Source organism: Burkholderia sp. NFPP32 (genome assembly GCF_900119325.1).
Lineage (GTDB): Bacteria > Pseudomonadota > Gammaproteobacteria > Burkholderiales > Burkholderiaceae > Burkholderia > Burkholderia pyrrocinia_C.
Map to the genome: position 1 here is coordinate 55,045 of NZ_FPJP01000010.1, position 113,302 is coordinate 168,346.

Below are 113,302 nucleotides of genomic sequence, written 5' to 3' on the forward strand. Positions count from 1 at the left end.
CACGATGCGCAGCGTGCCGTCGTCATGCGGCGCGCGAATCCGCGCGAACCTTCCGGTGAAGGGCGGCGAACCGGTGCGGGCAAGGCCCGCGCCGGGTACCCGATCAGCGGATGCGGAAGTTGCCGCCGATCCCGACGCTGACGGGCGGCGCGTAATACGCCGGCGCGTAGCCGTAGTAGGCCGGCGCGGGCGCGTAACCGTACGGCGGCGCGACGTAGCAGCCGGACAGGCCGCCGATCAGGGCAAGCGTGATGAGAAGTCTGGACATGGCTCGATTCCCGGCGCGAAAGACGAATGACACCTCGCGAAGACCATGCCGCCGTAGGCGACGGCGGCCGGCACGAAGAAGCGATCCGCTCTTCCTGTCGCTCGATGAAGTAATGCGCGGAGTCTAGCGCCGAGCTTGCCGAGCCGAGTTTCGCCGGCGGTTACACGTGTTACTTCGCGTGACCGCCGAAACAGGCGATGGCGGCGCGGCAGCCGGCCGGCTCTCGGCCGCCGTGCCGCGTCGCGTGCCGTTGATCCGTTACACAAAACGCGCGCGAATGCGCTGCGCGATCGATTCGAGCGTCGCCGCGTCGGCGATGTCGCGTGCGTGCATCCGCAACTCGGCGCCTTCCCAACGCGGGATCACGTGGAAGTGCACGTGCGGGACCGTCTGGCCCGCCGCCGCGCCATTGAACTGGCCGATGAACACGCCGTCCGGCTCGAGTGCCGCGCGCACGGCTGCCGCGACGCGCTGCGTCATGCGGATGCCGGCCGCGGCCGCGTCGCCGGACAGCTCGAAGATCTGCGCGGCCGGCTCCTTCGGGATCACGAGCACGTGACCGTCGGCCTGCGGCATCAGATCCATGATCGCGAGGGTCGCGTCGTCTTCCGCGACCTTCACGCACGGCAGTTCGCCACGCAGGATTTTTGCGAACGGGTTGTTGTTGTCGTAGGACATGGCGGTTTCCGATAACGGTTGAACAGGGTGAGCATTCGATGCCGGACGATTATCGGCCTTCGGCGCGCGATATTTCAACTTGTCAGGTCGTGTCGCCATCGCAGCGAACAATCGATGCCGGCGCGCATGCAACGTGCGCAGCCGGATGGAATAAGCAGCCGTCGCCATCCGTTTATTTCGAGCGCGGGTTCGCGCGGCAAGATCGCGCCCCCGCGCCGGACACCCGTCGGCTGCGCTGGCCGGCAGCCGGGATGACTGCTCGCGTTCATCAACCGGAGTCATGCCATGGACCCTCTCCCCACCTGTCGTTCACCCGCCCCGCCCGTCTTCGCCGCGCACCCGCCGGCATACACGCGCGCCTCGCACGCGCTGGCGCGCACGTTATGCCGCGCGGCTTGCGCCGCCGGGCTGGCCGCCTTGTCGTCGACTTTCGCGTGGGCCGGCAACAACGACATCATCCTGCCGCCTTCGTCGGTCACCGCATCGACCGTGCCGGCCAACGGCGATCTCAATCCGTACGGCATCGCGTTCGTGCCGCGCGGCGTGCCGACCTGGAGCACGCTGAAACCGGGCGACGTCGTCGTGTCCAACTTCAACGCGGCGTCGAACCTGCAAGGCACCGGCACGACGATCGTGAAGCTGTCGCCCGGCAATACGCCCGCGACGTTCTTCCAGGGCCGCAATCTCGGCCTGACGACCGCGCTCGCGGTGCTGCGCAGCGGCTTCGTGCTGGCCGGCAACGTGCCGGCGCCGGACGGCAAGACCGTGGTCGCGCCGGGCTCGCTGCTCGTCATCAACCCTCAAGGCAATCTCGTCACGCAACTGGTCAGCGCCACACTGCTCGACGGGCCGTGGGACATGACCGTGATCGATCGCGGCCAGCGCGTGACCGCGTTCGTGTCGAACGTGCTGAACGGGACGGTCGCGCGGATCGAACTGGCGATCGGCAACGACGGCGTCACGATGCTGCCGAGTTCGCGCATCATCGCGTCGGGCTACGTGAACCGGACCGATCCCAACGCACTCGTCGTCGGCCCGACCGGCCTTGCGTACGACCCGAACATCGACGTCCTGTATGTCGCGTCCACCGGCGACAACGCGGTGTTCGCGATCCAGAACGCCGCGTCGACGAATCGCAACGGTGGTGTCGGGCGGATGATCTACTTCGACACGAAGCACCTGCACGGCCCGCTCGCGCTGGCGCTCGCGCCGAACGGCCATCTCGTGACCGCGAACGGCGACGCAGTCAATCCGGACCCGCTGCAACCGAGCGAGATCGTCGAATTCACGGTGGACGGGCGCTTTGTCGCGCAGATGCAGGTCGATACCGCGCCGGGCTCGGCATTCGGCCTTGCGTTCGGACATGGCAGCAAAGGCCAGTTGCAATTCGCGGCCGTCGACGACAACACGAATACCGCGACGGTCTGGACACTGCGTCAGGACAACGACAACAACGCGCAATGACGCACCACGTGGACGGGCCCCATGCGGCCCGTCCACATGCGCGATCGACACATACGATTCACACACGGCGGGCAACCTCCGCCCGACCGACGCCACCCGGCGTCGCAAGCACCCGCGATTGCCAGCGCTTGCCCGAACCTGCGACACTGCCGGTTCATCGCCCGCCCGCAGACAACCGAGGACGCTCGCGCATGACGACACCCATCAAGACGTTGATCCGACGGGGCGCCGCCCTCGTGCTGCTGGCCGCAGTCGGCTATGCCGGATACATGCTGTCGCGGCTTGCGCCGATCGCGACCGGCTATGCCGCCAAGGCGCTGTGCTCAGGCGTGTTCGTGTCGGGCCGCCCGGCCGCGTCCGTGATCGACGTCGACATCATGGCCGGCGTGCATCCGCTGCTGAAACTGGTGCGTCCGTCGCTCGATCCCGACCATCATCGTGCGATGGCGACCTTCGCCGGCTTCGCCGGGCGCGAAGCCGACTTCCGGCCCGGGCTCGGCTGCACGCTCGCGCTCGGGCCGTCGCCCGGCGCTTTGCCTGCCACATTGCCGGGCGCATTGCCCCTTCTCCCCGACCCGCCGCCCGCACCCGCCGCGCCGCCCGCCGGCATCGACGCACACAAGCTGCAGACCGCGCTCGACCGCGCATTCGACGAACCCGATCCGGCTCGGCCGCGGCGCACGCGCGCGGTCGTCGTGATGTGGCGCGGCCAGGTGATCGCCGAACGTTATGCGCCCGGCTTCACGGCCGACACGCCGCTGCCCGGCTGGTCGATGACGAAGACAGTGACGGCCGCGCTGGTCGGCATGCTCGTCGCGCAGCACAAGCTGTCGCTCGACGCGTCGGCGCTGCTGCCCGAATGGCGCGGCAGCGGCGACCCGCGCGCGGCCGTCACGCTCGACGAGCTGCTGCGGATGACGAGCGGCCTGCAATTCAACGAGGACTACGACGACCCGCTGTCCGACGTCGCCGTGATGCTGTTCACGCAGCCCGATACCGCGCGGTTCGCATCGGCGAAGCCGCTCGCCGCGACACCCGGCACGCAGTGGTACTACTCGAGCGGCACGAGCGCGATCATCGCGCGCGTGATGCGCGAAGCGATGGGCGGCAGCGACGACGACTACCTCGCGTTTCCGCGCCGCGCGCTGTTCACGCCGCTCGGGATGCGCAGCGCGGTGTTCGAGCCCGATGCGTCCGGCACGCTCGGCAGTTCGTCGTACATGTATGCGAGCGCGCGCGACTGGGCGCGCTTCGGTCAGCTTCTGCTGCAGGACGGCGAGTGGAACGGGCAGCGGCTGCTGCCGGCGGGCTGGGTGCGCTACCTGACGCGCGCGACGCCGCAGTCGCCGCACCAGGAATTCGGCGCGCATCTGTGGGTCAAGGTGCCGGAGCCGTTCAACGAGCGCGATCCGCATGCGAGCGCGATGCCGGCCGACGCGTTTCATGCGGTCGGCCATGAAGGCCAGTTCGTGAGCGTGGTGCCGAGCCGTCAGCTGGTGGTCGTGCGGCTCGGGCTGTCGCGGCCGGAATCCGCATGGAATCACGACGCGTTTCTCGCGCGCGTGCTCGACGCGGTGCCGGCGCCCGGCGCGTGACGACAGGCCGGCGAGCCCGCTGGTCCATGCATGCCGCCGCGCCGCGCGCTACCTGCGATGCGTCACGGATTCGCGCTGCCGGCGTAAGTCTTGAAGCCTTCGCGCGTCGCAAGACGCTCGATATAGCACGACACCGCCGGGAAATCCGGATGCTCGAACGGCGTGCCGAACCAGCGGTTCACCGACAGGCCGATCGGAATGTCCGCGAGCGTGAAGGTGCCGCCTGCCACGAACGCGCCGGTCGATTCGAGCTGCGCGTTCAGCACGCGCATGTGCTTCGTCCAGCCCGCGATCGACTGCGCGATGGCGTCCGGATCCTGATGATCAGGCGATTTCCGCACGAGGCCGAGGAACGCGCCCACCCACGAGCGGTTCAGGTCCGCGCCCTGCCAGTCGATCCATTGATCGACCCGCGCGCGCGCCTGCGGCTCGGCCGGATAGAGCGCGTCGCCGCCATAGCGGTTCGCGAGGTAGCGGATGATCGTGTTCGATTCCCAGAGCACGAAATCGTCGTCCTTGATGACGGGCACGAGCGCGTTCGGATTCAGCGCGAGATAGGCCGGATCGTTGGTCGTGCGAAAACCGGCGCCCCAGTCTTCCTGTTCGAACGGCAGGTTCAACTCGGTGCACAGCCACAGCACCTTGCGGACGTTGATGGACGGGATCTTGCCGAGGATGTGCAGCATGCAGTCTCCTTGTGAGGTCGGATGCGGAGCGTTCGGGACGCACGACACGTCCCGGGCGCGGTCACGTCGAATTTATACACGACCTTGAGGGAAACGGCAGGCCGGGCGCGCGAAATCGGCGTGCGGCCGGTTCGTCAGGTCGCGCAGCGCGTGCTCCGCCGTCGGGAACCGGAACATGAATCCGTCCTGATGCAGCCGCGCCGGCATCACCCGCTGCCCGTCCAGCAGCAGTTCGGCCATCTCGCCCATCGCGCGGCGCAGCGGCGCGGCCGGCACGTGCAGCCATGCGGGGCGGCGCAGCACCTTCGTCACGACCTGCACGAACTCGCGCTGGGTCAATGCACCGGGCGCCACCGCGTTGTAGACGCCGTGCATGTCCGCGTTCGACATCGCGCGCGCGATGATCCGCAGCACGTCGTCCCGGTGAATCCAGCTCATGACCTGCGCGCCGTCGCCGAATCGTCCGCCCATCCCGAAGTAATGCGGCAGCAGCATCGGGCGCAACGCGCCGCCGGGGCCGAACACGACGCCCAGCCGCAGCACTACCGCGCGCACCCCATGGCGCTCGAGCGGCTGCGCGGACAGCTCCCACTGCCGGCACAGCTCGGACATGAAGCCGGTGCCGGCGCTGCTGCCCTCGTCGAGCCGTTCGTCGGCCGGACGCACGCCGTAGTAGCCGATCGCGGATGCCTGGATCCACGTGCGCGGCCTGACCTCGGCGGTCTCGACCCAACGCATCAGCGACTGCGTGACGCCGACGCGGCTGGCGAGCAGCAGCGCCTGCCGGCGCTTGCTCCAGCGCGCGCCCAGCACCGGCGCCCCCGCAAGATTGATCACCGTGTCGAAGCGCTCGTGCGGCTGCAACTGTTCGACGGACGTCACGCTGCGCACACGGCCCCGGAACTGATAGGCCGCGCGCAGCGGATCGCGCGCCAGCAACGTGACCGTATGCCCGGCATCGAGCAGTTGGTTCACGAGGGTTTCGCCGATAAAGCCCGTGCCGCCGGTGACGAGCACGTTGCCGGCCGGCTGCCCCGCGAACAGATTGGCGACCGGGGCGTGTCGCGCGATCCGGCACGCGGCAATCCCGTCGCGGATACCCGATACCGTCACGCCGACGGCGAACAGGCTGAGCGGCCAGCCGCGCCAGCCGACGTCGATCGCGTGCAGCGCGGTCGGTTCGTGCGCCCAGACGGCCAGTTGCATCGCGAGCATCCCGAACAGCGCGCCACCGTTGACGGCCAGCAGCGTGTGCAGCACGCGCTCGGTCGCCGGCAGCTTGCGGCTTTGGTCCTCGACGACGAAATCCCACAACGTCAGCACCACTTCGACGAGCACCACTGCCGCGATCGCCGCGACCCAGGCGCCGTGAAACGCAACGTTCGCGATCGATGCGAACACGAGGCCGTAGAGCACGGAACGCACCGCATGAATCGCCAGCTCGAGCCGCGCGCGCTGGCTGTGCGGCAGGTCCTGCGTGAGTTCGTGGTGATAAAGCGTATCGAATGCGCCCATCGCGCCCTGCACGATCAGCAGGTTGAGCGCCCAGTCGAAGGCAGGCACGGTGTTCATACGGTATCCCTCGTCAACAGCCAGACAAGCGGCGGAACCATCGCGACGAGTGCGGTCGCGTCGATCGCCACGTGGCCCCATACACGGGCCTGCAATGAAAACAGCACGTCCTGCGGCGCCCAGACCAACAGGCCGGCCAGCAGCCATCCCCACACTTCCCGCCTGCGCAACCGGTTGCCGAGGTGAACGAGCGCGAGCATCCAGACCGACGCACACTGCACCGTCGCGGCGATCATCGACATCCACCATATCTGCTGGGCACGCGCCGGTTCGGGTGCCGTTGCCGCCCAGAAATGCAGCTCGATGCCGCGGTGATACGCATCGGCGAACGGTGCACCGGCGAGCCACGGAACGGCCACGCCGACGAGCAGGTGGACAATCGCCGCGGCATACATCCAGCGCACGACGATGCGGCGCGCTTTGTCGGACGAAGGCCAGGGTGTCACGCGTTCCGCAGCGTTGTCGATGGTCGGCGCCACTTCATTCATATTCATGCTCTGCACTCCTTCCTTTACCGAAAGCATCGTGAATCGTTCGGTCGACTGTTTTCAGACACGACGCGCTTACGCCGGCTTGAGCACCATCAGGAAGTAGACGGACAGCATCGCGCAGAACGCCGGATAGCCGAGCAGCTCCCAGCGCTTCGCATAGCGCCAGTAGCGTTCCGGCAATGCGGCGTCGCCGTTCACGTAAGCGAGCTTCGCCATCGCGGCGAGTTCGACCTGCAGCCACACGACCGGCAGCCAGCACGCGCCGGCGATCGCGTACAGCACGATCGACGCGACGAGCCATGGCGTATGCCACGGCCAGCCGGCCGTATGCGCGAGCCACAGCCCGGACGCCGGCTGGAAGATCACGGCTGGCGTCGTGAACCACCAGTCCGCGCGCACCACGAGCCGCGACACGGCCGCGATCGCGGGCACCGAGCGCGTGCGGTTCGCGAAGAATAGATAAAACGCGGTGCCGAACCCCGTGCCGACCAGCAGCACCGAGGACAGGATATGCAGCGCCTTGACGACGAGATAGGTATTCATGCGTGTTCTTCTTCTGAAAACAGGATCAACAGGATCGCGAGGATCGGCACGTTCTTGAGCACGGGGCCGAACGGTTCGGCCAGCAGGCCGGGCATCGTGACCGCGATGACGGCCGAATACGCGACGATCAGCGCGGCTTGCGCGGCCCACAGGCGGCGCGACGGCGCGGCGACGGTCGCGATGCCGAACGCGAAGTCCAGCGCGCTTGCCGCATAGAGCGCGACCAGCGCTGGCAGCCCCGTCAGGTGCGCATGCGCGAGCAGCGCGAGGCTCGCGTGCAGCGGATGGACGAACGCACTTGCGATCGCCGTCCAGATCCACACGATCGCGAGCGCGCCCAGCAGCAACGGGCGCCGCCACATCGCGAGCGCGTCGCGACGCAGCGCGGCCGCGTCCGCGCCGACGAAACCGCCGATGCCGCGCGGCGGCCGGCCGAGCACGGCCGCGGCGGCCGCCGGATCGCCGGTGTTCCCGCCGCGCAGCATCGTCCATGTATCGCGCGTCAACATCGCGCCCGGCAGCGCACCGAGCAGCACAGCCGCCGCGCCGACCAGCGGGCCCGGCAGCGTCACGCCGGCGGCCGGCGGAAACCCCAGCGCGGCGCGGTAGCGGGCGAGCATCTCGCGGTATTCGACTTCGTCGTTGCCGACCACGTCGATCACTTGGTTGCCGGCCGCCGGCGAATCGAACGACTGCGCGACCAGCCGCGCGACGAGTTCGGCGAGATCGTCTACATGCACGGGGCGCAGCCGCTGATGGCCGCCCGCCGGCAATACATGCACGGGCAGGCTCGCGAGCATCCGGAAAAACCGCGCCGACGTGCCGGCCGCGCCATAGACCAGCGCGGGACGCACGATCCGGGAGTCGATCGGCAGCGTCTGCAGGAAGCAATCGGCTGCGTGCTTGCTCGCGAAGTACCGCGTATCGCCGCGCTCGACACCGAGCGCCGAGATCTGGATCACGCGCCGCACGCGCGCACGGCAGCACGCGGTGAAAAGCGCGCATGGCGCGGCGCGATGCACGGCGTCGAGCGTCGCGCCGCGCCGGTCGGCGAGGATGCCGACCGCATTGATCACCACGTCGACGCCCTCCAGCCGCGCCAGCCACGCGTCGGGATCGACGTCCTTCGCGAAGTCGATCGCGACGTCGCGCGGGCCGGCCGCATCACGCACGCCGCGCAGCACGCGATGGCCGCCGGCTTCGAGCTGCGCGCACAGTGCCCGCCCGATGAAGCCGTTCGCACCGCAAACGAGGACGGTCACGCTGCGTTCCCCGGTGCGGCCGCTCTGGCAGGTAGACGGCAAGACTGCGTTCATTTCCACCCTCTCTTTACAGTTATTTCTGTACAGACAGAAATAACAACCCCGAAAAAAGCGGGCTGCCTGCCCGCACTTCCGCTACCGCTTACTTCGACGACTTGCGCCTGACCGTCTGGCTGATCTTCGCGCCGATGCCGAGCGCCTTCATCAGCGTATCGGGCTTGAGCCGCAGCATCTCGTCCGACCAGGTCGTGAGCGTCTCGACGAACTGCAGCGTGTCGCGGATGCGCTGCTCGGTCTCGCGGCTCTCGTTGGCGATCTCCGGGCTCGTCAGGCAATCGCGCAGCACCGTGAGCGTCGGCTCGATCTCGCGCTGCCGCCGCCCTTCGACGATCAGCTTGAACAGTTCCCAGATGTCGGTCGACGTCTCGAAATGGTCGCGGCGATCGCCCAGCACATGCACGACCTTCGCGAGCCGCCACGCCTGCAGTTCCTTCAGGCTCGTGCTGACGTTGGAGCGCGCGACGTTGAGCGTCTCGGCGATCTCGTCGGCCGCGACCGGCCGGCCGGCCAGGTAGAGCAGCGCGTGGATCTGCGAGACGGTTCGGTTGACGCCCCACCGCGAGCCCATTTCGCCCCAGTGGAGAATGAATCGTTCGGCAATCGGTGTGAGTTCCATGTCGGGAAATTTATTCATTTCAGTTATTTCTGTCAAGAGAGAAATAACCGGACGATCCGGCACCTTCCGGCCGCGCCCGCCCGCGATCGGCCGCTTCCTTTACAATGCGCGGGATTTTTCCGATTTCAGGCCGTTTCCGCCTTTCTCACAAGAGGTTTCCATGATCATCAAACCGCGCGTGCGTGGCTTCATCTGCGTGACGACTCATCCCGTCGGCTGCGAAGCCAACGTCAAGGAACAGATCGACTACGTGACTTCGCACGGCCCGATCGCCAACGGCCCGAAGAAGGTGCTCGTGATCGGCGCGTCGACCGGCTACGGCCTCGCCGCCCGGATCTCGGCCGCATTCGGCTCGGGCGCGGACACGCTCGGCGTGTTCTTCGAGCGCGCCGGCAGCGAATCGAAGCCCGGCACGGCCGGCTGGTACAACAGCGCCGCGTTCGAGAAATTCGCCGCCGAAAAGGGGCTCTATGCGCGCAGCATCAACGGCGACGCATTCTCCGACAAGGTCAAGCAAGTCACGATCGACACCATCAAGCAGGATCTCGGCAAGGTCGATCTCGTCGTCTACAGCCTCGCGGCACCGCGCCGCACGCACCCGAAGACGGGCGAAACGATCAGCTCGACGCTCAAGCCGATCGGCAAGCCGGTCACGTTCCGCGGCCTCGACACCGACAAGGAAGTGATCCGCGACGTCGCGCTCGAACCGGCGACGCAGGAAGAGATCGACGGCACCGTCGCCGTGATGGGCGGCGAGGACTGGCAGATGTGGATCGACGCGCTGGATGAAGCCGGCGTGCTGGCCGACGGCGCGAAGACGACCGCGTTCACCTATCTCGGCGAGCAGATCACGCACGACATCTACTGGAACGGCTCGATCGGCGAAGCGAAGAAGGATCTCGACAAGAAGGTGCTGTCGATCCGCGAAAAGCTGGCCGCGCACGGCGGCGATGCACGCGTGTCGGTGCTGAAAGCCGTCGTCACGCAGGCCAGCTCGGCGATCCCGATGATGCCGCTGTACCTGTCGCTGCTGTTCAAGGTGATGAAGGAAACCGGCACGCACGAAGGCTGCATCGAGCAGGTGTACGGGCTCCTCAAGGACAGCCTGTACGGCACGACGCCGCACATCGACGAGGAAGGCCGGCTGCGCGCGGACTACAAGGAACTCGATCCGCAGGTGCAGGCGAAGGTCGTCGCGCTGTGGGACCAGGTGACGAACGAGAACCTGTACGAGCTGACCGACTTCGCCGGCTACAAGACCGACTTCCTGCGGCTGTTCGGCTTCGAGATCGCCGGCGTCGACTACGACGCGGACGTGAACCCGGACGTGAAGATCCCGGGCATCATCGACACCACGGCCTGACGGCCCAAGGGCCGAGCCCGCCGCGCGCGAACGCGGGCGGCGGGCGGTGCCTCCCGGCGGCGTCAACGCGGCGCCGGTTCTTCCAGATAGACGCCCGACGACAGCGTGGCTTTCACCTGCCGCGTGAACTCGTCGGTCGACACTTCCTCCGCACCCGCTTCGATCGCATCGTAGGCCTGGCGCACGACGTCGTCCGGCGTGGCCTTCGGCACGTCGAGGCCGCGTGTCAGGTCGGTGTCGATGAAACCGGCATGCAGCCCGACGACCTGCGTGCGCTGCTCGCGCAGCGAATGGCGCAGCCCGTTGGTCAGTGCCCATGCGGCCGATTTCGACACGCCGTAGCCCGACAGGATCGGCCGGTTCACCCAGCTCGCGACCGACAGGATGTTCAGGATCGCGCCGCCGCCATGCCCGGCGAGGGTTCCCGCAAACGCCCGCGACATCGCCAGCATCCCGAACACGTTGGTTTCGAAGTGATCGCGCAATGCGTCGGGCGCGCCGTCGTCCGTCAGGCTGCCGAGCCGCGCAATGCCTGCGTTGTTGATCAGCAGCGTGACGTCGCGCGCCGCGTCGGCAGCCGCGGCGACGGCCGCCGGATCGGTCACGTCGAGCTTCACGGGCACGACGCCCGGCAGCGTCACGGTGGCCGGATCGCGCGCCGCCGCATAGACCTTGCGCGCCCCTCTCGCGAGCGCCTGCTTCGCAAACTCGAGCCCGAGCCCGCGGTTTGCGCCCGTCACGAAAACGACTGCACCTTCGATCTTCATGATCGTTCCTTTCCTTTCGCATGATGAATCGCATGCGCGCCAGCTCGTCGCGCGCGTGAGATCCGGTGGAAAACGAGGCTGCCATTGCGTACCGAATCGCTGCGCCGCCGAAGGCAGACGGCGAGCCGTCCGCTGCCCGTCACCCTGCGGCGCCAAAGACCTCGACCAATTTCCATCCGTGTTCCAGCCGTGGCTTCGCACCGCCCGCCAAGTCGGCTACACTCGATATCAATGTCGATCACCATTGTCTTTGCGGTGCATTGTGTTCGCGCCACCCGGGCATGTCAATTGTGATCGCCATTGTGTTTTTCAATCGACGCGATCAGCAGAATCGGGGAGGGATCGATGGGCGTGTCAAGACAGCAGGCTGCCGAGAACCGGAGCGCGATCGTCGCGGCCGCCGAGCGGCTGTTCCGCGCGCGCGGCGTCGACGCCGTGGGGCTGACGGAGCTGATGAAGGAAGCCGGTTTCACGCAGGGCGGGTTCTACAACCACTTCAAGTCGAAAGATGCGCTGGTCGCCGAGGTGATGGAAAAGGCGATGCAGGACCGCGCGGATTCGCCGAACGCCGGCAGTCTCGCCGCACAGGTGGCGTCGTATCTGTCGGCGGCGCATCGCGACAATGTCGAGGCCGGGTGCCCGCTGTCCGGTTTCGCGGGCGACGCACCGCGACTGACCGAGGCGGCGCGCGCGTGCTACGCGCACGGCCTCGCCGCGTATCTCGACCGGCTGGAACGAATGGTGGCGACCGAAGGCGCGACGCCGGAACAGACGCGCCGCGACGCGCTCGCGGTCTTCAGCCAGATGGTCGGCGCGCTGGTGCTGTCGCGCGCGATCGCCGGCACCGATCCCGCGCTGGCCGACGAGATCCTCGACGCGGGACGGGATACGCTCGTCGACGGACGCGGCGGTTCGTTTGCGCCGGCGTAACGAAGCGCGGCGGTGCGCTTCCTGCGTTCCTGCGCTTCCTGCGTCCCTGCGTTCGTGCGCTATTCGACCGCCCGCGCGGCATCCCACAGCGGCTGTCCGCCCAGCGCCGCATGCCACGCATCGAAACGCGCGCGCCACGATTCGAACGGCTCCGTCAGCGGATGGCGCGGATCTTCGCTGAGCGAATACGCCATCCCTTCGATCAGCCAGCGCGGCTTGGTTACGACGGCCAGGTTGCCGAGCACTTCCGCCTGGCGGTGATGGATCAGTTCGTGCGCGAGAAAGTAGGTCTGCCAGCCGCGCGGCGCGACGACCACGCCGAAATTCCCGAGCGTCAGCGCCGCGCGCGTGCCGAGGCCGAATGCGTCAGCGCATGCGCGCGTCGAACAGAACACGACGCGCGGCGCGGCGCGGAACGCGCCGACGGCCGCCGCCGCGCGCGCATAGCCGTCGCGATAGAGCTGCTGCGCGTCGCCGAGCTTCGCGGCATCGTCCGTGCAGATGCCTGCGCTCGGGCAGGACACGCCGGGGATCAGCGCGGGCGCGACGATGCGTAGCGGCTTGACGAGCGCGTACGCGGCAATCGGCAGTGCGACGAGCAGGCCCGTGAGGGCGAAAGCGACATGGGAGCGTTTCATCGAGGCGGCGGTTCCGTGGCGTTTTGTTGGAGTTCTTCCTGCGCGAATATATCGGACCGGCACGGTTGCCGGCCCTGTTTTTCTTTCTGAACGGCTTCAGGCGCCGCCCGGCTCTCGACTCTCGGCGAGACCGGGGACACGCCCCGGCGCTCGCCGGCATCGGCATCGCAATCGTCACGGCCGGCATGGCCTTGAGCCTCGCCAGCCGGTGGCGAACCGGAGAACGGCCGGCGATCCGGCGACCGAACCTCGCCGCGCACGGCTGAAACGGGCGACGCGCGTCAGGCGGCGTGCCCGATGTCGCCGGCGCCCGCCCCCCATCGGCTCCAGCGAATGCCCAGCCGCAGGAGCGCGGCACCGCACGCGAACAGGATCGCCTCGACCAACACGGTATCGACATGCCAGTACCGCGTCAGCAGCACGGCGACGAGGTCGAACATGAAATGGATCGCGATCGCATACGCCAGCCAGCGCTTGGTGCCGCGCACGAATGCCTGCAGCACGATCAGCGACAGCCCGACATGCGCAGCCAGCGCACTCGTGCGTTCGAGCAGCGCGAGAAACGGCGACACGAGCGTCATGCCCGCGAACTGCGGCCCGATCAGCGACTGCGCGCCCTCAGGCACGACGACGCCCGCGTGCGCGAGCAGGTAACCCGTGCCGAGCGCGAGAAACCCGACGCCGACCAGCAGCATCGCCTCCAGCCCGCCGTGCCCGAGCCCGAGCATCACGGCCGCCTGTGCGTCGCGCCGCTTCGGCAGCAGATACCGGAACGCGACCCAGCGCCCGCATTCCTCGAAGAGCCCGGCCGTCAACGCCGCGAACACCAGCATCGGCACATGCCAGCGCGGGTCGTGAGCGAGCCAGCGGTACAGCGGAATCTGCCACGACATGCGCAGCACCGGCTGGAACACGAAGAAGGTCAGCATGCCGTAGCAAAACACGCGCAACGGTACCTGCGTGCGGCGTCGCCACGCGACCGCGAGCAACACGGGTGCAAGCAACGCGACGATACCGGCCGCGAGCGCGACGAACAGGAGAGCCGGTGAGACGGGATGCATGGCGGATGCCGATGAGCGGCGCCAACGCGCACCGCTACGCGAGCTGCTTGTGGAAAAACGTCGTCGCGCAGAGCGCGCCGTCGGGCATCAGCGCATAGTTCGGCACGACGCCGACGCGCTGCCAGCCTGCCCGCTCGTACAGCCGCTCGGCGTCGCCGCCCGTCACGGTGTCGAGCACGAGCACGGTCTTGCCGGCGTCGCGCGCGGCCGCGTCGGCCGCCGCCATCAGCCGCGCGGCGACGCCCTGCCGGCGCGCGTGCCGCGACACGAGCATCTTCGCGATGTCCGCGCGATGCGGCTGGTTCTCTGGCTGCGCGGTCACGACCTGCACGGTGCCGACAATCCGGCCGGCCGCATCCTCGGCGACGAGCAGGATGCGCTCGCCGTTCTCCACGCCGTCGGCCACGCGCGTCCAGAATGCGACGGCGGTCGGCCGCTCGATCGGCAACATGAAGCTGACGGACGCGCCGCCCTCGACGCAATCGATCAGCACGTCGGCCAGCGCGTCGACACAGGCCCTCGCGTCGCGCGCGCCGACGCGGCGGACGGTAACAGGTTCGGTCATGCCATCTCCTATAGTCGGCCGGGCCGCACACGTTCGTTCGGCGTGCGTCCGACTGGAAAACGCCCACCGGTCGTCGAGGCTTGCGCAACGGCGGCAGGCGTCCGGCAACGCGGCACAGGTCGGCGCGTGTTGCCGCCCCATCATCCTACGCGACGAAAATGTCCGCTGCATCGCCTATACTTAGCCGCATGGCTAACTTTCAACCCGGCATCAGCGACGTCTTCCACGCCCTCGCCGACCCGACGCGCTGCGCGATCGTCAGCGCGCTCGGCCAGGGCGAGCGGACCGTCTCCGCGCTGGCAGCGCCGTTCGACATGGCGCTGCCGTCGTTCATGAAGCATGTCGCCGTGCTCGAGCGCAGCGGCCTCGTCCAGACCCGCAAAACCGGCCGCTCGCGCACCTGCGCGCTGGTCGGCAGCCGGCTGACCGAGGCCGAGGAATGGCTCGCCGCGCAGCGTGCGCTGTGGGAAGCGCGATCCGATCGTCTCGTCGAATTCGTCGAACGCCGTCACCAGGAGGAGCAAGATGTCAGCAAGCCACGTCGAACCCGCTGAAGCCCACGATCTCGTCATCACGCGCACGCTGCGCGCGCCGCGCCAAGCGCTGTGGCGTGCGTGGACCGACCCCGAGCTGTTGAAGGAATGGTGGTGCCCGAAACCGTGGACCACCGAGGTGCGCGCGTTCGACCTGCGGCCGGGCGGCGCCTTCCACACGTTCATGCGCGGCCCCGATGGCGGCACGAGCGACAATCCCGGCTGCTTCCTCGAAATCGTGCCCGAAGCGAGCATCGCGTTCACGTCGATGCTCGCGGGCGGCTGGCGGCCGCAGGTGCCGTGGCTGGGCTTCACGGCAATCATTACGATGGCCGACGACGCCGCGGGCAGCCGCTACGAGGCGCGCGTGATGCATCCGGATGCCGCGACGCGCGAGCGTCACGAAGCGCTCGGCTTCTTCGAGGGCTGGAACACCTGCATCACGCAGCTCGACGCATTCGCGGCCACGCTGCGCTGAACGGCTGAACGGCTGAACGCGGGCGAGCGCGCGGTCATTGCATGCCGCCCCGCCCGCGCCTACGATTCCTGAAGGAAGCACGACGACACGCCGGCATCCGGCGTGCACCGTCGCGCGCGCTCCGCGGGAGGCGACATGTTGCATACGCACACGCATTCGACCCGGGTCAGCCGGCACCTGAACGCACCGCGCGGACGCGTCTACCGCGCGCTGCTCGATCCGCACGCGGTCGAGCAATGGAAGGTGCCCGACGGCATGACGTGCCGCGTGCATGCGTACGACGCGCGCGAAGGCGGCGCGCTGCGCGTGTCGCTGAGCTACGACGCGCCGTCGGCCGACACCGGCAAGACCACCGCGCGCACCGATACCTACCACGGCCGCTTCGTCACGCTCGTGCCGGACCAGCAGATCGTCGAGATCGACGTGTTCGAGACCGACGACCCGATGCTGCGCGGCGCAATGACGATCACGATCACGCTGTCCGACGAAGCGGACGGCACGCGCGTGGATGCCGTGCACGACGGGATTCCGCCCGGCGTGCCGGTTGCCGACAACGAGACCGGCTGGCGCATGGCGCTGGCGAAGCTCGCGGCGCTGGTCGAGGCAGGGTGAGCACGCGCGGGCGCGCCGCGACACGCGTCAGCCGAGCCGGTAAGCGCGCGTGACCGTGCCGCGGAACAGCGCGTCGCGCTCGTCCGGGCTCGCATGCGCGGTCAGCCGCTTGAACGCATTCCAGCCGTTCACGTACGAATACGAGCCCTTGTCGACCGGGAAATTGCTCTCGAACATGCAGCGCTCGGCGCCGAACGCTTCGATACAGGTCAGCATCCACGGCTTCCACGCGTCGGCGAGCTGCTCGGAAGACGGCGGCCGCGCGCCCTTCTCGAAATCGAAACCGTTGATGCGCATCCCGAGCCCGCCGACCTTCACGTACACGTTCGGCAGTTGCGCGAGCGTGCGCATCGACGCCCGCCAGCGCTCGAACACCTCCGGCCGCTTGTCCGCGTAGCTCGCGATCCGCACGACGCCGCCGCAGTGATTGACGACGATCCGCGTATCGGGGTTCGCCTTCGCAAGATCGAACAGCTCGGGCAGTTGCGGAAAGAACAGCCACGCGTCATACGACAGCCCGAGCGGCGCTAGCTGCGCGACGCCGGCCCGGTACGCGGAATCGAGCAGCAGCCCGCGCGGCACCGCCGACAGCGGATTGGCGAGCGTCGGATCGGCATCCCACGTGGTCAGGTGCCGAACCCCGCGAAACCGCCCGCGCCCCGCTTCGAGATGCGCGTCCAGCACGTCGCGCACGCGTTCGCCGAGCCGCAGGTCCGCGTGACCGACGATGCCTTTCGCGACGGCAGGACGGCCGTGCTGGAGTGACTCGGTCACGCCGGCGACATAGGCTGTCTCGCCTGCCGGCTTCAGCTCGGCCGGGCCGGAATCGCGATAGCGTGTCTGCGCCTGCATGTAGACGGACGCCTGGATGTTGTGGCCCGAGCGCGCGTCCTGCAGATAATCGTCGAGCATGTAGATCCAGCCCGGCCGTTCATAGAAATGATGATGCGCGTCGACGATCGGCAGGTCGGGCTCGAGCGCGGGTTCGAGCGCCGACGCGAGCCAGTCGGGGCGGACCGCGAGATAGTTGCCTTGCGTCGTCATGCGGGAAGCTCCATCGTGGGCCGGCGTTTGCGTATCGGCGAACGCGGGCAGCGCGAGCGACGCGGCGGCCGCGCCGAGCAGCCGGCGTCGCTTGATCGAAATCGTCGTGCTCATGTCATTCGCTCCGGTCGAACGCATACAGCGACAGCGTGAGCAGCGTCGTGATCGCGAGGACAATGGCAAGGCCCAGCATGCCGGCCGTGAAGGTACCGAAGCTGTCCTTCAGGTAGCCGACGAGATAAGGGCCCGCGAAGCCGCCGAGCGCACCGATCGAGTTGATCAGAGCCAGCCCGCCGGCCGCGGCCTGGCCGGACAGGAAGCGCGAAGGCAGCGTGTAGAAGATCGTGCGGCCGGCAATCGTGCCGATCAGCGCGAGCGTGATGCCGACGAGCGCGGGACCGAGCGTCAGGAAATGCGTCGATACGCCGAGCGCCACCGCGCCGATGAACAGCCCGATCGCGAGGTTCGCGACAGGGCCGCCGCGACGATCCACCCGCTTCGCCCACCACAGCAGCGCGACCGTCGCGAAGAAGTACGGCACCGCGGACAGCCAGCCCGTCTGCATCGTCGACATGCCGTGCGCCTTCAGCATCTGCGGCAGCCAGATGCCGATCCCGTACGAACCCATCGTGAAGCCGAACGAGATCAGCGCGAGCACGTACACGCGCACGTCGCGCAGCGCGACGCCGAATTGCTTCTTCCGTCCGGCGGCCGCGCCTTCGCGCTCGAACGCGCGCTGCAGCGCGGTACGCTCGTCATCCGACAGCCAGGCGGCATCCGCCGGCGAATCGGACAGCAGCTTCAGCACGACAAAACCGAGTGCGCACGCGGGCAGCCCTTCGACGATGAACATCCACTTCCAGCCCGCGAGCCCGAGCGCGCCGTCGAGCTGCAGCAGCCACGTCGACAGCGGGCCGCCGATCAGCGACGACAGCGGCGTCGACACGGTGAACCATGCGAGCACGCGCGTGCGGTAGCGCGCCGGGAACCACACGGCGAGGAAGAAAATCACACCCGGAAAGAACCCGGCCTCGCCGATGCCCAGCAGCAGCCGGATCGCGTAGAAGCTCGTCGGCCCGGTCGCGAGCGCGGTCGCGGCCGCCATCAGCCCCCACGTGATCATGATGCGGGCGAGCCAGCGGCGCGCGCCGAAGCGGTACAGGGCAAGGTTGCTCGGCACCTCGAACACGCAGTAGCCCGCGAACATGATCCCCGCGCCCCAGCCGAACTGCGTCGCGGTCAGCCCGAGATCGCGGTTCATCGTCAGCGCCGCGAATCCGACGCTCGTGCGGTCCAGATAGTTGAAGAAATACGCGAGCGCCAGCAGCGGAATGAAGCGCCATGCGGCCTTGCGCACGGCCCGTTGCTCGACCGATGCGTCGGTCTCGCGATCGGCGGCCAGCGCCGGGGAAGCGGATGTCATGGTTGTCTCCGTGGATGCAGCGATCCGCGTCCGCGCGTCGCGCGGCCGGGTGCCTTTGTTCGTTCGATGGATCGCGGCCGCGCTACGCGCTCGCCACTTCGTTCGGCGAAGGCGCGCCGCCCGGCCCGTCGCCGTGTGCTGCACCGTCCGCGCCGTACTGCCCTGCGACGACGCCCGCTTCGATCAGCGCACGCGCGTCGTCCGGCGCATAGCCGAGCTCGCCGAGCAGCGCGCACGTGTCCTGGCCAAGCGCCGGCGGCGCCGAGCGCAGCCGCAGCCGCTCGCCCGCGAGCGTCAGCGGCAGCAGCGCGGTGCGCGTGTCGACCGGCCGGCCTGCACAGCTCGCGTCGGCCGGCAGCGTCACCGCTTCGAGGCCACCGGTCGCCAGCAGATGCGGATCGTCGAACAGGTCCTGCGGCTTCGTGATCGGCGCATAGGGCAGGCCGATCGATTCGAAGATCGCGCCGATCTCCGCGGCCGAATGCGGCGCGAGCCGCGAGCGCAACGCGGGCAGCAGCCACTCGCGCGCCTGTACGCGCAGGTTGTTGGTCGCGAGGCGCGGATCGTCCTTCAGCGCCGCAAAGCCGAACGCATCGCAGAACAGCGCCCACTGCGTATCCGACACGACCGCGAGAAAGATCTGCTCGCCGTCCTTCACGGAGAACACGTCGTAGACGGCCCACGCGGAAATCCTGCTCGGCATCGGCGACGCGGCCTGCCCCGTCACCGCGAACTGCATCATGTGCTGCGCGACGAGGAACACGTTGTTCTCGAACAGCGAACTCTGCACCTGCTGGCCGCGGCCGGTGCGCTCGCGCTGCGCGAGCGCGGCCATCGCGCCGATCGCGCCGAACATGCCGCCCATGATGTCGTTCACGCTCGAGCCCGCGCGCAGCGGCCGGCCCTCGGGGCCCGTCATGTAGGCCAGGCCGCCCATCATCTGCACGACCTCGTCGAGCGCCGTGCGATGCTCGTACGGCCCCGGCAGAAAGCCCTTGTGCGACACGTACACGAGGCGCGGATTCAGCGAGGACAGCGCCGGATAACCGAGGCCGAGCCGGTCCATCGTGCCGCTCTTGAAGTTCTCGCTGAAGACGTCCGCGGTCGCGACGAGCCGCCGCACGATCTCCAGCCCGCGTGGATCCTTCACGTCGACCGCGAGGCTCTTCTTGTTGCGATTGAACATCCCGAAGAAGCCCGCGCCGGAGCCGCGCAGCGCACGCGTGCTGTCGCCCGCGATCGGTTCGATCTTGATGACTTCCGCGCCGAGATCCGCGAGCAGCATGCCGCAGGTCGGGCCCATCACCATGTGCGTCATCTCGATCACGCGCACGCCTTGGTACGGCAGTGCCGCAGCAGGTAGCCGGCCGTTCATTGCGCGACTCCCGTCAGGCATCCTTCCGGTTGAGCGGCTGTCGGAGAGCGGCCGTCCGCATAGCGGAAGCCCTTCGGCAACCCGGCGTCCGGCACGTGGCCGTACAGCGCCTCGGACGGCAGCGCGTCGTGCAGGATCGCGCGCGCGGCGAGCAGCGCGTCGACGTCGACGCCCGTGTCGACTCCCATCGATTCGAGCAGGAACACGAGATCCTCGGTGACGATGTTGCCGGTCGCGCCCGGCGCATACGGGCAGCCGCCGAGCCCGCCCTGGCTCGCGTCGATCGTGGTCACGCCCGCGTCGAGCGCCGCGACGACGTTCGCAAGACCCTGCCCGCGCGTGTTGTGGAAATGCGCGCCGCCCGCCTTGTCGCCGACTTCGCGCCGCAGACGCGCGAACAACCGACGCACCTGCACCGGGTTCGCGTAGCCGCTCGTATCGGACAGCCCGATTTCGTCAACGCCGCATTCGGCCATCGCGACGGCCATCGCGATCGTCTCGTCGTCGCTGACGGCGCCCGCGATCGTGCAGCCGAACGCGACCGACACGCCCGCCTCGATCTGAACCGACGGAAACCGCGCATCGCGCAGCGCGACGATCGCGCGCACCTCGTCGATCATCTGCGCGGGCGTCTTGCGGATGTTCGCCAGCGAATGCGCTTCCGTCACCGATACCGGCAGCGTCAGCTTGTGCACGCCTGCGTCGAATGCGCCCTCGGCGCCGCGCAGGTTCGGCGCGAGCGCGGCGACATGCAGCCCGGGAATCGCCAGCGCGTGCGCGACGACTTCGCGCACGTCGGCCATCTGCGGCAACAGCCTGGCCGGCACGAACGACCCCACCTCGATCTCGCGCAGGCCGGCCGCGGCCAGCGCGGTGATCCAGCGCAGCTTGCCGGCGGTCGGCATCACGATCCTGATGCTCTGCAGGCCATCACGCGGCCCGACCTCGCTGACCAGCACCTTCGGATATTCGGAAACGCTCATTCGATACCTCGTTGTTCTATCTGAAAGAACATAGTTCTGTTAGACGGAACTCTAGACGCGCGTCAAATGAGCTGTAAGCGGGGTATACCCGTGAAATTGCGATTTTCTGGAACTTGAGTTCTGTCAGGCAGAACGATATAGTCGGTCGACCATCATCCGAAGGAAGCAGGCAGTGCCTACCACTCAAGCAGATCACGCCGGCGACGGGCCCGATTCAGCGGCCGATGCCTCCAGCGGTGTCGCCGTGCTCGATCGCGCGTTCGCGATCCTCCGTGCATTCGGACCGACCGACGACCGGCTGTCGCTCGCCGAGCTGTCGCGTCGCACCGGGCTGTACAAGAGCACGATCCTGCGTCTGCTCGCCGCGCTCGAACATGGCGGCTTCATGCGCAAGCTCGACGACGGCCAGTACGCGGTCGGGCACGAGCCGCTGCGGCTCGCCGCGCTGTACCAGCGCTCGTTCCGGGTCGGCCCGGTGGTCGAGCCGCTGCTCGAGACGCTGAGCCGCGAACTCGGGGAAACCGCGTCGTTCTACGTGCGCCAGGGCGACATGCGCTCGGTGCTCTACCGCGTCGAGCCCGCACGCGCGGTGCGCGTGTCGATTCGCGTCGGCGAGGAGTTTCCGGTTCGCCAGGGCGCGTCCGGGAAGGTGCTGATGGCGTTCACCGACACGCAGGACGCACGCTGGAACGACGTGCGCGAACGACTGTGGGCCGCATCGTACGGCGAGCGCGACCCCGAGACGGCGTCGGCGTCCGTGCCGGTGTTCGATGCTGCCGGCGCATGCGTCGGCGCGCTGACGGTGTCGGGCCCGAAATCGCGGCTCGCCGCCGCGCCGACGATGGCGGCGGCGCTCGCGATGCTGCTGCCGCTCGCGCAGAAAGCGACCGTTGCCCTCGGCGGCGCAGGCGCACGCTACGACGCAGCCGCCGTGCGCGACAGCCTCGCTCGGCTCGCGCCGGCAGCAGACGACGCCGCGGGGTCGTAGCCGGCCGCGCGCGCGTCCGGCCGCGCAGCGCAGGGCAGCGCAAAAGGCGACCGCATGCGACACTGGCCGCCGATGCACGCATCGCACGCCACCCGTATGCGCACCATGCGTGCAACCGTCAACCGGCCATGCACAAGAGGGCATCCGCCATGAACGCCGCGCGCACCGCCACCTGGTATTTCGATTTCGTTTCGCCGTTCGCCTACCTGCAGCAGGAACAGTTCGACCGGTTGCCGCCCGCCGCGGCGTTCGAGCCGCGGCCGATCGTGCTCGGCGCGCTGCTCGCGCACTGGGGCCAGAAAGCGCCGGCGGAGATCGCGGCGAAACGCGTCTTCACCTATCGCCACGCGCAATACCGCGCGGACAAGCTCGGCATCCCGTTCCGGATGCCGCCGGCACACCCGTTCAACCCGATCAAGCCGCTGCGCCTCGCGATCGCGATGGGCAATTCGCTCGATGCGATCCGGCAGATTTTCCGGCATATCTGGCGCGACGGCCATGACGTATCGACACCGGAAGGCTTCGCCGCGCTGTGCGAAGCCGTCGGCTTTCCGGAAGGCGTGACTGCCGTCGAAACACAGCCGGTGAAGGACGCGCTGCGCGCGAATACCGATCGTGCGATCGCGCACGGCGTATTCGGCGTGCCGACCTTCGAGCTCGACGGTGACCTGTTCTGGGGCGAGGATGCGACCGACATGTTCGCCGACTGCGCCACGTCGCGCACATGGCTCGACTCGCCCGAGGTGCGCCGCATCAGCGCGCTGCCCGAAGGAATCCAGCGCGTCTGACGGCGCGACCCACGCCGCCCGGGTCAGACTTCGCGCGCTTCGACGGGCCCCGGCACCGCCTCGCCCATCATCGCGACGAACTGCACGACCGCGTTGCGCCGGCAAAACGGGCAGGCCCACCGGGCTTGCCCGCCTTTTCTTTTTATTTTCGACCGGCGCATGCGTCATGCCTCGCATGCCTGACAGATTCGCACAGCGAGCAACCCGCATTCGTTCACCCGGCGCAAGGTCCGCATCGGCTTGCCAAATTGTCCAGCTTAACCAAATATTTTTCCGGCGCCCGTGCGCATCGATGCACAAACATCGGATGATTCGCCCCTGCCCCGCCGCTCGGCACGCTCCCATCCGGCCCCACCGAACAGCCCCGTTTTATCAGGGGATTCCCGGTATTTTTTTGCATTTTCTTCGAAATTACGGGTGACATACTTGCCCCCCGTTGCGCTCCGGTACGAGCGCGCTTCCAGATCCTGCCGGCCGCACGCCGCGTGCTGCGCATCCGCCGGGGTCACAGAACATGAACAATTTCGACACCACGATCCAGATCTTCCTCACCCACGTGACGTTCGGCCCGCTGATGAATCACGCGATTCGCGTGATCGCCGGCCTGTACACGTTCAAGGGCTTCGTGCTCATTCCCGTGCTGTGCTGGCTGTGGTTCCAGCCGGGCCCGAACCGCGAGCGGCAACGCGAACTGGTTATCGCGACGGTCGCGAGCGGGCTCATCGCACTCGCGATCGGCCGGCTGCTCGCGCAAGTGCTGCCGTTCCGCGTGCGGCCGATCTACAACCCCGACCTGCACCTGCACTTCCCGTCGGCCGGGCTGCGCGCGGCAACGCTGCAGGCGTGGAGTTCGTTTCCGAGCGATCACGCGATGCTGTGGATGGCGATCGCGACCGGCATCTTCATCATCGCGCGCCGCGCCGGCGTGTTCGCGCTGCTGTATTCCGTCGTGTTCATCTGCGTGCCGCGCGCGTATCTCGGCTTTCACTATCCGACCGACCTGATCGCCGGCGCCGCGATCGGCATCGCGATCGCATGGCTGCTGACGCGCGACGCGGTCCGGTCGGGCTTCGCACCGCAGGTGCTGGGAATGATCCGGCGCTTCCCCGCGCCGGCCTATACGCTCGCGTTCCTGCTGTGCTTCGAGCTGATCACGCAGTTCGACGAACTGCTGACGCTCGCACAGTCGGCCACGCAAACGATGTAACGGGCACGCGCCGCGATGCTGCCGCTGCTTTCTTTCCGACGCCCCGGCACGCGCTGCCGGCCGTGCGCGGCGGCCGCGCGCCGAGCGACGGCCGCGCCAATCAATCTCGATCGGGCGCGCCGAGTGGAAAGAACGAGCGAAACGGCCGCGCCTCGTCGACCGCTCTCGCGAACGACGGCCGCGCAAGCAGACGCTTCCGATACGCGATCACGTTCGCGAACGACGGATCTATCCGGTGCGTCCAGTCCGCGTAGAACAGGAACGGTGCCGCGCCGCAATCGGCGAGGCTGAAGCGGTCGCCCGCCGCCCATTCGCGATCGGCCATCTTCTTTTCCAGCCACGCATACGACGTTTCGAGCATCGCGCGCGCATCGGCGACCCCGCGCGCATCGCGCTCGGCTTCCGGCCGCAGCGCGTCGTACACGACCTTCTGCTGCGGCGTCGACACGTAGTTGTCGAAGAAGCGATCCATCATCCGCACCTCGAGCGCCGCGTGCGGATCGTCGGGCAGCAGGCGCACCGGGCCCGGATGGTTCAGGCCGAGATACTCGATGATGATCGACGCCTCGACCACGGTGCGGCCCGCATCGACGAGCACCGGAAAACGCTTCAGCGGCCACAGCGCGGTCAGCTCCTGCATCGGCTTCGGATCATCGTGCGCGAGCACGCGATACTCGAACGGCGTGCCGTTCTCGTACAGCGCGGTCAGCACTTTCTGGCAGTAGGACGAAAAGGGATGGGCGTAAAGCGTCGGCATCATCGTGCGGTCTCTCAGGGTTTCGGCGCTGCGTCATGCGGCGCCACATGATCTCGGATACCTTGACGACGAACGGCGACCGGCCGTTTCGACACCAGTCCGGAATTTTTTTTGCGCGGCCTCGGGCGCTACGACCGGCCGTCCATCACGACGCGCCCTTCGGCGCGCCAGCGCAGCATCCCGCCGCCGAGATTCGCGACCGCATCGAAGCCGGCCTTCAGCAGGATCACGTTCGCCTGCGCGGACCGCCCGCCGGCGCGGCACACGGTCACGACCGGCCGGTCGCGCGCGATCTCGCCGGTGCGCGCGGCCAGTTCGCCGAGCGGAATCGGCATCGCGCCGGGCAAATGGCCGAGCGGGCCGGTGAATTCGTCCGGTTCGCGCACGTCGACGACCTGCACCGCCGGCAGATGATCCTCGAGCCATTGCGGATCGATTTCCCAGAAGCCGGCGAACGTATAGACGAGCGGCGCCCAGTCTGGCGACGCCTGCGCATCGGGCGCGTTCGCGGCGACGCCGCAATGCAGGTTCGCCGGCACCGCGACGTCGATCTGGCGCGGGTGCGCGAGCCCGAGATTGCGCATGTAGCCGGCGAAATCGTCTTCGCTGAGATCGCCGCCGAGACGCGGATTGAAGCGCCGCTCCTCGCCGACGCTCGTCACCGTGAGCCCGCGATAGTCGTGCGCCGGATACAGCAGGCACGCGGCCGGCAGCGTGAAGAGCCGGCCGTGCACCGCGCGATACAGCGCGCGCGGGTCGCCCTGCTGGAAGTCGGTGCGGCCCGTGCCGCGGATCAGCAGGCAATCGCCGGTGAACGCCATCGATTCATCGTCGAGCACGAGGCTGATGCAGCCGCTCGTGTGGCCGGGCGTCGCGCGCACGGTCAGGTAGCGCGAGCCGAATGCGCAGCGGTCGCCGTCGTTCAGGTAGCGGTCGGCGCCCTGCGCGCCGCTCTCGGCCGAGATCGCGATCGCGCTGCCCATGCGCTGCTTCAGCAGCCACGCGCCCGTCACGTGATCGGCGTGCACGTGCGTGTCGACGGTCGCGACGAGCCGCAATCCGAGTTCGTCGACGAGTGCCGCGTCGCGGCGCACCTGCTCGAACACCGGATCGATCAGCAGCGCTTCGCGCGACGCGAGGTCGGCGAGCAGATACGTGTATGTCGACGATTGCGGGTCGAAAAGTTGCCGGAAGATCATCGCGAAGTCGCTCCGTCGCCTGTTCAGGTTGGTGTTGTACGGCCCACGTGCCGTGCGTCGCCGACGCGCGTATGCGCGAGCACGAGTGCCGCCCCGTCCGTATGCCCGCCGCGCCGCATGATCCGCAAATTTACGGCTGCGTCTGCTGCGCATCGTCGTCCGGCACCGGCGTCGACATGATGACATCGACGCCGGGCAACCGGCATCGCACCTGCCGCGCTTCGCACATTGATATAGCGTAGATCAAAATGCACGCGCCGCCCCGGCGTCCCATACACGGCGACCGATTCCGATGACGAATGGCGCGCGGCGGGACGATTCGCCGCGCCCGGACGGCGGCGCGGGCTGCCTTACACTACGGCCTGTTCTCGTCCCCGTTCACAGGAATTCCGTTGACATGTCGCTGACGATCGATCCGAAGCAGGCCGCCGCGCTGCTGGCCGTCGCCGACACGGGCAGCTTCGAGCAGGCGGCCGTGCGCCTGCACGTGACCGCGTCCGCGGTCACGCAGCGGGTCCGCGCGCTGGAGGCGAGCCTCGGCACGCCGCTCGTGCTGCGCACGCGGCCGTGCCGCCCGACGGTGGCCGGGCAGCGCGTGCTGCAGCACCTGCGGCGCGTCGCGTTGCTGCAGGCCGACCTGCAAAGCACGCTCGCGACCGAGCGCGAATCGCCGATCTCCGTGACGATCGCGCTGAATTCCGACAGCCTCGGCACGTGGTTCCTGCCCGCGCTGACGTCCGTGCTCGCGGGCGAGCGGATCCTGTTCGAGCTGATCGTCGAGGATCAGGACCACACGTTCGCGCTGCTCGAAAGCGGGATGGCGGTCGGCTGCGTGACGACCGAGCCGAAGCCGATGCGCGGCTGCGTCGCGACGCCGCTCGGTACGATGCGCTACCGCCTGCTCGCGGCCGCCGCGTTCGCGGCGCGCTGGTTTCCGCGCGGGCTGAACCGCACGAGCGCACGCAACGCGCCCGTCGTCGCGTATTCGCGGCGCGACACGCTGCAGTCGTCGTTCCTGAAGGAGAAGTTCGGGTTGCCGGAAGGTGCATACCCGTGCCATTACGTGCCGGGCACCCATTCGCACTTCGCGGCGGTGCGGCACGGGCTCGGTTACGCGATGGTGCCGGAGCCGCTGATCGGTACCGCGCCGCTCGACGCGCAGGGGCTCGTCGATCTCGCGCCCGCGCATCCGACCGACGTCACGCTGTACTGGCACGCGTGGACCGTGCAGTCGCCGACGATGGCGTCGCTGTCCGCGCGGGTGGTCGAAGCAGCGCGCCGGTTGCTCGCGCCGCTGTCGAAATGACATGAGCCGGTGACGGCCCGGCTCTCGGCGGTTACGCGCGCCGCTGCGAGAAATACGCGCCGACCGCGTCGACGAACGTATCGATGTCCGCGCGCGACACGTCGCAGTGGGTGACGAAGCGCGACGCGTACAGCATCTGCGTGAGGATCCCGCGCTCCTTGAGCCACGCCTCGAGCGGCGCGCAATCGGCTTCGGGGAATTGCGCGAACACCATGTTCGTCGCATGCGACAGCACCTTAACGGATTCGATGCGCGCGAGGCCTGCCGCGAGATGCGCGGCATTTGCATGATCGTCCGCAAGCCGCTCGACGTTGTGGTCGAGCGCATACAGGCACGCCGCCGCGAGAATGCCCGACTGCCGCATCCCGCCGCCGAGCACCTTGCGCCAGCGCTGCGCGCGCTCGATCAGCGCACGACTGCCGACCAGCACCGAGCCGACCGGTGCGCCGAGCCCTTTCGAGAAGCAGATCGATACGGTATCGAACGGCGCACACAACTCGGCGATCGGGCGCCCCGACGCGACGGCCGCGTTGCATACGCGCGCGCCGTCGAGGTGCGCGGACAGCCCGCGGCTGCGCGCGAACGCGACGGCTTCCTGCACATAGCCTTCCGACAAGACCTGGCCGCCGATCGTGTTCTCGAGCGCGAGCAGGCGCGTGCGGGCGAAGTGATTGTCGATCGGCTTGATCGCCGCGGCGATCTTCGCGAGCGGCAGCGTGCCGTCCGGCGCGTTCTCGATCGGCTGCGGCTGGATGCTGCCCAGCACGGCCGCGCCTCCGCCTTCGTACTTGTAGGTGTGCGCGAGCTGGCCGACGATGTACTCGTCGCCGCGCTCGCAATGGGACATCAGCGCGGCCAGGTTGCTCTGCGTGCCGCTCGGGAAGAACAGGCCGGCTTCCTTGCCCGTCCGCTCGGCCACGGCCGCCTGCAGGCGCAGCACGGTCGGGTCGTCACCCCATACGTCGTCGCCGACTTCGGCGGCAGTCATCGCGGCCAGCATTGCCTGGCTCGGACGTGTCACGGTATCGCTGCGTAAATCGATCATCGCTTTGCCCTGAGTAAACGCGGACCGGAACCGATGCGCCCGGCCCTGCCGAAACGAGACTCAGAGTGTACGCAATTCACGCAGCGCGTGCCGACGGTCGAGCCGCGGCCCCCACCCGCCACGCCCCTCCCGCGCGGTCGCCCGCGCTACACGCTAACGCGTCGAAACGGATCGGCCGCGCACGGTGGCACCCCGGGGGTTCCGCGCGGTACGGGCGTGCGTGTCGAATCGTTCCGATGACGCGACGCGCCATATTGCCGCACGTGCGTCAGACCGCCACGCCGCGGCCGCACGCGCCGCGAACGGCCTTCTTGATACGAATCAACGATTTATCCCGAATTCGCGCGCGGCAGGCTGGACATCTGCGACGAGTTGGCGCATTTCGCGGTGCAACATCGCGGCACATACTCCAGCCAACCCCGCCGCCTGTCGGCCGGGGTCCGCCGGCACCCGCCGGCGGGTATCGTCAGCTTCGGTCATCTGGTATGGACACCGCACTTTCGGCCCTCGATCTGGCCCGCCTGCAATTCGCGTTCACCGTCTCCTTTCACATCGTCTTTCCGGCGCTGAGCATCGGCCTCGCCAGCTTCATCGCCGTGCTCGAATATCGTTGGCTCAAGACCGGCAAGCAGTACTACAAGACCCTCTGTCTGTTCTGGTCGAAGATCTTCGCGGTCGCGTTCGGGATGGGCGTCGTCTCCGGCGTGGTGATGAGCTATCAGTTCGGCACCAACTGGTCGGGCTTCTCGAGCTTCGCCGGCTCGGTCACCGGCCCGCTGCTGATGTACGAGGTGATGACCGCGTTCTTCCTCGAAGCCGGCTTCCTCGGCATCATGCTGTTCGGCTGGAACCGCGTGAGCCCGCGCGCGCACTTCGGCGCGACGCTGATGGTCGCGATCGGCACGCTGATCTCGACGTTCTGGATCCTCGCGTCGAACAGCTGGATGCAGACGCCGCAGGGCTTCGAGATCGTCGACGGCCGCGTCGTGCCGACCGACTGGTTCGCGATCATCTTCAACCCGTCGTTCCCGTATCGCCTGTTCCACATGGCGATCGCCGCGTTCATCGTCGCCGCGCTGGTCGTGGCCGCGACGGGTGCATGGCACCTGCTGAAGGGCCGCCGCGACAAGGGCGTGAAGAAGATGTTCTCGATGGCGCTATGGCTGCTGCTCGTACTCGCGCCGCTGCAGGCCTTGATCGGCGACCAGCACGGCATCAACACGCTGAAGCACCAGCCCGCGAAGATCGCCGCGATCGAAGGGCTGTGGGAAACCGAGAAGGGCGGCACGCCGCTCAACCTGTTCGGCATTCCGGACATGAAGGCGGAAACGACCCGCTATGCGGTGAAGGTGCCGCACCTCGGCAGCCTGATCCTCACGCACAGCTGGGACGGCGAGATCCGCGGGCTGAAGGAATTCCCGCCCGAGGACCGCCCGAACTCGACCGTCGTGTTCTGGAGCTTCCGGATCATGGTGGGCCTCGGCTTCGCGATGATCGGCCTCGCCGCGCTCGCGTGGTTCCTGCGCCGCCGCGGCCGCCTGTATGAATCGAAGTGGTTCCAGCGCTTCGCGCTCGCGATGGGCCCGACCGGCTTCGTGTCGCTGCTCGCGGGCTGGGTGACGACCGAAGCGGGCCGCCAGCCGTGGGTCGTGTATGGCGTGATGCGCACCGCGCAGGCCGTGTCGCCGCTGTCGGTGCAGCAGGTCAGCCTGTCGATGATGACGTTCGTGATCGTGTACTTCCTCGTGTTCGGCACCGGCGTGTACTACATGCTGAAGCTGATGAAGGCCGGCCCCGCGCTGCCCGACGCGAAGCACGACGACACGCCCGACACGCGCCCCGATCACACCGCGCGCCGCCCGATGTCGGCCGTCGACGAGCTGATCGAGACCGTCTGAGCCCACCCCATCAGCAAACGAGAAAACCTATGGACGTCACCGTAATCTGGGCCGCGATCATCGCATTGGGGCTCTTCATGTACGTCGTGCTCGACGGCTTCGACCTCGGCATCGGCATCGTCTTCCCGTTCTTCCCGGACGAGAAGGAACGCGACCTGATGATGAACACGGTCGCGCCCGTGTGGGACGGCAACGAGACGTGGCTCGTGCTCGGCGGCGCCGGGCTGTTCGCAGTGTTCCCGATCGTCTATTCGACCGTGCTGTCGGCGCTGTACCTGCCGCTGATCTTCATGCTGGTCTGCCTGATCTTCCGCGGCGTGTCGTTCGAGATCCGCGCGAAGGCGCGACGCACGAAGCAGCTGTGGGATCTCGCGTTCATCGGCGGCTCGGCCGGCGCGACGTTGTTCCAGGGGATCGCGCTCGGCGCGTTCCTGCAGGGCATCAACGTGAAGGATGGCGTGTTCGCGGGCGACGCGTTCGACTGGCTCACCCCGTTCAGCCTGCTGACGGGCCTCGGCCTGATCGTGACCTATGCGCTGCTCGGCTGCTGCTGGCTCGTCGCGAAGACGGAAGGCGACCTGCAGCGCCGGCTGCATCGGGTCGTGTGGCCGCTAACCGTCGTGCTGCTCGGCTTCATCGCTGTCGTCAGCCTGTGGACGCCGCTGCAGGATCCGGCCATCGCGCAGCGCTGGTTCGATTCGGGGCTGTTCTGGCGCCTGCTGCCGGTGCCGTTCCTGGTCGCCGGGTGCGCGGTGTGGATGCGTCGCGCGGTGCGCGACCGGCACGACATGACGCCGTTCGTGCTCGCGCTGGCGCTCGTGCTGCTCGGCTACGTCGGCCTGCTCGTCACGCTGTTCCCGTATGCGATCCCGCAGACGATGACGATCTGGGAGGCGGCGGCGCCGCGTTCCAGCCAGACCTTCACGCTGGTCGGCGCAGCGGTTATCCTGCCGATCATCATCGCCTACACGACGATGGGTTACTGGGTATTCCGAGGGAAGGTGCGCCATGAAGACCAGCATTACTACCACCACTGATTCCGCCGATCGCCCGCCCGTGGCGCCCCGGCCGCGAATGCGCGGCTGGATGTGGTTCGTCGTGCTGTGGGCGGGCGGCGTGGCCGGCGCCGTCACGCTCGGTTATGCGTTCAAGATCTTCATGAACCTGACGCTGTTTGCGGTGAAGTGAAGCCGGAGCGCCGGCCGGGCGAGCGCGCCATGCGCGCGGGCCGGAATGCCGACCTACGCCGAACCGGACAGCCACTGCGCGACCCGCGCGACGAGCAGGTCCGCTTCGTCGAAGTTCTCGACGCCCGCCACCTGCGGCGCGTCGCAAATCGTGAACACCGGCTTGCCCCATTGCAGCCCGAGCGCGATCTCGGACAGCGTGCCGAGGCCGCCGCCGACCGCGATCAGGCACAGCGACGCGCGAGCGATCAGCGCGTTGCGCGTGATGCCGAGCCCGGTGGGCAGCGCGACGCTCAGATACGGATTCGCGTGCTGCGCATCGTCCTCGGGCAGCAGCCCGATCGCACAGCCGCCCGCCGCATGCGCGCCGCGCGCGGCGGCCTCCATCACGCCCTGCTTGCCGCCGCCGACGATCGCGACGCCCGCCGCCGCGAGCCCGTGCGCGATTCGCTCCGCGATGGCGAGCTGGGCGTCCGTCGCATCGCGCGGGCCGATCACGCCGACCGGCATCCGATGCCGGTCGGCGCCGCGCTGCCGTTGCGTAAGTTGGTCCAGCGCGTCGCGCGCCTGGTTCGACCATTCAATGATGTCGTTGCCGTGCAAGTCCTTCCCCCAATGCAAGAACGCAGGTGCAGAGCGCCGTCAGCACGATCGACAGTACGGCGGCCTGCGAGAAATCGGTCTGTCCGTCGGACAGCTTCAGGTACATCAGCAGCGGCAGGATGTTGATCTGCGTGCCGGCCAGCGCGAGCGCCGTGCCGTACGTGCCGAGCGCGATCGCGCTGACGAGGCACCACGCCGACGCGATCGACGGCCACAGCTCGCGCCACGCGACGTCGAACCACGCGCGCCACGGCCGTGCGCCGAGCGTCAGCGCCGCCTCGAGCGGCCGCCGATCGAGATTCGCGAGCGCCGGGTAGAGGATCAGCGCGACGCGCGGGATCAGGTAGTACGCGTACGCGAAAGCGAGCCCCGGCATCGTGTAGATCGCGCCGCCGACCACGGTCGGATCCGCGCCGAGCGACGCCAGCAGCGTCGTCACGAAACCGGCGCGGCCGAACACGAGGATGAAGCCGTACGCGATCACGAGGCCGGAGAACGCAAGCGGCACGCCGAGCAGCGCGAGCGACCAGCGGCGGCGCGCCGGCGACTGCCCGGCCAGCACGAACGCGACCGGCACGCCGACCGCGACGGACAGCGTGCCGGCGCCGATCGCGAGCGCCAGCGAACGCACGATTGCGTCGGCGACGAGCGGATCGCCGAATACCGCGGCGAACGCACGACCGCCGCCGTCGAACGCGGCGCCGACGAGCGCGGCGAGCGGCAGCGCGAAGCACACCGCGAACAGCCCGGCCGCCGGCACCGCGCCGTAGCGGCGCAGGGCGCCGCGCTGCATGGACGAGACCCGCATCCCGTTCCCCTTACTTGCCGAGCGTGGCCTGCGACCAGAGCTGGTCGACCTCGGCCTTGCGCGTCGCGGCCTTCGCGACGTCGAGCGGACGCACCTGCGGCGCATTCGGCAGCTTCGCGGCAACCTCCTGCGCGACCGGCGTGCCGGGTACGGCCGGGCGCACGTAGCCCTGCGCGAACAGCGCCTGGCCGACATCGCTCATCACGAGGTTGAGCCACAACTGCGCGGCGGCCGGGTTCGGGCCGTTCTTCACGAGACTCATCGCGTACGGCGCCGATACGCTGCCGTCCTGCGGAATCACGACGTCGGCCGCGTCGCCCATGCCGTCCGTGTACTTGGCCTTGAGCCCGTCGTTCTCGTAGCCGATCAGGATCGGAATCTCGCCCTTGACGAACTTCGCGTACGGCGTCGTCCCCTCGACGCGCAGCACGTTGCCCGCCTGCTTCAGCTTGCCGAAGAACTCCGCGCCCGGCTTCGGGTTGTCGACGCTGCCGCCGTTCGCATAGGCGGCAGCGAACACGGCGACCTGCCCCTGCCCGGTCGAACGCGGGTCGAGATAGACGACCGCATTGCGATATTCGGGCTCCAGCAGGTCGGACCAGCGCTGCGGCACGTTCTTCACGAGCTTCCGGTTGACGAGCAGCGCGATGTTCAGCGAATGCACGGCGAACCAGCGGCCGTCGGCCGCGCGGAACACCGGCGGCAGCTTGTCGAAATTGACCGGCTTGAACGGCGCGACGACGTCCTTGGCCGTCGCATCGAGCGCCGACGCCGCGAAGTAGTACGCGGTGTCGGCCTGCGGGCGACGTCGCGACTTGTCGAGCGCGACGACCGTTGCCGCCGAGCCGATGTCGTTGTACGTGATCTCGACCTTCGGGTAGCGCTTGCGGAATTCGGCGAACAGCGATTTCCAGTTCGCCCATTCCGGGCCCGTGTCGAACGACACGACGAGCCCTTCGTCGGCGGCTTTCTCGTACAGCGTGTCCTCGCCGGGATACAACGGCGCGGCATGGGCCAGCGCCGGCGCGGCATGGGCCAGCGCCGGCGCGAGGGCCGCGAACGCGCAGAGCGCCAGCAGGCGGCGGCGCGTGGCATGAAGGAAGTGGCGGCGTGCAGACATCTCGATTCTCCGTTGAATGAATAGGGTCGCCCGCGCTTACACGGCGGGCAGCACGAGCAGGTGGCGCGGCTCGATCGACACGCAGCGCACGGGCAGCTCGCGCCCTTCGCCGAGCAGTGCGTCGGTCGCACCGGCCGGCACGAAGTCGAAGCGCTGCGTCGCGCCGAAATAGCGCACGTCGCCGACCCGGCCGTCGATGCGGTTCGCGACGTGTTCGGGCGGATCGGGCTGCAGGTGTTCCGGCCGGACCAGCACGTCGACCGTGTCGCCCGGCCGGTGCGCGCCCGTATCCGCGCACAGCGTGGTGAACCGCACGTCAACCGCGCCGTGCGCGAGCACGCGGCCGCGCAGCAGCGTCGAATGGCCGACGAAGCGGGCGACCTGCGCGGTCGCCGGACGCTCGTACAGGTCGCGCGGGGTGCCGGCCTGCAGCACGCGCCCGCTGTCGACGATCGCCACGCGATCGGCCATGCTTAGCGCCTCGTCCTGGTCGTGCGTGACGAGCAGCGTCGTCGCGCCGCACGCGCGCTGCAGCGCGCGAATCTCGTCGCGCAACTGGTGGCGAATGCCGGCATCGAGCGCCGCGAGCGGCTCGTCGAGCAGCAGCAGCTTCGGTTCGATCACGAGCGCGCGGGCCAGCGCGACGCGCTGCTGCTGGCCACCGGACAACAGCGCCGTACTGCGGTCGGCCTGCGCCGCGAGGCCGACGCGTTCGAGCATCTCGAGCGCGCGGCGGCGGCGCAGTGCCGCCGTCATACCGCGCATCTTCAGGCCATAGCCGACGTTGTCGACGACCGACAGGTTCGGAAACAGCGCGTAGTGCTGGAACACCATCCCGATCTCGCGCTGCCACACCGGCACGCCGGCCATGTCGCGGCCGACGATCGCGATGCGGCCGCGGTAGCCGTCGAGCAGCCCGGCGGCGAGGCGCAGCAGCGTCGATTTGCCGGAGCCGCTGCGGCCCATCACGGCGAGCAGTTCGCCCTGGGCCGCGGACAGCGTGACCGCGTCGACGCCGTGACGGGCGCCCGGATACTGAAAGCTGACATTTTCGAAATCGAGACTCATGACGGTTTCACTTCAGGCGTTGCACGGTGAAGACGGAGGCGAGCGTTGCGAACACGGCGAGGACGAGCAGCACGACGGTCGCCGCACAGGCCATCCCCGACGCGCCGTAGAACGCCTGCAGCAGCACGATCGGATAGTTGCGATAGCGAAAGCCCGCGATCAGGTTCGAGATCTGGAATTCGCCGATCGACAGCGCGGCGACCATCACGAGGCCGGAAAACAGGCTGTGCCGCAGGTTCGGCACCACGATCGTGAAGAACTGGCGCAGCGGCGTCGCGCCGAGCGTCGCCGCACATGCTTCGAGATGGGCGAGGCCCAGGTGGCGCAGGTCGCTCAGCAGCGTCTGCAGCAGGTACGGCAGCGTCAGCACCGCATGCGCGGCGATCATCAGCGGCAGCGTGCCGAGCCACGGCAGCGCATCGCCGCTGAAGATCGCGATGTAGCCGAACCCGAGCGTCAGCGCCGGCACCGCGATCGGCATCAGCATCACGACGCGCGCCGCGAAGCCGCGGCCGGCCAGTGCGCGGTGATGCAGCGCATACGCGAGCGGCAGCGCCAGCACGGCATTGATCGCACAGCAGGCGAGCGCAACGACGAGGCTCACGCCGAATGCGCGGGTAAAGCTGCGATTCGCGGCCAGATCCGCGAACCAGTGCGACGTGACGCCGGACGGCAGCAGCGTGTTCGTCCACGACTGGCCGACCGAGCCGATCAGCAGCAGCGCGATCGGCAACGCGAGATACAGCGCGAAGGCCGCGACGAATGCCTGCAGCAGCAGGCGTCCCGCCAACGCGCGCGGCCGTTTGTTACGACGAATCGGAATAGCTTCGGCAAGGGCCGGAGCGGATGGCGGATGCATGGCGAAACTCGCTGACGGACACGGAATGGGTCACGCAACGCCCGCCGGACAGGACCGGCATGCATTGTCGTGACGGACGCAGTGTGCGGATCCGACATGGCATCGTCATGAAAAAAACGTACAACGCCCGCATCGATCTGTGCGCGCAAGGAATAGTTCGCCGTGAAGCACCTGTTTCCCAATATCGCGGAGCTGCACGCGTTCGCGAGTTCCGTGAAGTACCTGAACTTCTCGTATGCGGCCCGCGAGCTCGGCCTGACGCCGAGCGCGGTCAGCCGGCAGATCGCGAATCTCGAGACGCTGTTCGGCGTCAAGCTGTTCGTGCGCGAGGGGCGCAATCTCGCGCTCACGCGGGCCGGACAGGTCTATCACGCGCGCGTGATCGGCCCGCTGCGCGAGATCGGCAACGCGTCGATCGAATTGCTGAGCGCGCGCGAGAACAGCGATCTGCTGACGATCGCGAGCGTGCCGACCTTCACGACGAAGTGGCTGGTGCCGCGGCTCGCGCGCTTTCTGGCCTGCGCGCCGGGCGTCACGCTGAGTTTTCGCCGCCATCTGGCTCACGGCGACGTGTTTCCGTTCGGACTCGACGCGGCGATCCGCTATGGCGACGGCGCATGGGAAGGCGTCCGCTGCGATTACCTGGACGGCAGGACGTTCGTGCCGGTCTGTTCCCGTGAATTCGCGGCGCGGCATGCGCTGCGCACGCCGGCCGACGCGGTATCCGCGCCGCGGCTCGTACACGAGCAGGCGGAGATCGCATGGTCCATGTGGGCGGAACGCCATCGCGCGGCACACATGAACGCGCTGTCGGGGCCGCGCTTCGAACAGTATTCGGTGCTGATCCAGGCCGCGCAGGCCGGGCTCGGGCTCGCGCTCGTGCCGCGTTTCCTGATCGTCGACAATCTCGCGACCGGCGTGCTCGTCGAACCGTTCGACGCTCCCGTCGACGTCGACGCGCAAGGGCACTACCTGTGTTACGCGCCGGAGCGCCTGGAGACGAGCGCTGCGTTGCGGCGCTTCAGGGAATGGATGCTCGACGAATGCGCGAACGGATGAGCCTGTCCGGCTTAGCCGGACAGGCTCGAATGATACGGAGCCGGGCAAGCCCGGGCGGCATGGCGGCGCCGGTAGCGCGGCGCCGCGCCGCCCGTCACGCTCAACGCCCGATACCGAGCCCCGGCAGCACGCGCGTGTTCTCGGCCACGACCGCATGCAGCAGGCGCGGATCGGCGCCGAGCAGCTCGAGGATCGTCGGCGCGACCTGCTTCGTGCCGACGAGATCGTTCACGGTGCGCGCGCGATGGATGCCCGGATACGACACGAGCAGGCCGAGATGGCTGTCGTCCGGTGCGTTGCCGCCGTGCTCCTCGTCCTTCTTCGTGCTCGACGTGTAGATCACGCCCGGATTCGGCTGGACGATGATGTCCGGCGTGCGGCCGTTGGCCGGATCGCCGAAGCGCTCGGCGAGCGCCGCGCCGTACAGGATGTAGGCCTGCGAACCGTCCGCGCAGATCCCCGGCGCGTTGCAGCCCAGATTCGCCTTCAGCGTCTGCACGACGGCCGTGCGCTGGCTGCGGTCGCGCAGCCAGATCAGGCCGACGTCGTCGGTCTGCACGAAGCCCGTGCCGACCAGGCCCGACCCGTCGTTCAGATTGCCCGTCGTCGTGTTGTTCTGGCCGAAGTTGCCGTTCGGGTCGAGGTAGTTGTTCGCCTCGAGCAGCTTCGACAGCGTGTCGCCGTTCTTCACGAGCTTCGTGTGGTCGGTCGGCGACTGGCCGTGCTTCGCCGTCACGATCACGGCGGTCGACGTGTACAGGTTGGCTTGCTTCAGCGCCGCGACGACATGACCGATCGAGTTGTCGACATACGTGATCGCGTTGGCGACCTGACCGTTCGGCGTGAAGTCCGCGTCGAGATACCCGCCGCCCTTCGCGACCGGCGACTTCTGCGCGACGCTCAGCGTCTGGAAGTTCGCGCCGAACAGCGTCGGCACCGGCGCGCTCTTCGTGCCCGTCGAATCGCGGCCTTCGATCTGGTTGATCAGCGCCTGCACGTGCAGGTTGTCGAAGCGCGCGGTGTGCGAATAGACGTCCGTGTAGTCGGTGTTCGTCGCCGGGTCGATCGAATTGATCTCGGTGCGCATCAGGTCGTCGACGCCCGCGCCCGACGGGCCGTTCAGCCAGTCGTAGCCCCACGCATGCTTGTCGGCCCACGCGGTATGCGCATTCGGCACGCCGGCCTTCACGGCCTCGAACACCGTATTGGTCTTCAGGTAGTTGTGCGGATAGACCGGCACGCACTGGCCGCCCACGCGCGCATGCGGGATCGCTTGCGGGTTGAACGCGCCGCCGCCGTCGAGGTGCACGAGCTTGCCGCCGTTGATCGCGTCGATGCCGGTCGTTTCGTCGAACACGACGTTCCAGCCCTGCTTGCCCGAGCACGTCGTGTCGCTCGGCGCATACAGGTTGCGGTCGTACGACACGTCGTAGAACAGGCCGGCCGTCTTCGGCGAACCGCCCGTCACGAGCGCCGCGAGGCCCGGGAACGAATCCGACAGGCCGGGCGTGTACGCATTCGTGTACGTCACGCCGCTCTTGGCAAGCACCGCGATGTTCGGACACGTGTTCGCGCCGATGCAGCGCGCGAGATCCTGCTCGTGCAGGCCGTCGACGCTGATCAGCAGCACGTGCTTCACGACGCGGCTCGCATGGCCGCCGTTCTCGCCCTGACTGTTGCCGTCCTGCTGCGCCGCGTACGCGCCCATGCTTGCGAGCGCCAGCGCGCCCGCCACCATCGCGGCCATCTTCCGCTGCTTACCGAAGAACGAAATCATCACCCCACCTCATCGATTGATGTTGAACTGCGTGACTTGCCATCAGGCGCGCAAAATATCGCCGGATCGTGCGGCGGTCGGATGAAGCGGGGCTTTCTGTTCTCTGTCAAACGTAACCAAACGCAAGCGACATGAAGCGGTCGCAATGCGGTCCGCTCCGTGCGTCGGCGAGCGCGGCCGGATTTTTTTCGACTTGGCCCGCGACTATTGGCGTGTAATAAAGGGTTTTCCCTGACCCGGAGCACGACTATGTCGACCCTGGAAGCTCTCCGGTTCGTGCTGGACGATGCACGCACCCCCGAAATCATTCGCCATCACGTCGTCGACGCGCTGCAGTACGCGCTGCGCAACTACGGACAGGTATTCACCGCGAAGGAAGTCGAATGGCTGACGCAGTGGGACGACGCGCGTCTGCCGCTGGCCGCGAGGAAGGAACTGGACAAGCGCGAACCGGCAATCGTCGCGCGCTGAAAAAAAGCCGCCGCGCCCGGCTGGTGCGGGCGCGGCGGCAGCGGATGAAGCGACGGCTTACTGAAGCCCGAAGTCGACGCGGGTCGTCGCACCCTTGTCCTCGATGCCCTTCGCATCGAGCTTCGGCGCGACGACGAACACGCGGCTCGAATCGATCTTCCCTTCGAGGTACTGGCGCACGGCCTGCGCGCGCTGCTGCGCAAGCGCACGCAGCGCGTTGTCGTCGGCCGGTGCGTGATCGGCCAGCGCCTGCTTCATGTCCGCATCGGGCAGCGTCTTCTGCAGGCCGACCAGGTTGCGCGGCTTCTTGAAGTCGGCGGCCTTGTACGCGCGCGTCAGGTACTTGGAATATTCGGCCGGGTCGACCTTCACCGACATCGGATCGATGCTCTCGCCCTGGCCGACCACGTCCTTCAGCTTCTGCTGGCGCACCAGCCGGTCGACGTATGCGTCGCGCAGCCCCGGCGTGTCCTGCGCCGGATCGACGCGGCCGATCAGGTCGAGGCGGATCGACGGCTTCTCGGTCAGCATCTTCACGACGGTGTCGAGCTTCTGCTGCTGCGCGTCGGTCAGCGCGTACGTGCCCGGCGCGAACTCGACGTAGCCGAGATCCTCGCCGCCGCCGCCGAACGCATTCGCGAGCAGCGTGAACGGCGACGTGACGGCCTTCGCGATCAGGTTCAGCACCGCGTGCCAGATCAGCCCGCCGATGCTGAACTCCGGATTCGACAGCGAACCCGACACCGGCAGGTTCACGTCGATCTGGCCGCGCGTGTTCTTCAGCAGCGAGATCGCGAGCTTCACCGGCAGCTTCGTCGCCGTGTCGTTTTCGACGCGGTCGCCGAACGTGAGCTGGTCGATGAAGATGTGGTTGTTCGCCGTCAACTGGTCGTTCGCGAGCTGGTAGTGCAGGTCGACGTTGAGCTTGCCCTTCGTGATCGGATAGCCGGCGTACTTCGCCGAATACGGCGTCAGGTTGGTCAGCTCGATGTCGTGCGCGGTCGCCGTGAGGTCGAGCGCGGGTTTCTCGATCAGCGGGTTCACCGAGCCCTTGATCGAGATCGGCCCGTTGCCCGCGAGGTTCGCGGCGACGTCGACCGGCGCGGACGTCGTCGAATCCGTGCCGAACGCGCCGACCGTGCCCTTGATCGCGATCAGGTTCGCCGTGTAGTTCGGCTTGATGAAGTTGTCCGTGTACGTGACGCGGCCGTCCTGCAGCACGAGCTGACCGAAGTGCATCCGCACCGGGTGCTGCGGCGGCTGCGCGGCCTTCACGACCGCCGGCGCGGACGCGGCCGATGCGGCCTGGGCCACGGCCGGCGCCGACGCGGCCTGCGGCGACAGCGGCACCGGCTCGCCCTTGCTTGCGTCGCGCGTGAGCGACTGCGCGGGGCCCGACTCCTTCGCGACGACGTCCTTCAGGTTCAGGCGCCCCTGCGCATCGAGCAGCACGCGGCCGTAGAAGTTCGAGAACGTCACGCGCGCGGCGTCGACGTCGGTGCCCTTCTCGTCGTAGTTCGCCTTCAGGTTCGACAGCGCGAGCGAGCGCCAGCCCGCGAACGGGTCGGACGTCGCCTTGTCGAGCATCCGCACGTCGACGAGCGCGACGTCGCCGCGATAGGTGGCGCGCGGCGTGTCCTTCACCTGCGCGAACGTCAGGTTGCCCTGCGCGTTGAGCAGCGCGCTCGCGATCGTCGCGTTCAGCACGCTGCCGAAATACGGCTCGAACGCAGCCGCGTCGAGGCGGTTGCCGTCGATCTTCAGGCCGAGCTTCAGCGGCTGCGCGGTCACGTCGCCCGCGACGTTCAGCGAGCCCTTACGGTTCAGCGTCGCCTTCAGTTGCACCGGCAGCGGCTTGGTCATGTCGTCGCTGAGTTTTTGCACCGACAGTTCCAGCGGCTTGATCGCCAGCTTCACCGGACGCGGCGTCGACAGGTCGGTGAAGTTCGCGGACGAATCCTTCACGTTCAGCGCGTCGATCCGGTAATGCCACGACGGCGCGGCGGCCTCGGCCTTGCGCGCGACCGTGCGCTGCGGCACCGATGCCTGCGCGGGTTCGGCCAGCGCCGCGAGGTCGATCTTGCCGTCCTTCAGGCGCTTCACGTCGAGCGCGAGCCCGCTCGCGTCGACGCTCGCGATCTCCGCGGTGCGCGCGGCGACGTCGACCTTCGTGATCTTCGCGCTCGCGTCGGGCAGCACGATCGCGGGCGCCTTCGTGTCGGGCGTCGCGATCTTCAGCGATTTCAGGCTGACCGTGCTGTCGGCGACCTGCGCGGCGAGCGGCGTCTTGCCCCAGTCGGCCTGTGCGTTGACGGTCGCGCCGAGCGTGCCGTCGAGCACGCGCGCGCGCGTCGCCTCGCCGAGGTACGGCTGCAGCGCCGGCAGCGCGAGCGCGGCGACCGTCAGCTTCGTGCCGGCCTGCTTCGCCGCGAGATTGAATCCGCCTTCGGCCGTCACGTCGCCGCCGCGCGACAGCGACGTCGACAGCGTGTACTTCGCGGGCGTCTTGCCCAGCAGCGAGAAATCGTCGAGCGTCGCGGCGAGCTTCGTCAGCGACAGCGCGGTCGGCGTCGCCGGCACGCGGTCGTCGACGTTGAGCGTGCCGCCGTCGATCGCGAAATGACGGATCGTCAGGTCGAGCGGCGGCGCCTCCTTCGCGGCGGCGGCGGTTTCGGCCTTCGCGCCGCTGGCTGCTGCGGCAGCGGTTTCGGCCTTCGCGCCGCTGGCTGCTGCGGCAGCGGTTTCGGCCTTCGCACTGCTGGCTGCCGCGGCGGCGATGCCGGAAGCGGCTGCGGCCCCCGACGCCGCCGGCTTGCCGGCTTCGGCCTTCGGTGCGGCGCCCGGTTGCGCTGCGAGCTTCTCGACGTTCAGCACGCCCTGCCTGTCGCGCGACAGGTCGACCACCGGCTGGTCGATCCGGATCTCGTCGAAGTGCATCGCATTGCGCAGCGGCTCGAGGCTGGCCGCCGCGACGTGCACGCCGCGCGCGGCGAACAGCGGCGCCGACGCGTGGTCCGTCACCTTCGCGTCGTTCAGGTCGACGGTGCCCGATACACGCAGCGCGGGCTTCTCGCCGCTCATCACGAAATTGACCGTGAGGTTGCTGCTCAGCAGGCCGCTCGTCACGACCACCGGCAGCTTCGCCGGCGCGTACGAGATCAGCTTCGGCACGTCGAGACGGTCGAACTTCAGCGCGATCTCCGACTCGCGCGACTGCGCGAACGGCTTGGTCCTGCCGTCGATCGCGATCGGGCTGCCGTCGAAACGCAAGCGCAGCTTCGGCTCGACGAAGATGTCGGTCTTCGACGCCAGCGTCGCGATATACGGAATGCCGAGCGTCCAGTTGTCGACGACGTGCTTTTCGTTCAGCAGGCGATCGTCGAAGTCGATCCGGCCGTCGTTCACCTGGATGTTCGACACCGAGAACTGCGTCGGCTTGCTTTCGGGTTTGGACGGCGTCGAGAACTTCTCGATCAGGTCGGTGAAGTTGAAGCGCTGCGCGTCGTAGCGGACGACGTGAAAGCGCGGCGAATCGACGCGGATTTCGTTGACGATCGGCGCGCCGCGGAACAGCGACGACCACGACGGCCTCACGACGAGCTTGCCGATGTCGATGAAGTCGCCCTGGCCGCCGCGCTCGCCCAGGCGGATGCCATCGGCTTCGAGATTCAGCGTGTACGGGTTCAGCGCGATGCGCTGGATCGTGGCAGGCCGGTCGAGCTGCTTGCTCAGCTGCTGTTCGGCGACATGGCGGATCAGCGGCGGCGCCGCGAAGAACCCGAGCAGTCCGAATAAAACGAGGAAGATCAGTACGCCGATGCCGATACGCCGGGTCCGGCGCGAGCGTGCAACGCCGCCGAGGGCATGGAGGGTCGAGGATACGGTTTCTTTGTCTGCGCTTGCCATGCTTGAATATCTTCGGGAATGGATGCCGGGCCGCACCGGAAAACCGGGCGGCCGCGCACGCTATCCCGAAAGTATAGGCTCAGAAGGGGACGGTACGGAGGTCGGGCGCCGCCGCCGCGCCCGCGGGGCGGGCAACGGCGCCGCTCAACCGTTCATTTCCGGACGACGACGGGCGGCATCCACGAGCCGTCGCTTGCCTGCGGCTTCGGCGCGTACAGGCGCAACGCGAGCGCGAAATCGGTGCGCGGCGCCGGCAGCCAGTTGCCCGCATACGCGCCGCCCGGCGACGCCGACACGACGATGTCGATCGAGCCGTCATGGTTGCGGCGCAGCCGGTCGCGATCGCCGAGCGAGCGGCGCGCCGCGCCGAGGTCGGGCAGCGCGCCGTTCGTCGTGTAGGGCGTGAGCGTCCAGAACGCGCGCGCCGGCGGCAGCGCGCCCGGCGCGAAATGCAGCACGTAGCGGTTCGCGCCGTTCAGCGCATGGCCGTCGCTGTCCACGCGGACGATCGCGAGCGTTTCGTCGTCGCGCGTCGCGGTGCCGAACTGCGTGTAGGCCGCGTATGCGCGCAGCGCGTAATCCTGGCCGTACTTGCCGGCCGTGTCGCCGATCCAGCTCCAGCCGTTCGCGTTCAGCAGGTTCGACGGCGGCGTCGCGAGCCGCGCGCGCGCCTCGGCGACGCCCGCCGTCGCGGCGGCGAGGCGGTCGCCCGTCCACAGCACCGGGTAGCCGGCCGACACGCCGATGTCGCCGAGCAATTCCTGCGCGTGCGCGTCGTCGGCCGGCGGCGGGTTGTCCTGTAGCGCCTGCGCGAAGCGCGCGAAGAACGCCTTTGGGTCGAGCGCGGCCACCTGCTCGGCCGGCGTGCCGCCGCCCACCGCTTCGGACGGCGCGCTGCCCGCATGGACCGCGACCGACGCGCCGCGCGCGGCGCCTGTGTAAACGGACAGCGGCACCACGCGAATCGCACGCTGCAGCTTCTTCACGTTCGTGAGATCGCGCCCGCCGCTCGTCTGCAGCCGCACTTCGAGCCACGCATTGCCCGACGGCAGGTCGACGCGCTGCACGCCCTTCGGCAGCGTGCCCTGCCAGTCCTTCGTGGCAAAGGCAATCGTTTGCGATCGCGCGCCGCCGCGGGCCCCGCGTGCCGCCACGCTCGACGACGACCACAGCACGTTCGTCCACATGTCGAGCGCGCGCGCGTCCCAGTAGCGGCCGCGCGTGTCGGGCAGCGTGACGATCACGGGTTCGGCGGCGACGTCGAGCCAGCCGGTCGAGTCGAGCGTGTCGACGCCCGGCAGCGGCGGATTGACCGCGCCGACCGGCGGCAGCGCTTGCGCGTGGCGCAGCGTGTTGAGCGGCGCCTGCCCCGGCTGCGCGCCGTCGCCGCCCGTCGCCGCTTCCTTCGCGACGTCCATCAGCACGAGCGGATACGCATAGACATAGGAGTCGGCGACTTCCGCACGCATCCAGCCGGTTTTCCGCTGGATCGCATCGGGTTGCGACGCGCATCCCGCAAGCAACGCCGCCATGACCAGCGACGCGCACGCGCGCCGCGGAGAAACGGATTCTCGTAGGTTTTCAATCATCGATTACTGGCCGAATGTCGTTCTTTTCAGTCAACGCCTTGTTCGACTCGCGAACGGCGAACGCAAGGCACGTCAGCTTGCCCGCATGACCGTCTCGCTACGGTGGGCGCTGGTATCAGGCCGGTATCATAGCGCCTAAGGGCATCCCCCACCCAATATGCCGAATAGAGGACAAAACGGTAGTCGGACTGTCGACGAATTCGAAACATTTCGCGGGATTCGCCCAAAAACGGAGGTATCGAAGCGACGCCGACACGTGCTGGAACGATCCCGAGGCAGAGCGGCCCGCGGTCCGGATTGACAAATGGTGTCACTATTGACACCATTTGCTATGGCAAGCGAATGGAAGATCCTCGAACAAATGAGGCGCGAGCCCGCGAATGTGCGATTCAACGATCTGTTCAAGGTCTGCGAGGCACACTTCGGAGCGGCCCGCCAATCCGGTTCAAGCCATGCCATTTTCAAGACACCGTGGCAAGGCGATCCACGAGTGAATATCCAGAATGATCGCGGGAAAGCGAAGGCGTATCAGGTGCGGCAGGTTCTCGACGCGATCGATCGACTGAAGGAACAGAAATCATGACCCAAGACCACTTTACGTACCGCGTAACGTGGTCCCCGGAGGACGGGGAGCACGTCGGCCTCTGCGCGGAGTTCCCGTCTCTTTCATGGCTCGATGAAACGCCGGAAGGCGCGCTGGCCGGCATTCGCCGGCTCGTCGCCGAGGTCGTGCGCGACATGACCGCGAACGGGGAGAAGGTGCCCGAGCCGATCGCCGACCGAACCTACAGCGGTGAATTCAAAGTTCGCATCCCTCCGCAGGCGCATCGCGCGCTGGTGATCCAGGCCGCCGAACAAGGCGTCAGCCTGAATCGTCTCGCGAGCGCCAAGCTCTGCGCGTGACCGCGCAATCGAGCGCAAAGGCATGACCCGTCCGGCTGCCCGCCTGGAAGTCGGGTGTCGGCTTTTTCCGGGCCGGAACAACCGGTGTGCATCGACAGCGTCGCCGTCCCTTGACCTTCCCATCATGGGAATGTTGATACTGGAATCATTCGCGGCACGAACCGCGCTTTTGGGGAATCCGACATGACTGAACCACTTGCCTCCGCCGCGCTGCAAACGATCGAACTGAGCGTCGACGGCATGCACTGCGGCGGCTGCACGGGCCGTGTGCAGCGCGCGCTGGCCGCCGTGCCGGGCGTCGTCGATGCGGCGGTCGATCTCGACGCGCATACGGCGACGGTGACCGCGCAGGAATCGGTCGAACCCGGCCGGCTCGTCGACGCGGTCGGCGAGGCCGGCTATCGCGCGGCCGTGCGTGAAGCGGCGGTCGAAGCCGTCGCGACCGCGCCTGCGGCGCATGCGCCGCGCGACGAAACGCCGCCGGTAACGGCGGCGCTTCCTGAAGCCGCGGCCACGATCGAACTCGATATCGACGGGATGACCTGCGCGTCATGCGTGTCGCGCGTCGAGAAGGCACTGGCGAAGGTGTCCGGCGTTACACGCGCGTCGGTCAACCTGGCGACCGAGCGCGCCACGGTCGACGCCGCGGCCGACGTTTCCGCCGCGCGGCTCGTCGAAGCCGTCAAACAGGCCGGCTATGGCGCGACGCCGGTCGACGGCGCCGCCGCCATCGCCGTCCGGCCGGCAGAATCCGCCGCCGCCTCCGATCTCGAACTCGACATCGGCGGCATGACCTGCGCATCCTGCGCCGGCCGCGTCGAAAAGGCGCTGGCCGCCGTGCCGGGCGTCGCACGCGCATCGGTCAACCTTGCAACCGAGCGCGCGACGGTGCACGGCGCCGGCGCACTCGACGCCGCCACGCTGATCGCGGCGGTCACGACGGCCGGCTACCGCGCATCGCTCACCGCCGCGCCGTCAGCCGGTGCAACGTCCGGCGCAGACGCGCAATCGGCCAGCCCCGCGCAGGATCCCGACGCCCGCAAGCACCGCGAGGCGGTTCGCGAACGCAACCTCGTGATCTGGTCGGCGGTGCTGAGCGCGCCGCTCGTCGCGCCGATGCTCGTCGCGCCGTTCGGCATCGACCTGATGCTGCCCGGCTGGCTCCAGCTCGCGCTCGCGTCGATCGTGCAGTTCGGCTTCGGCGCGCGCTTCTACCGCGCGGCCTGGCACGCGGTGAAGGCGCGCACCGGCAACATGGACCTGCTCGTCGCGCTCGGCACGTCGGCCGCGTACGGGTTGAGCCTGTGGATGCTGCTGCGCGATCCCGCACATCCCGGCCACCTGTATTTCGAGGCGTCGGCCGTCATCGTCACGCTCGTGCGCTTCGGCAAATGGCTCGAATCGCGCGCGAAGCGCCAGACCACGGAGGCGATCCGCGCACTGAACGCGCTGCGTCCCGATCGGGCGCGCGTCGTCGAGCACGGCGTCGAACGCGACGTGCCGCTGTCGCAAGTGCGCGTCGGCACGAACGTCAGCATCCGCCCCGGCGAACGCGTGCCGGTCGACGGCCGGATCGTGACGGGCCGCTCGCATATCGACGAATCGCTGATCACCGGCGAAAGCCTGCCGGTGCCGAAGGACGACGGCGACGCCGTCACGGCCGGCTCGATCAACGGCGAAGGCGCGCTCGTCGTCGAAACCACCGCGATCGGCGCGGAAACGACGCTCGCGCGCATCATCCGCCTCGTCGAATCCGCGCAGGCCGAGAAGGCGCCGATCCAGCGGCTCGTCGATCGCGTCAGCGAAGTATTCGTGCCGGCGATCCTCGGCATCGCGCTGCTGACGCTGGTCGGCTGGCTGATCGCCGGCGCCGGGACGGAAACCGCGGTCCTCAACGCGGTCGCGGTGCTCGTCATCGCGTGCCCGTGCGCGCTCGGCCTCGCGACGCCCGCCGCGATCATGGCCGGCACGGGCGTCGCGGCCCGGCACGGCGTGCTGATCAAGGACGCCCAGGCGCTCGAACTCGCGCAGCGTGCTACCGTGATCGCGTTCGACAAGACCGGCACGCTGACCGAAGGCAAGCCGTCCGTGACGGCGTTCGAAGCCGTCGGCATGCCGCGCGACGAAGCGCTCGCGCTCGCGGCGGCGGTGCAGCGTCAGAGCGACCATCCGCTCGCTCGCGCGGTGGTCGCCGCGCACGATGCGGACGTGTCCGCGCGCGGTGCTGCAGCGCCGCCGGCCGTCGCAGCCGATGCGCGCGCGGTGGCCGGACGCGGCGTGGAAGCACGCGTCGGCGGGCAGTTGCTCGCGCTCGGCAGCACGCGCTGGCGCGACGAGCTCGGCCTGGTAGTGCCGCCCGCGCTCGACGCTCGCGCGGCGGAGCTCGAACGCGCGGGCAACACGATCTCGTGGCTGATGCGCGCCGATGCGCCGCGCGCGCTGCTCGCGCTGATCGCGTTCGGCGACACCGTGAAGCCGGGCGCCCGCGATGCGATCGCGGCGCTGTCGGCGCGCGGCGTCGCGAGCGTGCTCGTGACGGGCGACAACCGCGGCAGCGCGGCGGCCGTCGCGGCGTCGCTCGGCATCGGCGAAGTGCATGCGCAGGTGCTGCCCGACGACAAGGCGCGCGTCGTCGCCGAACTGAAGCGCACGCACGGCGGGATCGTCGCGATGGTCGGCGACGGGATCAACGATGCACCCGCGCTCGCCGCCGCCGATGTCGGCATCGCGATGGCGACCGGCACGGACGTCGCGATGCACACGGCCGGCATCACGCTGATGCGCGGCGATCCGGCGCTCGTCGCCGACGCGATCGACATCTCCAAACGCACGTACCGGAAGATCCAGCAGAACTTGTTCTGGGCGTTCGTCTACAACCTGGTCGGCGTGCCGCTCGCGGCGCTCGGCTTGCTGAATCCGGTGATCGCGGGCGCGGCGATGGCGTTTTCCAGCGTCAGCGTCGTGACCAACGCGCTGCTGCTGCGGAGATGGAAAGGGCGCGCGCGCTGAGGCGTGCCGGTGAACTAGCCGAATGGGCGTTCGGCGAACAGGAAGGGTCGGGAGGGTGGTTTGCGTCGGCCGTCAGCGGCGCGTGCGGAATCGGTCGCACGTGACGACGCAGCGCCCGCCAGCGGATTCAGCCCGGGATGACCGGCTTGATCAACGTCGTCGTGATCGGCACGAAGCCGCACGCACGATACAGCGCGCGGGCCGCCGTGTTGTGATTGAACACCGACAGCCCGATCTCGGTGATGCCGTACCGCCGCGCCTCGGCGTCGAGCGCATCAAGCGCGCGCGTGGCCCAGCCCTGGCGGCGCCGGGACGCGACGATGTCGAGGTCGTAGATGAACAGCGTGCGGTTCGGCCCTTCGGGCACGATCGCGTACCAGAGATCGCCCACCGCGTCGCCGCTGGCGCCGTCGATGAGCACGACGAGTGTCTGGCCGGATGTCCGCAGGCCGTCCGGCAGCAGCATGTCGAAACAGGCGCGCGCACGCTCGGCCGCGTCTTCGACAGCATTCTGTCCGGATGAAACGAGATCGCGCGCGTAGCCGTCGATGGCTCGCGTGCGGTACGCGTGGAATTCGCCGGCCGTCATCGGCCGCATCTGCAGCATGGCCCGGTCGCCGTGAAGGGAATCGGACTTCCAGTGTAGCGGGACGGTCGCGCCGGCGCGCGGGGCAGCGGCGGAAAACAAGCGGGCAGGTGTAGCGGGCGCCGCGCCGAATCAGCGAATCAGCGAATCAGCGAATCAGCGAATCAGCGAATCAGCGAATCAGCGAATCAGCGAATCAGCGACGATACAGGACGATCGGCACGAGATGCGCACGGCGCACGCGCTCGGCTTCGGCACGACGCGCAGCGTACGAGTAATCGGCGTCGAGCGGCAGGTGCGGCGACACGAACAGGTCGTCGATCTTTTGCAGCAGGGCAAGGATGAAGCTCATGTGAGACTCCTGACAGTTGTGTATAGGGTTTTCCCTTAGACGGACTCCATTCTAAGGGTTTTCCCTGAATTCTGCCAGTACACCGCATCAGTTTGCCGCACGCGCGCCGCCGCCGATCACGGGTGCGGAACGACGATCCTTGCCCCGTCGGGCTTCCAGGATAGGGTCGGAACGATCAGCGCGTGCGACGGGCACGCTTCGCGACGGCCGCGTCGCGGTTCGCATTGCGCTGAAGCCGGTCGACCTGCGACAGGAGTGCTTCGTGGTGCTCCTCGAGCGTCATCAGCGTCGCCTGCTGCGTCGACAGGTCGGCCGCCATGCGATCGATCCGCTGCTGCCCGGTGGCCGCGTCCTGCTTCAGGTGCGCGATCTGCCGCGTTTGCAGCATCAGCGCGACGAGCCCCGCCAGCACGACGACGGCCAGCGCCAGCAACAGGCGGTTGACGCGGCGCATCTCGCGATCGGCCGCGCGCGTCAAACCGTCCACGTCGGCCTGCAGCGCGGCGAGCCGGTCGGTCAGCGGGCGCAGGTGCGTGTCAGGATCGAAGGCCGGCGCGGCCGGCTGCGTGCGTTCCGACGACGGCTTCGTCACGAAGGACGCGGCGGAAGCGACAGGCTGCGTGACCGGCGACGGCGAGGTGTTGGTCGGGGCAGCGTCACGGGTGTTCGCGGCGTTCGCTGGCTCGACCGGTTGTGCCGGTGTCTGCGGCTCGACCGTCGAAACGGCGTCCGCCCCCGGGTTCGATCCGGTCGCGTCCGGCGCCTTGCCAACGCTCGTCGCAACCGGCGCGGATTGCATCGACGTCGCGTCGCTTGCGCCGGCAGCCGCCCGGCGTTTGCCGCCCGACGACGAGCGGCGCTCCTTCACTACCTCACCGGAAGAGCGCCCTTCGCGGGATTTGACGGTCGCGACGCCGACCGCCGCTTCGATAGCAGCTTTCGCAACTTCGTCATCAGCCGCTTGTCGATCGGCCATCTTCGCCACAGCGCCATTTGCCGCTTGCGGCTCGGCTACCGCCACCGTGCCGCCATCGGCCTCACGCACATCGGCTGCCTTCGCTGCAACGCCATCGGCCGTAAGTACCTCGACCGCCTTCATCGCAACGCCATCAGCCGCAGTCACACCGTCCGCTTTCACAGCATCGCCGCCTTCAGGCGCCGAAACACCGTCAACCGCCAGCGCGACTTCCGGCTTCACAGCGCCTTCTGCGTCCGCATGCCCCGCCGCACTCGCGGCCTCCGGCGCGCTGAACCCATCCAGCGACGCCTGCCGCCCGGCGGCGGCATCGTCTGCGGCACCGGCCGCGGCTTCGGCTTCCGCAACCGCTTCGTCGCGTGCCGTGACCGGCACCCGCTCGCCCGGCTCGAGCACCGGGTCGCCAAACAGGTCGAGCGTCAGTTCGTCCCGCGACGCATCGCCGACCGGCGCGCTGCCGGGCCGCGACGTCGCCCTCGCGGACGTGCTGCCCGCGGCAGCCGCCGAGCGCTGGCGGGAACGGGCCGACGAACGATTGGAACGGGAACGGGAGCGAGGCGTGGAAACGGATTCGGTCATGGAGATCGGATTGCGGGGCCCGCGAGCGCGGAACCGGAAGTCGAACGGAATCGGTGGCCGGCCATTGTCGCACGCCCCGCAACCGATTCAGCCTATTCGTCACCCGACAACCCGTTCGCTTCTTCGAAACGCGTGACGCCCGGCAGCGCGCGCAGCTTGCCGCAGATCGCCTGGTATTCGAGTTCCGATACCCGCGCGAGCGCGATGCGCACTTCGTCGTGCTCGCCCGTGTCGTCGGCACGCTGCAAGATGAACTGCTTCACGCGCGCGCTGTCGGGGCCGAGCGCCGCGTGCAGCGAATCGAACGTCAGCGCGCCGCTCACGACCGTCAGCTCAAGCTGGCGCCGCTGGCGCACCGTGAAATAGCGCCGCTCCAGCGGCTTGATGCCGGCCAGGATGATCAGGATGATGATCGTCGCCGAAATCGACGCGACATAGAGCCCGCCGCCCACCGCGAGGCCGATCGCGGCGACCGACCACAGGCTCGCTGCCGTCGTCAGCCCGCGCACGATCTCGCCGCGCAGCAGGATCGAGCCTGCGCCGAGGAAGCCGATGCCCGACACGACCTGCGCGGCGATCCGCGACGGATCGAGTACGATGTGCTCGCTGCTGCCGAGCACGTCGGCGAAACCGAACGCCGACACGATCATGATCAGCGTCGAGCCGACGCACACGAGCATGTGCGTGCGCAGGCCGGCCGCCCACGACAGGCGCTCGCGCTCGAAGCCGATGACGCTGCCGAGCGCCGCCGCGAGAACGAGCCGCATCACGAGTTCCAGGTTGCTGAGCATCCGATTTATCTCCTTTTTTTGTGCCGTCCGCGCGGAATGTTTTATCCTTGGCCCCGGCCGCGCCGATCCGGGCCGCGCCGACACGTTCAGATCCAAGCGCTCAACCCCGTCATGTCCGTTTCCGACTCCGCTTCCGCCCAGGCCGCCCAGCTGCGCCACCATTTCGCGCACGTCGTCTTGCCGATCTGGCGGGGTTCCGGGTTCGACCACACGTTGCGGCTGCCGTTCGAGGCCGTCGATCCGGCCGCTCACGCGCCGCTGCCCGTCACCCGTTATCGCGCAATGGCCTGCGCGCGGCAACTGTTCGTGTTCGCGCAGGCCGGCGACACAGCACACGCGGCCACGCTGTTCGACGCGCTGTGCAGCCGCTTCCGCGACGCGCGCCACGGCGGCTGGATCTACAGCGTCGACGCGCAGGGCACGCCGCTCGATACGACCAAGGATCTCTATACGCACGCGTTCATCGTGTTCGCGTGCGCCGCATGGCATGCGGCGTCGGGCGACACCGCCGCGCGCGCGGTGGCCGAAGAAACCGCCGCGCTGATCCAGGACCGCTTCGCACCGCGCCATAGCGACGCGCTGCTCGATGCGGCGCGCCACGCCGATTTCTCGTCATCCGGCAGCGGCGCGCTGCAGAATCCGCTGATGCATCTGACCGAAGCGTGGCTCGCGGCCGCCGACGCGTTCGGCGACGCGGCGTTCGACGATGCGCTCGCACGCACCGCGCAGGCCGTCGAGCGCACGTTCGTCGACGCGGCGACCGGCTGCGTCGCCGAGCTGCCGCTCGGGGCGGCCGACAACCGTTTCGAGCCCGGCCACCAGTTCGAATGGTTCTATCTGGTCGATGCGGCCGGAGCACGGCTCGCGCAGACCGGGCTCCCCGCGGCACTGTCGCGCGCGTTCACGTTCGCGGAGCAATACGGCGTCGATGCGCAGACGGGCGGCGTCTGCGCGGCGCTCGACGCGCAAGGCGCGTGCATCGACGGCACGCAGCGGATCTGGGCGCAGACCGAGTACCTGCGCGCGCTCGCGACGCACGGCGGCACGCCGGCGTCCGCGCCGCTCGCGCAGCAGATCGGGCGCTTCGCCGCTCGCTTCCTGCATCCGCGCGGCTGGTTCGAGTGCAAGACGGCGGACGGGCAGGTGTCGCGCGCCGACATGCCGTCGACGACGCCCTACCATCTCGCGACCGCCTACGCGGCGCTGCCGGCCGGTTCGTAACCCGCGTCGGCGAACGACGGCGCCGCGCGTTCGCCGCGGGCGGCGCGCGCGTCGCCGAGTTCGAACACCGACACCGCCTGCATCAGGTGCGCGGTCTGATCGTTCAGCGACGCGGCCGCCGCCGCGACTTGCTCCACCAGCGCCGCGTTCTGCTGCGTCAGCTGATCCATCTGCGTGACGGCCTGGTTCACCTGCTCGATCCCGACGCTCTGCTCGACCGACGCGGCCGTGATCTCGGACATCGTCTGCACGACGCGCGTGATCGACGCCGACACCGTCCGCATCGCGTCGCCGGCGCGCTCGACGAGTTCCGCGCCGCCGTTGATCTGCGCGACCGAATCCTCGATCAGCGCCTTGATCTCCTTCGCCGATTGCGCGCTGCGCTGCGCGAGCGAGCGCACTTCGCCCGCGACGACCGCGAAGCCGCGCCCCTGTTCGCCGGCCCGCGCGGCCTCGACCGCCGCATTCAGCGCGAGGATGTTGGTCTGGAACGCGATGCCGTCGATCACCGAGATGATCTCCGCGATCCGCCCCGAGCTCTGCGCGATGCCGCGCATCCGGTCGATCACGCTGTCGACCACGCCGCCGCCGTGGCTCGTCGCTTCGAGCGCCGCGTCGGCCAGCGCGCTGGCCGCGCGTGCGCTGTCGGTGTTCTGCCGGACGGTCGCGGTCAATTCCTCCATGCTCGCGGCCGTTTCCTCGAGCGACGCGGCCTGCGTGCCCGTGCGCGCCGACAGGTCGGCGTTGCCGCCCGCGATCTCGCCCGCGCCGAGGTGGATCGCATCGGACGCGTGGCGCACCGTGCGCACGGTGCCCGCGATGCTCGTCTGCATCGCGGCGAGGCCGCGCAGCATCCGGTCGATCTCGAACACGCCGCCCGCCCGCACGGCTTCGTCGAGCCGGCCCTGCGCGATCCGCTCGAAATGGCGGCTGGCCTCGTCCAGCGGCGCGACGACCGCGCGCCGCGCGGCTGCGTAGATCGCCGCGCTCGCCGCGAGCATCGCCACCAGCAACGCGATGCCGACCGACTTGAACCAGAGCATGCCCCCGTCGATCGTGTCGAGCGCCGTGCGGCTCGATGCGCTGCCGTATTCGGCGAAGCGATGCAGTTCGGCGATGTAGGCATCCTGGATACCTTGCGTCGGCTGGTCGAGGAAAGCCTGGATGTTGTCGGCGTCGAGGAACTGCACGAGTTCGCCAAGCGCGCCGCGCAGCGCGCGATAGCGCTCGGCGAGCGCCGCGACGCGCGCGCGGTTCGTGTCGTCGACCGGCTGTGCGGCCGTCAGCGCGGCGAACGCCTTGTCCGCGTCGGCAAGCGAAGCGCCGGCGTGGCGGATGATGTCCTCCGGCTTCGGGCCGCCGCGCACCATCCGCGTGCCGGCGCGTGACAGGTTGATGCGCGCGTCGAGCAGGTGCTCGGTCGCCTGGTTGGCCGCGTTGACCTGCGCGATCGCGACGTTCGACAGATCGTCGACGCCGCTGCGCGTCGACGCGAGCGCCCGGAAGCCGAGCGCTTCGATCGCGAACAGGAAGAGGCAAAACACGGTCAACACGCCGAGCAGACCCGACGCGAGCTTGATTTTTCCGAACATGGGGAGATTCCTGGAGAGCGGACGATGAGGCAATGCCCCGGCATTAGCGGCATTTCTTCGTCGGACTTTAGGAGCAGCCGTTCAGGTGCGGCCGGCGAGGTGCGGCCAGCAACACGGGCCCGTGACGTGCGTCGCTCGCGCATTCCCGCCGAATCGCCCGCAAACAAGGACAACTCCCGCGTTCGACGCAATAATCGCGTCACATCGCGCCGGAAATTGCAGGAAACGCGGACGAATTTCCTTGCTTATCCGCTGCCCCCTTCCTAGAGTTCAGCGCAAGCGGGCACTCATTTCGAGGAAAGTCGATGACCGACATCACGGACCACGCGCGCGGCGCATTGCGTGCGCAACCGTTCAGCATGCTGCTGGGTACGGAGCTGATGCATATCGGCGACAACGAGGTGTCGCTGTGCCTGCACGTGCGCGATGAACTGCGGCAGCAGCACGGTTTCGTGCACGGCGGCGTCATCAGCTATCTCGCCGACAACGCGCTGACGTTCGCCGGCGCGCTCGTGCTCGGCCCGCGCGTGATCACGGCCGAATACAAGATCAACTACCTGCGGCCGGCCGTGAACGGCACGCTCGTCGCCCGCGCGAAGCTCGTCTACGCAGGGCGGCACCAGGCGACCTGCCAGTGTCATGTGTTCGTCATCGACGGCGATCACGAGCGGCTCGTCGCGATCGCGCAAGGCACGATCAACCGCGTCGGCGACGGCAAGGTGCCGGATATGCCGGAGGAAACGGCCTGAAGAAACCGCCTGAAAACGGCCCGAGCGGCCGCCATCCGATGCCGCGCAACGGCACGCCTCCGCGCCGCTAGCCCGCATCGTCCCCCGTCAGCGGCAGGAAACGCGGCGCCACGCGCGCCCGCACGTTGCCGTTCTCGTCGGTCCGATAGATCCCGCGCGCCGCGTTGTGCGGATGCAGCGCCGCGTCGGCCACGCTCAATACCGGCGCGAAACACGCGTCGGTGCCCTCCAGCAACGCGCGCCAGTGCGCGGACGGTTGCTGCGCGAACACGTCGGCGAACCGCACCTTCAGTGCGGGCCAGCGCGCGCGGTCGTACTGCGACGCAGGATCGACGTCGGTGAGCCCGAGCCGCTCGACCAGCAGCGCATAGAACGGCGGCTCGAGCGCGCCGATCGTCACGCATTCGCCGTCCGCGCAGCGATACACGTCGTAGAACGGCGCGTCGTGGAAGAGGCTCGGCTGCGCGCCGTCGAGTTGCCCGTTCGCACGCGCCCACAGCGCGAGCGAGCCGAGCATCGACACGATGTCGACGATCGCGCCGTCGACCACGCGCCCCGGCCCGCCGCCGCGCACGTCGAACAGCGCGCAGACGATCCCGAACGCGAGCCCGAGCGCGCCGCCCGCATCGCCGACGACGGTCGGCGGCAAACCCGGCCTGCCGTCGTTCGGTGCCGACAGCGACAGCAGCCCCGTCAGCGCGACATAGTTCAGGTCGTGCCCGGCCGCGGCCGCGAGCGGGCCGTGCTGGCCCCAGCCGGTCATCCGCCCGTACACGAGCTTCGGGTTGCGGCGTGCGCAATCTTCGGGCCCGAGGCCGAGCCGCTCCATCACGCCGGGCCGCAGCCCTTCGATCAGTGCATCCGCCTGCGCGATCAGTTCGAGCGCGGCAGCGCGGCCGGCCGGTGCCTTCAGGTCGAGTTCGACGATCGTCTTGCCTTCGCGCAGCAGGTCGCCGTCGCGGCCCCGCAGCGCGTCCGGCGCACTCGTGCGGCCGGACGGGCGCGCGATCAGCGTGATCCGCGCGCCCATCCCGGCAAGCATCCAGCCCGCGAGCGGGCCGGGGCCGAGACCTTCGAATTCGACGATGTGGATGCCGGCAAGCGGCGCGTTCAATGGCATTGCGACCTCGCTGAAATGCAACCGGGACAGGGGCAAGGAAACGCATCGATTCTATGCGAATGCGTGCGACGGGCGCGGCACGAACGATGACCGGGCCGACACACGGGATCGACGTCCGGCCGCATCGCCATCGCTCGCCGTCAGGCACCGGCACTTGCCCGATGCCACAACGCCCGGCGCGCGGGCCAGCCTCGCGCGGCTAGCCGGCCGCCTCGTCCGCGCGCTCGGCCAGCACCTCCCGCATCGCCCGCACGATCGCGTCGCGGTGCGCGTCGATCCGCTCGACAGGCCCGGCCACGCCCATCGCCAGCGGCAGGCCGTTCAAGCCGTCCGCGATCACCATCGAGATCATCGCGGCGCCCTGCGTCACCGTATGCGCCGAATACGAGTAGCCGTGCCGGCGCGCCTGTTCGACCTTGTCGAGCACGACATCCTCGTCGATCGTCCTGCCCGACTGCCCGAGCCGGCGGATGCTGCGCGCCACGAGCCGGCGGATCGTGTTGTCCGGCTGGATGCTCAGCAGCGCCCAGCCTAGGCTCGACATGCAGATCTCGCGGCGCGTGCCGATCGGCGCATAGAACTGGATCGGAATCCTATGGGAGCCCGCGATCGCGTCGATGTACTGCACATACAGATCGCTCTGCACCGCGATCACGACCGCCTCGTGCGTGCGGGCGGCCAGCCGCTTCGCGACGGCGTGCCAGTGCCGCCGGCTGCCTGCCGCCGAATCGACGAGCGCTTCGCCGAGATTGACGAGCCGCGCGGTGGGCGCATAGGCATGCGTCTCGTCGTCGTACGCGAGATAGCCGAGCGCTTTCATGCTGGTCAGCAGCGCCGCCGCGCTCGACCCCGGATAGCCGCAGCGCGTGGCGATCTCCCGCACGCTCAGCGGCCGCTGCAATGTGCTGAAGAGTTCCAGCACCTCGAACACGCGCGCCGCGCTCTTGACCACGTTTCCGCTCATCCCGCCCTCTCCGCACGCAACCGGGACGGGCCTTCCACATACGTGGAACGGAATTTCCCGCCGCCAACCGTCGTGACGATACTAGGCTTCGGCCCGCGGCGTGAAGTCCCGCGGCACAGAACATACGGAGACACCATGGCAGCCTTTCTGATCCGTGAACGGCAGGGCCCGATCCTGACCGTCACGATGAACCGCCCCGAAACCCGCAACGCCATTTCGGATACCGATGCGATCGACGCGCTGACCGAATGCTGCGACGACGCGAACCGCGACGAATCGATCCGCGTGCTGATCCTGACCGGCGCCGGCGCGGCGTTTTCGTCGGGCGGCAACGTGAAGGCGATGCGCGCGTTCGTCGAATCGGACCCGCACGACCTCGCCGCGATCCGGACGAGCTATCGCCACGGCATACAGCGCGTGGCGCAGGCGTTCCAGCAGCTCGAAGTGCCGGCCATTGCGGCGGTCAACGGCCCGGCCATCGGCGCCGGCACCGATCTCGCGTGCATGTGCGACATCCGCATCGCCGCCGGCAGCGCACGCTTCGCCGAGAGCTTCATCACGCTCGGCCTCGTGCCGGGCGACGGCGGCGCGTGGTTCCTGCCGCAGATCGTCGGCGCCGCCGTCGCCGCGGAAATGTCGTTCACGGGCGACGCGCTGGACGCACAGGCGGCGCTGCGCTGCGGGCTCGTGTCGCGCGTCGTTCCCGACGGCGACCTCCTCGCGCACGCGCACGAACTGGCCGGCCGCATCGCCCGCCACTCGGGCACCGCGTTGCGCCTGACCAAGCGGCTGCTGCGCGAAGGCCGGCACGCGAGCCTCGACACACTGCTCGACCTGTCGGCCTCGTACCAGGCGTTCGCGCACGCCACCCCCGAACATCGTGCGGCGGTGAACGCGCTGTTCGCCGCGCGCGGCTGAGCCGGCGACGCGTCGTCTGCCGTGCGGCCGGCGCATGCCGGACCATCGAATTCCACATCGAAGGAAACATCGTCATGACCAGCAACAACGAAGGCGCACTCGCGGGCGTGCGCGTGGTGGACCTGAGCCGCGTCTATGCGGGGCCGTTCTGCGCACAGACGCTCGCCGACCACGGCGCGGACGTCATCAAGATCGAGCCGCCGCAGGGCGACGAGACGCGCGACTGGGGGCCCGCGATGCCGGGCGGCATCTCCAGCTACTACTGGGGGCTCAACCGCAACAAGCGCAATCTCGCGCTCGACCTGTCGCACCCCGACGGACGCGACGTGCTGTTCCGCCTGCTCGAGACGGCCGACGTGCTGGTCGACAACTTCAAGCAGGGCACGCTCGAACGCTGGGGCATCGGATACGAACACTGCCTGCGCGAACGCTTCCCGCGCCTCGTGCATTGTTCGATTTCCGGATACGGCACCGACGGCCCGCTCGCGCGGTTCCCTGGCTACGACGCCGTCGCGCAGGGGCTGGCCGGCTTCATGTCGATCAACGGCGAACCGGGCGGCATGCCGCTCAAGGTGCCGTTTCCGGTCGTCGATTTCGCGGCCGGCCTGAGCGCCGTGTCGAGCATCCTGCTCGCGCTGGTCGAACGGACGCGCTCCGGTCTCGGGCAACACGTCGACATCGACCTGTTCAGCACCGCACTGTCGATGCTGCACCCGGTCAGCACGAGCTGGATGGCGACCGGCGACGTTCCCGTCGCGACCGGCAATGTGTATGGCGCGATCGCGCCCTACGGCGTCTATCCGTGCAAGGACAAGCCGGTGGCGACGGGCGCCGGCAACAACCGCACGTTCGCGCGGCTCGTCGAAGCGCTCGGCGTGCCCGAGCTTGCGCGCGATCCGCGGTTCGCGACCAACGCGCAGCGCGTCGCGCATCGCGACGCGCTCGACACGCTGCTCGGGCAACTCACCGCCGAACTTCGCGCCGACGACGTCGTCGAGCGGCTGCTGCACGCCGGCGTCGCAACGGGGCCGGTGAACACCGTCGCCGATGCATTCGGCCATCCGCAGGCGGCGCGCAACGCGATGTTCGTCAATACCGATGCGTACACCGGCGCGGGCATCCCGGCCAAACTCTCCCGCACGCCCGGATCGATACGCCGGCCGCCCCGGCCGTTCGCCGCCGACACCGACGCGGTGCTCGGCGCGTTCGGCATCGATGCGGCCCGGCGCGACGCGCTGCGGCAGGCAGGCGTCATCCACGACGAACGCGCAGGCTCTGCCGGGAGCGCGTCATGAGCGCGCCGCACACGTTCTCTTCCCTGACCGGCGACGACGCCCCGTCGATCCTGCGCAACGACGACGACGGCATTGCGTGGCTGACGATCCATCGTCCGCACGTTGCCAATGCACTGTCCGCCGACGCGATCCGGCGCCTGTGCGACGAACTGGTCACGCTCGACGACAACCCCGCGATTCGCGCGATCGTGATCCGAGGCGCCGGCGAACGGGCCTTCAGCGCGGGCATCGATCTCGGCGATCCCGAGATGCGCGGGATGCGGCCGATGCGCGGGCTCGCACGCAACGTACACGAGCTGATCCTGGAGCTGCGCAAGCCGACCATCGCGGCCATCAACGGCTTCGCCGTCGGCGGCGGCTTTGAAATCGCGCTCGCGTGCGACTTGCGGATCGCCGCCGAGCACGCGTACTTCGCGCTGCCTGAAGCGCGGGTCGGCATGGGCGCGAACTTCGCGAGCGTGCTGCTGCCGCGCATGCTGCCGCGCGCCGTCGCGATGGAACTGCTGTTCACGGGCCGCCGCTTCGACGCTGACGAAGCGCAGCGCGTCGGGTTGCTGAACCGCGTCGTACCCGGCGCCGCGCTCGACGACACCGTGCGCGAACTGGCGGAGGCGATCGCCGCGAACGCGCCGCTCACGATCCGCCGCATCAAGGAAACCGCGACACGCAGCCAGGGCTTGCCGGTTGCCGCGGCGCTGCGGCTGGACGTCGGCCCCGACGTCTATGCGAGCGAGGACCGGATCGAAGGCGCCCGCGCGTTTCTCGAGAAGCGCAAGCCGGTGTTCAAGGGGCGCTGAGCCCGACGCGGCACGGTGGGCGACACGACGCGCGCAACCGCTCCCAGAACGCGGGCGCGCAAAAAAAGACATGGAACGGAGACATCTTCATGCAACGGAAAGCATTCCTGGTCGGCGCGTGCGTGCTGTGCGCGTCGCCGGCGCAAGCGTCGTCGGTCACGCTGTACGGGATCGTCGACAGCTACGTCGAATTCGATCGCATCGGCAGCCTGTCGAGCGTGCGGCAGAGCGGCGGCGGATCGTCGACCAGCCGCATCGGGTTGACGGGCGTCGAGGATCTCGGCGGCGGCACGTCGACGAAGTTCGTGCTGGAAAGCGGCTTCACGCCGGCCGACGGATCGTTCCAGGGCGGCACGCTGTTCTACAGGCAGGCATACGTGTCGCTGCAGAACACCCGCTACGGCGACCTCCGGCTCGGCCGGCAATACACGCCTGCGTTCTACGTCGTGTACGACGGCGATCCGTTCGGACTCAACGAACGGCTGTCGCCGCTCGCGTTGCTCGCGACGTCGACGGATACGATCACGAGCAACACGACGCCGCCGATTCCGCGCTTCAACCAGGCGGCGTCGTATCTCAGCCCCGACTGGAACGGCCTGCGCGTGATGGCCACGTACGGCTTTCCGACACCGAACGCGCTGTCCATGCAGGCCGGGCGCAACTATGGCGCCGGGCTTCAGTACCGGATCGGCGGGCTCTATCTCGGTGCGGGCTTCCAGGGCGACGTGTCGGCCGGCAACCTGTCGCCCGTCGTCTACCCGTCGACGACCCGCCATTACGTGTTCGCGGCCAACTACGCGTTCGCGCGCGTCAAGCTGTACGCCGCGTTTCTCTACGGCGTCAGCACGGCGCCGAACCTGCCCGCGTTCTCGACCGCGAGCGTCGGCGTATCGATCAACGTCGGCGCGCTCGATCGCGTGCTCGTATCGGTCGTGCGCCGCGACGTGAAAGGCTCAGCGAACGATGCGACCGCGCTCGGCGTCGGGTACGACCATCCGCTGTCGAAGCGGACTTCGCTCTACGCACGCTATCTCTACATGAAGAACGGCGGCGACGCGCGCAACACGGTCGTCGCCGGCCTGCAGCCGCAACCGGGCGGCACCGAGCAGGTGCTCGCGCTCGGCATCGTTCACCGCTTCTGACGGAGTGCCCATGACCCCGCCCCTTTCCACCCACCCGGCCGCCGTCGACGATGGCGCGACGCGGGCGCTCTACCGCCGGATCTCGCGCCGGCTGCTGCCGTTCCTGATCCTCTGCTACACGCTGTCGTTCATCGACCGGATCAACATCGGCTTCGCGCACGCGCAGATGGCCGCCGAATTGCACTTTTCCGACGCCGTCTACGGGCTCGGTGCGGGCATCTTCTTCATCGGCTACATGGCGTTCGAGATTCCGAGCAACGCCTGGCTCGCGCGGATCGGCGCGCGCAAGACGATCGCACGAATCATGGTGCTGTGGGGGCTCGGCTCGGCCGCGACGATGTTCGTCACGACGCCCGCGCAGTTCTACGCGTGCCGGTTCCTGCTGGGCGTGTTCGAGGCCGGCTTCTTCCCCGGCATCCTGTTCTATCTCGGCGCGTGGTATCCGCCGCGGCAGCGCGCGAAGGCGTTCGCGCTCTTCATGACGGCGCTGTATCTCGCGGGGTTGATCGCCGGGCCCGTGTCGGGCGCAATCCTCACGCTCTTCGACGGTGCAGCCGGCCTGAGCGGCTGGCAATGGCTGTTTCTCGTGGAGGGGCTGCCGAGCTGTGCGATCGGCATCGTCGCGCTCCGGTTTCTCGACGACCGGCCGGACGACGCACGCTGGCTGTCGGACGCCGACAAGGCCGCACTGCGCGCCGCACACGCGCATGTCGAAGCCGGCACGCCGGATGCGGACGCGGCGCGGCCGCTGCTCGCGCACCGCGATTTCTGGCTGCTGTGCGCGGCCAATTTTGCGATCGCGGCCGCCGGCTACGCGCTCGTGTTCTGGATGCCCGTGATCCTGCATCGCGGCGGCCTGCACGGCGCGATGCAGATCGGCCTGCTGTCCGCGCTGCCCTACCTGTGCGGCATCGTCGGCATGCTCGGGATGGGCTGGCACACCGAGCGCCGGCGCGAATGGCGCGGGCACGGTGCATTCGCAATGCTCGCGTGTGCGGCGGCGCTCGCCGGGCTGGCGAGCGTCGACGGCACGCCGCACCTGATGATCGCGCTCTGCATCGCGGTCGCCACGCACGCTGCGGCGCTGCCCGCGTTCTGGGTGGTGCCGGGGCTCGCACTGCCCAAGCGCTCGATGGCGGTCGCGATCGCGGCGATCACGATGTCCGGCGCGATCGGCGGGTTCGCGAGCCCGTTCCTGATGGGCGTGCTCAACACGGTCACCGGATCGATGCGCGGCGGACTCTATTTCAACGCGGCACTGCTCGCGGCCGGCTGCGTGGCGCTGCTCGGCACGCTGCGCGCGCGGGCGGCGCCGCTTCCAGCCGCGCGCTGACCGCACCGGTTTCCTTCACTCACTCATCGATCCGCATATGAACTTCGAACTCGAACTCGAACACCGGATGATCAAGGACCTCGTCGCGCGCTTCGTGAACGACGAGCTCATTCCGCTCGAAGCCGCCGCGATGGCGCGGGAAGCCGATGGTCAGCGCTTCGCGCTGCTCGCCGACGAGCGCGCACGGCTCGACGAACGCTCGCGACAGCTCGGCCTGTGGGGGCTCGACGCGCCCCTCGACGCCGGCGGCTCGGACCTGTCGGCCGTCGCGATGGTCGGCGTGAACGAAGCGATCGGTACGACCGTGACGCCGTACGTGCTGCCGCCCGATTCGCCGAACCTGAGGATGCTGTGCGACTCGGCCGACGACGCGCAGCGCGCCCGCTATCTCGACCCTTATGCGCGCGGCGTCACGCGCTCCGCGATGGCCATCTCCGAACCGGACGCCGGCTCGGACCCGGGCGCGCTGTCGACGACGGCCGAGCGCGACGGCGACGGCTGGGTGCTGAACGGGCGCAAGATCTGGATCAGCCACGCGAGCGAAGCCGACTGGACGATCGTGATGGCGCTGACGGACCGCAGCAAGGGCAAGCGCGGCGGCATCTCGGCCTTCATCGTCGAGCGCGATACGCCGGGCTTCATCATCGAACGCCGGATTCCGATGATCGGCGGGCTGTCCACCTACGAGATCGTGCTGGAAAACTGCCGCCTGCCCGCCACGCAACTGCTCGGCCGGGAAGGCGAAGGCTTCGTGCCGATGCAGGGGCGGCTGTCGAACCGGCGGCTGGAGATGGCGGCCTGGTGCATCGGCCGCGCCGAGCGCGCAGTCGCGCTGCTGTGCGAATACGCGAAGCAGCGCACGACCTTCGGGGTGCCGCTCGCGGAGCGCCAGGCCGTTCAGTGGTGGGTGGCCGATGCGCTGACCCGCATCCACGCGTGCCGCCTGATGACCTACGAAGCAGCCGCGCGGGTGGATGCCGGGCAGGACGCGCGCACGCAGATCTCGATGGTCAAGGTGTTCGCGACCGAAATGGCGTGGACCGTCATCGATCACGCGATGCAGACGCTCGGCGCGATGGGCATGACGAAGGAACTGCCGTTGCAGCAGATGGCGAGCGAAGCGCGGCTGATGCGAATCTTCGAGGGCCCGAGCGAGGTGCACCGCTGGGTCGTCGCACGCAGCGTGCTGTAGGTATCCGCGCTGCGCGGGCCGCGCACGACGCATCACGACGACGGTGCCGCGCCGGTCGGCGCCGCCGCGGGAACTTGCGCGTCGACGGCAATGTCAGCCCACTGTCGTGCCGCACATGAAACGCGCCCGGCGGCACCGCCCGCCTGCTGCGGCATGCCGAAAGGACATGATCGCGGCGGCCTGCCGGCCTCCGAGCCCCGCTGCGGCGACACCGGTTCGTCCGTTATCGCCGCCACTCAATCACGGAGCAACCGCTTGGATACCCTGCATCTCGTCGATCCCGAAATCCGCCCGCTGCTCGACGTGTGGCCGACCGTCACGCTCAGCGCCGACAACCTCGCGCAGGCGCGCGAGCGCGTGCTGCCGCTGCCGCCGCCGGACCCGGCCGGCAGCACGCTCGCGCGCCGCGCCGTCCCCGGCCCCGCCGGCGCGCCGGACGTCCCGCTTCACATCTACACGCCCGACGACGCCGCGCGACCGCTCCCGGCGATCGTCCACATGCACGGCGGCGGCTACGTGCGCGGCGCGGCGAAGGACCTGGAGGCCATTCATCGCCAGGCAGTCAAACAGCTCGGCTGCGTGCTGATCTCGATCGACTACCGCCTCGCGCCGGAAACGGTGTTCCCCGGCGCGATCGAGGATTGCTACGCGGGCCTCGCGTGGACCTTCCGCCATGCCGACACGCTCGGCATCGACCCGGCGCGCATCGGCGTGACGGGCGAAAGCGCGGGCGGCGGGCTGGCCGCCGCGCTGGCACTGCTGGCGCGCGATCGCGGCGAATACCGGCTCGCGTTCCAGCACCTGATCTACCCGATGCTCGACGACCGCACCTGCACGCGCGCGCCGCATCCGCATGCCGGCGAGTTCGTCTGGCACGCGGCCAACAACCGGTTCGGCTGGACGTCGCTGCTCGGCCACGCGCCGGGCCTCGACGGCGTGTCGCCGTATGCCGCCGCCGCGCGCGCGGACAAGCTCGACGGCCTGCCGCCGACGTTCCTGTCGATCGGCTCGCTCGACCTGTTCCTCGAAGAAAACCTCGACTATGCGCGGCGGCTGCTCCGCGCCGGCGTGCCGACCGAACTGCACGTGCTCCCCGGCGGCGTGCACGGTTTCGACATCGTGCCCGACGCCCGACTCTCCGAAGCGGCACGCCGCCTCAGCCACGACGCGCTCCGCCGGTTCCTGCACGGCTAGCCGAAACGACGCGGGCGGCCGAAGCCGCCCGCGCATTCCGGTCGAACGACTGAAACGTCAGAACGCGTCGCCCGGCACCCTCACCCAGCCTTCCATCAGCACGCGCGCGCTGCGGCTCATGATCGCCTTCGTGACGGTCCACTCGCCGTTCTCCTGCTGCTGCGCTTCCGCGCCGACGCGCAGCGTGCCCGACGGATGCCCGAAGCGCACCGCGTTGCGTTCGCCGCCGCCCGCCGCCAGATTCACGAGCGTGCCGGGGATCGCCGCGGCCGTGCCGATCGCGACCGCCGCCGTGCCCATCATCGCGTGGTGCAGCTTGCCCATCGACATCGCGCGCACCAGCAGGTCGACGTCGCCCGCGTTCACGCGCTTGCCGCTCGATGCGACGTAATCGGCGGGCTTCGCGACGAACGCGATCTTCGGCGTGTGCTGCCGCGTCGCGATTTCATCGAGCGTATCGATCAGGCCCATGCGCAGCGCGCCGTGCGCGCGGATCGTCTCGAACTTCTCGAGCGCTTTCGCGTCGCCGTTGATCGCGTCCTGCAGCTCGGTGCCCGTATAGCCGATCGCGTCGGCCTCGACGAAGATCGTCGGGATTCCCGCGTTGATCATCGTCGCCTTCAGCGTGCCGACGCCCGGCACCGCGAGATCGTCGACGAGGTTGCCGGTCGGGAACATCGACCCGCCCGCGCCCTCTTCCTCGGCGGCCGGGTCCATGAATTCGAGCTGCACTTCGGCGGCCGGAAACGTCACGCCATCCAGCTCGAAGTCGCCCGTCTCCTGCACCGCGCCGTTCGTGACCGGCACGTGCGCGACGATCGTCTTGCCGATGTTCGCCTGCCAGATCCGCACGGTCGCGATGCCGTCGCGCGGCACGCGCGCGGGATCGACGAGCCCGCCGCTGATCGCGAACGGGCCGACCGCCGCCGACAGGTTGCCGCAGTTGCCGGTCCAGTCGACGAACGCCTTGTCGATCGCGACCTGCCCGAACAGGTAGTCGACGTCGTGGCCGGGCCGCGTGCTCTTCGACACGATCACCGTCTTGCTGGTGGACGACGTCGCGCCGCCCATCCCGTCGATCTGCTTGCCGTACGGATCGGGGCTGCCGATCACGCGCAGCAGCAGCGCGTCGCGCGCGGCGCCCGGCGCCTGCGCCGCGTCGGGCAGGTCCTGCAGCCGGAAGAACACGCCCTTGCTGGTGCCGCCGCGGATATAGGTCGCGGGAATCCTGATTTGAGGAATATGAGCCATGTCTGTGTTCTCGATGTAACCCCGTCACGCCGCCTGCGACGATTCGAGGAAGTCCTGCGCGAAGCGCTGCAGCACGCCGCCGGCTTCGTAGATCGACACTTCCTCGGCCGTATCGAGCCGGCACGTCATCGGCACCTCGACGCGCTCGCCGTTCCTGCGGTGAATCACGAGCGTCAGGTCGGCGCGCGGCTTGCGCTCGCCGATCACGTCGAAGGTCTCGGTGCCGTCGATGCCGAGCGTCGTCCGGTTCGTGCCCGGCTTGAACTCGAGCGGCAGCACGCCCATCCCGATCAGGTTCGTGCGGTGGATCCGCTCGAAGCCTTCGGCGGCGATCGCCTCGACGCCCGCGAGCCGCACGCCCTTCGCTGCCCAGTCGCGCGACGAGCCCTGGCCGTAGTCGGCACCGGCGACGACGATCAGCGGCTGCTTGCGATTCATGTACGTCTCGATCGCTTCCCACATCCGCATGACCTTGCCTTCCGGCTCGACGCGCGCGAGCGAGCCCTTCTTCACCGCGCCGTCGACCACCGCCATCTCGTTGATCAGCGTCGGGTTCGCGAAGGTCGCGCGCTGCGCGGTCAGGTGGTCTCCCCGGTGCGTCGCGTACGAGTTGAAGTCTTCTTCCGGCAGGCCCATCTTCGCGAGGTATTCGCCGGCCGCGCTGTTCGCGAGGATCGCGTTCGACGGCGACAGGTGGTCGGTCGTGATGTTGTCGCCGAGCACCGCGAGCGGGCGCATGCCCTGCAGCGTGCGTTCGCCGGCCAGCGCGCCTTCCCAGTACGGCGGACGGCGAATGTACGTGCTCTGCGGCCGCCAGTCGTACAGCGGCGCCGCGCGCTCGCCCGCATCGGCGCTGCGCGCGAACATCGGCTCGTAGACCTTGCGGAACTGCTCGGGCTTCACGCTCGACGCGACGATCGCATCGATCTCCTCGTCGGTCGGCCAGATGTCCTTCAGCGTGACGGGCTTGCCGTCCCGGTCGTGGCCGAGCGCGTCCTTCTCGATGTCGAAGCGGATCGTGCCGGCGATCGCATACGCGACGACGAGCGGCGGCGACGCGAGGAACGCCTGCTTCGCATACGGGTGGATGCGGCCGTCGAAGTTGCGGTTGCCGGACAGCACAGCCGTCGCGTACAGGTCGCGATCGACGATCTCCTGCTGGATCTTCGGGTCGAGCGCGCCCGACATCCCGTTGCAGGTCGTGCACGCGAACGCGACGATGCCGAAGCCGAGCTTCTCGAGTTCCGGCAGCAGCTTCGCTTCTTCCAGATACAGCTCGACCGCCTTCGAGCCCGGCGCGAGCGAGCTCTTCACCCACGGCTTGCGGGTCAAGCCCTTCGCGTTCGCGTTGCGTGCGAGCAAGGCCGCCGCGATCACGTTGCGCGGGTTGCTGGTGTTCGTGCAGCTCGTGATCGCGGCGATGATCACCGCGCCGTCGGGCATCTCGCCCGCCTTCTCTTCCCACTGGCCGGCGATCCCGCGCGCGGCGAGGTCGGACGTCGGCAGCCGCTTGTGCGGGTTCGACGGGCCGGCCATGTTGCGCACCACGCTCGACAGGTCGAACGTCAGCGTGCGCTCGTATTGCGCGTTGGCGAGCGTATCGGCCCACAGGCCCGCCGCCTTCGCGTAGGTCTCGACGAGCTTCACCTGCTCGTCGCTGCGGCCGGTGAGGCGCAGGTAGTCGGTCGTCTGGCCGTCGATGAAGAACATCGCGGCCGTCGCGCCGTATTCGGGCGCCATGTTCGAGATCGTCGCGCGATCGCCGAGCGTGAGGCTCGCCGCCCCTTCGCCGCGGAATTCCAGGTACGCGCCGACCACCTTTTCCTTGCGCAGGAACTCGGTCAGCGCGAGCACGATGTCGGTCGCGGTGATGCCGGGCTGGCGCTTGCCGGTCAGCTCGACGCCGACGATGTCGGGCAGGCGCATCCACGACGCGCGGCCGAGCATCACGTTCTCGGCTTCCAGGCCGCCTACGCCGATCGCGATCACGCCGAGCGCGTCGACGTGCGGCGTGTGGCTGTCGGTGCCGACGCAGGTGTCCGGGAACGCTACGCCATCCTGCGCCTGGATCACCGGCGACATCTTCTCCAGATTGATCTGGTGCATAATGCCGTTGCCCGGCGGGATCACGTCGACGTTCTCGAACGCCTTCTTCGTCCACTCGATGAAGTGGAAACGATCCTCGTTGCGGCGATCCTCGATCGCGCGGTTCTTCGCGAACGCATCCGGATCGAAGCCGCCGCACTCGACGGCGAGCGAGTGATCGACGATCAGTTGCACGGGTACGACCGGGTTCACCTTCGCCGGGTCGCCGCCGCCGTCGGCGATCGCGTCGCGCAGGCCGGCGAGATCGACGAGCGCCGTCTGCCCGAGGATGTCGTGACACACCACGCGCGCCGGGAACCACGGGAAGTCGCGTTCGCGCTTGCGCTCGATGATCTGCTTCAGCGACTCGGCGAGGATCGCCGGATCGCAGCGGCGCACGAGGTTTTCGGCGAGCACGCGCGACGTGTACGGTAGCGTGTCGTAGGCGCCGGGCGCGATCGCGTCGACCGCGGCACGCGCGTCGAAATAATCCAGCGACGTGCCGGGCAGGGGTTTGCGGTTGGCGGTATTCATGATGTGGGGGATACCTGGGTAGGGCGTTCAGCGCGCGCCGGCCGCCCGCGCTGCGGAGGCCGGCGCGCGCTGCGGGGGTGTCAGCGCTTCTCGATCGGCACGAACTGCAGGTCTTCCGGGCCCGTGTAGTTCGCGCTCGGGCGGATGATCTTGTTGTCGATGCGCTGCTCGATGATGTGCGCGCTCCAGCCCGACGTGCGCGAGATCACGAACAGCGGCGTGAACATCTCGGTCGGCACGCCCATCATGTGATACGACACCGCGCTGAACCAGTCGAGGTTCGGGAACATCTTCTTCGCGTCCCACATCACCGATTCGAGGCGCTCGGCGATGTTGTACAGCTTCGTGTCGCTCGCTTCCTTCGACAGCTTGTACGCGACGCCCTTGATCACCTTGTTGCGCGGATCGGAGATCGTGTAGACCGGGTGGCCGAAGCCGATCACGACTTCCTTGTTCTCGACGCGGCGGCGGATGTCCGCTTCGGCGTCGTCCGGCGAGCTGTAGCGGCTCTGGATTTCATACGCGACTTCGTTCGCGCCGCCGTGCTTCGGCCCGCGCAGCGCGCCGATCGCGCCGGTGATCGCCGAGTAGATGTCCGAGCCCGTGCCCGCGATCACGCGGCCCGTGAACGTCGACGCGTTGAATTCGTGCTCCGCGTACAGGATCAGCGACGTGTGCATCGCCTCGACCCACGACTTCGACGGCGTCTTGCCGTGCAGCAGGTGCAGGAAGTGGCCGCCGATCGAATCGTCGTCGGTTTCCGTCTCGATGCGCTTGCCGTTGTGCGAGAAGTGATACCAGTACAACAGCATCGAGCCGAGCGACGCCATCAGGCGGTCGGCGATGTCGCGCGCGCCCGGCAGGTTGTGATCGTCCTTCTCCGGCAGCACGGTGCCGAGCACCGACACGCCCGTGCGCATCACGTCCATCGGGTGCGCGGACGCCGGGATCTGCTCGAGCGCCGCCTTCAGCGCGCTCGGCAGGCCGCGCAGCGCGCGCAGCTTGGTCTTGTACGCGGCCAGTTCGGTCAGGTTCGGCAGCGTGCCGTGCACGAGCAGGTGCGCGATTTCCTCGAATTCGCACGACTCGGCGACGTCGAGAATGTCGTAGCCGCGGTAGTGCAGGTCGTTGCCGGTCTTGCCGACCGTGCACAGCGCCGTATTGCCGGCCGTCACGCCCGACAGCGCCACCGACTTCTTCGGCTTGAATGCGCCTGCGGCGGCCGGTGCTGCTGCGTCTTTCGTCTCGCTCATGTTTCCGTTCTCCAATAGGTATCTGGGTAGCTGTCGACCGCACTTGGCGCTTCAGCGCCTGGTGCGCTCCCATGCAAAGCTTCCCGGGAATCGTGTCCCGGCGCGCGGGCCGCGTTACTTCTTGCCCTGCGCGAACAGTTCGTCGAGCTTGCGCTCGTATTCGTGATAGCCGAGGAAGTCGTACAGCTCGGCGCGCGTCTGCATCGTCGGCACGGCCGCCTTCTGCGTGCCGTCGCGGCGCAGCGTCTCGTAGAAGTTCAGCGCGGCCTTGTTCATCGCGCGATACGCGCCGCAGCAGTACAGCGCGATGTCGACGTTCGCCTCGCGCAGTTCGTCGAGCGTGAACAGCGGCGTCGAGCCGAACTCGGTCAGGTTCGCGAGGATCGGCACCTTCACGGCCGCCTTGAAACAGCGGTAGTCATCGAGCGTCTTCATCGCTTCCGGGAAGATCATGTCGGCGCCCGCTTCGACATACGCGACCGCGCGCTCGATCGCCGCGTCGATCCCTTCGGCGGCGGCCGCATCGGTGCGCGCCATGATCACGAACTGGTCGTCGGTGCGCGCGTCGACCGCGGCCTTGATGCGATCGACCATTTCGTCGGCCGGCACGACTTCCTTGCCCGGACGATGGCCGCAGCGCTTCTGGCCGACCTGATCCTCGAGGTGCACGGCCGCAACGCCGGCCTTGATGAACGAGCGGACCGTGCGCGCGATGTTGAATGCGCCGCCCCAGCCCGTATCGATGTCGACGAGCAGCGGCAGATCGGTTGCGTTGGTGATCCGGTTCGCGTCGATCAGCACGTCTTCCATCGTGCTGATGCCGAGGTCGGGGATCCCGAGCGAGTTCGCGGCGACGCCGCCGCCCGACAGGTACACGGCCTTGAAGCCGACGGCCTGCGCCATCTTGGCCGCGTACGCGGTGATCGCGCCGACCACCTGCAGCGGCTGCTCGGCCGCGACTGCCGCGCGGAATTTCGCGCCGGCGCTCTGAAGATGCGTGTTGCTCATGAACGGCCTCCTGAAGGAATGCCCGATAACAGCAAGGACCGGGCCAGCTCGCGAAACGTCGCTAACCCACTGATTCTTAAGCAACCGGCGCGGGCGATGCAGCGTCCAGATATTTCAATTCGGCAATTTCATGTTTCAAAAATGAAATCCCGCGCGCATAATCGATCGCCATGGACCTCTCCTCGACCAAGCCCGTCGGCCCGGCCGATCGCGCGGCGCGCCCGCGCATCTGGGCGATGGGCATCAGCCGCCTGCGCGACTTCTTTCGCGAGATCGCCGGCGAATTCGACGAACGCGCCGACGTGCGCATCGTGACGCGCGCGTATGAGGATGCGCTCAGCGCGATCGCCGAGGCCGGCGCCGCGCGGCCCGACGTGATCGTCGCGGCCGGCTCGAACGGCGCCTTCCTGAAGACGCGTGCGCAGGTGCCGGTCGTGGTCGTGTCGCCGACCGGCTTCGACGTGATGCAGGCGCTCGCGCGCGCCCGGCGCGACGCGTCGCGGATCGCGCTCGTCAGCGCCGGGGAAACGCCGCCCGAAGTGCGCCGCTTCGTCGCCGCGTACGGCCTTGACGTGCAGTTTGCGTCATATCAGTCCGCGCAGGAAGCGGAAGCCTGCGTGCACGACCTGCGCGACCGCGGCATCGAGACGATCGTCGGCCCCGGCCTCGTCACCGACCTTGCGGCCAGTGCCGGCATGGGCGCGGTGTTCCTGTATTCGCATGCGTCGGTGCGCAAGGCCGTCGATACGGCACTCGAAGTCGCGTACGCGACGCACGCCGAGGCATTCCGCCGCCAGCGGCTCGACAACCTGCTTCAGCACCTGCGCGACGGCGTGGTCGCGCTCGACGCGCGCGGCCGCGTCGAGGCGATCAACGAGCGGCTCGCGTCGGCACTCGGGGTCGAACCCGCGGCGGCCGTCGGCCGCGCGCTCGTCGACCTGCGGCCCGAGCTGCGCACGCTGCGCGGCGAGGACGGCGACGCGCTCGCGACCGTGCGCGGCGTGCGCTACGTCGTGCATCGCGGGCCGCTCGTCGATCGCGGCGTCACGTCGGGCAGCGTGCTGACGTTCCAGGAATCGCGCGCGGTCGAACGGCTCGACCGTGCGCTGCGCTCGCAGCCGACCACCCAGCAGTTCGCGGCGCGCTATGCGCTCGACGACGTGATCGGCGCATCGGCGCCGATGGCGCGCGTGCGCGACCTCGTGCGCCGCTACGCGAAATCCGACGCGACCGTGCTCGTGCTCGGCGAAAGCGGCACCGGCAAGGAAATGATCGCGCAAAGCCTGCACGCGCTGTCCGCGCGGCGCAGCTACCCGTTCGTCGCGGTCAATTGCGGCGCGTTTCCGGAAGCGCTGCTCGAGAGCGAGCTGTTCGGCTATGAGGAAGGCGCGTTCACCGGCGCGCGGCGCGGCGGCAAGACCGGCCTGTTCGAAGCCGCGCACCGCGGCACGCTGTTCCTCGACGAGATCGGCGAAATGCCGTCGTCGCTGCAGAGCCGGCTGCTGCGCGTGCTGCAGGAGCGCGAGGTGATCCGCCTCGGCTCGACCGAGCCGATCCGCATCGACGTGCGTGTGATCGCCGCGACGCATCGTCCGCTGCTTGCGGCCGTCGAGGCCGGCACGTTCCGCGCGGATCTCTATTACCGGCTCAACATCCTGAACGTCGGCCTGCCGCCGCTGCGCGAGCGCGCGGCCGACATTCCCGCGCTCGCGGCGACGCTGCTCGTGCAGGCCGCGCGGCGCGAGCCGCGCCTCGCCGAACGCCTGCGCGATGCCGGCGACGCCGCGCGCGTGCTCGGCGCGACGCAGGCAACGCTCGCGCGCTACCGGTGGCCCGGCAACGTGCGGGAACTGCAGAACGTGATCGAGCGGGTCGCGGTGGAACTCGCCGAGGAAGCCGACGAAATCGATCCGGCCGCCGCGTGCGCCGCGCTCGATCCCGACGCGCTGCAGGCGATCGCGCCCGAGCTGTTCGCGGCGCCGCCCGACGCGGCCGGCGCCGACGCCGATGACGCGCAAACGCTGCACGCGCGCCGCCGCCGCGCGGAAGCCGACGAGATCCGCGCGGTGCTCGACGCGTGCGGCGGCGACCGCGACCGCGCATGCGCGATGCTCGGCATCAGCAAGACGACGCTGTGGCGGAAGTTGTCAGCGAAGTAGGAAGGTTCGGGTTCGACGCGCTCGTAGGCGCATGCCTGAACGGGCTCGTCAGTCGGCCTTGTGATAGTGGCGATACGCCTTCGCGCGATTGCCGCACGACGACATCGAGCACCAGCGGCGGCTGCCGTTCTTGCTGTCGTCGATGAACAGCCACTGGCATGCGTCGTTCGCGCATCGCTTGACCTTCGCGAGCCGCGCGCCGCCGAGCAGGTCGATCGCCGACCACAGCACCGGGCTCAGCAGCCCCGCGAGCGTCGCTCCAGCGTCCCCGATCCGCCACGCATAAGCGCCGTCGACACGCGCCAGCGCGACGCGCGGCGACGCTTCCGCCAGGAAGCCGCCGAGCAACGCGAGATCGTCGGCCTGCGGCTCGCACCGCTCGGCCTGCGCATGAAAGAGCCGATACAACGCCTCGCGCAACGCGAGCGCACTCGCGAGCATCGCCGGCTCGCCTTCCTCCCCATCGCGCACTCGGCACCGGTCGGCAAGGCAGGCCGGCACGCCGGCCTGCTCGCGGCACCACGACTGCAGGTCGTCCATCGTTCCGAAGGTTTCCGTCGGCGCCTCGCTGCCACGCCAGTACAGCGTGTTGGCGAAATCGATACTCAGGGTTTCGGGCGGCGCCGGAATCAGGCAGTCCATCGTGACGGAAGGTTGCGTATCGCTCATGACGCCATCGTATCTAACCACCATGCCGGTTGACAAGCGTACGGACGCTTTCTACCATAACCAGCATGGTGGTTAAAACGAGGTTTGCTGCACTGACGTCCCCCTTCAGTTCAAGGAGCCAACAGATGATCGATCACCTTTCCTTCGGCGTCGCCCACATCGGCCGCAGCCGCGCGTTCTACGACAGCACGCTCGGCGCGCTCGGCTACAAGCGGCTGTATAGCGACGACGGATCCATCGGGTACGGCACGACCGAACCGGAGCTGTGGTTGCAGCACGCTGCCCGCCCCGTCGCCGCCGATCCCGAATCGGGGCTGCATCTGTCGTTCAAGGCCGCTTCGCCCGTCGAGGTCGACGCGTTCTACCGCGCCGCGCTCGAGCACGGCGGCCAGGACAACGGCGGGCCCGGCAAGCGCGAACACTACGGCCCCGGCTACTACGCGGCGTTCGTCGTCGATCCCGACGGGTATCGGCTGGAAGCGCATTGCGAACTCGGCAACGTCGTGTGATCGAGCCCGCGTACACCGCGTACAAGCGGCAAGGGCCCGATTCCGCTTTGCGCGGAATCGGGCCCCTGGTTTTGACGCGTCAGCGTCCGGTTTGCGGCGACCGCCTGCAGCGGTCGCTCGACGGGATCTCGGCTCGTGCGGTTACTGTGCGCCGCGCGTGTGCTGCAACTGCTCGCCGAGCCCTTCGATCCCCAGGCGCACCCTCTGGCCGGCCTTCAGGAAAATCGGTAACGGCTTGATGCCCATGCCGACGCCCGGCGGCGTGCCGGTCGTGATCACGTCGCCCGGGTGCAGCGTCATGCAACTCGACAGATAGGCAATCAACTGCGCGACGGTGAACACCATCGTGCGCGTGTTGCCGTTCTGATAACGGTGGCCGTCGATTTCGAGCCACAGGTCGAGACGCTGCGGATCGGGCACCTCGTCGCGCGTCACGAGCCACGGACCGATCGGGCCGAACGTGTCGAAGCCCTTGCCCTTGTCCCACTGGCCGCCGCGCTCGATCTGCCACTCGCGCTCGGACACGTCGTTGACGACGCAATAGCCCGCGACGTAATCGAGCGCGCTCGCTTCGTCGACGTCCTTGCACCGCGCGCCGATCACGACGCCCAGTTCGACTTCCCAGTCGGTCTTGACCGAACCCTTCGGGATGTCGATGCCGTCGTTCGGGCCGCAGATCGAACTCGTCCACTTGCCGAACACGACCGGTTCCTTCGGCACCGGCATGCCGGCTTCGGCCGCGTGATCGGCATAGTTCAGGCCGATGCCGATGAACTTGCCGACGTGCCCGACGCACGCGCCGATGCGCGGCTCGCCGGACACGAGCGGCAGCGTGGCCGGATCGATCGCGCGCAGCCGCGCGAGACTCGCGTCGGACAGCACATCGCCGGCAAGATCCGGCACGTGCGCGGACAGGTCGCGAATCCGGCCGTCCGCGTCGAGAATACCGGGCTTTTCCTGGCCGGATGGGCCATAGCGAAGCAGTTTCATCGTGGTCAACCTCTGTTGTCGAATGGGACAGGATACCCGCCGACGCGGCCATTCGCGGCCGCGCGCCGGACTGATTGTCGATCGTCGATTGCACGCGTCGGCGCCGCATCCGGCCTGCCGTCGACGCGCGAGGGTCGCGCGGGCGCAGCGATCGCGGCGCCGCACGGAAGCACGGCGCGCATCGAACGGGCGGCGGCTGGTCTGCGCATCGGCGACGACGGCCCGGCACCCGCGACGCGTGCCGGCCGATGCCGGCCGACTTCACGCGCGGCCGCACCGTCGCGGGCCCGCACGCCTTTGTACCATCGGCCGCGCACCGTGAAATGACGCGCGACGGATACCAACTATTGGTGCGCCTGCAGACACTGCGGCGCAACATTGGACGCGCCAACGCAAAGCGATCCGCCGCGCATGTCGCCGTTGCCTGCCATCGGCGCATGAATACTGGCTATTCGGGGTGCCCCTGTCATCGAAAACGTTTGCCAATCCGTTCTTGTTCAGTAACGATCGGTAAAAAGACGCTGAATTGCACACTATATGTTTATTGTTAAGCTCGGACGAATGGCTTTCATCGCCATACGCGGGGCCGACTTGTGCGCGTGCAGAACCGGCCAGCGTGCGTCGCCAACCGATCGACGGTAATCCCCCAACCTCACACTAAAAATGCAAACAACCAACGACCCGCTTCCCGGCTGCGACGCACGGGAATCGATGGCCGCAATCGATCGCTATCGCGCACCCGCGCTCGACAAGGGCCTCGACATTCTCGAACTCCTGTCCGAGCAGAAGGAAGGACTCACCCGCACCGAAATCACGAAGGAGCTCGGCCGCAACGCAAGCGAAATCTACCGGATGCTCGAACGCCTCGTCGCACGCCGCTACGTGATGCGCTCGACCGGCGGCGACCGCTACACGCTCAGCCTCAAGCTGTTCGCGCTCGCGCACCGGCATCCGCCGATGAACCGGCTGATCGCCGAGGCATTGCCGCCGATGCAGCGCTTCGCCGATGCCGCCGAACAGTCGTGCCACCTGTCCGTCTACGATCGCGGCAACCTGCTCGTGATCGCGCAGGTCGACGGGCCCGGCCCGTGGGGCGTGTCGGTCCGGCTCGGCTCGCGCGTCGGGCTCGCCGATACGGCGTCGGGGCGCGTGATGCTGTCGTTCCAGGGCGCCGAGCAGCGCGCGCACATGCTGGCCGAGCATCGCAAGGTCAGGGGCGACGCGCCGCTGAACGAGCAGGAACTCGCGCATGCGTGCCAGTCCATCCGGCAGTCCGGCTATCTGCGTCAGGACAGCCGCCAGGCGTACGGCGTGACCGACCTGACCGCACCGATCCTCGGGCCGTCCGGCCATGCGATCGCGGTACTGACCTGCCCGTACATGCGCCGGATCGATACGCACACGGCGCCGTCCGTCGACGTCGCCGTCGAAGGGCTGCGGGACACGGCGGCCCACCTGTCGATGGGCCGCATCGAGGCCTGCTGACGCGCGGGTTCAACGAAGCGCACCGGGCCGGCGCAGTTGCGCCGGCCCGGCCGCGCATGACACCTGTGCAGTGCACGATCGACGGTGCCATATCGTGCGCTCACGGCGCTACGCTAGAATAGCGGCCCTCTCAAAAACTACGGCGGCCGGCTGTCGCGGCCGTCGTGTCCGATGGATGTCATGGCCAAACTTCTGAACGATCAAGAATTCCAGCGTTTCTCCGAACTTCAGCAGAAGCAGGCAAGCTTCACGATCACGCCCGAGGAGGCGGACGAGCTGCGCGATATCGTCGCGCGCGCGCAGAAGAAGCGCGACGATCGTGCCGCCGCGATGCAGGCGATCGAGAACTACATCGAGCAGTTCGACATCACGCCCGACGAGCTCTTCTCGCCCGAGCAGATCGGCGACGCGGCCCGCACCTACGGACTCATCACGGCGACCAAGAAGGAACGCACGCTGCCGCCGTCGATCACGTTCAACGGCAAGCCGTACCAGTGGACCAAGACGCTTCCGGACGACGTGCGCGGCGCGCTGTTCGAAGCATTCACGTCCGGCGAGTCGGTCAAGCGCTTCATCGCGATGCCGAAGGACACCGCGCGTTGCGCGCTGACGATCGCCCGCCTCGAGCGCGAAACCGGTGCCGTCTATGCGGATCCGCACCTCGAGGAACTCGCGATTTCGCGCGACCAGGTGAACGACGCGGCGTCGAAACTCGCTGCCTGAATCTGATCCCGGGCACGATTCATGCGTGCCCGCACCCGTGTGTGACGCCGGCATTGGCCGGCGCCGCGCTCGCGGGAGCCGTGCATCCGCATGCTCCCGAAAAGTCTCACCCTGGTGTCCTGCAAACGCTCACCAACAGCTCCCGAAAAAACTCACCCCAGGCTCCTGGAGACCCTCACCAAAGTCTCCCGAATGTGCTCACCGACATCTCCCGCAGACCCTCACCAACGTGCCCCGGAAAGGCTCACCAGCGACTCCCGCAGGTGCTCACCGGCCGTTCCCGGGAAGGCTCACCGAACGCTCCCGTATCGGCTCACCACGCTTCCCCGGAAAAGCTCACTCGCGGCTCCCGAAAAGTCTCACCTTTGCGGTGATTCCGGATTGGCGAGGCCGGAACGCGGTTGCGAATGCGCGTGAACGCATGGGGTGAAACGGCTGTGCGGAGCCGATAATGCGGCACACAGAAAACGCCTCCGGACGCTATGCGTGCGTCGATATCGACGTAGCCGAACGAGCCCGATATGTTTGGGCGTTTCGTACCAGATGCCGGCTCGAATGTTTTGCACCTCTGAATGAAAACAGGCGCAACACGGTGAGGGATTGGCGCCATCGACTGCAAGCGATCGCGCCGCGCTTCACGCAGCCGAAGGATCCTACGGCTGCAACTTCATCCTGAAACCCACGACGCCCGGCTCCTCCGTCGTCGACACCTCAAAACCGCACGACTTCGCGAGCGAGATCATCGCCGAGTTCTCGCGCAGCGCCTCGCCGATCATCCATGCGGTTCCGCGCGAGCGTGCGTAGTCGATGATGCGGTTCATCAGCAGCCGGCCGAGCCCCTTGCCCTTCTGATCGGGCCGCACCGCGATCGCGAACTCCGCCGTCTCGTTGTCGGGATCGGCGACCGCGCGCACGACCGCCAGCGTATGGTCGCGCCCCGACACATCGGTGTACGACACGATGAGGGCCATCTCACGGTCGTAGTCGATCTGCGTCATGCGCGCCACCTGCGAATGATCGAAGCCACGCACCGCGCCGAAGAAACGCATCCGCAGATCGTCCGGCGTCATCGCGCCGAGCAGTTCGTTATGCGCGGCCTCGTCTTCCGGACGGATCGGACGGATCGTCACCGTCTCGCCGCGCCACTCGAGCGTCTGCTCGAGGTGGCGCGGATACGGCATGATCGCAAGCCGGCTGCGCCCCGTGGCTAGCGTGATGCGCGGCGCGATCACCTGCGCGCGATCGGACAACACACGCAGCGTGACGGACATCGCGACGACTTCGCGCACGTCGCAGACGACCTGCGACAGCGCCGTCAACGCGTCGAGCGTCGGCTCGACGGGCGTACGGCGCGCATACGGCGAGCGCTCCATCACCGCGCGGGCGAGCACGGTGTTCAGCGGCGGCAGGCCGTAGACGACGAATGGCGCCGACACGCCGTCCGCAGGCGGCACGGCATAGCGAAACACCGGACCGAAGTTCGAATCGTCGTACATGTCGACGTTGACGTCGACAATTTTCGCGCCGGCCGGCTCGCCCGCCGGCTGGCCTTGCAGGCCGAAATGGGACAGCCAGCGCAGCGCGGCTTCGCCGGCCAGTTCATGCTGGCCGGCTTCGACCATCCGGCGCGCGTCGGCCTGTGCGGACGCAACGCACTCGGCCGGCTGCAGCGGCGTGCCCTCGGGCGTCTGCATCAGCAGTTGCCGCCCGAGGTTGTAGTCGACGAGACGCGCATACGCGCGCGCGAGCCGCTGCGGTGTCGTGTGTACGGGAATGCCGTTCGCGTGCAGCGCATCGCGCGTCGCCGCGTCGACCGCGCCGAAGAAACATGCGAGGATGCCGCGATGCGCATACTGCCGCGATTCGATCAGCGTGCGCGCAACCGAATCGGCCGGCGCGCTGTGGGACGTCGAATGGACGACGAACAGCGTGCCCGTTTGCGGGAACGGCGCGAGCGCCTTGATCGCCGCGGCGAAGTGCTCGGGGCGCGCGTCGTCGCCGAGCGTCAGCGGATTGCCCGGCGCAGCCAGATGCGGCAGCGCGGCCGACACGGCCGAGGTTGCAGCCGGCGACCAGCCGGACAGCACGTCGCGCACCTCGGCGACCGCATCGACCGCCAGTTTCGCGACACCCGCATCGCTCGTCACGAGCGTCGCCGCGCCGCGCGCCGTGACACGGCCGACGCCGAGCGTCTCGATCTCGTCGAGCAGATCGTCGAGCGCATCGACGCGCACCATCCCCGCGCGCTGGAACGCCGCCGTATAGAGCGCGTCGCCGGGATCGGCGCGCCCGGTGCGCAACGCGAGCACCGGCTTGTTGCGTGCGGCCGCACGTGCGGCCGACATGAACTTGCGCGCGGCGCGCACGGTATCGAGTTCGAGCAGGATCGCGCGCGTGCCGGGATCGCTCGCCAGATAGTCGAGCACGTCGCCCGCATCGACGTCGGACTCGCTGCCGAGCGCGACGACATGCGAAAAGCCGAGGCCCCGCGCATCGGCCCAGCCGAGCGCCGCGTTCGTCAGCGCATTCGATTGCGACACCCACGCGACGCCGCCCGAGCGCGCCGTATAGGCCGGCGCGCCGAAATGCGCATGCCGTGCGGGCGACAGCACGCCGAGGCTGCCGGGCCCGACGATACGGAGCACGAACGGCTTCGCCGCCTTCAGCGTGCGATCGAGTGCGGTGCGATCGGCATCCGTGCGCGCCTCACCGACGATCACCGCGACGCGCGTGCCAAGTTCGCCGAGCTTGCGCACGATGCCGGCCCAGGTCGCGGGCGGCGTGCAGATCACGGCTACCGACGGCGGCGCGGGCAGCCGGTCGACGTCGGAGACGACCGTATGCCCGTTCAGCTCGCGATATTTCGGATTGACGGGCCACACGGGCCCGTCGAACGCACCGTCGAGCACGCGCGACCACACCATCGCGCCGATACTGCCCGCGCGCGACGACGCGCCGACGACCGCAACGGACTTGGGCTGGAACAACGCATCGAGATGGCGAACGGTCACATCGGCTCCCTGCGGTAACGAAAGACAGCCCGAGCGGCATACGGCACGGACAGGCCGCGCGCCGCTCGACGCGAACCCCAAGCATAGGCGAAGCGCATGCGGCTGCCTATATGCCGAACGGCCGACTACCCGACGAACGTCAACGCTCGCACCATGGATCTGCAACGCAAGCGCGACGCGACATCGCCGCAAACCGCAAGCAACATGGCGCGACGCTGCCGCTTCCTCAAAGGTGAGGATTTACAGGAGCCATGGTGAGTATCTTCGGGAATTGCACGGCACAACGCGCAAACACGCGAAAGGTGATGGAAATCCGCAGCAGGCGGGCACCGCGGAAATGGCGAATGCCAATGCGCATGCACTGCGCAATTGCACGGTTGTTTACCGGAATTCACCGCGATAAGCAGCCGAATCGCGGCGAATTCGCAAAACGTGACCCGTTAATCGTGCGACATTGCACTGCATTTCGTCAGCGGGAATCGTATGGCGACGGCGCAAAAACAAAACGGTGCAACGGCCGCATGGCCGTTCGCACCGTCAGTCAACGCACGAAAGGTGAGGATTTTCGGGAGTCAGTCCTTGATCAGGAAACGTGCGCGATTCTTGCCGAGCCACGCCGGCGCGCGCCCGCGGCCACTCCAGGTTTCGCCCGTCTTCGGATTCAGGTATTTCGGCGGCAACGTGCGCTTCGGCTTCGAGGTAGCGGCGCCGCCGGTACCTACCGGACGAAAACCGAGCTCTTCCGGCGTGATGTCGTATTCGTCGATTTTCGCGCGGATATCGGCAATCGCGTCGGCAATCGCCTTTTCGCGTTCCTTGTCGATCTTTTGCTGAAGTCGTTCGAGCTGCGCGGTCAGTTGCCTGTAGGTCGCCATATGGATGGGACTCCGTGAGTGTTATTCGTGAAAAATAGACGACTCCAAGCAAACAGAAAAGCGCTTCGCCCGATCACGGTCTCCTCGGCCGGTCATTTCGGGATCAGTAACCGCTTTTCTTCTTGCATGCGAAGAGAAGATTTCGCACGGTGTCATCGGTCGATTGCTGGATCACTTCGAAATCCCCGTTGCACATGGCCCGGGCATTGTCCGTGCAATTGCTCCAGCCGCTGCCGGTGCATTGCACCTGTGTGGTCGGGCGCCCGTCCGAAGTGAACAGCGGCGCGCTGCCACCGCACCCGCCGAGCCCTGCAACCAGAGCCAACAACCCGGCCACCCGAGGCCACCGACAGACCGACGCAAGCATGTGTTTCATTATTCTTCCCGTCAACCATTTTTTGAATGTCGCGAGTATGCCATGCGCGGCCCTTCCGTCGTCAGTTCGGCGTGCGGCCCGGTTGCCCGCGCGCCTTGTACGGCAAGCTCCGGCGCGGATCGTCGGTGATACGAACGAACACCTGCTCGACGTCCGGAAGCGCCTCGAGTTCGCGTTGCAGCGCCTGCCGATCGAACGCCGTATCCGCGCATCCTTCGACATAGATGAAACGCCGCTGCACGGTGATCCACAGGCTCGTACCGTGCAGGCGATCGGAGCCTGCGAAGTGCGCCTTCGCGGCATCGGCGATCGGCGCGTCATACATATACGAATTCGGTTTCGTGCAGCGATGCGCGAGCCAGCAGGTGGTACCGCGTTCGGCGCGGTAATGCGCGTCGTCCGTCATCTCGGCGCGGGTCATCCACGGGCCGAGCGGCAGCGGGCATTCGGCCAGGTCCTGCGACAGCGCGACGAACGGATCGTTGTACCAGTTGCGTCGCGCCTCGGGCGCATCCGCGTCGCCGGACTGCGCGAGCGCGGAGGTTGCCAGCAACAGGGTCAGCCAACCTGCGATACCGATCCGTTTCATCGTGATCTCCTGTTCGATGCTTCAACTCCGGCCGCATCGGCGCCGCCGATCGGCCTACCGGTCGATGCCCAGCGCCGCCAGCTTCTTGTACAGCGTCGCGCGGCCGATCCCGATGCGCGCGGCGGCTTCCATGACCTTGCCGTCGCAGGCCGCCAGCGCGTCGATCAGGAACTGGCGCTCCCACGCCGCCAATGCATCGGCATACGAAGCGACCGGCGCACCGGATGCACCGGACGCGCCACCCGCGCCCCGCTCGACCGGCGCTGCGGCAACACGCTGCGCCGGCGATGCGCCGTCCGTCGATATGCGTACCGGCCCGAGGAACGGCGCGAGCGCACGCGCATCGATCACCGAACGGTCCGACAGCATCAGCGCGCGTTCGAGCGTATTGCGCAACTCGCGCACGTTGCCCGGCCACGGATACGCACACAGCATCCGCAGCGCGTCGTCGGTCAGCTCGCAGTGCGCGGCGCGTCCGTGCTGCGCGGCCAGTTCCTCGAGCGTCGCGTATACGAGCGCCGCGATGTCCGACGCCCGCTCGCGCAGCGGCGGTGCGTGGATCGTCAGCACATTGAGCCGGTAATAGAGATCCGCGCGAAAACGCCCGGCCTCCACGAGCGCCGGCAGGTCGGCCGACGTCGCGGCAATGATCCGGACGTCCGCGCGCACGATCCGGTTCGAGCCGACCGGCTCGAACTCCTTGTCCTGCAGCACGCGCAGCAGCTTGCCCTGCAACGGCAGCGGCATGTCGCCGATCTCGTCGAGAAACAGCGTGCCGCGATCGGCCAGCTCGAACTTGCCGACGCGCCCCTTGCGGTCGGCGCCCGTGTACGCACCGGGCGCCGCGCCGAAGAATTCGGTTTCGAGCAGCGTGTCGGGAATCGCAGCGACGTTGACGGTCACGAGCGGCTGGAGCGCACGCGCCGAAGCCGCGTGGATCGCGTGCGCGAGCAGCTCCTTGCCGGTGCCCGTCTCGCCGAGCAGCAGCACCGGCGAATCGACCTGCGCGGCCCGCCGCGCCTGGCGCTTGGTTTCGAGGCTCGCGGCACTCGTGCCGACGAAGCTCGCGAACGTGTATTTCGCGCGGCGCGCCTGTGCGAGCGAACGCTGCGTCGCGATCAGCTGCTGCTGAAGCTGCACGTAGCGGGAAAAGATCGGCGTAAGCGTCTTCAACTGGTCGAACAGCGCGAAGCCGATCGCGCCGACCGTCTCGCCGGCCTCGTTCTTCAGCGGCAGGCGCGTGACGACGAGCGGCTCGCGGCCCGTCTCCATGATGTCGAGCAGGATCGGCTGCCCGGTCGATACGACCTCGCGCATCAGGCTGTTCGGGATCACGGCCTCGCAGTCGAGGCCGACGGCCTGCTGCGGATCGGCGAAACCGAAGCGCGCCGCGTAACGCTCGTTCATCCACACGACGCGGGCGTCGCGATCGACAACCACCGTGCCCGCGCTCGAATCCTCGAAGGTCCGGAACAGCGACTCGGCGGCGCGCCGCAGCACGTCGCCGTAGTTGACGGGCAGGCGGGCCCAGTCGTTCATCATCGTGTCTTCGTCTCCATGTATTTTCGACCGGACGTCTCCAGAACGAGACGGATTATCTCACTCTGGAGACACGCCACAACGGCTTGTCCGGGAAAGTCCTGCCCGATTTCACGAGCTGGCCGGATGGCCATAACGTCTCCAAATGGAGACGTTTTCTGTAGAATCGTCAGACATGGACCGGCGCGGGCCCGCCGGTCTCCGCCGGACCCATGTCCGGCGGCGCAATCCGGCCGATGGCACGAAACCTGCACGAACCTGAGCCGGTCCGCGGCGCGTCGCGCGATCGAACAACAACCAAAGCCATTAGGAGACTCCCCTTGTCTTTCGTGATCGTCCTCGCCGCGCTGGCGTTCCTGATGTACGCCGCGTATCGCGGCTACAGCGTGATCCTGTTCGCGCCGATCGCCGCGCTCGGCGCGGTGCTCCTGACCGAACCCGCCGCCGTCGCACCGGTCTTCTCCGGCATCTTCATGGAGAAGATGGTCGGCTTCGTCAAACTGTATTTCCCGGTATTCATGCTCGGCGCGGTGTTCGGCAAGGTGATCGAACTGTCCGGGTTCTCCGAGTCGATCGTCCATGCGGCGATCCGCTACATCGGCCGCTCGCGCGCGAATGCGGTGATCGTCGCGGTGTGCGCGCTGCTCACCTATGGCGGCGTGTCGCTGTTCGTCGTGGTGTTCGCGGTCTATCCGTTCGCGGCCGAACTCTATCGCCAGAGCAACATTCCGAAGCGGCTGATGCCCGGCGCGATCGCGCTCGGCGCGTTCTCGTTCACGATGGATTCGCTGCCCGGCACGCCGCAGATCCAGAACATCATCCCGACCACGTTCTTCAAGACGACCGCGTGGGCCGCACCGGCACTCGGCACGATCGGCTCGCTGTTCATCGTCGTCGTCGGCCTCTCTTATCTGGAATGGCGCCGCCGCTCGGCGATGGCGAAGGGCGAAGGCTACGGCACGTCGCTCGTCAACGAGCCCGAGCGCGTCGAGGCGACGTCGCTGCCGCACCCGGCGCTCGCGATCCTGCCGCTGATCCTCGTCGGCGTGTCGAACTTCCTGTTCACGAAGCTGATCCCGCAGTGGTATGGCGCCGCGTCGTACACGGTCGCACCGGACGTGCTGCCGGGCGTGCACACGCCGGTGACGACGTCGATCAAGACCGTCGTCGCGATCTGGTCGGTCGAGGCGGCGCTGCTGCTCGGCATCGTGCTGGTCGTGCTGACCGCGTTCAATCGCGTCAGCGATCGCTTCGCGGCCGGCTCGAAAGCCGCCGTCGGCGGCGCACTGCTCGCCGCGATGAACACTGCATCGGAATACGGCTTCGGCGGCGTGATCGCCGCGCTGCCGGGCTTCCTGGTCGTCGGCGATGCGCTGAAGAGCATCCCGAACCCGCTCGTCAACGCGGCCGTGTCGGTCAGCTCGCTCGCCGGCATCACGGGCTCGGCGTCGGGCGGCATGAGCATCGCGCTGGCCGCGATGTCGGACCTGTTCATCAAGGGCGCGCAGGCAGCCAACATTCCGATGGACGTGCTGCACCGGGTCGTCGCGATGGCGAGCGGCGGCATGGACACGCTGCCGCACAACGGCGCGGTCATCACGCTGCTCGCAGTCACGGGCCTCACGCACCGCGAGTCGTATCGCGACATCTTCGCGGTCACCGTCATCAAGACGCTCGCGGTGTTCTTCGTGATCGCGGTGTACTACACGACGGGGCTCGTGTAAGCGCCTGCATGAGGCGGCGTTCCGTACACCGCCTCCCGGCCTGCCGCATCATCGCGGCCGGCCTCTTCGAGCCCGACCCGCGTTACTCGATCGGACCGCATGCGAACCGGAACGGATTCCGGAGTTCGCATCCGGTCCGATTTCAATTCCCGCTCACCGGAGCCGGTCGGCTCCGCACCGCCGCGCGGCTCGCGTGTCGCGTCGCCCGTCACTGTTGTCAAGCCGACATCCGGCATCGCCCGCCACCGCCTGCCCATTGTTACCCGCAGCAAAACACTGCGTTGGGCGCGATCGCATTTTTCGCGCGCCCGCCCCGGCCTACACTGGTTTCAACGTCGCCCGGCGCTTCGACGAACGAAGCGCGGCGAATCACCGGAATCCTGGAGGTCCCGATCATGAAGCGCCTGATCCAAGCCGTTGCCATTGCCCTGGTCGTATCGGCCCCGCTCGCCGCGCAAGCGCAGTCGAACCAGCCGCTGACGCGCGCGCAGGTCCACGCCGAAGTGAAGGCGCTCAAGCAGGCCGGCTTCCAGTCGAGCGACTGGTTCTATCCGGCCAGCATCGTTTCCGCCGAAGCGAAGATTGCCCGTCAGCACGACGCCGGATACGGCAGCGATCGCGGCGCGTCGTCGGAGTCGGGCCGGTAATCTATCGTCCGGCCCGCTCGCCGATGTGCGAGTGCGTCGTTATGCCTTCACGGGCTGGATCAGCTTCGCGCACGCCGCTGCCTGCGGATCGCCCGCGGGCAGTTTCCCGCATACGCCGTCGAACTGCTTCACGACCGACCGGACCGACGCATCGTGCGCGCCGCCGCTGCGCCAGCGGTTCAATTGCGTGACGACCTTCGTCAATGCGCGCAGGTTCGCGCCGTAGAACGCGTCCCGGGTCTTGTCGGCCTGTGCGAGCACGCTCGCGGCAATCCCTTCGATACGCGCCGAATCGTCCGGCGCCAGTTCGACCGCATTCGCAAAATAGGTCGCGCCCCAGCGCAGCTTCGTCGCCGGCCCACTCGCCGAGTCGTATGCCTTGCGATACCAGTCGAGCGCCGCGGCCTTGTCGCCGCGCGCCTTCGCATTCGCGGCCAGCCCTGACATGAAGTAATACGGCGTCGACGAACGCGGCAGCTCGGCCTTCAGCAATGCATCCGACTCGTCGTACAGCCCCGCGTCGGTCAGCGTGTCCGCGCCTTCGCTGACGAGCGCCTGCCGTTCATATGCATTCGCGGCGCCCTGCACCGACGCGGCAATCTGCTTGCGCGCGGTATCGGCCAGCGCCGGCGCAGCGAGCGGCGCGCCCTTGCGCGCGTCGCCGCGCGCAAGCAGCACGCGGCCGTGCAGCGCCATCAGCCGGTCGATCGACGACAGCGTGGTGTCGGTCGACAGGCGCGCGAGCGCCGTGTCGTACGCACCGCGCAATTTCGCGCGCTGCGCGTCGTCGCCGCCGAGATACGCGACCACGCGCGCGGGTGCCGCGACCAGCACGTCCGAATCGGCCCGCGCCAGCGCGGGATCGTGCAGCACCGCGCGCAGCGAATCGGCGAGCGCCGCCTTGTCGAGCGCGCCGGCCTGCGCCGGATCGTCCGACGCGGCGACCACCGCGGACTTCAACGCAAACCGCGCCGATTCGGCCTTCGCGCCGGCCGCCCGCGCGCGTTGCGCGAGCGACTGCAGCGTCTCGGCGACACGATCGGCCGGCACCGGCAGTGCGCCGTCGGTGTCCCACGAATAGTCGGCCAGCAGACGCCATTCGTCCGGCGTCAGCGACGCGCCGTTCTTCAGCGCAGTCGCGAGCGTCTGCCGCACCGGATGCGCGGCCGTCATCCCGAGCGACAGCGCCTGCATGTAGCGGTCGAGATCGGCCTCGCCCGGCAGCCGCGTCACTTCGGTGCCGTCGGGGCGGAACAGGATCATCGTCGGATAGCCGTGCACCTTGAAACGCTCGCCGAGCTTCTGAGCGCTTTCGGTATCGCCGTCGAGATACACGGGCACGAAAAACGACGAGCGGGTCTTGAATGCCTGCTGGCTGAAGATGGTCGACTTCACCTGGTTGCACGACGGGCACCACACCGCGCCCCAGTACAGCAGCAGCGGCTTGCCGGTGCGCTTCGCCAGCGCGAAGGCAGCATCGACATCACCGTGCTGCCACGCGATGCCGGGCGGCAGATGCGCGCCTTCGGGCGAAGCGCTCGCCACCGCGGCGCCCGAAGGCGCGGCAGCGGCAAACGCCGCACCCGCGGCGGCGAACAGGCAGGCGGCAGTCAGATTCCGGAGAGCGGTTTTCATCGAGGCAGGTTCCGTTGAAAGAGACGGTTGCGGGAAGATGTGTCGTGCGAAACGATGACCATGAAGCGATATTCTTGAAACGATGAAACGCACCGGCCTGCGGCACGACGCACGCCGGAACTCAGCGGCGCATGGCACGCGCATCGAAGCGAAAAAAGCGCACGCCGGCCGGAGCGACCGGCAAATCGATCAACGATACGACCGGCGCAGCCTGCGGAAAACGAACGAATTCTCGAATGAATATGACGCGCGGCACCGTGGCCGCGCGTTCCGTCACGCCCGCGCCGGCAGCCCGTTCACTGCCGGCCCTTGATCCGCGCCATGTGATATACGGCCGCATGCGCGCCGTCGCGCAATGCATAGCCCGGCGATTCGCCTTCGATCCGGAAACCGTGCTTCTCGTAGAGCGCGATCGCCGCGCGGTTGTCGGTGAACACGGTCAACTCGAGGCGCGTGATGTTCAGCCAGTTTTCCGCGAGATCGATCGCGGCCGCGAGCAGCCGGCTGCCGACGCCGCGCCCGTGACGAGCCGCGTCGACCATCATGCCGAGCCCCGCCGCATGGCGCCGGCGCGGATTCGGCTCGAACTGCAGGCCGAGATGGCCGACCACCGCGCCGTCGATTTCGGCGACGAGGCTCACGCCGCGCTCGTGCGCGTTTTCGAGTCGCTTCCGCCATTTCTCGAGCGACGGAAACGGATACTGCAACGTATTCATGTACACCGCGGGATGGGCGGCGATCTGCCGGATCGCATCGACGTCGTGCGTCTCGCTGTGCCGGATCTTGATGTCGGTCATGGGTGGGCCGGTCCGAAAAGTCGCGCCGGGGGCGCGGACTGCGCACACGCGCAGCGACGTTTCGAGCTTAGCCGATTTCATGCATTTGAAACATGGGCGACACGTCGTCGCGCGATGCCGTTGTATCTGCAACGACACACGATCACGCCGCAGGCCGTGATTCGGAAAAATATGACCGGTTCCGCATGCGGCGATCGGTAATTCCTTACCCTCTTCCGTCACGCATCGTGTCCGGAATAATCGTTGCGCACACAACGTCACGCGCACGACATGCGATGTCATTTCTTCATCACGTCGACGTCATGTCGGCTCCCTAGACTGGACGCCGCCCAGCCCGGCATGCGCCGGGCCGGTGTGTGCCGACGTCCTGCCCGCGCATCACGAGCGCGCGGCGCGCAGGACCGCGACGACGGCCGATGCATCCGCGCGACACCGCTCGACGCCACGCGTCGCGCGATGCACGCAGATCCGCCACGCGCGGCCGACGTACTCGCACGCACACGCGTCGCGGCTCGTCCCGGGGGGGGACGACGCACGGGCGCATCCAGACGAAGTCACGAACGCTCCCACCATCACAGGATCCGAACGCCATGACGTCACGCCGCAAATTCCTTCAGCAGACGGCCACTTCCGGCCTCGCCGCCGCCGCGCTCGCCGCGTTTCCGCCAAGCATCCGCCGCGCTCTCGCCATTCCCGCGTTTCACGAAACGGGGACCATCAAGGACGTCAAGCACGTCGTGCTGCTGATGATGGAGAACCGCGCATTCGACAGCTACTTCGGCACGTTCAAGGGCGTGCGCGGCTACGGCGACCGCTTCGCGGTGCCGTCGCCGAACGGCCGCGACGTGTTCTACCAGACGTACACCAAGGCGACGCCCGCCACGACCTGCACGCCGTATCACCTCGACGCGAGCCAGGGCAACGCGCAGCGCGCGGGCGGCACGCCGCACGCGTGGGCCGATGCGCAGGCCGCATGGGATCACGGCCGGATGAACCGCTGGCCCGACGCGAAAACGCCGCTGTCGATGGGCTATTACGACGCGGCGGAAGTGCCGTTCCAGCGCGCGCTCGCCGATGCGTTCACGCTGTGCGACCACTACCACTGCGGGATGCACACCGGCACGATCGCGAACCGCCTGTTCTACTGGAGCGGCACCAACGGCCCGAACGGCATCAGCCCGGCCGACGGCAGCCGCGTGAAGATCGCCGCGCTGAACAACCAGTTCAACGGCGGCAACGACATCGGCCCGTCGAGCCAGGGCTGGACCTGGACGACCTATGCCGACCGGCTGCAGCAGGCCGGCGTGAACTGGAAGGTCTACCAGAGCCTGATCGACAATTTCGGCTGCAACGAGATGATGAGCTTCCGCCACTGGCGCGCGGCGATCGAGCAGATGCCGGCCGAGCGCCGGCCCGCCTACGTCGCGTCGACGGACATCACGCAGCCCGTGACGGCGGCCGGCGCGTTCTACGATCCGGCGATCGACGATCCGCTGAGCCCGCTCGCGAAGGGCTTCGGCAACACGATGCCGTACGGCTTTCTCGAAACGTTGCGCGACGACATCCGCAACGGCAAGCTGCCGGAAGTGTCGTGGATCATCCCGCCGTCCGCGTACAGCGAACACCCGGGACCGTCGAGCCCCGCGCAGGGCGGCTGGTACGTGCAGGCCGTGCTCGATGCGCTGACGGCGAACCCGGAGGTGTGGAGCAAGACGGTGCTGCTGGTCAACTTCGACGAGAACGACGGCTTCTTCGACCACATGCCGTCGCCGGCCGTGCCGTCGCGCAACGCCGACGGCACGCTCGCGGGCGGCCACACGCTGCGGGACGCCGACGTCGCCGTCGAGTACCACGACTTCGCGCCGGCCACGTCGAGCCAGCCGGCGGCGGACGGCCGCCCGTACGGCCCCGGTCCGCGCGTGCCGATGTGGGTCGTGTCGCCGTGGAGCCGCGGCGGCTGGGTCAATTCGCAGGTGTTCGACCATACGTCGACACTGCTCTTCCTCGAGAAGCGCTTCGGTGTCGCCGAACCGCAGATCAGCGCGTATCGCCGCGCGGTGTGCGGCGACCTGACGAGCGCGTTCAACTTCCGCTCGCCGAACAACGAACCGCTGCCGACGCTCGCGGGCCATACGACGAAAAGCCAGGTCGACGCGCTGAGCGCCGCGCAGCAGGCCGCGCCGAAGATCGTGCCGCCGGCCGCGCCGGCGCTGCCCGCGCAGGCCACCGGCGTGCGCCCGTCGCGCGCGTTGCCGTACGAGCTGCATGCGAGCGCGCGCACCGATGCCGCCACCGGCACGGTCACGCTGAAGTTCGCGAACACGGGCCGCGCCGCCGCCGTGTTTCACGTCTATGACAAGCTGCACCTCGAGCGCCTGCCGCGGCGCTACGTCGTCGAGCCGGGCAAGACACTGCACGGCGACTGGGCCGCGCGCGCCGACAACGGCGGCAAATATGACCTGTGGGTGCTCGGCCCGAACGGCTATCACCGCCGCTTCACCGGCGACCTGAGCCGCCTGGCCGGCGCCCGCGCGCCTCGTCCGGAAGTGCGCGTCGGCTATGCTGGCGCGAGCGGCAACCTCCACCTGCGGCTGCGCAACGACGGCGGCGGCACGGTGCGCTTCACGGTGAAGTCGAACCAGGTCTACGGGCCGCTGCCCGGCCGCGGCGCGAACGACGATCGTGGCCACGGCAACGAGGACGGCAACAACCAGGGCCACTATTACGGCAATGGCAACGGCACGGGCACCACGTGGATTGTCACGGTGCGCCCCGGCGACCAGTCCGAGCTGCACTGGAAGCTCGACTCGACCGGCCACTGGTACGACTTCATCGTCACCGCCGACAGCGACGCGAGCTTCTCGCGCCGCGTGGCCGGCCGCGTCGAAACGGGCCGCCACTCGGTCAGCGACCCGGCGATGGGGCTGGCCGACCGCTTCTGACGCCGCCGCGGCGATGCGGCGACGTGTGTTGCACCGCGTGTCGCCGCCCGCGCCGGCGCGGCCGAGAACGCCGGTCAGGCGCCGGCCCCGGCCGCGCGCGATCCGGCTGAAACGCCCGCCCGGCGCGGGTCAAACATCAGAAGGATGTGCGGTACAACCCTCATTTCACCCCAACGAAAATGCTCCGTGTTGCGGCCCGTTCGCGTTAAACTGCGACAAGCTGTATTCAACAAACACATCTTCGCCGTTACGGCACCCACGACACGAGGATAGGTTCGATGCGCACAACCGGCTCATCCGGGGCAATGACCCTGCTCACCGAACACGACGCGGCCGACGGTCGCCAACTGCGGTCGCTCCGGCTCGAAGCAACCGGCGACGGCAAGAGCGTGTTGCTGATCGAGATCGACGAACGCAAGCCCGGCATCCACCGCGAGGTCCGCTACGAGATCACGCCGGCCGAACTGATCGCGGCGATCCGCTCGCACGGCGCCGAGCTGCCCGGCGAAAACCATGGCGCCGCGTCGCTTGCCCGCACTCCCTCCTGATTTCGCACGGTGAGCCGCGCGCAACGCGCCGGCTCACCGGCATTCCCCTGCCGCCGTCAGGCGCTTTGCGTCATTCCCGCCGCTGTCTTGAAAATGGCCGATAATCGGCCCATCTGCGTTTCCTGCCCACGCACTTCCTTTTCGGCCAGCCGTCATGCTCCTCCGTGACCTCGTCGCCCAGTACGGGCCGCTTCTCGTGTTCGCCAACGTGCTCGCGGCGGCCATCGGCCTGCCGGTGCCCGCGATGCCGACGCTCGTGCTGTTCGGGGCGATGTCCGCGATGCATCCGGCGATGATCGGCTCGCAGCTCGTGACGGTAGTCGCGCTGTCGGTGCTCGGCGCACTGATCGGCGACACCGTCTGGTACGTCGCCGGGCGGCGTTACGGCGGCACGACGCTGAAGACGATCTGCCGGCTGTCGCTGTCGCGCGATACCTGCGTGCGCAAGACCGAGCGCTTCTTCGGCCGCTACGGCGTGCGCGTGCTCGCCGTCGCACGCTTCATCCCCGGGCTGTCGCTCGTGTCGGTGCCGATGGCCGGCGCGCTCGGCACGCGGTATCGCACGTTCGCCGGCTACGACGCGCTCGGCGCCGCGGTGTGGACCATCGTCGGGCTGGTGGCCGGAATCGTGTTCTACCGGCAGATCGACTGGCTGTTCGCCGGCGCGAGCCACCTCGGCCGCGCGGTGCTGCTGGTCATCGTCGCGCTGCTGGCGATCTATGCGGCCGTGCGCTGGATGCGCCGCCGCGCGCTGATCCGCCAGCTCGCGAACGCACGGATCGGCGTCGACGAACTCGACCTGCTGCTGCGCGACGCCACCGCGCCGGTGGTGCTCGACGTGCGCTCGCCCGAGCACCGCAAGCTCGACCCGTTCACGATTCCCGGCGCGCAGTTCGCCGACGAGCGGCAGATCGGCGACATCGCCGCGCGCTATCCGCTCACGCAGAAGTTCGTCGTGTTCTGCTCGTGTCCGAACGAAGTGACGGCCGCGCTGATGGCGAAGCGCCTGCTCGACGCAGGCTTCACCGATGCGCTTGCGCTGCGCGGCGGCCTCGACGCATGGCGCGATACGGGCCGCCAGCTCACGTCGCTCGCGGAAGAGATGCCCGCCGCGAACGATCCGGTCGCGGGGCTGCACAAGCCGGCCTGATCGCACTGCTCGCAGGCCGGCCGCGCGATGCGGGGGGCCGTGCGCCCCCCTTCGATCAGAACGCGTGCAGCGGCAGGTTCACGACCAGACGATACTCGGTGTTGGTCGCATCCGAGTAGTGTGCCGAGCCGTTGTGCCACATCGCGATGAACGTGACCTTCGTGTCCTTCAGCTTGCCGCTCTGGAACGTGTACGACGGGATGAAGCCGAACTCGTGGTGACGGCCTTGCACCGGCGCGCCGTTGCTCCAGTAGATGCTCGACTTGGTCGGGTCGTTCGCCGCGCCCGCGCTGCCGTCCGCACCCCAGCCCGTCACGCCCCAGACCATTGCCTTGAAGCCCGGCAGGCCCGCTTCCTTGCCGTAGAACGTGTAACGCAGCTGCAGCGACTTTTCGTGCGGCGCGTTGTAGTCGACGTCCATCGAGTTGGTCAGGAAGATGCCATTCGTTTCGTTCAGGTAATCGAAGAACTGGTCGCCGAGCACCTGCTGGAAGCCGAGCAGCAGCTCGTGCGGGCCGTGCTGCGCGGCCACCGACAGGCTGTATGCGTTGTTGTCGATCTTGCCCTGCCGCGCATCGCCCGTGTCGTGCGTCGAATAGACGTTGCCGAAGCCCGTCCACTTGATCGTCTGCGGGCTGCCGATGCTGTGCTTCACCGACGCGTAGTACTGGTGCCACACGTCGTCGGCCTGGTTCGCATACAGCGCGACTTCGCCGTTCGGCGAGTAATCCCACGTGCCGCCGACATACGACAGGCGATTGATGCGCGTGCCGCCGTATTGCGTCGTCAGGTTGGTGAGCGTCGTATGACCGCGCGCGTCGGTCTTCGTGAAGCTGCCGGCCTCGAGCATCACGTTCTTGAATTCATTGCTGACGATCGTCGCACCGAGGAACGTCGGCGGCAGCGCACGGTTGTCGTGCTGCTCCATGAACGGGTTGTCGACGGCCTGCAGACCGTACTTGACCACCGTGTTCGAGATGCGCGCCTTGATGTCGTAGATGCCGGGGTAGGCCCACGCGAGCTGGTTGCCGCCGCCGCCGCCCTTCGCGATGTGCACCATGCTGCCGGCGCCCTGGCCGCCGTCGAGCTTCAGTGCCGCATACAGCGACGCGTCGAAGCCGATACCGATCAGGCCCGTCGTATAACCCGACTCGAAGTTCGCCATCGCGCCCTGGACCCACGCGTGGCGATGCGGGCCGCCCTTGTTGTCGAGCACGTCCGCATAGTTGCGGAACAGGAAGTCGAGATGGCTGTCGGCGATGAAGCCCTTCGACTTCGACTGGGCCGACGGTTCGTCGGGCGGCGTGACGGCCTGGGTCGCCTCGGCGTTGATGACGGCGTTCGGGGTCGTTGCCTGCGCAACGGCCGTGCCCGTGCCGGCGGCCGGCGCGGCCTGCGCGACCGTCAGCGGCGCGGGGGCTGCGTCGTCGGCGTGCGCGACGCCCGTCAGCGAGACGCCGGCGAGTGCCGGCAGTCCCCATGCAAGCAGCATCTTCGATGCCGTCCCGATCGTCTTCTGCTTTTTCATCGTGATTCTCGTCTTGTGTTGATATCGTCCACGCCGGTTGCGATCCGCTCCCGGCCCCCCGGCGTGCCCGGCTAAGGACGCGCCTGTACCCGCGGCGCGAAGATCGTTCGCGCCGTACCTACCCCTGTTGACCTGCCTGGTTTTATTTGTTGCGTTGCTTCAAATCACGCCGCGCCCGCGCGGATGCACGCGACACGCGCCGCCGACCCCTGCCGTACTTCCGGCAGCGGCACGTCCTGCGCGCACGCGTCGATCGCGACCGGGCAGCGCGTGCGGAACGCGCAGCCCGACGGCGGGTTGAGCGGCGAGGGCATCTCGCCCGCTAGCAGCATCGGACGGCGAGCACGCTCGCGCGCCGGCTCCGGCGTCGGCGCCGCATCGAGCAGCGCCTTCGTGTACGGGTGCTGCGGCACGCCGTACACGTCATGCCGCGTGCCGAACTCCATCACGCGGCCGAGATACATCACGAGCACACGCTGGCTGATCGCCTTCACCACGGCGAGATCGTGTGCAACGAACAGATAGGACAACGACAATTCCCGCTGCAGGTCGCGCAGCAGATTTACGATCTGCGCCTGGATCGACACGTCGAGCGCCGACACGGGTTCGTCGCAGATCACGAGCTTCGGCTCGCCGATCAGCGCGCGTGCGATGCCGACCCGCTGGCACTGCCCGCCGGAGAATTCGTGCGGATAACGCAGCAGGTGATGCGCGTTCAGGCCGACGCGTTCGAGCATCGTGACCACACGGCGGCGCACCTCGGTGCGGCCGAGGCCGGCGTGGTGCGTGACGAGCGGCTCGGCGACGACCTGCTCGATCGTCATGCGCGGATCGAGCGACGCGAGCGGATCCTGGAAGATCATCTGCACTTCGCGCCGCATCGCGTTGCCGCGCAGGTGATCGGGCACGACGGCTTCGCCGCGCCATTTCACGGTGCCGGCCGTCATCGGCACGAGGCCGATCAGCGCGCGCGCGAGCGTCGACTTCCCGCAGCCCGATTCGCCGACGAGCCCGACCGTCTCGCCGCGCTTCACGTCGAACGACACGCCGTCGACCGCGCGCAGCGTGCCCTTCGGCGACCACGGATAGCCGCCGAGCGGCACGCGGAAATGCACCTTCAGATCGTCGACGGACAGCAGCGTGTCGTCCGTCGCGCCGGCATCGCGGCTTTCATTGACGCTCATCGCAGACCTCCCGCCAGATCGGCCACCGGGCGGTGGCATGCGCGCACCGCGCCCACGGCGCCATAAGTTTCGAGCGCGGGGCGCGCGACGCCGCAGCGTTCTTCCGCATACGTGCAGCGCTTCGCGAACGCGCAGCCGGCCGGCGCGGTGCCGGGCATCGGCGGGTTGCCGGGAATCGCGACGAGCGGCGCATCGTCCGCATCGGTCAGGCGCGGCAGCGCGTTGAGCAGGCCGATCGTGTAAGGATGCGACGGCGTCGCGAAGATCGAATCGGCCGGCGCGTATTCGACGGTGCGGCCCGCATACATGACCATCACGTCGTCCGCGAGGCCGGCGACCACGCCCATATCGTGCGTGATCAGCACGATCGCGGTGCCGCGCTCGCGGTTCAGCTCGCGCAGCAGGTCGATGATCTGCGCCTGCACGGTCACGTCGAGCGCTGTGGTCGGCTCGTCGGCGATCAGGATTTCCGGCTCGGACAGCAGCGCCATCGCGATCATCACGCGCTGGCGCATGCCGCCCGAGAATTCGTGCGGATACATGCGGATGCGGCGCGCCGCGTCGGGAATGCGCACCGATTCGAGCGCCTCGATCGCGCGCTTGGTCGCTTCCTTGCGCGACAGCTTGCGATGCAGCTGCAGCGTCTCGGTCATCTGCCGCTCGATCGTCAGGAACGGATTGAGCGACGTCATCGGATCCTGGAAGATCATCGCGATCCGGTCGCCGCGCACCGCGTTCAGCGCGCGCGTATCCATCTCGAGCAGGTTGTCGCCGCGGTAGCGCGCGGTGCCGGTCGTCGTGCCGTTGCCGGCCAGCAGGCCGAGCAGCGCCATCACGGTCTGGCTCTTGCCGGAGCCCGATTCGCCGACGATGCCGAGCGTCTTGCCGGCTTCGAGCGAGAACGACACGCCGCTCACGGCGTCGATCGGCGGCGCGTCCTTGCGCGTGAAGCGCACGCCGAGGTTGTCGACTTCGAGTAGTGCACCCATCTCAGCGATCCTTCGGGTCGAGCGCGTCACGCAGGCCGTCGCCAACGAAGTTCACGCAGTAGAGCGTCACGCACAGCATGACGGCCGGGGCCAGCAGCAGCCACGGCATCGATTCCAGTTTCTGCGCGCCGTCCTGGATCAGCACGCCCCAGCTCGTCATCGGTTCCTGCACGCCGAGGCCGAGGAACGACAGCACCGATTCGGTCAGCACGATGTTCGGCACCGAAACAGTTGCATACACAACGACGACGCCAAGCAGGTTCGGCACGACGTGGCGCAGCACGATCGACGCCGGCGTCACGCCGATCGCGCGTGCCGCGTCGACGAATTCGCGGCTGCGCAGCGACAGCGTCTGGCCGCGCACGACACGCGCCATGTCGATCCACGAGAACGCGCTGATGGTCAGCACGACCAGCATGAACGAGCGGCCGAACAGGGTCATCATCAGGATTGCGATCAGCAGGTACGGGATTGCGTACATCATGTCGACGATGCGCATCATCACGGAGTCGACGCGGCCGCCCGCGAAGCCCGCGGTCGCGCCCCACGCGACGCCGAACAGGCCCGACACCAGCGTGCCGAGCAGGCCGACCTCGATCGACACGCGGCCGCCGATCAGCGTGCGCACGAGCAGGTCGCGGCCGAGCTCGTCGGTGCCGAACCAGTGCTGGTTCGTCCACGTCGGCGGGAGACTGATCGAGCCCCAGTCGCTTGCGGCGGGATCGGCCGCGAGCACCCACGGGCCGACGAAGCACGTGATCGTGATCAGTGCGAGCAGCACGAGGCTGAACACGGCCGCGCGGTTGTGAAGGAAACGCGCCATCGCAAGCGCGAGCGGCGAGCGCGAACGCGGCGGCGAGTCGGTCTGCACGGGCAGGCCGACGACGGGAGTAGTCGGAGTCATCGCAGTGCCTCGCTCAATAACGGATGCGCGGATCGAGCCACGCGTACGCGAGGTCGACCAGCAGGTTGAACAGCACCGCGCAGACGGTCGTCAGCACGACGAGGCCGAGCACGAGCGTGTAGTCGCGGTTGATCGCGCCGTTCACGACGAGCTGCCCGAGCCCAGGCAGCGCGAACACCGATTCGGTGACGACGGCTGCCGTGATCGACGAGATGCAGACCGTGCCGAACAGCGAAACGACCGGCATCAGCGCGGGCTTCAGCGCGTGGCGCAGCACGATCGTCGAGCCCGGCAGGCCTTTCGCGCGCGCGGTGCGGATGTAGTTGCTCGACAGCGTCTCGATCATCGAGCCGCGCATCACCCGCGCGAGCAGCGACATGTTGATGAAGGTCAGCAGCACGATCGGCAGCAGCCGGTACTGCCAGCCGCCGTCACCCCAGCCGCCCGCCGGCAGCCAGCCGTTGCCGGCCGAGGTTTTCAGCAGGATCGCGAAGATCCACACGAGCACCGGGCCGAGCACGAACGGCGGCACGACGTTGCCGATGTTGCCGATCAGCATCACGATGCGGTCGATGAAGCTGTCGCGGCGCACGGCCGCGACGGTGCCGAGCAGCACGCCGAGCCCGATCGAGATCGGGATCGACACGCCGCCTACGCCGAGACTCACCGGCAGCGCCTTGCGCACGAGATCGTTCACGGACCAGTCGACATAGCGAAACGACGGACCGAGATCGCCGTGCAGCAGCGCGTCGAGATACAGCAGGTACTGCTTCCACAGCGGCTGGTCGAGGTGGTACTTCGCGTTCAGGTTCGCGAGCGTTGCCGCGGAAAGCTGCTTCTCCGTATCGAACGGGCCGCCGGGCGTGAAGTGCAGCAGCAGGTAGCAGACGGTGACGACCGCGAGGATCGTCGGCACCGCCCACAACGTGCGCCTCAAAGCGTAGGCCAGCATGATCGCTCCGCTCAGTGCTTGATCAGGTACATGTCCTGCGAAGCACGCATGTCGATCACGTTCTTCAGCGAGTACCCGCCCACATAGGGCTTCACGAGACGGTCGGCCGAGTACTGGAACAGCGGCACCATCGGCGTGTCGTTCAGCGCGAGGTCGTGTGCCTGCGTGAGCAGCGCGGCACGCGCCTTGTCGTCGAGCTTCTGGTTGCCTTCGTCGACGAGTGCGTCGGCCTGCTTGTTGCAGTAGCCGACGGTGTTCTGCGCGCTGCCGCAACGCAGCAGGTCGAAGAACGTCATCGCGTCGTTGTAGTCGGCGAACCAGCCGTCGCGCGCGATCTGCACCTTGCCGTCATGCCGCTCCTTCATCAGCACCTTGAACTCGACGTTCTCGAGCTTGGTGTTGATGCCGAGCTTCGTGCGCCATTCCGACGCGGCGAACAGCGCGACCTTCTTGTGCAGGTCGTTGGTGTTGTAGGTCAGCGTGAACGACAGCGGCTTCGCATCCGAGTAGCCGGCCTGCTTCAGCAGGTTCTTCGCCGTCTCGACGCGCTTGGCCATCGGCCACGACGCCCAGTCCGGCGTGAACGGCTGCACGCCCTTCGTGCCGTTCGGCATCAGCCCGTACATCGGCTTCTCGCCGGCTTGCGTGAGCTTCGAGGTCAGCACCTCGCGATCGAGCACCATCGACAGCGCCTGGCGCACGCGCTTGTCCTTCAGCGCCGGATCGCTGTTGTTCAGGTAGTAGTAGTACGTCGCGAGTTGCAGGCCCTGACGCAGTTCGCCGCCGAACTGCTTGCTGACCTGCTGGAAGATCCCCGACGGAATCGAGTAGCTGTAGTCGATCTGGCCGGCCTGGTACATGCGCATCGCGGTCTCGTCGCTCTCGATCGGCAGGTACGTGACCTTGTTGATCACGACCTTCGGCGCGTTCCAGTATTTCGCGTCCTTCGAGATCACGATGCGGTTGTTCGGCTGCCAGTCGACCAGCTGGAACGGGCCGTTGCTGACGATGTTGCCCGGGCGCGTCCACGCGTCGCCGAGCTTCGTCACCGTGTCCTTGTTCACCGGCGCGAGCGGCACCATCGCGGTCAGCTCCGGGAAGAACGCGACGGGCACGTCGGTCGTCACCTCGAGCGTGTACGGGTCGACGGCGCGCACGCCGAGCGTCGACGGCGCGGCCTTGCCGGCGATGATGTCCTTCGAGTTCTTCACGAACTCGACGAGGATCGTGTATTTCGAGCCCGTCTTAGGATCGACGAGGCGCTGCCACGCATAGACGAAATCGGCGGCCGTCACCGGTTGGCCGTTGCTCCACTTCGCGTCGTGGCGAAGCTTGAAGATCCACGTCTGCGGCGTCTTGCGCTCCCACGACAGCGCGACGCCCGGCACGACCTGGCCGGCCGCATCGATGCGGGCGAGCCCTTCGAACAGGTCGAGGCCGATCGTGTTGCCGGTCCACGATTCGATGTGCGCGGGGTCGAGCGACTCGACCTCGGCAGGCACCTGTCGCGTCAGGTCCTGCTGAGGAGCGAGCGCGACGTTCGACGGAACGGTAACGGCGTGGGCGACGGGCGTCGTCAGGGCGAGCGCGGCCAGCACGGCCGACATGGCATGCAAGGATTTCATCGTGGCAGTCTTGAGAAAGTGGGTTCGGTGAGCGTCGCGCGGCGAATGCCGCGGATTACGCGTGAGACGCTGACGGGTGCAGCGATCGAGGAGGCCCGTGATTCCCGTATTTCATCTTAGTATTCCTTACGTTTCTTTCGACAGGCATCCCGTCTTGGAAACGAAGGAATACCTGTGCGTTAGAACAGCCTCGGCGTACCGACCCAGACCACCACCGACTCGATCTTCGCGGTGTTGACCCAGCTGTGCGGGACCGTCGACTGATAGTGCGAACTGTCGCCGGCCTGCAGGACGAACGTCTTGCCTTCCAGCGTCAGAGACACTTCCCCTTCAATCACATACAGGAACTCTTCTCCTGCATGTGTCGTCACTTCCGACCGCTTCTGCCCCGGCGGCAACCTCACGAGGATCGCCTCGAGCTGTCGCCCTTCGGATACGTTCGTCAGCCGCGCGAACAGGTTCGCCGAATCGGCAAACCCGAAGAAGCGCAACTGCTCGCCTCGGCAGACCGAGCGTTCCTCGCTCGGCGTATCCACGAAGTACTGCACCGTCACACCGAGCGCGTGCGCGATACCGGCCAGCGACGTCAGTGACGGCGACGCGAGCCCGCGCTCGACTTGAGACAGAAACGGCTTCGAAATCCCCGCGGCGGTAGCGGTGTCGTCGAGCGTGCGCTTGAGTCGTTGGCGCAACGCGCGAATCTTGCTGCCCAGTACGGCGGCAGCGTCTGCTGACCGCGAGTTTTCAGTGGGGGGAACCATAGCAGGCCGAAAAGTGATCGTCAAAAAATGTTTGATGGAAAATAACTAAGTTAGATCGATATAGCTTAGTCTTCAGGTTCGCACACGCCTTCGGCGTTGAGCCCGGTGCGCTAAACAGGGCACGAAGCAAGCGAAACGACGCGCTATCTTGCCAGACTCGCCGGCTTCACAGGCAAGCTGCAAGCGGCTCTCCGGGAATCTTCGGAGGGCCCGCCCAGAAGTTTACAAATAGATGATGAGACGAATCTTCCTGAAAGTTGCTGCCATATCGGGAGTTTCCCTAAGTGGCGCATACCGGACGCACCGGACCGGCGAACGTTACCATCCGCGCGCCGGTCGGGGTCGCTCCCCGCCTCATCGGGCGGTGTTCGCTCCCGGCCCGGGCTAACCGCCCGACTGTTCCATCGCCGATGCCAAGCCTACCCGGCCCATTGTGCACAGGCGCCAGTTAGACCCAAGACGACGCGTGATCCGTGCCGTCCGTTTCAACCGAGATTGATGATGCATTCACCTGTTTCACAAACCCGATCGTTCACGACGGTCTTCCTCATCGAAATGTGGGAGCGCTTCGGCTACTACGGCATGGCCGCGCTCCTGGTCCTCTTCATGGTCGACCGGCTCGGTTTCACCGACAGCCATGCGAACCTGACCTGGGGTGCGTTCACCGCGCTCGTCTATGCGGCACCGTCGATCGGCGGCTGGATCGGCGACAAGGTGCTCGGCGCCCGCCGCACGATGATCATCGGCGCGGCCGTGCTGTGCGCCGGCTACCTGATGCTCGCGGTACCGAACGATCACCTGACGTACATGTACGCGTCGCTCGGCGTGATCGTCGTCGGCAACGGCCTGTTCAAGGCCAACGCAGCGAACCTCGTGCGCCGCATCTATGAAGGCGACGATGCGCGCATCGACAGCGCGTTCACGATCTACTACATGGCGGTCAACATCGGCTCGACGGTGTCGATGCTCGCGACGCCGTGGATCAAGGATCACTGGGGCTGGCACGCCGCGTTCGCGGTCTGCTGCGGCGGCATGCTGCTCGCGATCCTCAACTTCATGCTGATGCACCGCACGCTCGCGCATGTCGGCTCGCAGCCGGACGAACAGCCGATCCGCTGGAAGCGCCTCGGCGCGGTCGCGGCAGGCGGCGTCGCGCTCGCGCTGATCACGCTGTACGTGCTGCAGCACAAGCAGCTCGCGGTCGCCAGCGTGTGGACGGCAGCGTTCGCGATCCTCGCGATCTTCGCGTACATGATCGCGAAGTCGGAGCGCTCGGAACGCGCGGGCCTGATCGCGGCGCTCGTGCTGATCGGCCAGGTGATCCTGTTCTTCATCTTCTACGTGCAGATGTCGACGTCGCTGACGCTGTTCGCGCTGCGCAACGTCGATCCGCGCTTCATCCTGTTCGGCACGACGCTGTTCACGTGGAGCGCCGCGCAGTTCCAGGCGCTGAACCCGATCTGGATCATGCTGCTGAGCCCGGTGCTCGTGTGGGTCTACAACGCCGTCGCGAAGGGCGGCCGCGACCTGCCGGTCGCCGCGAAGTACGCGCTCGGCTTCGGCGCGGTCGCCGCGGGCTACCTGGTGTTCACGATCAGCGGCCGCTACGCGGTCGACGGCCGCGTGTCGTCGTGGTTCATGGTGTGGGGCTACGGCCTTTACTCGCTCGGCGAACTGCTGGTGAGCGGCCTCGGCCTCGCTATGATCGCCCGCTATGTGCCGGCGCGCATGAGCGGCTTCATGATGGGTGCGTATTTCGTCGCGACGGGCGTGTCGCAGTATCTCGGCAGCGTCGTCGCGAACTTCGCGCAGATGCCGTCGCACGAGCTGCCGGCCACCGAATCGCTGCCGCTCTACCTGTCGCTGTTCGAGAAGCTCGGCTGGCTCGCCGCGATCGGCATGCTGCTCGCGCTGCTGCTGCTGCCGCTGATGAACCGCCTGTCGCGCCAGCATCAGCGCTGCGCGGAAGAGCGGCGCGAGGAAGCGCTGCAGGCGCAGGCCGTCACCGCGGCCCAGTAAGTACTATCCCTTGGCGTGCGGCATGCACGCCACATTCCCCTGCCGGTTGCGCGATCGCGTCCTACACTGGTGGAAACGCATCCGATCCGTCGCGATGCGCACTGGCGGGAGAAGATCATGAAAAGCAAGACCACGAGGCTGCTGAGGATACTGTCGGACATCCGGCACGCTCAGCGCTGCACCGCGATTCGCGCCGCCCGCGCCGCGGCCGAAGCCGACGCGGTACTCGCGGAGCGCGACGACCCGGCGCCGGACGACCGAGACGACGCCGAATCCGACGACGCAACCGCCGTTCCCCGCTCCCGTATCGGCTCACCTCACTGACGCCGCGCGGCACGTTGCGTGCCGCACGCGCCTCTTCCCGCGCCGCTCACGCGGCCGCACTGCGCCACCGCGCGATCCACGTTCCCGAACCGGCCACGGCCATCATCAGCCCGAGCGCGCATGCGTCGGCCACGAGGCCCACGCCGACGTGCCGCAGATCGGCGCCGTGCGCGACCGGGTGCAGCAGCGAATCGATGACGAGCGAAATCGCCGCGCCCGCGACGAAGCAGATCAGCCCGCGCTGGCCGATCGCGACGACGGGCCGCACGCCCTGCGCGATCCGCGCAATCCAGCCGTAGCGCACGCAATCGGCCATCAGCCACGCGACGGCCGCGAAGCTCACGACGCGCGGCAGCGCGAGATCGCGCTTGAGCACGCCTTCGGGCAACGGCAGCCCGGAGAACAGCTTGTAGCTCGCACAGCCGAGCACGACCGCGCACGCGACGCCGGTCGCCGCGGCGCCCCACCGCCCGAGCGCGATGCGCCGGTAGAACGGCTGGCAGCGCGCGAGCACGCCGGCGACGAACATCAGTTGCCATGCAAACGGGTTGAAGCTCCAGCGAAAGCCGTCGGTGTCCAGCAGCTCGGGGCCGAGCCAGCCCGCCGCCAGCCACGACGCGACGCCGAGCGCGACCAGCAGCCACGGATGGCGGCGCGCGAACGGCACGAGCACCGGCGACGCGAGCGCGAACAGCACGTACATCGGCAGTACCGACGCGAGATACGGCTGGCGCTGGAACGTCAGCAATTCGGCGAGGCCCGTGAGCGGCGAAGCAAGCATCACGCTGACGTCGTCGAGCGCGAGGTTCGGCGCATCGATCCCGTAGTGATCGAGCACGGCCGACACGACGAGCATCAGCGTCGATGTCGCGAGAAACGCGCGGTAGATCTGCATCGCGCGGCGCACGAACCGGCGCTGCGCGGCGCGCGCGCCCTGCCGTTCGGCGATCGCGCCGTACGCGCTCGCGGTCGCGAAGCCGCCGAGAAAGACGAACACCTCGGCCGCGTCGCACAGCGCGAACGCGTGCAGCGTCATGCGCGACAGCACGCTCGCGCCGATGTGATCGACGACGATCATCAACAGCACGAGCCCACGGAAGAAATCGACTTCGATCAGGCGGCCGCTGTGCGACGGCTGGACCGCGACGGACGACGGCATGCTCAACGACATGAGCGCACCTGCGCAACGGCGGCGCGACAGGCGCCGGGGAATGGATCGGGAATGAGAAGGCGAGCGCGATCAGCGGCGATGCGCGTATGCCCGCATCGCGCCAAACCAGCCGGCCAGGCACGGAGATGACCGTTCATTGGAAAGCTGCATACGAAGGGAAGTCGGTCAGGCCAGTCTAATGGCCGATCCGGGGAGACCCTAAGTAACAAAATGCAACCGAATCTTCTGTTCGATTACAAGCGTGAGACCGGCGACATGAAGCGGGCAGCGCCGCCAGATTCACGCCAGCGCGTCGCCAGTTTGCGGTCAGTATCGATGTGTTCGATCACGGTTCGACCGCTGTTCGATCGTCGAGCGATACACGATGCGCGGCACGTCCCGCGCGGCCGCCGCACCGCGATCGAGATCGAAACTTATCCGCGCGCGGGCAAGCGCCGCATCAGCATTGCGCTGTGCCATGCGGTCAGCGCGACGGCGACCCAGATCGGCCCGTATGTCGCGAGCTTCGCGACGCTCAGCGTCTCGCCGAGCAGCAGCAGCGACACCGCGACGAGCAGCACGGGCTCGACGTAGCCGAGAATCCCGAACAGCGCCATCGGCAGCATCCGGCTCGCCTTCAGGTAGCTCGCGAGCGCGAGCGTGCTGAGCACGCCGAGCCCCGGCAACAGCGCGGCCCACAGCACCGGATTGCTCGCGACGCGCGTCGTGCTCGCCGCGACCATCGCAAACGCGAACGGGCACAGCAGCACGATCTCGATCGCGAACGCGGCCAGCGAATCCGCGTTGATCCGGCGGCGCAGCACGAAATACGGCGGATAGCCGAGCGCGACGACGAGCGTCGGCCACGCGAACGCGCGCGTCGCCCACACTTCGTGCACGACGCCGAGCGCGGCGCACGCGACCGCCGCCCATTGCAGCGGGTCGAGGCGTTCGTGATAGTAGAAGCGGCCGACGAGCACCATCGTCAGCGGCAGCAGGAAATAGCCGAGCGACACCTCGAGCATGCGGCCGTGCAGCGGCGCCCACAGGAACAGCCACAACTGCAGGCCGAGCAGCGCCGCGCTCGCGGGCAGCGCGATCAGCAGACGCCAGTCGCGCACGCTGCGCCGCGCGAGGTCGACGAGCGCGGGCCAGCGGTCGCGCAACGCGATCAGCGCGAGCGCGCCCGGCGCGGTCCACAGTACGCGCCACGCGAAGATGTCGAGCCCGGTGAGCGGCGCGAGCAGCTTCGCGTAAACCGACATCAGCGCGAACAGCGTCGATGCCATCACCGACAGCATGAGGCCGCGCCCGGCTTCCGGATACCCCGTCATGGTTGTCGTGCGCCTGTTACTGCTGCTGGAAACGCTCGAAGCGCCTTTCGGTCCGGCGTTCCTCGAACGTCACCTCGGTCACGCGCGCGGCCGGCGGCCCGTGGCGCAGCCACGCGAGCATCCGGTCGATCTGCGCGCCGGGGCCCTGGATCATCGCCTCGACGCTGCCGTCCTCGAGATTCGCGACCCAGCCGCGCAGCTTCAGCGCATGCGCCTCGCGCACCGTCGCATGACGGAAGCCGACGCCCTGCACGACGCCGCGCACCCGCACGTAGTAGGTCTCGATCCGTTCGTCCAGTTCATTGCGGCTCATCGCGTCGCCCTCCCGTTGCATTCAAGCCCGGCATTGTAGTCGGGTCGGCCGCTTCGCACACGCGTGCGGCGGACCGGCCGCACGCCGCCACGCAAGCACGGCCCGCCGGGGCGCCGGCGTTGCGTCGCCGCACGCGCCGACCACGTACAATCTCGCCGACGCTCAACCGCCGCGCCGCTCGCGCGCGGCCCTGAAGGAAACGCATGACTGATACCTCCCGCGATCTCGTTCTCGTCACCGGCGCGTCCGGTTTCGTCGGCTCGGCCGTCGCGCGCATCGCGCAGCAGAAAGGCTTTGCGGTGCGCGTGCTCGTGCGCCCGACCAGCCCGCGCACGAACGTCGCGGATCTCGACGCCGAGATCGTCACCGGCGACATGCGCGACGAGGCGTCGATGCGCGCCGCGCTGCGCGGCGTGCGCTACCTGCTGCACGTGGCGGCCGACTACCGGCTGTGGGCGCCCGATCCCGACGAGATCGAGCGCGCGAACCTCGAAGGCGCGGTCGCGACGATGCGCGCGGCACGCGCCGAAGGCGTCGAGCGGATCGTCTATACGAGCAGCGTCGCGACGCTGAAGGTCACGAGCGCGGGCGACCCGTCCGACGAAAACCGGCCGCTCACGCCCGAGCAGGCGATCGGCGTCTACAAGCGCAGCAAGGTGCTCGCGGAACGCGCGGTCGAGCGGATGATCGCCGACGAAGGGCTGCCGGCCGTGATTGTCAACCCGTCGACGCCGATCGGCCCGCGCGACGTGAAGCCGACGCCGACCGGCCGCATCATCGTCGAAGCCGCGCTCGGCAAGATTCCCGCGTTCGTCGACACGGGGCTGAACCTCGTGCACGTCGACGACGTCGCGCACGGTCACTTCCTCGCGCTCGAGCGCGGCCGGATCGGCGAGCGCTACATCCTCGGCGGCGAGAACCTGCCGCTGCAGCAGATGCTGGCCGACATCGCGCAGATGACGGGCCGCAAGGCGCCGACGATCGCGCTGCCGCGCTGGCCGCTGTACCCGCTCGCGGTCGGTGCCGAAGCGGTCGCGAAGTTCACGAAGAAAGAGCCGTTCGTCACCGTGGACGGGCTGCGGATGTCGAAGAACAAGATGTATTTCACGTCCGCGAAGGCCGAGCGCGAGCTCGGCTACCGTGCGCGCCCGTACCGCGAAGGGCTGCGCGATGCGCTCGACTGGTTCGGCTCGGCGGGGTACCTGAAATAACACAAAGCGGCGCGCGGCGCGCCGCCTTGCGCACTTTGTTACACGTCGCGCGCGGACCGGCACCGGCGCAGCGGTTAAAATCGCGGGTCTTACGCAGAGAAGACACGCATGAACCTGAACGATCAGATCGATTCGCTCAACGCGGGCGTCGATCAGCTCCTCCACGATCACCACGCCGCGCAGCAGGCGGCCCGCAGCGCGGAAGCCTTCGCGCGCGCCGCAGCAGCGGAAGCCCAGGCCGCGGCGCAACGTCACGCCGCCGCGGAAGCCGAAGCGCAGGCCGCAGCGCAGCGCCACACGGCGGCAGCCGCCGAGGCCGAAGCCGCGCAGCAGCGCCACGCGGAAGCCACCGCCGCCGCCGAAGCCGCCGCCCACCGTCATACGGATGCCGCCGCGCAAGCCGAGGCCGCCGTGCTGCGCCATACGGAAGCCACCGCACGGACCGAAGCACTCGCGCAACGTCATGCGGATGCCGAAGCCGCATCGCAACGACACGCAGCCGCGATCGCCGAAGCCGAGGCCGCCGCGCAACGCCATGACGCCGCTGCGACCGAAGCCGATGCGGCCGCGCAGCGCCATGCGGCAGCGGCCGCCGAAGCCGAGGCCGCCGCGAAGCGTCACGCGCAAGCGACCGCCGAAGCCGAAGCAGCCACGCAGCGCCATACAGCCGCGATCGCCGAGGCCGAAGCGCTCGCGCAGCGTCACGCGGAAGCGATCGCCGAAACGCAGGCCGCCGCGCAGCGTCATGCCGATGCGACCGCCGAGGCCGAAGCCGTCACGCAGCGTCACGCCGAAGCGATCGCGCAGGCCGAAGCCGCCGCGCAACGCCACGCCGACGCCACCGCGCAGGCCGAAGCCCTCACGCAGCGCCATGCCGAAGCGATCGCGCAAGCCGAAGCCGCCGCACAGCACCACGCGAAGGCCGTCGCCGACGCCGAAGCGCTGGTCGAGGCCGTCGTCAACGAAGCCGCGACGAACGCGGTTGCCGCCCCGGCCGTTGCCGCCGAAACCGTCGAACCGGCACCGGCGGACACGCCGGCGGCGGAACCGGCTGTGAACGCATCCGCGCCGGCTGCGGCCGATACGACAGCCGACGCCGGAACCGCGATCGTCGCGCCGGCGCAAGCCGAAGCCGAAACCGAAGCCGCCGCCGCCCCGGCCGACAAGGCGACGCTGCACGTGGCGCGGCCGTCGCAGAACGAGATCGCGCTGACCATCAACGGCGAATCGATCACGCTGAATCCGGACCAGCTCGGCCAGCTGATCGAGGAACTGGCGCATGCGCGCGCGTCGATGCAGCCGGAACCGCCGCAGGGCATCCCGCCCGGCTGGCGTTTCGTGTCGACGAAGAACCCGATGATGGCCGTGCAGAAGCAGTCGAACGGCGACCGCCTGCTGGTCGCCCGCCACACCGGCTTCGGCTGGGTGCCGTTCACGTTCTCGCCCGACGTGGTGATCCAGATGTACATGATGCTGACCCAGCGGTAAGCACCGGCAGGCAGCACCGCCGAAAACGACACAGCCCGACCGGTTTCCACCGATCGGGCTGTTTGCTTTCCGGCTGCCGGAACGGCAGCGTCCCGGGACGCGCGCCAACGGCGCGCGAAACGCTCAGCGCTCCACCGGCGCCTGCACGCGCGCCTTCCACTGGCCGCCCTTGCCGCGCCAGTAGCGCCACGCGGACGCGAACGTCGCGCCGACGTAGAACAGCGCGACGAGCGGCAGCGCGGGCGCCCACAGCGGCGAGCGCCGGTAGTAGCGCAGCATCGGCGCATACGCGGCGCACATCGACGCCCACGCGAGCCACGCCGGCCACGCGCGCGCGCCGTACGCGAGCGCCGCGACGGGCGGCACGAGGTAGATGATCGCCATCCCGAGCAGCGTGCCGGCCAGCAGCAGCGGCGAATAGTGCAGCTGCGTGAACGCGGTGCGCGCGATCATGTTCCAGATGTCGCGCCAGCTGTCGTACGGGCGCAGCGACACGCTGCGGTCGGCCAGGTCGAGCCGGATCGGATGGCGGCCGCTGCCGCGATGCTTGATCTGCGCGGCGAGGCTGCAGTCGTCGATCAGCGCACCGCGGATCGACTCGATGCCGCCCGCTTCCTCAAGCGCCGTGCGCTTCACGAGCATGCAGCCGCCCGCGGCGCCGGCCGTCCGGTTGCGCGGGTTGTTGATCCACGAGAACGGGTAGAGCTTCGCGAAGAAGAACACGAACGCCGGGATCAGCGCCTTTTCCCAGAACGAATCGCAGCGCAGCCGCACCATCAGCGACACGAGATCGCGGTGCTCGGCCTGCGCGCGCGTGACGAGCTGCGCGACGGCATCGGACGGGTGGCCGATGTCGGCATCCGTCAGCAGTAGGTAGTCGGCCGGCAGGCCGAGCGTCTGCACCGCGGCGATCCCCTGCGACTGCGCCCACACCTTGCCCGACCAGCCGCCCGGCAGCGGCTTCGCGGCCAGCACCGTCAGCCGGTCGGCGCGGTTGATCGCGAGCGCCGCAGCACGGGCCGCGTCGGCGGTGCCGTCGTCGCTGTGGTCGTCGACAATGATCAGATGAAAGTCGCCCGGATAATCCTGCTCGAGCAGCGAAGTCGCCGCGCGGGCGATCACGTCGGCCTCGTTGCGCGCCGGCACGACCGCGACGACGGCCGGCCAGCCCGCGTCGGCCGCCGCACCGCGCGCGTCGGGCGGCAGCGGCCGCGCCGGCACCGCGCGCCAGAAGCCGCCGCGCGCGACGAGCAGCACGATCCAGATCATCAGCGACAGGCCGGACACCAGGAAAGCGATCACCAGCATCATCGGCGCGCCTCCGGCCGGACGCCGGCGTTTTGAATGGGGGTCAGGAACAAAACGCCCGAAACCGCTCGGGCGGCCGGGCAATACGCGTAAGAATCGACGGTCATCGAATGGCCTTGAAATGAGCGCGACGCCGGGCAGCCGGAGCGGCCGCCCGCGAAACCGCGTAGTTTACTGGGTTCCGCGCGCGCCAGCGCCGACGCGGCTCTCACGCAATTGCAACACGGAAGATACGGCACCAGAGCAAGGACTGCCCGATAGGGTTAAAATGCGCGATTAATTCGGGGTTCCGGGGCCTGGTCTGGCCGGTTCGTTCCTGCCTTCATAACTTCAAGCCGGGGCGATCGAGTTGGTGCCAGCTCTTCGAACCCCGGCGTCTGTCGTCGGAGTTCGCTCACTTATGCGAGTCATCCTTGCCCAGCCCCGCGGCTTTTGTGCGGGGGTTGTCCGTGCGATCGAGATCGTCGATCGCGCGCTGCAACAGCACGGCGCGCCGGTTTATGTGCGTCATGAGATCGTTCATAACCGGCATGTCGTCGAAAACCTGCGTAATAAAGGGGCACGATTCGTTGAGGAACTCGACGAGGTGCCGCACGGCGCTGTCGCGATCTTCAGCGCGCACGGTGTCGCCCAGACGGTCGAGCGCGACGCGGAAACGCGCGGGCTCGACGTGCTCGACGCGACCTGCCCGCTCGTCACGAAGGTGCACGTGCAGGGCCGCCAGTATGTCGCGGCGGGCCGCCGGCTGATCCTGATCGGCCACGCGGGCCACCCGGAAGTCGAGGGTACGATCGGCCAGATTCCGGCCGAGGTGATCCTCGTGCAGAGCGAAGCCGAAGTCGCGACGCTGACGCTGCCCGTCGATACGCCGGTCGCGTACATCACGCAGACCACGCTGTCGGTCGACGATACGCGCGGCATCATCGAAGCGCTGCAGCGCCGGTTCACCGACCTGGTCGGCCCGGACACGCGCGACATCTGCTATGCCACACAGAATCGCCAGGCCGCCGTGCGCGAGCTGAGCGAACAGGTTGACGTGCTGCTCGTCGTCGGCGCGACGAACAGCTCGAACTCGAACCGCCTGCGCGAGATCGGCACCGAAAGCGGTGTGCCGAGCTATCTCGTCGCCGACGGCTCGGAAGTGAAAGCCGAATGGTTTGCGGGCGTGCAGACGGTCGGCCTGACCGCCGGCGCGTCGGCGCCCGAAGAGATGGTCGAGGATGTAATCGGCGCGCTGCGCGCGCTGGGGCCCGTCGATGTCGCGACGATGGCGGGCCGTGAGGAAAAAGTCGAATTCAAGCTGCCGGCGAAGCTCACGCAAGCTGTCGCCCGCGAAGTTTAAGGAGGACATCCCTTGTCTATTCCGCTGCTCCAGCAAGTCCGTGTCGGCGCGTATATCGTGCGCCAGCACCTGTCCGGCAACAAACGCTATCCGCTCGCGCTGATGCTCGAGCCGCTGTTCCGCTGCAACCTCGCGTGCAACGGCTGCGGCAAGATCGATTATCCGGACCCGATCCTGAACCAGCGCCTGTCCGTCGAGGAATGCCTGCAGGCCGTCGACGAGTGCGGCGCGCCCGTCGTGTCGATCGCCGGCGGCGAACCGCTGCTCCACAAGGAGATGCCGGAAATCGTCAAGGGCATCATGAAGCGCAAGAAATTCGTGTACCTGTGCACGAACGCGCTGCTGATGGAAAAGAAGATGGACGACTACGCGCCGAGCCCGTATTTCGTCTGGTCGGTCCACCTCGACGGCGACCAGCAGGCGCACGATCACTCGGTGTCGCAGGAAGGCGTGTACGACAAGGCCGTCGCGGCGATCAAGGAAGCGAAGCGCCGCGGCTTCCGCGTGAACATCAACTGCACGCTGTTCAACGATGCGGTGCCCGAGCGCGTGGCGAAGTTCTTCGACACGCTGGGGCCGATCGGCGTCGACGGCATCACGGTGTCGCCGGGCTACGCGTACGAGCGCGCGCCGGATCAGCAGCACTTCCTGAACCGCGACAAGACGAAGAACCTGTTCCGCGAAATCCTGAAGCGCGGCGAAGGCGGCAAGCGCTGGTCGTTCAGCCAGTCGTCGCTGTTCCTCGACTTCCTGGCCGGCAACCAGACGTACAAGTGCACGCCGTGGGGCAACCCGGCGCGTACGGTGTTCGGCTGGCAGAAGCCGTGCTACCTGGTCGGCGAAGGTTACGTGAAGACCTTCAAGGAACTGATGGAAACGACCGAGTGGGACAACTACGGCGTCGGCAACTACGAGAAGTGCGCTGACTGCATGGTCCACTGCGGCTTCGAGGCAACGGCCGTGATGGACACGATCGCGCACCCGCTGAAGGCGCTGCGCGTGAGCACGAAGGGCAT

102 protein-coding genes and 1 pseudogene (1 of these 103 cut by a window edge) are annotated in these 113,302 nt (G+C 68.2%); 44 read left to right on the plus strand and 59 right to left on the minus strand.

Translation table 11 applies throughout. The annotated features are described in order from the left end of the window. Positions 1–103: 103 nt before the first annotated feature. Together BT264_RS39260 and BT264_RS19655 are read right to left on the minus strand one after the other, a co-directional pair. Entirely contained in the window at positions 104–268 is a 165-nt protein-coding gene (locus BT264_RS39260) for a hypothetical protein (protein ID WP_162836114.1), read from the minus strand. A 258-nt stretch (positions 269–526) separates the two neighbouring features. Next, complete coding sequence (locus BT264_RS19655) at positions 527–946, minus strand: HIT family protein (protein WP_072440179.1); 420 nt, start codon at positions 944–946, stop codon at positions 527–529. A gap of 285 nt (positions 947–1,231) precedes the next feature. Here BT264_RS19655 and BT264_RS19660 point away from each other — a divergent pair, with 285 nt between their 5' ends. Both BT264_RS19660 and BT264_RS19665 read left to right on the plus strand, forming a co-directional pair. Next, entirely contained in the window at positions 1,232–2,410 is a 1,179-nt protein-coding gene (locus tag BT264_RS19660; RefSeq protein WP_177318388.1) for a YncE family protein, read from the plus strand. A 191-nt stretch (positions 2,411–2,601) separates the two neighbouring features. After that, positions 2,602–4,005, plus strand: coding sequence for a serine hydrolase domain-containing protein (locus BT264_RS19665; RefSeq protein ID WP_072440177.1), 1,404 nt, complete (start codon positions 2,602–2,604; stop codon positions 4,003–4,005). Between the two features lie 62 nt (positions 4,006–4,067). On the opposite strand, the gene BT264_RS19670 is transcribed toward BT264_RS19665, so the two are convergent. The 6 genes and pseudogenes from BT264_RS19670 to BT264_RS19695 form a co-directional block, all read right to left on the minus strand. Then, positions 4,068–4,691, minus strand: coding sequence for a glutathione S-transferase family protein (locus BT264_RS19670; protein WP_072440175.1), 624 nt, complete (start codon positions 4,689–4,691; stop codon positions 4,068–4,070). A gap of 72 nt (positions 4,692–4,763) precedes the next feature. Next, positions 4,764–6,263 carry a TIGR01777 family oxidoreductase gene (locus BT264_RS19675; protein ID WP_072440173.1) on the minus strand — a complete coding sequence of 500 codons (1,500 nt, stop codon included), beginning with the start codon at positions 6,261–6,263 and terminating at the stop codon, positions 4,764–4,766. Next, a pseudogene (locus BT264_RS19680) lies at positions 6,260–6,691 on the minus strand (DUF393 domain-containing protein); the annotation flags it as partial. The gene BT264_RS19675 and the pseudogene BT264_RS19680, both read right to left, overlap by 4 nt. Positions 6,692–6,826: 135 nt before the next feature. Then, on the minus strand, positions 6,827–7,297 hold the full coding sequence (locus BT264_RS19685; RefSeq protein ID WP_072440171.1) for a DUF2269 family protein: 471 nt from the start codon (positions 7,295–7,297) through the stop codon (positions 6,827–6,829). Next, entirely contained in the window at positions 7,294–8,613 is a 1,320-nt protein-coding gene (locus BT264_RS19690; RefSeq protein ID WP_072440169.1) for an SDR family oxidoreductase, read from the minus strand. The genes BT264_RS19685 and BT264_RS19690 overlap by 4 nt, the downstream gene beginning before the upstream one ends. An 88-nt stretch (positions 8,614–8,701) precedes the next feature. Next, positions 8,702–9,235, minus strand: coding sequence for a GbsR/MarR family transcriptional regulator (locus BT264_RS19695; RefSeq protein ID WP_047902276.1), 534 nt, complete (start codon positions 9,233–9,235; stop codon positions 8,702–8,704). A gap of 160 nt (positions 9,236–9,395) precedes the next feature. On the opposite strand from BT264_RS19695, the gene fabV reads away from it, so the two are divergent. Beyond that, positions 9,396–10,598: an enoyl-ACP reductase FabV gene (fabV, locus tag BT264_RS19700; RefSeq protein ID WP_072440167.1), complete on the plus strand. Its 1,203-nt coding sequence runs from the start codon at positions 9,396–9,398 to the stop codon at positions 10,596–10,598. Positions 10,599–10,660: 62 nt separating this feature from the next. Here the strand turns inward: fabV and BT264_RS19705 are convergent, their stop codons facing one another. Beyond that, positions 10,661–11,365 carry an SDR family oxidoreductase gene (locus BT264_RS19705; RefSeq protein ID WP_072440165.1) on the minus strand — a complete coding sequence of 235 codons (705 nt, stop codon included), beginning with the start codon at positions 11,363–11,365 and terminating at the stop codon, positions 10,661–10,663. Positions 11,366–11,710: 345 nt separating this feature from the next. On the opposite strand from BT264_RS19705, the gene BT264_RS19710 reads away from it, so the two are divergent. After that, positions 11,711–12,295, plus strand: a complete 585-nt coding sequence (locus BT264_RS19710) for a TetR/AcrR family transcriptional regulator (protein WP_072440163.1) — start codon at positions 11,711–11,713, stop codon at positions 12,293–12,295. A gap of 59 nt (positions 12,296–12,354) precedes the next feature. On the opposite strand, the gene BT264_RS19715 is transcribed toward BT264_RS19710, so the two are convergent. Next, entirely contained in the window at positions 12,355–12,933 is a 579-nt protein-coding gene (locus BT264_RS19715) for a hypothetical protein (RefSeq protein WP_072440161.1), read from the minus strand. A 26-nt stretch (positions 12,934–12,959) separates the two neighbouring features. Between BT264_RS19715 and BT264_RS19720 the strand changes: the two genes are divergently transcribed. Then, the gene (locus BT264_RS19720) at positions 12,960–13,199 is read left to right on the plus strand and encodes a hypothetical protein (protein ID WP_143155749.1); all 240 of its coding nucleotides are present in this window, start codon (positions 12,960–12,962) and stop codon (positions 13,197–13,199) included. 15 nt (positions 13,200–13,214) lie between these two features. Here BT264_RS19720 and BT264_RS19725 read toward each other — a convergent pair whose 3' ends face one another. Then, positions 13,215–13,994, minus strand: coding sequence for a YhfC family intramembrane metalloprotease (locus BT264_RS19725; protein ID WP_072440157.1), 780 nt, complete (start codon positions 13,992–13,994; stop codon positions 13,215–13,217). Positions 13,995–14,028: 34 nt separating this feature from the next. After that, on the minus strand, positions 14,029–14,559 hold the full coding sequence (locus BT264_RS19730; protein ID WP_072440156.1) for a GNAT family N-acetyltransferase: 531 nt from the start codon (positions 14,557–14,559) through the stop codon (positions 14,029–14,031). A gap of 188 nt (positions 14,560–14,747) precedes the next feature. On the opposite strand from BT264_RS19730, the gene BT264_RS19735 reads away from it, so the two are divergent. From BT264_RS19735 to BT264_RS19745, 3 genes are all read left to right on the plus strand, one after another. Then, positions 14,748–15,113 carry an ArsR/SmtB family transcription factor gene (locus BT264_RS19735; protein ID WP_072440154.1) on the plus strand — a complete coding sequence of 122 codons (366 nt, stop codon included), beginning with the start codon at positions 14,748–14,750 and terminating at the stop codon, positions 15,111–15,113. Continuing rightward, the gene (locus BT264_RS19740) at positions 15,085–15,570 is read left to right on the plus strand and encodes an SRPBCC family protein (RefSeq protein ID WP_072440152.1); all 486 of its coding nucleotides are present in this window, start codon (positions 15,085–15,087) and stop codon (positions 15,568–15,570) included. The genes BT264_RS19735 and BT264_RS19740 overlap by 29 nt, the downstream gene beginning before the upstream one ends. Positions 15,571–15,705: 135 nt before the next feature. After that, entirely contained in the window at positions 15,706–16,182 is a 477-nt protein-coding gene (locus BT264_RS19745) for an SRPBCC family protein (RefSeq protein WP_034181826.1), read from the plus strand. Between the two features lie 27 nt (positions 16,183–16,209). Here BT264_RS19745 and BT264_RS19750 read toward each other — a convergent pair whose 3' ends face one another. The 4 genes from BT264_RS19750 to BT264_RS19765 all read right to left on the minus strand — a co-directional run bounded on the left by BT264_RS19750 (position 16,210) and on the right by BT264_RS19765 (position 21,007). After that, positions 16,210–17,340 (minus strand): amidohydrolase family protein, encoded by a 1,131-nt coding sequence (locus BT264_RS19750; protein ID WP_072440150.1) that lies wholly within the window; start codon positions 17,338–17,340, stop codon positions 16,210–16,212. A gap of 1 nt (position 17,341) precedes the next feature. Continuing rightward, the gene (locus BT264_RS19755; protein WP_072440148.1) at positions 17,342–18,649 is read right to left on the minus strand and encodes an MFS transporter; all 1,308 of its coding nucleotides are present in this window, start codon (positions 18,647–18,649) and stop codon (positions 17,342–17,344) included. A gap of 82 nt (positions 18,650–18,731) precedes the next feature. Continuing rightward, positions 18,732–20,024: a CaiB/BaiF CoA transferase family protein gene (locus BT264_RS19760; RefSeq protein WP_072440146.1), complete on the minus strand. Its 1,293-nt coding sequence runs from the start codon at positions 20,022–20,024 to the stop codon at positions 18,732–18,734. Next, a complete protein-coding gene (locus tag BT264_RS19765) occupies positions 20,021–21,007 on the minus strand; it encodes a hydroxymethylglutaryl-CoA lyase (RefSeq protein ID WP_072440144.1) in 987 nt (328 codons plus the stop codon). The genes BT264_RS19760 and BT264_RS19765 overlap by 4 nt, the downstream gene beginning before the upstream one ends. A gap of 172 nt (positions 21,008–21,179) precedes the next feature. Here BT264_RS19765 and BT264_RS19770 point away from each other — a divergent pair, with 172 nt between their 5' ends. The 3 genes from BT264_RS19770 (at position 21,180) to BT264_RS19780 (ending at position 23,990) form a co-directional block, all read left to right on the plus strand. Then, positions 21,180–21,995 (plus strand): IclR family transcriptional regulator, encoded by an 816-nt coding sequence (locus BT264_RS19770; RefSeq protein ID WP_072440142.1) that lies wholly within the window; start codon positions 21,180–21,182, stop codon positions 21,993–21,995. Between the two features lie 149 nt (positions 21,996–22,144). After that, on the plus strand, positions 22,145–22,783 hold the full coding sequence (locus BT264_RS19775; protein ID WP_072440140.1) for a 2-hydroxychromene-2-carboxylate isomerase: 639 nt from the start codon (positions 22,145–22,147) through the stop codon (positions 22,781–22,783). 514 nt (positions 22,784–23,297) lie between these two features. Then, positions 23,298–23,990 carry a phosphatase PAP2 family protein gene (locus BT264_RS19780; protein WP_072440138.1) on the plus strand — a complete coding sequence of 231 codons (693 nt, stop codon included), beginning with the start codon at positions 23,298–23,300 and terminating at the stop codon, positions 23,988–23,990. 100 nt (positions 23,991–24,090) lie between these two features. Here the strand turns inward: BT264_RS19780 and BT264_RS19785 are convergent, their stop codons facing one another. Then, positions 24,091–24,750 (minus strand): glutathione S-transferase family protein, encoded by a 660-nt coding sequence (locus tag BT264_RS19785; protein ID WP_072440136.1) that lies wholly within the window; start codon positions 24,748–24,750, stop codon positions 24,091–24,093. A gap of 125 nt (positions 24,751–24,875) precedes the next feature. Next, positions 24,876–25,946, minus strand: coding sequence for a rhodanese-like domain-containing protein (locus BT264_RS19790; protein WP_072440134.1), 1,071 nt, complete (start codon positions 25,944–25,946; stop codon positions 24,876–24,878). A 397-nt stretch (positions 25,947–26,343) separates the two neighbouring features. Here BT264_RS19790 and BT264_RS19795 point away from each other — a divergent pair, with 397 nt between their 5' ends. Then, positions 26,344–27,252, plus strand: coding sequence for an HTH-type transcriptional regulator ArgP (locus BT264_RS19795; RefSeq protein WP_072440132.1), 909 nt, complete (start codon positions 26,344–26,346; stop codon positions 27,250–27,252). Between the two features lie 31 nt (positions 27,253–27,283). Here the strand turns inward: BT264_RS19795 and ltaE are convergent, their stop codons facing one another. Beyond that, the gene (gene ltaE / locus BT264_RS19800; protein WP_072440130.1) at positions 27,284–28,297 is read right to left on the minus strand and encodes a low-specificity L-threonine aldolase; all 1,014 of its coding nucleotides are present in this window, start codon (positions 28,295–28,297) and stop codon (positions 27,284–27,286) included. Between the two features lie 485 nt (positions 28,298–28,782). Between ltaE and BT264_RS19805 the strand changes: the two genes are divergently transcribed. The 3 genes from BT264_RS19805 to BT264_RS19815 are packed head-to-tail and all read left to right on the plus strand — an operon-like array spanning position 28,783 to position 31,383. Next, positions 28,783–30,195, plus strand: coding sequence for a cytochrome ubiquinol oxidase subunit I (locus tag BT264_RS19805; RefSeq protein WP_072440128.1), 1,413 nt, complete (start codon positions 28,783–28,785; stop codon positions 30,193–30,195). A gap of 29 nt (positions 30,196–30,224) precedes the next feature. Continuing rightward, a complete protein-coding gene (cydB, locus tag BT264_RS19810; protein WP_034187693.1) occupies positions 30,225–31,232 on the plus strand; it encodes a cytochrome d ubiquinol oxidase subunit II in 1,008 nt (335 codons plus the stop codon). Beyond that, positions 31,204–31,383 (plus strand): hypothetical protein, encoded by a 180-nt coding sequence (locus tag BT264_RS19815; protein WP_047902253.1) that lies wholly within the window; start codon positions 31,204–31,206, stop codon positions 31,381–31,383. Before cydB ends, BT264_RS19815 begins: the two co-directional genes overlap by 29 nt. 53 nt (positions 31,384–31,436) lie before the next feature. Here the strand turns inward: BT264_RS19815 and BT264_RS19820 are convergent, their stop codons facing one another. The 5 genes from BT264_RS19820 to BT264_RS19840 are packed head-to-tail and all read right to left on the minus strand — an operon-like array spanning position 31,437 to position 35,840. Continuing rightward, positions 31,437–31,985 (minus strand): TIGR00725 family protein, encoded by a 549-nt coding sequence (locus tag BT264_RS19820; RefSeq protein ID WP_072440126.1) that lies wholly within the window; start codon positions 31,983–31,985, stop codon positions 31,437–31,439. Next, positions 31,963–32,793, minus strand: a complete 831-nt coding sequence (locus BT264_RS19825; protein ID WP_072440124.1) for an ABC transporter permease — start codon at positions 32,791–32,793, stop codon at positions 31,963–31,965. Before BT264_RS19825 ends, BT264_RS19820 begins: the two co-directional genes overlap by 23 nt. Positions 32,794–32,803: 10 nt before the next feature. After that, a complete protein-coding gene (locus tag BT264_RS19830) occupies positions 32,804–33,913 on the minus strand; it encodes an extracellular solute-binding protein (RefSeq protein ID WP_072440122.1) in 1,110 nt (369 codons plus the stop codon). Positions 33,914–33,949: 36 nt separating this feature from the next. Continuing rightward, positions 33,950–34,981, minus strand: coding sequence for an ABC transporter ATP-binding protein (locus tag BT264_RS19835; protein WP_072440120.1), 1,032 nt, complete (start codon positions 34,979–34,981; stop codon positions 33,950–33,952). Between the two features lie 7 nt (positions 34,982–34,988). Continuing rightward, entirely contained in the window at positions 34,989–35,840 is an 852-nt protein-coding gene (locus tag BT264_RS19840; protein WP_072440118.1) for an ABC transporter permease, read from the minus strand. A 162-nt stretch (positions 35,841–36,002) separates the two neighbouring features. Between BT264_RS19840 and BT264_RS19845 the strand changes: the two genes are divergently transcribed. After that, positions 36,003–36,899 (plus strand): LysR family transcriptional regulator, encoded by an 897-nt coding sequence (locus BT264_RS19845; RefSeq protein ID WP_072440116.1) that lies wholly within the window; start codon positions 36,003–36,005, stop codon positions 36,897–36,899. 100 nt (positions 36,900–36,999) lie between these two features. Here BT264_RS19845 and BT264_RS19850 read toward each other — a convergent pair whose 3' ends face one another. Then, complete coding sequence (locus BT264_RS19850; protein WP_072440114.1) at positions 37,000–38,676, minus strand: alkaline phosphatase family protein; 1,677 nt, start codon at positions 38,674–38,676, stop codon at positions 37,000–37,002. Between the two features lie 249 nt (positions 38,677–38,925). Here BT264_RS19850 and BT264_RS19855 point away from each other — a divergent pair, with 249 nt between their 5' ends. Further along, positions 38,926–39,147 carry a hypothetical protein gene (locus BT264_RS19855; RefSeq protein WP_034181647.1) on the plus strand — a complete coding sequence of 74 codons (222 nt, stop codon included), beginning with the start codon at positions 38,926–38,928 and terminating at the stop codon, positions 39,145–39,147. A 57-nt stretch (positions 39,148–39,204) separates the two neighbouring features. Here BT264_RS19855 and BT264_RS19860 read toward each other — a convergent pair whose 3' ends face one another. Together BT264_RS19860 and BT264_RS19865 are read right to left on the minus strand one after the other, a co-directional pair. Next, positions 39,205–43,053, minus strand: coding sequence for a DUF748 domain-containing protein (locus tag BT264_RS19860; RefSeq protein ID WP_072440112.1), 3,849 nt, complete (start codon positions 43,051–43,053; stop codon positions 39,205–39,207). A gap of 152 nt (positions 43,054–43,205) precedes the next feature. Next, entirely contained in the window at positions 43,206–44,642 is a 1,437-nt protein-coding gene (locus tag BT264_RS19865) for a DUF1254 domain-containing protein (protein ID WP_072440110.1), read from the minus strand. A 304-nt stretch (positions 44,643–44,946) separates the two neighbouring features. Here BT264_RS19865 and BT264_RS19870 point away from each other — a divergent pair, with 304 nt between their 5' ends. The 3 genes from BT264_RS19870 (at position 44,947) to BT264_RS19880 (ending at position 48,554) form a co-directional block, all read left to right on the plus strand. Beyond that, positions 44,947–45,225 (plus strand): toxin HicA, encoded by a 279-nt coding sequence (locus BT264_RS19870; RefSeq protein WP_204422072.1) that lies wholly within the window; start codon positions 44,947–44,949, stop codon positions 45,223–45,225. Continuing rightward, positions 45,222–45,545, plus strand: a complete 324-nt coding sequence (locus BT264_RS19875; RefSeq protein ID WP_072440106.1) for a type II toxin-antitoxin system HicB family antitoxin — start codon at positions 45,222–45,224, stop codon at positions 45,543–45,545. The genes BT264_RS19870 and BT264_RS19875 overlap by 4 nt, the downstream gene beginning before the upstream one ends. A gap of 183 nt (positions 45,546–45,728) precedes the next feature. Next, the gene (locus tag BT264_RS19880) at positions 45,729–48,554 is read left to right on the plus strand and encodes a heavy metal translocating P-type ATPase (RefSeq protein ID WP_072440104.1); all 2,826 of its coding nucleotides are present in this window, start codon (positions 45,729–45,731) and stop codon (positions 48,552–48,554) included. A 127-nt stretch (positions 48,555–48,681) separates the two neighbouring features. Here the strand turns inward: BT264_RS19880 and BT264_RS19885 are convergent, their stop codons facing one another. The 4 genes from BT264_RS19885 to BT264_RS19895 all read right to left on the minus strand — a co-directional run bounded on the left by BT264_RS19885 (position 48,682) and on the right by BT264_RS19895 (position 51,838). After that, positions 48,682–49,161, minus strand: coding sequence for a GNAT family N-acetyltransferase (locus BT264_RS19885; RefSeq protein WP_072440102.1), 480 nt, complete (start codon positions 49,159–49,161; stop codon positions 48,682–48,684). 175 nt (positions 49,162–49,336) lie between these two features. Continuing rightward, entirely contained in the window at positions 49,337–49,492 is a 156-nt protein-coding gene (locus BT264_RS39265; protein ID WP_174382494.1) for a hypothetical protein, read from the minus strand. Positions 49,493–49,667: 175 nt separating this feature from the next. Then, positions 49,668–51,047 carry a flagellar hook-length control protein FliK gene (locus tag BT264_RS19890; protein WP_072440100.1) on the minus strand — a complete coding sequence of 460 codons (1,380 nt, stop codon included), beginning with the start codon at positions 51,045–51,047 and terminating at the stop codon, positions 49,668–49,670. Positions 51,048–51,139: 92 nt separating this feature from the next. Further along, complete coding sequence (locus tag BT264_RS19895; RefSeq protein ID WP_072440099.1) at positions 51,140–51,838, minus strand: MgtC/SapB family protein; 699 nt, start codon at positions 51,836–51,838, stop codon at positions 51,140–51,142. 111 nt (positions 51,839–51,949) lie between these two features. On the opposite strand from BT264_RS19895, the gene BT264_RS19900 reads away from it, so the two are divergent. Next, complete coding sequence (locus BT264_RS19900) at positions 51,950–53,059, plus strand: AGE family epimerase/isomerase (RefSeq protein WP_072440097.1); 1,110 nt, start codon at positions 51,950–51,952, stop codon at positions 53,057–53,059. On the opposite strand, the gene BT264_RS19905 is transcribed toward BT264_RS19900, so the two are convergent. Beyond that, positions 53,032–54,651, minus strand: coding sequence for a methyl-accepting chemotaxis protein (locus tag BT264_RS19905; RefSeq protein ID WP_072440095.1), 1,620 nt, complete (start codon positions 54,649–54,651; stop codon positions 53,032–53,034). The two genes, BT264_RS19900 and BT264_RS19905, sit on opposite strands and share 28 nt — an antisense overlap. A 305-nt stretch (positions 54,652–54,956) precedes the next feature. Here BT264_RS19905 and BT264_RS19910 point away from each other — a divergent pair, with 305 nt between their 5' ends. Next, positions 54,957–55,400, plus strand: coding sequence for a PaaI family thioesterase (locus tag BT264_RS19910; RefSeq protein WP_047902232.1), 444 nt, complete (start codon positions 54,957–54,959; stop codon positions 55,398–55,400). Positions 55,401–55,467: 67 nt separating this feature from the next. On the opposite strand, the gene BT264_RS19915 is transcribed toward BT264_RS19910, so the two are convergent. Then, a complete protein-coding gene (locus BT264_RS19915) occupies positions 55,468–56,520 on the minus strand; it encodes a CaiB/BaiF CoA transferase family protein (protein WP_072440293.1) in 1,053 nt (350 codons plus the stop codon). A gap of 199 nt (positions 56,521–56,719) precedes the next feature. Next, positions 56,720–57,484, minus strand: coding sequence for an IclR family transcriptional regulator (locus BT264_RS19920; protein ID WP_072440093.1), 765 nt, complete (start codon positions 57,482–57,484; stop codon positions 56,720–56,722). A gap of 135 nt (positions 57,485–57,619) precedes the next feature. On the opposite strand from BT264_RS19920, the gene BT264_RS19925 reads away from it, so the two are divergent. The 7 genes from BT264_RS19925 (at position 57,620) to BT264_RS19955 (ending at position 65,355) form a co-directional block, all read left to right on the plus strand. Then, a complete protein-coding gene (locus BT264_RS19925; RefSeq protein WP_072440091.1) occupies positions 57,620–58,402 on the plus strand; it encodes a crotonase/enoyl-CoA hydratase family protein in 783 nt (260 codons plus the stop codon). Between the two features lie 74 nt (positions 58,403–58,476). Beyond that, on the plus strand, positions 58,477–59,697 hold the full coding sequence (locus BT264_RS19930; RefSeq protein WP_072440090.1) for a CaiB/BaiF CoA transferase family protein: 1,221 nt from the start codon (positions 58,477–58,479) through the stop codon (positions 59,695–59,697). Next, complete coding sequence (locus tag BT264_RS19935) at positions 59,694–60,494, plus strand: enoyl-CoA hydratase/isomerase family protein (RefSeq protein ID WP_083534127.1); 801 nt, start codon at positions 59,694–59,696, stop codon at positions 60,492–60,494. Before BT264_RS19930 ends, BT264_RS19935 begins: the two co-directional genes overlap by 4 nt. A gap of 89 nt (positions 60,495–60,583) precedes the next feature. Then, positions 60,584–61,636, plus strand: coding sequence for a porin (locus tag BT264_RS19940; RefSeq protein ID WP_072440089.1), 1,053 nt, complete (start codon positions 60,584–60,586; stop codon positions 61,634–61,636). A 10-nt stretch (positions 61,637–61,646) separates the two neighbouring features. After that, the gene (locus tag BT264_RS19945) at positions 61,647–62,969 is read left to right on the plus strand and encodes an MFS transporter (protein WP_072440087.1); all 1,323 of its coding nucleotides are present in this window, start codon (positions 61,647–61,649) and stop codon (positions 62,967–62,969) included. Between the two features lie 37 nt (positions 62,970–63,006). Then, a complete protein-coding gene (locus BT264_RS19950; protein WP_072440085.1) occupies positions 63,007–64,161 on the plus strand; it encodes an acyl-CoA dehydrogenase family protein in 1,155 nt (384 codons plus the stop codon). Positions 64,162–64,416: 255 nt separating this feature from the next. After that, positions 64,417–65,355 (plus strand): alpha/beta hydrolase, encoded by a 939-nt coding sequence (locus BT264_RS19955; RefSeq protein WP_072440083.1) that lies wholly within the window; start codon positions 64,417–64,419, stop codon positions 65,353–65,355. A 57-nt stretch (positions 65,356–65,412) separates the two neighbouring features. Here BT264_RS19955 and prpF read toward each other — a convergent pair whose 3' ends face one another. The 4 genes from prpF to prpB all read right to left on the minus strand — a co-directional run bounded on the left by prpF (position 65,413) and on the right by prpB (position 71,486). Next, positions 65,413–66,606, minus strand: coding sequence for a 2-methylaconitate cis-trans isomerase PrpF (prpF, locus tag BT264_RS19960; protein ID WP_072440081.1), 1,194 nt, complete (start codon positions 66,604–66,606; stop codon positions 65,413–65,415). 24 nt (positions 66,607–66,630) lie between these two features. Further along, positions 66,631–69,225: a Fe/S-dependent 2-methylisocitrate dehydratase AcnD gene (gene acnD / locus BT264_RS19965; RefSeq protein WP_072440079.1), complete on the minus strand. Its 2,595-nt coding sequence runs from the start codon at positions 69,223–69,225 to the stop codon at positions 66,631–66,633. Between the two features lie 80 nt (positions 69,226–69,305). Continuing rightward, positions 69,306–70,478, minus strand: coding sequence for a bifunctional 2-methylcitrate synthase/citrate synthase (gene prpC / locus BT264_RS19970; protein ID WP_072440077.1), 1,173 nt, complete (start codon positions 70,476–70,478; stop codon positions 69,306–69,308). Between the two features lie 114 nt (positions 70,479–70,592). Then, positions 70,593–71,486, minus strand: a complete 894-nt coding sequence (prpB, locus tag BT264_RS19975; RefSeq protein WP_072440075.1) for a methylisocitrate lyase — start codon at positions 71,484–71,486, stop codon at positions 70,593–70,595. Between the two features lie 170 nt (positions 71,487–71,656). Here prpB and prpR point away from each other — a divergent pair, with 170 nt between their 5' ends. Further along, positions 71,657–73,645, plus strand: coding sequence for a propionate catabolism operon regulatory protein PrpR (prpR, locus tag BT264_RS19980; protein WP_072440073.1), 1,989 nt, complete (start codon positions 71,657–71,659; stop codon positions 73,643–73,645). A 48-nt stretch (positions 73,646–73,693) separates the two neighbouring features. Here prpR and BT264_RS19985 read toward each other — a convergent pair whose 3' ends face one another. Continuing rightward, on the minus strand, positions 73,694–74,338 hold the full coding sequence (locus BT264_RS19985; RefSeq protein ID WP_072440071.1) for a CGNR zinc finger domain-containing protein: 645 nt from the start codon (positions 74,336–74,338) through the stop codon (positions 73,694–73,696). A 101-nt stretch (positions 74,339–74,439) separates the two neighbouring features. Here BT264_RS19985 and BT264_RS19990 point away from each other — a divergent pair, with 101 nt between their 5' ends. Next, complete coding sequence (locus BT264_RS19990) at positions 74,440–74,823, plus strand: VOC family protein (protein ID WP_072440069.1); 384 nt, start codon at positions 74,440–74,442, stop codon at positions 74,821–74,823. Positions 74,824–74,964: 141 nt separating this feature from the next. Here BT264_RS19990 and BT264_RS19995 read toward each other — a convergent pair whose 3' ends face one another. Continuing rightward, complete coding sequence (locus tag BT264_RS19995; protein WP_072440067.1) at positions 74,965–75,813, minus strand: ureidoglycolate lyase; 849 nt, start codon at positions 75,811–75,813, stop codon at positions 74,965–74,967. Positions 75,814–76,476: 663 nt separating this feature from the next. On the opposite strand from BT264_RS19995, the gene BT264_RS20005 reads away from it, so the two are divergent. Further along, on the plus strand, positions 76,477–77,298 hold the full coding sequence (locus tag BT264_RS20005; protein ID WP_072440065.1) for an IclR family transcriptional regulator: 822 nt from the start codon (positions 76,477–76,479) through the stop codon (positions 77,296–77,298). A 171-nt stretch (positions 77,299–77,469) separates the two neighbouring features. Further along, positions 77,470–78,021 (plus strand): hypothetical protein, encoded by a 552-nt coding sequence (locus BT264_RS20010; RefSeq protein ID WP_034181621.1) that lies wholly within the window; start codon positions 77,470–77,472, stop codon positions 78,019–78,021. Positions 78,022–78,674: 653 nt separating this feature from the next. Here the strand turns inward: BT264_RS20010 and BT264_RS20015 are convergent. The 5 genes from BT264_RS20015 to BT264_RS20035 all read right to left on the minus strand — a co-directional run bounded on the left by BT264_RS20015 (position 78,675) and on the right by BT264_RS20035 (position 84,414). Continuing rightward, a complete protein-coding gene (locus tag BT264_RS20015; RefSeq protein ID WP_072440063.1) occupies positions 78,675–81,032 on the minus strand; it encodes a GNAT family N-acetyltransferase in 2,358 nt (785 codons plus the stop codon). 572 nt (positions 81,033–81,604) lie between these two features. After that, the gene (locus BT264_RS20020) at positions 81,605–81,907 is read right to left on the minus strand and encodes an H-NS histone family protein (RefSeq protein WP_072440061.1); all 303 of its coding nucleotides are present in this window, start codon (positions 81,905–81,907) and stop codon (positions 81,605–81,607) included. Positions 81,908–82,010: 103 nt separating this feature from the next. Then, on the minus strand, positions 82,011–82,283 hold the full coding sequence (locus tag BT264_RS20025) for a hypothetical protein (RefSeq protein ID WP_081938468.1): 273 nt from the start codon (positions 82,281–82,283) through the stop codon (positions 82,011–82,013). Between the two features lie 61 nt (positions 82,284–82,344). Further along, positions 82,345–82,872, minus strand: a complete 528-nt coding sequence (locus BT264_RS20030) for a BON domain-containing protein (RefSeq protein WP_034181618.1) — start codon at positions 82,870–82,872, stop codon at positions 82,345–82,347. A gap of 54 nt (positions 82,873–82,926) precedes the next feature. Next, complete coding sequence (locus BT264_RS20035) at positions 82,927–84,414, minus strand: sigma-54 interaction domain-containing protein (RefSeq protein ID WP_072440059.1); 1,488 nt, start codon at positions 84,412–84,414, stop codon at positions 82,927–82,929. Positions 84,415–84,731: 317 nt separating this feature from the next. Between BT264_RS20035 and BT264_RS20045 the strand changes: the two genes are divergently transcribed. Continuing rightward, on the plus strand, positions 84,732–86,135 hold the full coding sequence (locus BT264_RS20045) for a GntP family permease (RefSeq protein ID WP_034181616.1): 1,404 nt from the start codon (positions 84,732–84,734) through the stop codon (positions 86,133–86,135). A gap of 395 nt (positions 86,136–86,530) precedes the next feature. Next, positions 86,531–86,782: a DUF4148 domain-containing protein gene (locus tag BT264_RS20050; RefSeq protein ID WP_072440056.1), complete on the plus strand. Its 252-nt coding sequence runs from the start codon at positions 86,531–86,533 to the stop codon at positions 86,780–86,782. 39 nt (positions 86,783–86,821) lie between these two features. On the opposite strand, the gene BT264_RS20055 is transcribed toward BT264_RS20050, so the two are convergent. The 3 genes from BT264_RS20055 to BT264_RS20060 all read right to left on the minus strand — a co-directional run bounded on the left by BT264_RS20055 (position 86,822) and on the right by BT264_RS20060 (position 89,214). Then, the gene (locus BT264_RS20055) at positions 86,822–88,417 is read right to left on the minus strand and encodes a thioredoxin family protein (RefSeq protein WP_072440054.1); all 1,596 of its coding nucleotides are present in this window, start codon (positions 88,415–88,417) and stop codon (positions 86,822–86,824) included. Between the two features lie 121 nt (positions 88,418–88,538). Then, entirely contained in the window at positions 88,539–88,694 is a 156-nt protein-coding gene (locus BT264_RS39610) for a hypothetical protein (protein WP_218173350.1), read from the minus strand. Positions 88,695–88,713: 19 nt separating this feature from the next. Further along, positions 88,714–89,214, minus strand: coding sequence for a GNAT family N-acetyltransferase (locus tag BT264_RS20060; RefSeq protein ID WP_072440052.1), 501 nt, complete (start codon positions 89,212–89,214; stop codon positions 88,714–88,716). Between the two features lie 590 nt (positions 89,215–89,804). Between BT264_RS20060 and BT264_RS20065 the strand changes: the two genes are divergently transcribed. From BT264_RS20065 to BT264_RS20075, 3 genes are all read left to right on the plus strand, one after another. Beyond that, the gene (locus BT264_RS20065) at positions 89,805–92,156 is read left to right on the plus strand and encodes a phosphocholine-specific phospholipase C (protein ID WP_072440050.1); all 2,352 of its coding nucleotides are present in this window, start codon (positions 89,805–89,807) and stop codon (positions 92,154–92,156) included. A 278-nt stretch (positions 92,157–92,434) separates the two neighbouring features. Next, positions 92,435–92,704: a hypothetical protein gene (locus BT264_RS20070; RefSeq protein WP_072440048.1), complete on the plus strand. Its 270-nt coding sequence runs from the start codon at positions 92,435–92,437 to the stop codon at positions 92,702–92,704. 154 nt (positions 92,705–92,858) lie between these two features. Continuing rightward, positions 92,859–93,854 (plus strand): DedA family protein/thiosulfate sulfurtransferase GlpE, encoded by a 996-nt coding sequence (locus tag BT264_RS20075; RefSeq protein WP_072440046.1) that lies wholly within the window; start codon positions 92,859–92,861, stop codon positions 93,852–93,854. Positions 93,855–93,909: 55 nt separating this feature from the next. Here BT264_RS20075 and BT264_RS20080 read toward each other — a convergent pair whose 3' ends face one another. From BT264_RS20080 to BT264_RS20110, 7 genes are all read right to left on the minus strand, one after another. Further along, positions 93,910–95,382, minus strand: a complete 1,473-nt coding sequence (locus BT264_RS20080; protein WP_072440044.1) for an OprD family porin — start codon at positions 95,380–95,382, stop codon at positions 93,910–93,912. A gap of 164 nt (positions 95,383–95,546) precedes the next feature. After that, positions 95,547–96,566 carry an ABC transporter ATP-binding protein gene (locus BT264_RS20085; RefSeq protein ID WP_072440042.1) on the minus strand — a complete coding sequence of 340 codons (1,020 nt, stop codon included), beginning with the start codon at positions 96,564–96,566 and terminating at the stop codon, positions 95,547–95,549. Then, positions 96,563–97,555, minus strand: a complete 993-nt coding sequence (locus BT264_RS20090; RefSeq protein ID WP_072440040.1) for an ABC transporter ATP-binding protein — start codon at positions 97,553–97,555, stop codon at positions 96,563–96,565. The genes BT264_RS20085 and BT264_RS20090 overlap by 4 nt, the downstream gene beginning before the upstream one ends. Before the next feature lies 1 nt (position 97,556). Beyond that, positions 97,557–98,459, minus strand: a complete 903-nt coding sequence (locus tag BT264_RS20095) for an ABC transporter permease (RefSeq protein ID WP_072440038.1) — start codon at positions 98,457–98,459, stop codon at positions 97,557–97,559. A 13-nt stretch (positions 98,460–98,472) separates the two neighbouring features. Then, positions 98,473–99,411, minus strand: coding sequence for an ABC transporter permease subunit (locus BT264_RS20100; RefSeq protein WP_047902206.1), 939 nt, complete (start codon positions 99,409–99,411; stop codon positions 98,473–98,475). An 11-nt stretch (positions 99,412–99,422) separates the two neighbouring features. After that, positions 99,423–101,036: a peptide ABC transporter substrate-binding protein gene (locus BT264_RS20105; protein ID WP_072440036.1), complete on the minus strand. Its 1,614-nt coding sequence runs from the start codon at positions 101,034–101,036 to the stop codon at positions 99,423–99,425. Between the two features lie 179 nt (positions 101,037–101,215). Next, entirely contained in the window at positions 101,216–101,797 is a 582-nt protein-coding gene (locus BT264_RS20110; RefSeq protein WP_034181602.1) for a cupin domain-containing protein, read from the minus strand. Between the two features lie 498 nt (positions 101,798–102,295). Here BT264_RS20110 and BT264_RS20120 point away from each other — a divergent pair, with 498 nt between their 5' ends. Beyond that, positions 102,296–103,816, plus strand: a complete 1,521-nt coding sequence (locus tag BT264_RS20120) for a peptide MFS transporter (RefSeq protein ID WP_072440034.1) — start codon at positions 102,296–102,298, stop codon at positions 103,814–103,816. A 117-nt stretch (positions 103,817–103,933) separates the two neighbouring features. Beyond that, positions 103,934–104,140 carry a hypothetical protein gene (locus tag BT264_RS20125; protein WP_072440289.1) on the plus strand — a complete coding sequence of 69 codons (207 nt, stop codon included), beginning with the start codon at positions 103,934–103,936 and terminating at the stop codon, positions 104,138–104,140. 46 nt (positions 104,141–104,186) lie between these two features. Here BT264_RS20125 and BT264_RS20130 read toward each other — a convergent pair whose 3' ends face one another. The 3 genes from BT264_RS20130 to BT264_RS20140 all read right to left on the minus strand — a co-directional run bounded on the left by BT264_RS20130 (position 104,187) and on the right by BT264_RS20140 (position 106,937). Further along, positions 104,187–105,311, minus strand: a complete 1,125-nt coding sequence (locus BT264_RS20130) for an OpgC domain-containing protein (protein ID WP_072440032.1) — start codon at positions 105,309–105,311, stop codon at positions 104,187–104,189. Between the two features lie 413 nt (positions 105,312–105,724). Beyond that, positions 105,725–106,624, minus strand: a complete 900-nt coding sequence (gene rarD, locus BT264_RS20135) for an EamA family transporter RarD (RefSeq protein WP_072440030.1) — start codon at positions 106,622–106,624, stop codon at positions 105,725–105,727. Positions 106,625–106,640: 16 nt separating this feature from the next. Continuing rightward, positions 106,641–106,937 carry an acylphosphatase gene (locus BT264_RS20140; protein ID WP_034187849.1) on the minus strand — a complete coding sequence of 99 codons (297 nt, stop codon included), beginning with the start codon at positions 106,935–106,937 and terminating at the stop codon, positions 106,641–106,643. A gap of 203 nt (positions 106,938–107,140) precedes the next feature. On the opposite strand from BT264_RS20140, the gene hpnA reads away from it, so the two are divergent. Together hpnA and BT264_RS20155 are read left to right on the plus strand one after the other, a co-directional pair. Continuing rightward, positions 107,141–108,148: a hopanoid-associated sugar epimerase gene (gene hpnA, locus BT264_RS20150; RefSeq protein WP_072440028.1), complete on the plus strand. Its 1,008-nt coding sequence runs from the start codon at positions 107,141–107,143 to the stop codon at positions 108,146–108,148. A 108-nt stretch (positions 108,149–108,256) separates the two neighbouring features. Continuing rightward, complete coding sequence (locus BT264_RS20155; protein ID WP_072440026.1) at positions 108,257–109,636, plus strand: phage tail protein; 1,380 nt, start codon at positions 108,257–108,259, stop codon at positions 109,634–109,636. 123 nt (positions 109,637–109,759) lie between these two features. On the opposite strand, the gene BT264_RS20160 is transcribed toward BT264_RS20155, so the two are convergent. Continuing rightward, positions 109,760–110,947, minus strand: coding sequence for a glycosyltransferase (locus tag BT264_RS20160; RefSeq protein ID WP_072440024.1), 1,188 nt, complete (start codon positions 110,945–110,947; stop codon positions 109,760–109,762). Positions 110,948–111,344: 397 nt separating this feature from the next. On the opposite strand from BT264_RS20160, the gene ispH reads away from it, so the two are divergent. Together ispH and hpnH are read left to right on the plus strand one after the other, a co-directional pair. Next, the gene (ispH, locus tag BT264_RS20170) at positions 111,345–112,286 is read left to right on the plus strand and encodes a 4-hydroxy-3-methylbut-2-enyl diphosphate reductase (RefSeq protein WP_034181594.1); all 942 of its coding nucleotides are present in this window, start codon (positions 111,345–111,347) and stop codon (positions 112,284–112,286) included. A 12-nt stretch (positions 112,287–112,298) separates the two neighbouring features. Further along, on the plus strand, positions 112,299–113,302 hold the 5' portion of the coding sequence (gene hpnH / locus BT264_RS20175; RefSeq protein ID WP_034181593.1) for an adenosyl-hopene transferase HpnH. Its footprint extends 157 nt past the window's final position; only the first 1,004 of its 1,161 coding nucleotides appear in the window; its start codon is at positions 112,299–112,301; its stop codon lies beyond the right edge, outside the window.

What these genes read in the sequence shown, in the direction of transcription:
- BT264_RS39260 (WP_162836114.1), bottom strand. Translation starts at nt 268, where the DNA reads ATGTCCAGACTTCTCATCACGCTTGCCCTGATCGGCGGCCTGTCCGGC.
- BT264_RS19655 (WP_072440179.1), bottom strand. Translation starts at nt 946, where the DNA reads ATGTCCTACGACAACAACAACCCGTTCGCAAAAATCCTGCGTGGCGAA.
- BT264_RS19660 (WP_177318388.1), top strand. Translation starts at nt 1,232, where the DNA reads ATGGACCCTCTCCCCACCTGTCGTTCACCCGCCCCGCCCGTCTTCGCC.
- BT264_RS19665 (WP_072440177.1), top strand. Translation starts at nt 2,602, where the DNA reads ATGACGACACCCATCAAGACGTTGATCCGACGGGGCGCCGCCCTCGTG.
- BT264_RS19670 (WP_072440175.1), bottom strand. Translation starts at nt 4,691, where the DNA reads ATGCTGCACATCCTCGGCAAGATCCCGTCCATCAACGTCCGCAAGGTG.
- BT264_RS19675 (WP_072440173.1), bottom strand. Translation starts at nt 6,263, where the DNA reads ATGAACACCGTGCCTGCCTTCGACTGGGCGCTCAACCTGCTGATCGTG.
- BT264_RS19685 (WP_072440171.1), bottom strand. Translation starts at nt 7,297, where the DNA reads ATGAATACCTATCTCGTCGTCAAGGCGCTGCATATCCTGTCCTCGGTG.
- BT264_RS19690 (WP_072440169.1), bottom strand. Translation starts at nt 8,613, where the DNA reads ATGAACGCAGTCTTGCCGTCTACCTGCCAGAGCGGCCGCACCGGGGAA.
- BT264_RS19695 (WP_047902276.1), bottom strand. Translation starts at nt 9,235, where the DNA reads ATGGAACTCACACCGATTGCCGAACGATTCATTCTCCACTGGGGCGAA.
- fabV (WP_072440167.1), top strand. Translation starts at nt 9,396, where the DNA reads ATGATCATCAAACCGCGCGTGCGTGGCTTCATCTGCGTGACGACTCAT.
- BT264_RS19705 (WP_072440165.1), bottom strand. Translation starts at nt 11,365, where the DNA reads ATGAAGATCGAAGGTGCAGTCGTTTTCGTGACGGGCGCAAACCGCGGG.
- BT264_RS19710 (WP_072440163.1), top strand. Translation starts at nt 11,711, where the DNA reads ATGGGCGTGTCAAGACAGCAGGCTGCCGAGAACCGGAGCGCGATCGTC.
- BT264_RS19715 (WP_072440161.1), bottom strand. Translation starts at nt 12,933, where the DNA reads ATGAAACGCTCCCATGTCGCTTTCGCCCTCACGGGCCTGCTCGTCGCA.
- BT264_RS19725 (WP_072440157.1), bottom strand. Translation starts at nt 13,994, where the DNA reads ATGCATCCCGTCTCACCGGCTCTCCTGTTCGTCGCGCTCGCGGCCGGT.
- BT264_RS19730 (WP_072440156.1), bottom strand. Translation starts at nt 14,559, where the DNA reads ATGACCGAACCTGTTACCGTCCGCCGCGTCGGCGCGCGCGACGCGAGG.
- BT264_RS19735 (WP_072440154.1), top strand. Translation starts at nt 14,748, where the DNA reads ATGGCTAACTTTCAACCCGGCATCAGCGACGTCTTCCACGCCCTCGCC.
- BT264_RS19740 (WP_072440152.1), top strand. Translation starts at nt 15,085, where the DNA reads ATGTCAGCAAGCCACGTCGAACCCGCTGAAGCCCACGATCTCGTCATC.
- BT264_RS19745 (WP_034181826.1), top strand. Translation starts at nt 15,706, where the DNA reads ATGTTGCATACGCACACGCATTCGACCCGGGTCAGCCGGCACCTGAAC.
- BT264_RS19750 (WP_072440150.1), bottom strand. Translation starts at nt 17,340, where the DNA reads ATGAGCACGACGATTTCGATCAAGCGACGCCGGCTGCTCGGCGCGGCC.
- BT264_RS19755 (WP_072440148.1), bottom strand. Translation starts at nt 18,649, where the DNA reads ATGACATCCGCTTCCCCGGCGCTGGCCGCCGATCGCGAGACCGACGCA.
- BT264_RS19760 (WP_072440146.1), bottom strand. Translation starts at nt 20,024, where the DNA reads ATGAACGGCCGGCTACCTGCTGCGGCACTGCCGTACCAAGGCGTGCGC.
- BT264_RS19765 (WP_072440144.1), bottom strand. Translation starts at nt 21,007, where the DNA reads ATGAGCGTTTCCGAATATCCGAAGGTGCTGGTCAGCGAGGTCGGGCCG.
- BT264_RS19775 (WP_072440140.1), top strand. Translation starts at nt 22,145, where the DNA reads ATGAACGCCGCGCGCACCGCCACCTGGTATTTCGATTTCGTTTCGCCG.
- BT264_RS19780 (WP_072440138.1), top strand. Translation starts at nt 23,298, where the DNA reads ATGAACAATTTCGACACCACGATCCAGATCTTCCTCACCCACGTGACG.
- BT264_RS19785 (WP_072440136.1), bottom strand. Translation starts at nt 24,750, where the DNA reads ATGATGCCGACGCTTTACGCCCATCCCTTTTCGTCCTACTGCCAGAAA.
- BT264_RS19790 (WP_072440134.1), bottom strand. Translation starts at nt 25,946, where the DNA reads ATGATCTTCCGGCAACTTTTCGACCCGCAATCGTCGACATACACGTAT.
- BT264_RS19795 (WP_072440132.1), top strand. Translation starts at nt 26,344, where the DNA reads ATGTCGCTGACGATCGATCCGAAGCAGGCCGCCGCGCTGCTGGCCGTC.
- ltaE (WP_072440130.1), bottom strand. Translation starts at nt 28,297, where the DNA reads ATGATCGATTTACGCAGCGATACCGTGACACGTCCGAGCCAGGCAATG.
- BT264_RS19805 (WP_072440128.1), top strand. Translation starts at nt 28,783, where the DNA reads ATGGACACCGCACTTTCGGCCCTCGATCTGGCCCGCCTGCAATTCGCG.
- cydB (WP_034187693.1), top strand. Translation starts at nt 30,225, where the DNA reads ATGGACGTCACCGTAATCTGGGCCGCGATCATCGCATTGGGGCTCTTC.
- BT264_RS19815 (WP_047902253.1), top strand. Translation starts at nt 31,204, where the DNA reads ATGAAGACCAGCATTACTACCACCACTGATTCCGCCGATCGCCCGCCC.
- BT264_RS19825 (WP_072440124.1), bottom strand. Translation starts at nt 32,793, where the DNA reads ATGCGGGTCTCGTCCATGCAGCGCGGCGCCCTGCGCCGCTACGGCGCG.
- BT264_RS19830 (WP_072440122.1), bottom strand. Translation starts at nt 33,913, where the DNA reads ATGTCTGCACGCCGCCACTTCCTTCATGCCACGCGCCGCCGCCTGCTG.
- BT264_RS19835 (WP_072440120.1), bottom strand. Translation starts at nt 34,981, where the DNA reads ATGAGTCTCGATTTCGAAAATGTCAGCTTTCAGTATCCGGGCGCCCGT.
- BT264_RS19840 (WP_072440118.1), bottom strand. Translation starts at nt 35,840, where the DNA reads ATGCATCCGCCATCCGCTCCGGCCCTTGCCGAAGCTATTCCGATTCGT.
- BT264_RS19850 (WP_072440114.1), bottom strand. Translation starts at nt 38,676, where the DNA reads ATGATTTCGTTCTTCGGTAAGCAGCGGAAGATGGCCGCGATGGTGGCG.
- BT264_RS19855 (WP_034181647.1), top strand. Translation starts at nt 38,926, where the DNA reads ATGTCGACCCTGGAAGCTCTCCGGTTCGTGCTGGACGATGCACGCACC.
- BT264_RS19860 (WP_072440112.1), bottom strand. Translation starts at nt 43,053, where the DNA reads ATGGCAAGCGCAGACAAAGAAACCGTATCCTCGACCCTCCATGCCCTC.
- BT264_RS19865 (WP_072440110.1), bottom strand. Translation starts at nt 44,642, where the DNA reads ATGATTGAAAACCTACGAGAATCCGTTTCTCCGCGGCGCGCGTGCGCG.
- BT264_RS19870 (WP_204422072.1), top strand. Translation starts at nt 44,947, where the DNA reads ATGGTGTCACTATTGACACCATTTGCTATGGCAAGCGAATGGAAGATC.
- BT264_RS19875 (WP_072440106.1), top strand. Translation starts at nt 45,222, where the DNA reads ATGACCCAAGACCACTTTACGTACCGCGTAACGTGGTCCCCGGAGGAC.
- BT264_RS19880 (WP_072440104.1), top strand. Translation starts at nt 45,729, where the DNA reads ATGACTGAACCACTTGCCTCCGCCGCGCTGCAAACGATCGAACTGAGC.
- BT264_RS19885 (WP_072440102.1), bottom strand. Translation starts at nt 49,161, where the DNA reads ATGCTGCAGATGCGGCCGATGACGGCCGGCGAATTCCACGCGTACCGC.
- BT264_RS39265 (WP_174382494.1), bottom strand. Translation starts at nt 49,492, where the DNA reads ATGAGCTTCATCCTTGCCCTGCTGCAAAAGATCGACGACCTGTTCGTG.
- BT264_RS19890 (WP_072440100.1), bottom strand. Translation starts at nt 51,047, where the DNA reads ATGACCGAATCCGTTTCCACGCCTCGCTCCCGTTCCCGTTCCAATCGT.
- BT264_RS19895 (WP_072440099.1), bottom strand. Translation starts at nt 51,838, where the DNA reads ATGCTCAGCAACCTGGAACTCGTGATGCGGCTCGTTCTCGCGGCGGCG.
- BT264_RS19900 (WP_072440097.1), top strand. Translation starts at nt 51,950, where the DNA reads ATGTCCGTTTCCGACTCCGCTTCCGCCCAGGCCGCCCAGCTGCGCCAC.
- BT264_RS19905 (WP_072440095.1), bottom strand. Translation starts at nt 54,651, where the DNA reads ATGTTCGGAAAAATCAAGCTCGCGTCGGGTCTGCTCGGCGTGTTGACC.
- BT264_RS19910 (WP_047902232.1), top strand. Translation starts at nt 54,957, where the DNA reads ATGACCGACATCACGGACCACGCGCGCGGCGCATTGCGTGCGCAACCG.
- BT264_RS19915 (WP_072440293.1), bottom strand. Translation starts at nt 56,520, where the DNA reads ATGCCATTGAACGCGCCGCTTGCCGGCATCCACATCGTCGAATTCGAA.
- BT264_RS19920 (WP_072440093.1), bottom strand. Translation starts at nt 57,484, where the DNA reads ATGAGCGGAAACGTGGTCAAGAGCGCGGCGCGCGTGTTCGAGGTGCTG.
- BT264_RS19925 (WP_072440091.1), top strand. Translation starts at nt 57,620, where the DNA reads ATGGCAGCCTTTCTGATCCGTGAACGGCAGGGCCCGATCCTGACCGTC.
- BT264_RS19930 (WP_072440090.1), top strand. Translation starts at nt 58,477, where the DNA reads ATGACCAGCAACAACGAAGGCGCACTCGCGGGCGTGCGCGTGGTGGAC.
- BT264_RS19935 (WP_083534127.1), top strand. Translation starts at nt 59,694, where the DNA reads ATGAGCGCGCCGCACACGTTCTCTTCCCTGACCGGCGACGACGCCCCG.
- BT264_RS19940 (WP_072440089.1), top strand. Translation starts at nt 60,584, where the DNA reads ATGCAACGGAAAGCATTCCTGGTCGGCGCGTGCGTGCTGTGCGCGTCG.
- BT264_RS19945 (WP_072440087.1), top strand. Translation starts at nt 61,647, where the DNA reads ATGACCCCGCCCCTTTCCACCCACCCGGCCGCCGTCGACGATGGCGCG.
- BT264_RS19950 (WP_072440085.1), top strand. Translation starts at nt 63,007, where the DNA reads ATGAACTTCGAACTCGAACTCGAACACCGGATGATCAAGGACCTCGTC.
- prpF (WP_072440081.1), bottom strand. Translation starts at nt 66,606, where the DNA reads ATGGCTCATATTCCTCAAATCAGGATTCCCGCGACCTATATCCGCGGC.
- acnD (WP_072440079.1), bottom strand. Translation starts at nt 69,225, where the DNA reads ATGAATACCGCCAACCGCAAACCCCTGCCCGGCACGTCGCTGGATTAT.
- prpC (WP_072440077.1), bottom strand. Translation starts at nt 70,478, where the DNA reads ATGAGCGAGACGAAAGACGCAGCAGCACCGGCCGCCGCAGGCGCATTC.
- prpB (WP_072440075.1), bottom strand. Translation starts at nt 71,486, where the DNA reads ATGAGCAACACGCATCTTCAGAGCGCCGGCGCGAAATTCCGCGCGGCA.
- prpR (WP_072440073.1), top strand. Translation starts at nt 71,657, where the DNA reads ATGGACCTCTCCTCGACCAAGCCCGTCGGCCCGGCCGATCGCGCGGCG.
- BT264_RS19985 (WP_072440071.1), bottom strand. Translation starts at nt 74,338, where the DNA reads ATGGTGGTTAGATACGATGGCGTCATGAGCGATACGCAACCTTCCGTC.
- BT264_RS19990 (WP_072440069.1), top strand. Translation starts at nt 74,440, where the DNA reads ATGATCGATCACCTTTCCTTCGGCGTCGCCCACATCGGCCGCAGCCGC.
- BT264_RS19995 (WP_072440067.1), bottom strand. Translation starts at nt 75,813, where the DNA reads ATGAAACTGCTTCGCTATGGCCCATCCGGCCAGGAAAAGCCCGGTATT.
- BT264_RS20005 (WP_072440065.1), top strand. Translation starts at nt 76,477, where the DNA reads ATGCAAACAACCAACGACCCGCTTCCCGGCTGCGACGCACGGGAATCG.
- BT264_RS20010 (WP_034181621.1), top strand. Translation starts at nt 77,470, where the DNA reads ATGGATGTCATGGCCAAACTTCTGAACGATCAAGAATTCCAGCGTTTC.
- BT264_RS20020 (WP_072440061.1), bottom strand. Translation starts at nt 81,907, where the DNA reads ATGGCGACCTACAGGCAACTGACCGCGCAGCTCGAACGACTTCAGCAA.
- BT264_RS20025 (WP_081938468.1), bottom strand. Translation starts at nt 82,283, where the DNA reads ATGAAACACATGCTTGCGTCGGTCTGTCGGTGGCCTCGGGTGGCCGGG.
- BT264_RS20030 (WP_034181618.1), bottom strand. Translation starts at nt 82,872, where the DNA reads ATGAAACGGATCGGTATCGCAGGTTGGCTGACCCTGTTGCTGGCAACC.
- BT264_RS20035 (WP_072440059.1), bottom strand. Translation starts at nt 84,414, where the DNA reads ATGATGAACGACTGGGCCCGCCTGCCCGTCAACTACGGCGACGTGCTG.
- BT264_RS20050 (WP_072440056.1), top strand. Translation starts at nt 86,531, where the DNA reads ATGAAGCGCCTGATCCAAGCCGTTGCCATTGCCCTGGTCGTATCGGCC.
- BT264_RS20055 (WP_072440054.1), bottom strand. Translation starts at nt 88,417, where the DNA reads ATGAAAACCGCTCTCCGGAATCTGACTGCCGCCTGCCTGTTCGCCGCC.
- BT264_RS20060 (WP_072440052.1), bottom strand. Translation starts at nt 89,214, where the DNA reads ATGACCGACATCAAGATCCGGCACAGCGAGACGCACGACGTCGATGCG.
- BT264_RS20065 (WP_072440050.1), top strand. Translation starts at nt 89,805, where the DNA reads ATGACGTCACGCCGCAAATTCCTTCAGCAGACGGCCACTTCCGGCCTC.
- BT264_RS20070 (WP_072440048.1), top strand. Translation starts at nt 92,435, where the DNA reads ATGCGCACAACCGGCTCATCCGGGGCAATGACCCTGCTCACCGAACAC.
- BT264_RS20075 (WP_072440046.1), top strand. Translation starts at nt 92,859, where the DNA reads ATGCTCCTCCGTGACCTCGTCGCCCAGTACGGGCCGCTTCTCGTGTTC.
- BT264_RS20080 (WP_072440044.1), bottom strand. Translation starts at nt 95,382, where the DNA reads ATGAAAAAGCAGAAGACGATCGGGACGGCATCGAAGATGCTGCTTGCA.
- BT264_RS20085 (WP_072440042.1), bottom strand. Translation starts at nt 96,566, where the DNA reads ATGAGCGTCAATGAAAGCCGCGATGCCGGCGCGACGGACGACACGCTG.
- BT264_RS20090 (WP_072440040.1), bottom strand. Translation starts at nt 97,555, where the DNA reads ATGGGTGCACTACTCGAAGTCGACAACCTCGGCGTGCGCTTCACGCGC.
- BT264_RS20095 (WP_072440038.1), bottom strand. Translation starts at nt 98,459, where the DNA reads ATGACTCCGACTACTCCCGTCGTCGGCCTGCCCGTGCAGACCGACTCG.
- BT264_RS20100 (WP_047902206.1), bottom strand. Translation starts at nt 99,411, where the DNA reads ATGCTGGCCTACGCTTTGAGGCGCACGTTGTGGGCGGTGCCGACGATC.
- BT264_RS20105 (WP_072440036.1), bottom strand. Translation starts at nt 101,036, where the DNA reads ATGAAATCCTTGCATGCCATGTCGGCCGTGCTGGCCGCGCTCGCCCTG.
- BT264_RS20110 (WP_034181602.1), bottom strand. Translation starts at nt 101,797, where the DNA reads ATGGTTCCCCCCACTGAAAACTCGCGGTCAGCAGACGCTGCCGCCGTA.
- BT264_RS20120 (WP_072440034.1), top strand. Translation starts at nt 102,296, where the DNA reads ATGATGCATTCACCTGTTTCACAAACCCGATCGTTCACGACGGTCTTC.
- BT264_RS20125 (WP_072440289.1), top strand. Translation starts at nt 103,934, where the DNA reads ATGAAAAGCAAGACCACGAGGCTGCTGAGGATACTGTCGGACATCCGG.
- BT264_RS20130 (WP_072440032.1), bottom strand. Translation starts at nt 105,311, where the DNA reads ATGTCGTTGAGCATGCCGTCGTCCGTCGCGGTCCAGCCGTCGCACAGC.
- rarD (WP_072440030.1), bottom strand. Translation starts at nt 106,624, where the DNA reads ATGACGGGGTATCCGGAAGCCGGGCGCGGCCTCATGCTGTCGGTGATG.
- BT264_RS20140 (WP_034187849.1), bottom strand. Translation starts at nt 106,937, where the DNA reads ATGAGCCGCAATGAACTGGACGAACGGATCGAGACCTACTACGTGCGG.
- hpnA (WP_072440028.1), top strand. Translation starts at nt 107,141, where the DNA reads ATGACTGATACCTCCCGCGATCTCGTTCTCGTCACCGGCGCGTCCGGT.
- BT264_RS20155 (WP_072440026.1), top strand. Translation starts at nt 108,257, where the DNA reads ATGAACCTGAACGATCAGATCGATTCGCTCAACGCGGGCGTCGATCAG.
- BT264_RS20160 (WP_072440024.1), bottom strand. Translation starts at nt 110,947, where the DNA reads ATGATGCTGGTGATCGCTTTCCTGGTGTCCGGCCTGTCGCTGATGATC.
- ispH (WP_034181594.1), top strand. Translation starts at nt 111,345, where the DNA reads ATGCGAGTCATCCTTGCCCAGCCCCGCGGCTTTTGTGCGGGGGTTGTC.